Source organism: Streptomyces sp. PTL18 (assembly GCF_059510295.1).
Map to the genome: position 1 here is coordinate 106,520 of NZ_JCAJZO010000010.1, position 108,541 is coordinate 215,060.

A 108,541-nucleotide genomic window follows, 5' to 3' on the forward strand; every position below is an offset into this window, starting at 1 on the left:
ACGTGCTCCTGCGGTCGAACTCCCGACCCCGGCATCTGCCACACCAACTGCGGACCCGGACGACCAGCAGGCGGCCACTGCAGTTGCGTCCACGAGAAGGACGAAGCGACCAGCGCGCCGGACACGATCACCGACCCGGAATGGCTCCGCCAGCAATACGCGGCAGCCCTCTACCAGCACGAATGGCCACACCACGGCCAATGGGAGGACGCGCTCGCCGATGACCGCCACACCTTCCTCAGCCTCGCCGACGCCGTCCTCAAAGTCCGCGACCGGCACCTCGCCCAACTCCGGCAACGCCTCACCCTCACCGACGGCCGCCACCTCGCCATCACCGCATGGAGCAACGCCTACGACCGCGCCAACCAAGCCGAGCAGCACGCCGACCAACTCGCCGCGCTCCTCGCCGTCGTCCTCGGCGAGTTCCGCATTCTCCCCGGCACGCACACCGCCACCGCCCACGTCGAAGCCGAAACCATTCACCAGTGGCGCGCCGTCCTCGACCAGCCCCAGGAGCAGCCAGGTGCTGAGCCGTTCTTCGAGGCCGGCAAGGTCTACGAGCCCAAGGGTGGTCCCCGCTGGGAGATCCGTTTCCAGCGGGAAGGCGTCGCCTACTTCCACCCCGTCCGCGTCGACCGCGACTCGGCAGGTCTCCCACAGTCCTACGGCAAGTTGGCAATGGGCGACGACCATGTATGGACCACGATGGACCGATGCGCGTTCGGCGCATGGAAGCTCGCAGACCGCCCAGCGACCGAAGCGACCGACCACCAGCGTCCGGTTTGACGCCCGTGGCATCCTGAGCGTCCACCAGAGGAGGGGAAACACCGCATGGCTCTGAAGAAGGTCGAGCACACCGCCCCGAAGAAGCAGTTCCTCACCCTCGACGAGCTCGCCGCGTTCGTCCAAGACGCCATGCGGTCCGGAGCCCGCGGGGACGAGATCGTCCAAGCCGCCGTCTCCTTCGGTGGGAAGCTGCAAAAGATCAGCATCGACGTCGAAGTCACGCGGGTGGGTAGGCCGTCCCTCGACAAGGGCCCCGACGTGGCATCCTGAACGCGGCCCGCTCGTCTGCCACTGGGAAACCGTGGCACCCGGGGAGGTCCGGCATAGCCGGGCGGGCCCCTGGCGCGCCTGCATCGTGGCGCCCAGCGGGGATGGCCGTTGAGGCGCGATCACCACCATCCGGGCGCCCGCACACCAGCGGGCGCCCGTTGTCGTACACGCGCGCTACCCTCGAAACCGCTGCCCGCCGCCAATGCTGCTGGACGGCCGGCAGCGGTGCTGCACAGTAAGAAGCCCCCGCCGGGAGTAGCGGCGGGTGCGCTGTCATGTGTGGCTATTCACTGGCGTTCTGCCGCTCTTTGAACGCGGCCTCGCCCTTGATGCGGTACTTGCTCGCCGAGCTCTGCGAGATGCCGAGCGCGTCGGCGAGTTCCTGAGTCGACAGGCCCTGCTCGACAGCCAGATAGACGCGGATCTTGAAGCGGGTATCCGCCTGCTGCGCCGCCTCGTACGACAGCCGTACGTCCTCACGCAGGGCATCGCGCACGTGCGCCGGCCACTCGATCGGCTTCCGCCCCGTCACGGCCGCCCCGCCTCGTCCGGCCCCTCCGGCCTGTCCGTCTTCGGTCGCGCGGTGCCTGATCCCTTGTAGCCGCGGAACACGTCCTGCACCGTGCTGAGCTTGATGCCGAGGCGGTCCGCGATCTGCCGGTACGAGAGCCCGTTCCCGTCGTCCCACAGCTCCCGGATCAGTGCGCTGCGTTCCTGCGACCACACCCGGTTGCGCTGGATCTGCTCGGCCATGATCCGGCTCTGAGCCTTGACCCGCTCCTCCCGATCCGCGATCTGCTCGACCGCATCAAGGGCGTCCGACACGCGGAGCACCTCCTCGTCGCTCATCCCGGCCCTTTCATCCGGTGGGCCGCTTGCCATGGACTGTAGGGGACCCCTACAGTCATGAGCAAGCAGCCCGGTGCTGCCCAACAAGTAAGCCCCCGGCCGGAGTTGCAGCTCCATATGGCCGGGGGCGGACCTACCCAGAAGCGATCGAAAAGGCAGGCCCAACGTGGATCGTATCCACCAGCCCCAACCACAACCCACCCCTGCGCTCGCCGCCTACGCGCAAGCCGCCCAAGACTGCCGCGACATCGCCCAACAGGTCGGCATCCACAACTGCGACGACGACCCGGACTGGAAAGCCGCCGAATGGCGCGCCAACGACCTCTTCGACAAGGCCCGCGACTCCGGACACCCCGTCGACGAGATCCTGAAAGCGGGGCTGAAGAAGTGACCTACCAGCCCCCCACCTGCCAAAGCTGCGGCGGCCGAGGCGGACACCCCGAGACCACCCCGAAACCCGACGGCGGACACGTCACCGTCTTCCGGCCCTGCACCACCTGCGGCGGACGGGGGCGCGCCTGATGGGCTGGCTGTTCAACCGCAGCGCCCCGACCAGCCGCGACTACCCCGCCGCCGGCGTGTCCGTCACCGGCCCGGCCGACCGCTTCCGCCGCGCCAAGACCACCAGCGCACGCCGCGCAGCCCGCGAGGGCCAGGCGTGGGAAGACCGCGACCGGCAGCAGGACCGAAAAGGCCGCTGGTACCGACCCGCCCGCTAACCCACCAGACCCCGGCCCCCGTGAAACCGACATCCCCCACGGCGCGGGGGCCGGCCCCAACCCGCACAGGAGCAACGCCCGTGATCCACACCGCATACGTCATCAGCACCGCCATCGTCGGCGTCGCCGGCATCGGCCTCGCGATCGCCCCCAGCATCACCGCCCGGGCCCGCGCTTGGGCCAACCGGCGCGCCCGCTGACCATCTGCCGGAGGACTCCCGTGAAACCCCGCCGCCGACTACCCGACCCGATCGGCCTGCGCACCCCGCTCGCCAGGTGGGGCTTCACCGTGCTCGCCGCAGCCGCCGTCATGACCGCGCAGCCCGGCCCGTTCCTCGTCACCGCCGCCCTCGCCGCCTACGCCTGGAAGCACCGCCGATGAAGACCCGCACCATCACCAAGTACCGGTGGGTACCCCACACCGTCGACGGAGAGACCGAACTCGTCCGCGAGCCCTACCAGGTCGATGTCCCCGTACCCCCGGCCGACTGGGACCAGCGCGTACGCACAGCCGTGACCGTCACGGCCGTCGTACTCGTCATCGCCTCCGTGGTGTGGTCGACCGCCAGCATCGGGGAACTCCTCGCTCACGTCGTAACGGTCGGAGCCGCCTACTTCGCGGCCATCAGCTTTGACACCCTCTGGCTCCTGTGCACCGCCGGCGAGTGGCTGCTGCGCGTCGAGCCCGACCGCGCGCGGAAAGCCCGCGCTGGCGGCATCCTCGCGCTCGCCGTCGCCATGACCGCGGTCTTCGCGAACGGCTACCTCGCCGGACAGCCCATCATCGGCGCGGTCGGCGCCGCCGTGTCCGCGATCGCCAAAGGCGCCACGGCGCTCGCCATGGCCGTGCACTCCCGCCCGCTCGACGAGCGCACCCGCCAGTGGGTCGCCAAGCGGCGCGCCGCACTCAACGGCCAGCTCGCCCTGATCCCGATCCGCCGGGAACTCCAGCGCGGAATCGGCGTCCTGGAAGCCGAGCGGTCCGCCCTCGGAACGGATCCCGGACCCACGGAGGAACCCGGATCCACGGATCCGGAGACTTCCGGGGCTCCGGAAGAAGCCCCGGAGACTCCGGATCCCAAGGTCAGCGCGATCCGGTCCGGCCGCGTGACCACGCAGGAAGCCGTCCGGAACGCGTGGGACTCCGGAATCCGGGAGCCGGAAGCCGTACTCCGCGTCGTCCGGAAATCCACCGGCCGGGACGTTCCGCAGAGCAGCGTCGACCGGTACCTGCGCGCCCTGCGAGTCGGCGCGTGACCCCCGCGCAGCCGCCGCCCGGCGGCGACGAGCTGCGCGCACGCCACTACCTCCGCCGCCTCGGCGCCCGCCCCCACGGCCACCAGGAGCCCACCGTGCCCATCCCCGAACCCCGCCGCCCCGTCACCCCAACCCGCGTCATCCCGGCCGGCGCCGAACTCCCGGCCCGGCCGCCCGAGCCCGGCGAAGTCCCGCCCTGGCACACGCCACCCCCGCCACCACCCCCGGTTCCGGCGGATCCGGAACCGCGGACCGTGGAAGTCCGCCACGTCCACGAAGTCGTGCTGACCATGGCGGACACCGATCCGGAGCCGGATCCGTCCCGTTGGGAGCGCCTCGGGGCGTGGCTCGGCGTGTACGTCCGCCCCTGGCATGCCGTCTTCGCGCTGCTTCTGTCGGTGCTGCCGATACCGGGCGTCGGCTACTCGGCCGCCACCATCTGGCACTACACCGTCGGCCTGGCCCGCGAGAGTTGGGGGGTTGGCTGGGGCTACCTCATCGGCCTCGGCCCGCTCGCTCTCGCCCTCGCGTGCCTGATCCGAAAGGGCGGCAGCCCGCTACGCCTGTTCGCCGTAGCCGTGACGTTCATCGGCTCCCTCGCCTGCCTGTCTTGGTACGACCCGATCCAGTTCCTCACCGGAGTCCCACGATGAACGTCGGCCTGTCCCTCGGTGGAGTCGCCATCGCCCTGGCGATCCTCTGGCTCAACCTCCGCACGTGGCTGAAAGGCAGCCGGGACCCCAAGGCGCTGCTGCCGTACGCCAGCGGCGGCGGCCTCGGCGCCGCCGCCACGATCTGCGTGGGCGGCGCGCTCGGCTGGGGCGCGGCCGGGATCGCGGGGTTCGCCACCTCGAGCGGCAACACCGGGGTCTCCAGCATCACCGGGGCGTCCGGCGGCGCCAGCATGCCGACCGGCCGCATGGGCGCCCTCACCCCTGAAGGCGCAGTCGTCGTCTGCCTCCTCCTCGTCGGCGTGATCGCCATGTACCGAGCCGCCGGGAAGCAGGACAAGCGGCGCATCGTCGGCGGGTTCATCACCTTCGCGATCCTCGGTTTCCTGCCCGGCGCCGCCTACCTGCTGCACTGGTGGCCCGAATCCCTGAACTGGATAGGGGCCACGGGCCGCAGCGTCCTGACCAGCGGGAGGATCGGGTGAAACACCGCCTCGCCGTGTGGGCCGCACGTACCGCGGCGGCCGAACGGATTGCCCGCGGCTCCGCCCTCGTGTGGCGGCGCCGCGCTGACGCGCTCGCGGACTGGGTGCGCGCCGGCCGCCGCGACGACCTCACCGGATGGCGGGCCGCGCTCGGCCCGGTTGCCCGGCTGCTGCTCCTCGGCGCCCTGGCCTACGTCGTGTGGGCGGTCGTGAGGGCGTTGCCGTGGCTGATGTGGCTCCTCGTCGGCTGGTGGCTGCGCGCCGCCTGGAAGGCTGGCCGCCCGGCCCCTGCGGAACCCGCCGAGGACGACCCCACGCGTGCCGCGCACGCCCAGCAGGTGAAGGTGCTCCGGCAGATGCTCCTCGACCTCATGGGGACCGGCAGCGGCGTGCACCTCCGCACCGTCCTCGCGCACCTCCAGGAGCACGGCCAGTGGGAGGGGAAAAAGGTCACCGATCTGCGCGTGCATCTGGAGCGCCTCGGGGTGCCCCACGACCCCAACGTGAAGGTGGCCGGAGTCCCCACGTGGGGGGTGCGCCGCAGGGATCTGGAAGCCCCTTCCCCAGCCGCCGCCGAGGAAGCGTCTCCCAGCACGTCTACCGCCGCGTGACCTGCACGTCTACCGGCTCATCTACCGTCTTCTCCCTGTCGATCTACCGCCCGTCTACCCCTGAGAGGAGACCCTGATGGCGTACGTGTACGAGTGCCACCAGTGCGAAGCCAGATCCCCGGAACCGCACTCCTGGCGCTCCGACGCGGAAGCCGAACGGGCCTCCCACCGGGATGCTGCGCACGGCGGGTTGGCGCCGGCCGCGGGGGACGGCGTCCGACGCGTGCACGCGGAGGCCCTCGGGGACGGGTGTCTGCCGTCGGGCTCGTTCTGGGCCGTGCTGTTCTTTCTTGCCCTGGTCCTGGCGAACTGCTGGGGCCGTTGACCCGCCATAGAGAGGATGACTGCAGTGAGCTACGAAGAGATGCGCGAAGAGGACGACTTCGGCGACGACTGGGATGAAGGCGAGGAGTGGCAGCCGGGCGAGTGCGATATGTGCTTCGGCGGCGACGAGAACGGCGTCACCGCGACCGGCCCGCTGGGCGACGTCTACTGCGCGTGCGCGATCGGACAGGGCGCGCCCCCGGACGAGTGCCGGTGCGGGCCGGAGGAGGACTGAGCATGGACGACGAGATGCCTTGTGGCGAGTCGGGTTGCTACTGCCGCTGCCAGAGCGGGTGCGGTCACGCGTGTGGCTGCGATTGTCCGCACGACGAGGACTGTGACTGCGAGGACTGCATCCCATACGACTGACCGTCTGCCACACTGCCCCCAGGCCCCGCCGCGCATTCCCCCGTCGCGGCGGGGCCGCCCCATGTCACGGTTCGGGCACACCGTCTTCACGCCGACCCCACGCGCGCGCATGATGCGGCGACAGATCCACGTGCCACTGGGGGGACCATGCGCCGCACCGCTCTTGCCGTACTCGCCGCCGCCACGCTCACGCTGGCCGGCTGCTCCAGCACGAGCAGCGACAAGCCAACGAAGACGCCCAAGCCGGCCGCCAGCTCGAGCGCGCCGGCCACCACTTCGGCCGCGGACCAGGTCGCCGCGTGCACGGACGCGATCGCTGCGGGGAAGGACAAGGGGGACGGGGCGCCGGAGTGCGCGCCGCTGTCGCCGGATGACTATCTGAAGGCGTTGCAGGCGGCGAACCGGCGGGCTCGGGCGTCGTTTGATGCGTGTACGGCGGATCCGTCGTCGTGTTCGGATGATCAGTGACGTGAATGTGGTGCGGCCCCGCTCTGGGAGGGTGGTCCGGGCGGGGCCGTCGTCATGTGGTGGGCCTACCGGCGGCGCAGCCTGATACGGGGACGCCAGACGCGCGTGCCGGGCCCGACTGCGGGTTTTCCGGCGGTCAGATAGGCGATCGCGGCGCCGAGCCCCACGCCAGGGGCGAGGATGGCCAGGCCGTACAGGAAGTTGTGCCACAACTCGCTCATGTGGTGGGTTCCTCGTCCGGGCGCACCGGGCCCGCGCCCGGGTTGAGGAGCCGCTTCCACGCCTCGGCGGTCGACGGCATCTGCATCTTGGCCATGGCCTCCATCTGCTCGCGGCGGGTGACGTACACCGCGTCACGGCCTTCAGGGGTGCCGAACACGATCCGGTTGATCACGCGCTCCCGTACCTGCACCGGGACACGCTCGTCGACCAGCGCACGTTCCGTCGCGTCGACGAACTGCCGCAACCGTTCGACGTCGGCGTGGACCTGCGGGTCGAGGTAGTAGGCGCGCGCCGCCTCGCGGTCCTGCTCCAGATAGCGGGCCACGGTGAGGTCAGCGAACTCGCTCATGCGGTCTTCTCCTCGGTCTGCGGGGCCGTTGCGCCATGGTCCCACCCGAATGCGGCAGTCGGGACACCGAACGCTCCGTCACAACACGGTCACACTGCCTTCACGCTGGGGCCCAGGCGTCCACCATCGCCCCCATGAGACGAACCCTCACCACCACCGCAGCCACCACCGCCCTCCTCGCCGCGCTCGCCGCCTGCGGGCCGTCCAACAAGCCCCAGCCCACGGATGACAAGCCCAGCAGTACCGCAACGACCAAGCCGCTCGCAGCGACACCAAGCGCGTCTCAGGCCACGGACCCGGTCACCTACCTGTACGACGTCGACCACCACCGCCACTCCCGCAGCACGGTCGAAGGCCTGATCAAGCAGCTCAAGTCGCGGTGCACGGACGACCTGCTGGGGCTGGAGTTCACCGCCACGAACACGGCGTTGGACCTGGTCGACGCCGAGCACTCGCAGCAGGACGTGTACCCGGTCCTGTCGCAACTTTCCTCCGGCCTTCCCCAGGGGTCCGGGAAGGTGAAGTGCGCGCCCCGGCTGCCGGACGTGGAGAAGCAGATCAAGGCCCAGCGTGCGGCCAGCGAATCGCCCACCGCGCACCCGGCGACACCCAAGGCAGCCGCGCCCCAGCCCGCGCCCGTCCAGACCACGCACCACACGACCGCCCCGGCCGTGGACGACCACGGTGGCGCGACCGCCCTGTGCAACGACGGCTCGCTGTCGTATTCCGCGCATCACCAGGGGACCTGCTCCCACCACCACGGAGTCGCCGTCTGGTACAAGTGACCCGGTCTGACGAGCGCGCATACTGGGGCGCATGACCCTCGACGAGCTGATCGCCGCGCTGGAGGCGGAAGACCCGGACAAGATGCTTCCGCTCGGCTTCTCGCATCCGCACTCCTGGCGCGGCGACTACATGAAGCTGGCCTTCGAGCCCACCGCGAACGTCACGGTCGGCGCCATGCTTGCCGACGCCCGCTCCGCCCGTGGCGCCACCTACGAGGGCTACAAGGGCGGCCAGTACACGATGCGCGGCTACACCGACTGCCACCTTGCCGAGGAAGGTCGCGCGGGCGACGACGAGCTCGGGCCGATCCTGCTCACGCTGCTCCTCGCGGCAAGGCAGCTAGACCAGGCGACACGCGACAAGCTCGCCGGGTTCGAGTCCGAGTTCACGCGCTGGCGGAAGGAAGACGAGCGGTGACGGACACCGGCCGCATGCAGCCGTTGCCGGCAGACCGGACAGCGATCGAGGGGAAAGTGATCGATGTCCCCTCGGAGGCCAAGGTTGCGGCCAAGGCGCTGCGCACGGCCGCCATGTGGCTGCCGGACGAGTACCGGGACATGCTCCGGGAGGCCGCCGACGGCGCAGAGAGAGACTGGGACGGCGGCTGTTGCCCCGTGTGCCAGGAGACCTGGTGCGACGACGGATGCCCGCTCGAAGACGTGCGAGCCAAGGCGATGAAGGAACAGCGGTGAGCAAACGGGCCGCGTTGGAGGCGGCGTACCTCGCGGCGGTCGAGGCCCACAAGACGCACCCGCCGCGTCTGCGCCGCGACCGGGACGGCATCTACCACTGCGCCGCCTGCAACCCGGGCACCTGGTGGGAGCGGGCGGTAGACGCGGTGCGGGGATGGAGGCGGCGGTGACGGACACGGACCGCATGGTGGTGTGGCTGCGACAGGTCATGGACGCGGCGCAGCTTGACGCAGACGGTGCGGCTTGGTGCGAGGAAGCCGAGACGTGGTCGGTCTTTCACGGCACGAAGCCGTACGAGAGGGCGCTGGTCATTCAGGATGCGCTCGAGGACGGCGTCCTGGTCGTGCAAGCGGAGTCGTCCGCCCCGGAGAGCATCGCCCGGCACGCAGCCCGCCACGACCCGGCCGCCGCGCTGCGCCGGATCACCGCCGACCGGAAGCTGCTGGAGCTTCACCGGCCGAAGTTGGTCGAATCCGTAAACGCGGACGGCGACGAACGGTCCGGCCACCTCTGCACCGAGGCCGACGACCCGTTCCCGTGCGCCACCGTGCGCCTGCTCGCCGAGAGCTGGGGCTGGGCCGAGGAGACAGACAGTGTCTGATCGTCTGCTCGCGCGGCTGGGCTCATGGTGGTGCCTCGGCCCCTGCGCCGTCCTCGCTCTCGCGCCGCTGCTCGTGATCGCCTGGTTCTCGGGACCGCCCTGGTTGGGTGCTCTCGGTCTGCCGTTCGCGGCGACGTTCGGCGTGGGTGGCGCGGCGAGAGATCTCGGGATCGCCATCCCGGCTCACGTCCGTCCCGGCGGCTGCTCTCGCTGACGACGACGGAACTCGCGAGTGATCACCACCTAGGCACACTGGTCTCACCACCCTCAGCACACCCGGGAGGCCAGCCATGCCCGCACCCTGTCCTGGTCCCTGCAACAACGCCTGGCGCAAAGCCGAGACCGCACTCACCGAGACCGGCACCGAACACCACATCACCCCTGCCTGGGGCCAACCCATCCAGTGCGGGGACTGCGTCAAGCACACTCGCGGCAAGCTCGCTGAACTCCCCACGCTGCTCGCCCAGGTACGAGACGAACCCCTCGAAGGCACCGCGACAAACCTGACCGGCACCATCGGCCGCAACGGACTCAACACCGCCTGGCCCGGCCAAGCCGCCCGCCTACTCATCGACCGCATCGTCGGCGAAATGGCCGTCCTCAAAATCGACCTCCTCGTTCTCCAGGGCCTCGTCCCCGACGACGCCGAACCGGGCCCCGGCACCGTCGCAGAGGAGGATCGGTACATCGCCGGCATCGTCAAAGTGCTGGACGGTCACTGGGACTGGGCCATGCAGAAGCACCCAGCCGCAAACGAGCAGTACGACCGGGCCAGCGGCAATCCCGGCAGCCAGGTCACGGGCTGGTGGCGGGCAGCGGCGTACTTCATCAAGGACCACGCTCAGCCTCCCGTCGAACGCCTCGCTCCCTGTCCTCGCTGCCGAGGTCCATGGCTGGTCGAGTCCCGGGACCTTCGCCTGGTGAACGACCGCCCGTACATCGAGTGCCGCGATCCAAACTGTGGTCGGATCATGACGAGCGCGGAGTACGACCAGTACGTGAAGGACCTCAACGCGGCAATCATCGTCACCGCAGCTTGACGGGGCCGGGCATCATGCCTGATGATCTGCGGCGGAGAACTATGCTTTCCGAAGGGGCCCCCTCACCGGGGCCCCTTCTGCATTCCCAGACGTACCGGAGGTGCATCGTGGTCGACTTGTCGGTGGACCTCACCAACACGTACTGGACCGTTGCCGAGGCCGCCGAAGCCGCGCAGGTGAAGCCGAACGTCGTCCGGAACTGGAAGTACCGCGGCGTCCTCGAAGAAGCCCGCCGGGACTACCGCGGTCGACCGCAGTTCCGGGCCCTGGACGTGATCCGGGCAGAGAAGGCCACCCGCGAACGCGCGCGCCGGACGTACGCCGCCACCGCATAGTCGTCCGCCGCCGGCCGCGTTGAGGGTCGCGGCCGGCGGCGGATAGCACAACTCCCGCTGTGTGCCGCCCTCTCGCTCGCGGCTGGCTGGGATGGCCCGCTCCGATGGTGGCGGGCGCTGCTCGCGGGCCCGGACGACTCTGCCGGGCCCGCGAGAACAACCCTCAACCCACGCTTGGAGGAACCCGTGACCAAGGAGCAGCGGCATACCTGCCCGCGCCGCCACGAGAGCGGCATGGCCGACCCGAATTCCCCGTTCGTGGGCAGCGGCACCGGGCTCGACACCTGGACCACCGGGCCCGGACTGATCGGTCAGGAAACCGTGGGCCTGTCCTGCTCCTACTGCGGCAGCCTGCACCCTGACCAGTTCATGGAGCTGGTCCGGGAGGGCTGGGAAGTCGGCCCGACGGATAAGAGCTATAAGGCGTACCTGCGCCAGCCCCTCTCGGCCGAGGAGGAGGCGCAGCAGAAGGCCGACTGGATCCAGCGCGATGCTGTCGCCAAGGCGGTGCGTGAACTCGGGGAGCGCGACGGGAAGACGCCCGAGCAGGTCGCCGCCGACCTCGATGAGCAGTGGGGGAAGTTCCCGCACTGCTCGCGCGGCCCCGAGGCGAAGTTCTACTTCCAGCACCTCAGCGCCGATCAGCGCACCGAGTTCATCGAACTCCACAACGCTCGGACCATGAAGATCGGCTACCCCGGGCACTTCTACCAGCCGCCGTTCTTCGCTGGCCCGGCGACTGCATGACCGCCCGCACCCGCGACGAGTGGCGTGCCGTCGACGCCCCGTTCGCGTTGAACGACTGGGAGCCGATCCCCGGCACGTGCTCCCGCTGCGGCCAACCCGCATGGCTCGGAGAAACCCGCTGGTGGCATGACGGGCCTGCCTGCCCCTCGCGCGGCCGGACCGCCGAATTCCTGCCCGACCCCCGCTGACCCACCCTCACCGAGGAGACCCCGCCATGTCCGCGATCGCCGACCGGTTCCACCAGCTCGTCACCCAGCTCGAGGGCGAGGGCCATCACCTCGCCGACGAAGCGAAGGCCCTGTTCTCCCACTACGAGAAGGAAGCCGCCGCAGTCATCGACGGCGTCCGGCCGGTCCTCGACGACATGCGCGCCGGGATCACCGCCGACGTCAAGGCCGTCCTCGCCGAGGCCAAGACGGAAGGCGCCGACATCGTCGCCCGCGTCGAAGCCGCCGTCGTCAAGGTCGAGGCGCTTGTCAAGCAGCCGCCCGCCGGGAGCTGATGACCGTGCTCGAAGTGTTCTGCTTCACGCTCGGGTTCGTCCTCCTCGCCCTGGCCGCAGTCCTGCCCGCGACGGTCCCGCACCGGGACCGCATGGCCTACGCCGGACTCGCACTCTGGCTGCTCCCCGCCACGGTCCACGCACTCCAGGCCCACTGACCCTCCGGGAGGCGCGAGATGGCCAAACGAGGCCACGACCGTGAACTCCCCGAAGGGTTCGAGCGGTACCTCCCCGACGGGAAGCCCCGCTGCTGGGGGCGGTCGAAGAAGACCGGCAAGCAGTGCGGCCAGGCGTCACGGCCCGGGCAGCACATCTGCCGGTTCCACGGCGGCAACGCCCCGCAAAACCTGGCCAAGGCCCAGGAGCGGATCGTCGAGCAGAAAGCGGCGGAGATCGTGGCAACCTACGGCCGGAAGATCAACACCACCGCCACCGAAGCCCTCCTCGAAGAGGTCCAGTGGACCGCCGGCCACGTCGCCTGGCTCCGCGAACGCGTCCAAGAGATCGAGGCCGGCGAGGCGTCCGGGGCCGACGGCGAGCACCCGCTCGTCTGGGGCAAGACCAAGGAGAAGCAGGGCGGCGAGGACTGGGGGCAGACCTCAGAGGCCGTCCCCAACGTGTGGCTGCGCCTCTACCAGCAGGAGCGCGACCACCTGGTGAAGGTGTGCTCCGCGGCGATCAAGGCGGGTATCGAGGAACGGCGGATCAAGCTTGCCGAATCCCAAGGGGCTCTGCTTGCTGGCGTTATCCGCGGAATTCTCGGAGACCTCAACCTGACGCCTGAACAGCAGGCGTTGGTTTCCGACGTAGTTCCTCGCCATCTTCGTGCAGTAAGCGAGTAGGTCTGGGAGAATGAGCGAAGCCGCACGGTGCTGGAACACCGCACGGCTTCTGACCCATTCACTCGACTCAGGCGAGGAAGGGCTAGTGACGAACACTACCCAAAACTGTGCCGTCCACGGATGCCAGGCGCCACGGCACGCTCGCGGCTGGTGCAGCAAGCACTACCAGCGCTGGAAGAAGACAGGCGATCCCGAGGCGGTCCTGACCGTCGTCAAGCCCGACGCGTGCACCATCGACGGTTGCGAGAGGCCCGTCCACGGGCGAGGGCTCTGCGGCGCTCATTGGAACCGGCAGCACCGCCACGGACACGCACTCGGCGGCGGCCCTGATCGCCAACGAAGCAACGGGCCGTGCTCTGTCGATGGCTGCGAGCGAACGCCTCACGCACTCGGACTCTGTGGCGCACACTACAAAGCGCACCTCCTCGTCGCGAACCCGGAATACCGAAAGCGCAAGAACGCGGCTTGGCTGGAATGGAAGGCGCGCAACGCCGACTACGTCCGCCAGCTACAGAATGCCTACGACAAGGCGAATCCGGAACGTCGCCGCGAAATCATGGCCAGATGGCGGAAGGAACACCCCGCCGCATCCGCCGCGAGCGGGTTCCAACGGCGCAGGCGGGCCGCAGGATTGCCAGATGACGTTGCAGAGATGGTCGACCCTGCAGTCGTCTACGCCCGCGACAAGGGCCTCTGCCACATCTGCGGCGAACACGTGGATCGAAGCATCCCGTGGCCCGAGCCGATGAGCGCAACCATGGACCACATCATCCCGGTGCGCGACCCGGCATCAACCCACAGCTACTACAACATGGCCTTGGCTCACTGGAACTGCAACCAGCGAAAGGGCTACAGGTAGTCGATCAGATGGCGAGGTCGTTGCGGCATGACGATCTCGCCATGGGAAGCTGCGGCCCGGGACTTCGAGAAGCCAGACACGCTCACCCAGCTCGGCTTCGAACCGGTCTGCAAACCGCGCGTCCTCGCCCGCCTGTCCGGCGTCCCCGAGGACGAACTGCCCGCACCGTGCGGCCAGTGCCCCCAGGAACGCTTCCTCAACCTGCCGGACGAAGACCTGGACGTCTTGTACGGCGGCGCCGGCGGCGGCGGTAAGTCGCACTCACTCCTGGCGCTCTGTATCCGCGCCTGCATCCGGTTCCCTGGCATCCAGGTGTTCTGGTTCCGCAAGACGTTCCCGCAGCTGAACCAGTCGGTGCTGCGGAACCTCGCGCGGTATGGCTACGCCAAGGCCGTGGGCGGGGTATGGAACGGCTCGAAGTACGAGCTGCGGTTCCCCAACAGCGGGAACTCGATCTTGACGTTTGCGCACGCCAAGAACATGGAGGAAGCCGCCGCGCTGTCCTCCGCAGAGATCAACCTCCTCGTCATCGACGAACGCACCACCATGCCGCCCGACGTCGTGGACTTCCTGTACACCCGCATCCGGTCAGGCGTGGCAGGCGTGCCATGCCTCGGCGCCCGATCGGCAAGCAACCCCGGGCACGTGGGACATGGCGTCGTCAAGGCCGACTACGTCGACGCCACCGACTACGGGGCAAAGGAGATCGTCGACAAAGCCGGACGCCGCCGGATCTTCATTCCGGCCAAGGCCTCCGACAACCCGTACGTCGGCGACTACGAGAAGACCCTCGAAGGCATCGCCGACCCGGACCTGCGGGCCCGCATCAAGGACGGAGACTGGTCCGCGATGCCCGACGCCGCCTTCCCCGACTGGAAGCGCGACCGCATCATCGTCCCGCCGTTCCAAATCCCCGACACATGGCCGCGCCGCGGCGGCATGGACTACGGCTGGGCCGCCCCCTCCGTCTACCTGGCCGCGGCCAAGGACAACGACGGACGTCTGTGGTTCTACCGCGAACTCACCATGGTGCAGACCCCCGAGCGGGAGCAGGCTCGGAAGATCCTGGACGCGAACGCCGGACACCACGTCCAGGTGATCGCTGCCGACCCGGCGATGTGGGGCAAGACAGGCTCTTCCCTGCCTCCAGCCGACCAGATGGCCACCGAGGGCGTGCACCTGACGCGAGGTGACAACGATCGTCTCGGCGGGAAGGCCCGCTTCCACACCTATCTGTCCGAGGCGCCGGCCTGCGCGCATCACCGGGAACTCGGGTGGGTGACCTGCCCTCTGCTTCACGTGATCGACGGGGCGTGCCCGCAGTTCGCCAAGACGATGGGCGAGCTGCCGCGTGATCCGCGTCGCCCCGAGGACGTCGATACCGACGCCCCGGACCACTGGTACGACGCTGCCCGCTACCTGCTGATGTCGATCGGCGGCGGCCCGGAGATGGTCATCCTCGACGAGGCGCCTCCGGAGCCGATCGCCGAGGTCCTCCAGCCTCTCGGCCCGACGATGGCCGTACGGCCGGCCGCGGCCGCCGCGAACGACGATGCCTGGTGGCCTGAGGGCGACGACGAGACGCCGCGTGCGGGGAGGACGGTGGAATCCCCGTGGGTGTGAGGTCGTGGTTCAAGAGCTGGCGTGCGGAGCCGGGGGTGCTGGAGACCGCGTCGGCCGAGCGGAAGCTCCCCGAGCGCGCGGGCTTCGAATACGGCATCGGTCCGGGCGGGTTGACCGAGACCAACCAGGGCATCGGCACGGCCACGCAGACCGACCGCCGTTCCATGCTCGGCCAGCTCTACGAGGCCTACCTCGCCTGCCCGTGGGCGTGGGCGTCCGTGAACGCGATCGCGAGGACGGTTACGGCCGGCGGCCTGGTCACCGATTGGGACAGCGACGACGGCGAAGGCGACCAGGAGACGCCGGACAAGCCGGCCGAGGTGAAGCTCCTCGAGGGGATGCTGGCGTTCTGCAACCCGCGGGAGAACATTCGGCAGATCCTGCGCGGCGTGATCGTGGACCTGCTGGTCTTCGGTGACGCGTACATCGAGGTCGTGTGGATCGGGCAGCAGCCGGTGGCGCTGTACTCGCTGGACTGTCCGAGCATGCTGCCGATCGCCGACGAACACGGCACGGTGACGTCCTACGTGCAGTTCACCGAGCTGGGGCAGCGCGCCGAGTTCGAGCCGCGCGAGGTCATCCACATCTCCATGGACTCACCCCGCTCCTCGGTGTTCGGTGTGTCGCCGACCCAGGCCGCACTCCTACCGATCACGAGCTGGTTGTTCGCCGCAGCCACTTCGAAGGAGATCTTCCGGAAGGGTGCGCCGCCGCAGATCCACGTCGACCACCCGGCATCCTCCTCTACGGCGGAGATCAACCGGTGGAACGCGATGTACCAGCAGCGGAACATCGGCCCGCGGAACATCGGGAACCCGATCAACACCAAGGGCGGCGCCACCGTCAACGAGCTGGCCCAGTCCCGCACGATGGACTACCTGAAGTACCTGGACCAGAAGCGTGACGAGATCCTCGCCGCGTACGGTGTACCGCCCGCGAAGGCAGGCGTGATCGAGTCCGGGAACCTCGGCGGCGGCACCGGTGAGGCGCAGGACCGCACCTTCATGGTGAACACCTGCCAGCCCATCGCCGAACTGGTCCTCGAAGCGCTCAACTTCGCCTTGGCGAAGAACGGCTTCAATATCGAGGGCTGGAAGCTGAAGTTCCGCGACATCGACATGCGCGACTCCAAAACCGTCGAGGAGATCCGCGACATGCGGCTCCGCAACGGCGCCTGGACCCTCGACCGCTACCGCGCCGACATCGGCGAACCCCCCGTCGACGGCGGCGACCAGCCCGTCCTCGTGGACCGCGAGAACCTCGTACGGTGGGCCGACATGGACGCCGTGTCCAAGGCGACGATCGCGAACAAGCTCCGCGGCACCGCCCTGGAGCCCGCAGCGCCCGAGGACGGCAAGCCGGTCACGGTGGAGAAGCCCGAACCCAAGCCGACGCCGCCGCAACTGCAGGCGTTCGCCGGCGGACAGCCACCGGAGCCGGAGGGCGACGGCACACCGGACGACGCCCTGCCGCAGGAGTCGGCCCGCGCGCTGTACCGGCGCCGTCTACAAGAGGCGCTGGCCGCGTTGCCGGGGGGTGTCGATGAGCGAGCAGCCGCCTGACCCGCCGCCCCAGCCCGTGCAGCCACCGGACCCGCCCGGGCACCCGCTGCGGGCGAAGGACGTGCCCGCGCTCATCGCGAAACGGATCGGCTGACCGGATCGGGGGTGAGCGTGTGGCGTCACCGGACTTCTCCGACGGCTGCATGATCGCCCTCTACCCTCCGGCCGACCTCGCACAGGAGCTCGCGGTCGACGGCGGCCTGCCACCGGATGAACTGCACGTCACGGTCGCCTACCTTGGGGATGCCGCCGACATCGACGCTGCGGTGCTCCGCGAGGTCACCGCGGAGCTCGCCGAGCGGCAGCCCATCACAGGGCAGATCTCCGGGCTCGCCCGGTTCACCGGCGGCGACAAGGACGTCATCGTCGCCCTCGCCGACTCTCCCGACCTGGAAGACCTCCGCCGGGACACCATCGACGCCCTATCCGAACACGGAATCAAGATCCCCCGGGATCACGGCTACACCGCCCACCTCACGATCCAATACCTCGACCCAGACGACCCGGCACCACTCGACCGACTCGACGCCCAGCCGGTCGAGTTCACCGTGCTCGCCGCCGTCCACGGCACCGAGCGCACCGACTTCCCACTGGAGCACCCGATCGCGTCCCCGGCCCGCGAGGCGTTCGCTGCCGGGTGGGCGCTGTCCGGTGGCCCGATGACGGAGCGGGTGAAGGCCGCCAGCCGGGCCGCCGTCCAGATGGCGATCGAGCGCTCCGACGACCCCCAGATCCTGGAGGTCACCATCGACCTCGGGAAGCTCGAAGGCATGTGGGCGCTGCTGTTCGCCCGCCGCGAGCAGAAGCAGGCCGAACACACGCGGCTCGTCGCCGACGCGTGGCGGCCGCTCATCGACCGGACTGCGGTCGCCGACATGGTCGACCGGTTCCGCGGCCGAGCCGGGCTCACCGAAGCCGCCCGTGACTTCTACGACGAAGCGCTCGCCGCCGCCCGGGCCATGCTCCGCGCCCTCGCCGACCTCACCGGCTGGACGAAGCTGCGCACGGCGATCCGCAACGCGATCGCCGCTGGCCGTGCCGAGGGCATGGTCAACGCCGTCGCGATCGCCGCCGAACGGGCCAGTCAAGTGGGCCTCGACTGGAACATCGCTTTCAAGGACGCCTACCGGTCGCTGGGGCACCTCGAGGAGCTGTGGGGTGAGGCGGACGGCTGGCTCGGCCGCATGGTCGACCGGGCGGCCGGAGACCTCGGCCGGGCTCTGGCACAAGGTGCGGAGGACGGCGCGTCGCGGGACGAGATGATCGACGCAGCGATGGATGTCCTGGACTCCGAGGACCCCGAGGCGGTCGCGTTCGTCGTCGACTGGGCCATGACCACCGCAGCCGACGACGGCGCGCTCCGGCTGTACCAGTCCGAAGGCGTCCTGCAGGTCGACATCATCACCGCCGGGGACGGCCGCGTGTGCGAGGCCTGCCTCGACGCCGAAGCCGGAAGCCCCTGGGTACTGGCCGACGCGCCCCGGATGCCGCTGCACCCGGTCTGCCGGTGCGTGTACGCCGCAGCCGTGTCCTTGTCCCACTTCGCCAGCTGGTTCGCGTGACCTGGAGACTCTGATGAGCACCTACCGCCCGGCCCGGGTCCTGTGGAACCTGACCCCGGCCAACGCCCCGCTCACGCTCTCTGGCGCGGGCTCGACCAGCAGCCCGACCATCAACCTGATCGACATCAGCGACGTGTGGCTGGCCGTCACCGTGGTCGGAACACCGACCGGTACCACACCCACGCTGGACGTCGGCCTCGACGTGCAGGACCCGGACGGCAACTGGTACCCCACGGTCGCGAAGATCACCCAGCTCACGACGACTGCCGGGCGGGGCTCCGCGTCCGCGGGCCTGCACATGCCGAACGTCGCCTCGACGAGCGCCGCGCTGGTGCTCCCGCCGTACGGCCGCGTCACGTGGACGCTCGGCGGCACCAACCCCGTCTACCCGCAGACGTCGATCGCGCTGATGGGGAGGTGACCGACGCTAGGCGCCTCGGGCGGCGCGGAGCCTCTCCCGGTAGCGCCGCTCTCGCTCGGCCTGGCATCGACGGCACTGCCTCTGCCCTCGCGGATTGACGTACAGGTTGGCCCCGCTCAGAGGGTGCCCGCGCTTGCAGAGCACTTTCCTGGCGTTGGCCGCTGCCGCGCCTTTGCCGCGCAAGGTGTTCTCCCCGCCTTCAGCGACCACGAGGTGGGCCGGGTTAGCACACCGGCGGTGAGCGCAGGACGGACCGCCCGGGCACTCCCGGTCTTCGTTGTGGCACATGTGGTCGATCGTCATGCCTTCTGGGATCGGACCGACCAGGGCGGTCCACACAGCTCGGTGGACGAGCTCCTGGCCTTCTCCGTTGTGGGTAACGCCGTACCCGTCCTTGTTGAGTCCGTGCGGCCAGTGCCAGCAGTCTGCTCCGCTCTGGCGCTCCAGCCATCGGGCAAGGGTGACCGCGCGCCCTGCGTCGTAGCACGCCCGATTGCAGTGGTCTCGCGTCAGGTTGGGTTTCCTGCCGCCGCCAGCCCGCGGGTCGAACTCTCTGCCGCAGTTGAGGCACGTGCGGAGCGGCACAGGCTTCCGCATCGACTGCCAGTAGCAGGAGCGAGAGCAGTAGACGCCGCCGGTCCCCGTGACTCGGGTGTGGCGAGTGAATCGGACGTCGCACTGGGCGCACGCGAATTGGAAGGGCATGGCGGACTCGCTTTGCGTGTCGACGTAGGTCAGGACAGCAGGAGTTTTTCGATCTCGTCGAGGCTCACGCCGGCTTCGGGGCTGCGCGCGTCACCGGTTGCGGTGTCGGTCAGCCAGTACAAGCCGAAGTCGGTGGCGCGCGGATCGCGCCGCCGTGAGCGGCGCAGAGATAGCCCCTGTCGGCCGGCCATCCGGCGGAGCCGATTCTCACGGACCTTGTCGTCTGTCATGCCGGAAAGCGTACCGGAAGCGATGCTGGAAATGATGCTGGAACCCTGGGGAGGGAGGCGCTGTGGCTAAGTCGATCGCCACCATCGAGGGAACGGCCCTTGTTCCGGGGGTCAGCAGGAACGGCCGCTACTACTCGCCAGAGGCGATCGCCCGGGCCGTGGAGCGCCTGTCCGAACGGATCGCTTCCGGTACGAACCCGGCGGTCATGTTGACCTCGCACGGCGCCGACGATGACTCCAGACGCATCGTCGGCCGGCTGACCTCCGCGTCGCTTGCCGACGACGGCTCAGCCCGGTTTGCCGCAGACCTCGCGGACACCGACGAGGGACGCAAGATCGCCGCGCTTGTCGACACCCGAGACGGCCCCGCTTTCCTCAAGGGCGTATCGATCCGCGGCGCATGGGTCGGCAAGGTTCACCGCGAGGTAGGCCCCGACGGCAAGTCCTACGAGACCGCCCCGGATTTGGAGATCGACGGCCTTGATTTCACCCGGAAGCCGGGAGTTCCAGGCGCCGAGATCGACAGCTTCACTCCCGCGGAGGCCAGCGCCCCGGCGGAGACCGCGCCCGATGGCCGGGTGCTCATCACCGAGTCAGTGCAGGAGGCGCTGGTGACCACCACGACTGAGGCCGACACACCAGCCGTATCGAAGCGCGGCTCCGGCCTGACTGGCGACGGCGGCATCGTCTACGCCGACCCGGGCTACCAGTCCGACAAGAAGCAGCGATACGACATCTCCACCAAGGCCAAGGCCAAGGGCGCCTGGTCCTACGTGAACCAGGCCGACAACGCCCGCGCGTACACGTCCGCACAGCTGAAGCGGGTCAAGCAGCGCATCATCAAGGCGCTGAAGAAGTTCGGCGTCACCGTCGACACGCAGGAAGGCTGGCTGATCGAGCCGGCCGCGCAGGTCACCGAGGCCCTCGCCGAGTGCTGGGGGATGGACTCGGCGGACGCCGGGACCTTGTACGTCTCCCTGACCAACGGGCCCACCACCGTCACAGTGTCGTCGTACAGCCTCGACCCCCACGACCTCGACGCCGTCGGCCGCGCGGCGATGGCTGGCGCCGTGCAGACGCTGGTGAACATCGACCCGGACCTCGACGCGGACGTCGACGTCCCCGGCGAACCCGGCGACAACGCGGAGCCCGCCAGCGCGGCCGGGGCGCCCTGCCCTTGTCGCTGTGGCTGCGCGATCCCCGAGACGCCCGGCGGATGCCCGTGCGAGTGCGAGTCGTGCATGCACTGCAAGGGCGAGACCGACGAGGACGACGCGATGGAGACCGCCCCGTCCAGCCCCGCCACCGAGACTGCGGCCTCCGGAGCACCCGACTCCGAAGCTCTCGCCGCCGGCATCACCCCCGACCCGGCGCCGGAACAGCCGGCCGCCGTCCCCACCGAAGAGAAGGAGGGGCCCGCCATGGCGGAGTCCACCACCCCGGCAGCGGAGACCGCTGCCGTCCCCGCCGCTGGTGGGGTCCACCTGACCGACGAGCAGTTCGCTCAGCTCCTCGCCCGCGTGGCCAGCCCGGCGCCCGCCGCGGCCCCGGCTGCGGAGTCCGCGCCGGCCGAGCCGGTCGCCGAAGCTGCGGCCCCGGCCGCCCAGGTGACCGAGACCGAGGACCAGCGCATCGCGCGCCTGGTCTCCGAGGGCGTCAAGGCGGCGCTGCCGCAGGCCATCCAGGAGCATGTCGCCGCCACGGGCGGCCCGGCCCGCAAGGGGCTCGTGTCCCAGGTGGCCGAGGCCGCGGGCGGGTCCGGGACCGGTTCGGCGGGCCTGCCGGAGGGTTGGCCGCAGAAGCCGCTGCACCAGTACACCGACGAGGAGTGGCGCGCGCACGTCGCCCCGTCGACGGTCGGTGCGATCCTCGGCGCCCGCGGCGCGGTCCCGGCCGAGTAACACCCGCTGCCCGTACGGGCACGTCACGCACTTCCTGACCGCCAGCCCCATGAGCTGGTGCCGCTCGGCAGTGATGGTCACCCCGGCCCCACCCACAGCTCGTGGCGTGGGGCTTTCCCATACCCACCCCTGCCGAAATGAGGCATGTCGCCATGACCACTGGTGACCTTCGTGAGGCGCTGACCGCCGCCGGTGCAGCACCCCTCATCAACAAGATCATCGACCCGATGCTGCTGGAGTACCAGCGGCGCTACTCCCCGCTCGTGCGGTCCATCCAGACCCGCAAGTGGGACTCCACGGTCTACTACTTCAACCAGCGCACCGCCCGCGCCGCAGGTGGCTTCGTGACCGACGGCGGCGCCCGCCCCGTCACCAACAGCACCTACGTGCAGAACCAGTTCACGATCCGCAACATGCAGTCCGTGGGCGCGGTCACCGGCTACTCCCAGGCCGTCACCAAGCAGCTCATCGGAGACCTGCGCCAGCAGGAAATCGAGGGCGGCGTCCAGGGCCTGTACTGGGACATCGAGAACGCCATCCTCTGGGGCAACCAGGGCTCGACCCAGTACGGCGGCTACCCCCAGTTCGACGGCCTCGACAGCCTCGTCTCGACGTTCTCCGGCACCAACCAGAACGCGATCGACGCCGCCGGCGCGAGCTTCTCGCTGGGCTGGCTGGACAAGCTGATCGACATGGTGGAGCAGCAGGCCGCGATGGCCGTGCAGGACGCCTCGTGGCAGTTCGTGATGTCGCCGACCGCCGCGTCGAAGGTGTCGCAGCTCCTCGTGTCGCAGCAGCGGTTCGTCGACAAGGTCGAGATCGCGTCCGGTCTGAACGTCCTGACCTACCGCGACGTGCCGATCATCAAGTCGTCGTTCCTGTCGGCGCGTGCCTTCCAGATGGGAACCGTCACGACGGCGACCTCCACCACTGGTGGTTCCCTGGCGGCGGCCACGTACTACTACCAGGTCGTCCCGGTCATCGCCCGCCAGGGCGAGATCCTCCCGTCCACGGAGGTGTCCCAGGCGACCACCGGCTCCACCAGCACGGTCACCCTGTCCTTCAGCACGCCGACCGGCCTCGACGGCGCGCAGCCGAACCTGTACAAGGTCTACCGCGGCACCGCCACCGGCGCCGAGACGTTTCTCGGCTACGTCGACGCCACCGTCGGTGTCGGCTCCGACGGCGTCACCCCGATCCTCACAACCTCGATCGTGGACGACGGTGTCACCCTGACCCCGAAGAACGGCAGCACGGCCCCCGCCACGGTTCCGGCCGCGTACGTCGGCACCAACTCCTCGATGAAGCCGCAGTCCTCGGGCTCGGAGAACATCTACCTGATCGCCCGCGACCCGAACTTCGTCGTCCGTCCGTACGTTCGCGAGCTGGAGCCGCTCGACGTTTACCCGACCACCGCGTCTCCGGACTCGCTGCCGTTCGCGATCGCGTCGGACACGTGCCTCGCGGTCCGCGCTCCTCGCTATGTGGGCCGGATCAACCGCGTCAGCACGGCCCTGTCGAGCTGACCCACCCTCGTCCGGCGGCGCGCGGCACCGATGGCCCCCCGCGCGCCGCCGGGCACCAGCCCCTACACGGAAGGGAGCGGCGTCATGCCGCGCATCCGCAAGGACCGAGCCGGAAGCGACAGCTTCGGCAACACCTGGCCCAAGGACGGCGCCGTCGTCGACGTCGAGCCGGAGCAGGCAGCCGCGCTGCTTGCCATCCCCGACGGCGGCTTCACCGAGGTCACGCCGGGCTCCGACAAGGACGGCGAGGAGGAACTCTCCGAGGTCGACCCGGACGCGCCCACCGGCGAACCGAACACGAAGGCCCCGGCGAAGAAGACCACCGCTCGGAAGACAGCCGCGAGCAAGGTCGAGGAGTAGTCCATGGCCGCGGACTCCCCGGCACCGCTCGCCACCAGCGCGGACATGCAGAGCGGGCAGTTCGCGGACCTGGTACGCGACTACAGCACGCCCAACCTCGACCAACTGATGATCGAAGCCACCCGGGTGTGCGAAGGTATCGCCGGCCGCCGACTGGCCCCGTTCACCGGCGTACCGGAGACCCACCGGGCCACGGGTATCGACCCGGACGAGTACACCGACTCCACCTCCCTGCCGATGGACATCCTCGGCAGCCTGGGCCGCTCGTACGCGAACGCGCTCGGCGCTGGGGACCAGGTGCGGCACGTGTGGTTGAACGAGTTCGCGCCCCGCTACCCGGAGATGTGGACGTACTCGAACCTCCAGGTGGAGATCCTCCGGTCGTACGGCGGCTCCCAGACCGTGAACACGGCCAGCCTGATCGGGGCCGAGAACGACAGCGGCCACATCTGGTTCACCTTGGGGACCTTCCTGCCGCTCGGCTCGCTGATCCGGACTACCTACGGCGGCGGTTACACCACGGTGCCGGCCGACCTCGCGCGGGCCTGCAAGCTCGAGGCCGCCGTGCTCGTGCTCGGCGAAATCGATCCGGCGGGCACGCAGTTCGGGCACGACCCGGGAGCACTCCACACGCAGGCTGAGAACATCCTCGCGCGCTACCAGCCCACCTGACGGGGAGGTGAGCGGTGAGCACAGCGGACGCGGTGCAGCGTGAGGCGGACTGGCTGAGGGCCTACACCGCGAGCGACGGATTGCCTGCGCTGCTCAAGGCGAGCGGGGGCCCGTTTGATGTGGTCCAGGCGTACGTGCCGCGGACGGGGGCGCAGCGGCAGGCCCGGCTGTACGTGACGCGGTCGGCGTTGCGGGTGGAGCGGTTCGGCTTCAACCGGAAGATCAACCACCACACGTTCATGCTGCGCCTGTACTGGCCGCAGTCCTCCCCGACCGGCCAAGCCGAGTCTGTCCAGGCCGCGTTCGACACGGCCGTCGACGCCGTCCTGCAACGGGTCTCGGGCCTGTTCCAGGACAAGACGCACGGCGCCCGCTTCCTCAGCGTGGCCGAGGACCCGACGCAGATCGACGTCCAGTTCGCAGACCCCGAGGCCACGATCCAGGCCAAGGCCGAGCTCACAGCCACGATCACCTACCAGGCGGACGACCAGGACTACACCTCCTGACCCGCCCTCCCACGCCCTTCGGGGCGCCTTCGTCATGCCCACCTTTCATCGCGGGAGCCCACTGTGCGCCAGCGCAACACCACCGGCCACGCCTGGACGTTCATGGGCGATCCGCCCGTCCGGGTGCTGCCCGGCGACACCCACGACAGCGACGTCCTCCTCGACGGATGGACGCCCGTCGAAGAACCCGAGCCCCAGCACGACGCCGCGGCCGACGAGCCGCCGCACAAGACCAGCAGGAAACGCGCCGCCGCGGACACCGACACGACGAACGGAGGTGAGCCGCGGTGACCCTGCTCTCTCGGCTCGGGTATGTGGGCCTCGCCAAGGAGGCCACCCAGGGCACCTGGGTGACTCCCTCCTACTTCCTGGCCTGCACGAAGCTCGACTTCAGCATTCACTACGAGCAGCTGAAGGACGAGTCGTACCGCAACAACGACTCGAACCTGCAGGGCCTCTACCAGGGCGCCGGGAACTCCGAAGTCGACCTCGAGTTCAACGCGTACCCGGATGCGCTCGGCTACGTCCTGCGGATCATCGGCCCGGACACGGTCACGCCGGGCGTGTCGACGACGCTGTCCTCGTCGACGACCGCCGGGGCCACCTCGATCAGCACGGCCGCGACCATCCCCGTCGGCTCCACCATCATGATCGACACCGGGTCGAAGGTGGAGTACGCCACCACCGGCACCCCCTCCGGCACCGGCCCGTACACGATCCCCATCGCCACCCCGTCCGGCGGCCTGACCTACGCGCACAACTCCGCCGTGGCAGTGGTCTCGCAGACCACCCACACCTTCAAGCAGTCCGCTACCACCGCCAAGCCCACCTACAGCCTGACCCAGTCGAACGTGTACGAGGCGTGGGGCTACACCGGCTGCATGCTCTCCGACGTGTCGCTGAAGGTAGACCCGAAGGGCATCGTGACCTGCGGCGCCAAGTACACCGGCTGGATCCCCAGCGTGCAGGCAGGCCCGTTCACGCCCGCCTTCTCACAGCCTGCGCCGCTGCTCGGCTGGCAGTTCGCCATGACCAACGCAGGCGGTGCCAGCACACGCGGCCTGTCGTACGACCTGTCGCTGAAGCGGCCGATCGAGGCCATCCACGCCTCCAACGGCTCCCAGCAGCCCCGCGAGGTGTTCTCCGGCGTCCTGGACGCGGACATCACCTACAAGGCGATCTACGAGAACGACACCGACTACAACCTGTACCTGCAGGCCCTGCAGAACAACCCAACGTCGATGACTCTCACGCAGCCCGTGGGCGCCGGCGTGGACGCGGCCGGATCGGCCCTGACGATCACGACGACGCAGGGCGGCTGGTCGAAGGGCAAGCCGGAGGTCGGCGGCACCTATGTGACGGCGGACTTCGAGATCAACGGCATCTACAACTCCACCGACTCCGGCTCGGTGCAGGCCGTGCTTCGCAACTTCGTGACATCGGCGTACTGACCTGCACGTTTCCCACAACTCCCCGGTCGTGCACGCGTGTGAGGGCGTCGCTGCGCGGCCGGGGTCTCACGCCCTCAGCGCCCTCACCCAGCAAGGAGAACCGCCCATGTCGGGCTACACCAACCCGTACGTCCTGCTCCAGTTCCCGGACCTCGGCGACGACGTGTCCGTACTCATCCGGAACCCGCAGCTCATGCCGCCCGCCCAGCTCCAGCCGCGTGACGTGCCCCTGGACGAGAACGGGCAGCCCCTCGACCAAGAGGCGGCGCGGCAGGCCAGCTACGAGGTGATGGAACGCCTGATCGTCGCCTGGAAGGTGTACGAAGCGTTCGGCGACGAACTCCAGGTCGCCGAAGACGCGGACCCGGCCGAGTTGTTCGCCCAGCTCGCCGCCGGGGAGCCGAAGCGCCTTGGCGCGATCAACACCGACAACATCGCCCGACTGCCGCTGGCCATCCTCAACCGGATCGGTGAGGAGGTCGGCCGAGTCGCGGACCCTCGCTAGGCCCCGGCTCGCCGTACTTCGAGGACGTTCTGCTGCCCGCCGAGTCCATCATCGAGGGGACCTGGAGCGACAGCGAGCCCGCTCCACTGGAGTGGGTGGACTTCGCTCTGATGCGGCGCATGCACTGGTCGTGGGAGCAGCTGCAGCAGACGCCGGTGTACGTGCGCCGCTACTGCCTGGACTTCCTCGGGATGCTCGCCGAGCACGAGGAACGTAGGACGGAACGCGAGCAGCGCAGGGCCGAGCGGCAGGCGCGGGGGTGAGCGATGCCCGAGTTGCGCCCCGGGATGTTCGCCCGGCTCTTCGCCGAGATCGAACGTGATGGGCAGATGAAGGCCCGCCGGGTCATCACGCAGTTGGCCCTGGCGATCGAGCGGCAGGCGAAGGTCAACGCCTCGACCGGCGCGCACCGGCGGGGCACGCCGACGCCGGCGCGGCCGGGGACCGGCCCGTCGGTCATCTCCGGCACGCTGCGTAGGTCGCTCACGCATAGCCCGGTCGTGTTCACCGGGGGCGGTTGGGAGACGAAGGTCGGCACTGGTGTCGGTTTCACCCCGTCGTACGGGCGGACCCCGGCCAACAAGTACGGCCTGTACCTTGAGACCGGGCTGAGGAACGGCAGCACCTATCCGTTCCTGAAACCGGCGTACGACTTCGGCGTGCGGATCGTCGCCCCTCAGCTTTACCAGGCCGTGTTTCGGCCGGGCTGGCCCCGTATCTGACCTTCTGGCCGCTGGCCGTGTTCACCCCCGATCTTTGAGAGGCGGTGGCACGTGCCGGACGTTGCTGATCTCTTCGTGCGTCTCCGCGCGGAGACGGCCCCGTTCACCCGCAGCATGGGTGAGGCCGCTACCCGGGGCGAGTCCTTCACCCAGCGCATGGGTGGTCTCGGCGGCATGATGACCAAGCTCGGCAAGGCCACCACCGTGGCCGGCCTGGGTATCGCCGCTGTCAGCATCAAGATGGCCGGCGACTTCCAGGCTTCGATGCAGAAGCTGGTCACGACGGCAGGTGAGTCGCAGAGCAACCTGAAGAGAGTCTCGGACGGCGTCAAGGACATCGCCGTGCAGACCGGCACGAGCACCAAAGAGCTGGCCGACGGCATGTACATGGTGGAGTCCGCTGGATTCCACGGCGCGTCGGGCCTCAACGTGCTCAAGGCCGCTGCCCAGGGCGCGCGCGCCGAGCAGGCACCGCTGCCCGAGGTCACGAACGCGGTCACCTCGGCGCTGAAGTCGTACCACCTGCCCGCCTCGGCCGCGGTGCAGATCACCAACCAGATGATCGCGGCGGTCGGCCACGGCAAGATGACCTTCGGCGAGTTCGCAGGCAGCCTCAGCACGGTGCTGCCGATCGCCTCTGCGGCACACCTGTCGTTCGCGCAGGTCGGCGGCGCGATCGCCACGCTCACCAACCACGGCACCAGCGCGCGTGAGGCGACCCAGGAACTCGCGTTCACGATCCGCTCTCTCCAGGCGCCGAACAACGTGGCCGTGCAGGAGATGCAGCGGCTTGGGATCTCCAGCAACGACGTATCCACCAAGCTCGGGCAGCGCGGCCTCACGGGCACCATCGACATGCTGCAGCAGGCCGTCCTGTCCCACATGGGCAAGGCCGGCACCGTGCTGCTGAACGCGTTCAACACGTCGAAGCAGGCGGCCGCCGACGCCCAGACGATGATCAAGGCGATGCCGCCGAGCATCCAGAAGCTCGCCGAGTCCTATTCCAAGGGCGCCATCTCGATGGGCGACTGGCGCAAGACGCTGAAGAGTCTGCCTGCGGACCAGGCGAACCTGCTGGCCCAGTACGCCGGGCTGATCAACAAGTCGCACGGGTTCAACCAGCAGTTGAAGAACGGCGGCCCGGCGTCGGAGACGTACAACGCCGCGATGAAGAAGATCATGGGCGGGGCGACGGGACTCAACGCCGCGCTCATGCTGGGTGGGGAGAACGCCAAGGACTTCACCAAGAACGTCGCCGCGGTCGGCGAAGCCGGCAAGCACGCCGGGAAGGACGTCGAGGGCTGGGCACAGACGCAGAAGACGTTCAACGTGCAGATGTCCCAGCTCAAGCAGCGGGTCGAGGTTGCGGCCATCACCATCGGCACGAGGCTGATTCCGGTCGTCTCCAAGGCGGTCGCGTTCTTTACCCAGCACAAGGCCGCGGCCATGGCGTTGGCCACGGTCATCGGCGTTGTGCTGACCGCCTCTGTGGTCAAGTTCGCGACCAGCGCGGTCACGGGCGCCGTCAAGGGCGTCGCGGACATCGGCAAGGGCGTCGCCGCGGCGGGGAAGGCGGTGAAGGCGTTCGCGACGTCCGAGAAACTCGCCGCGGTCGCCACGAAGGTCTTCGCGGGCGCTCAGGCCGCGCTGGACGCGGTGATGGATGCCAACCCGATCGTGCTGATCGTCCTCGCGGTCATCGCGCTGGTGGCCGCGCTGATCTACGCCTACAACCACTCGGCGCGGTTCCGGGCCATCGTCCAGGCGGCGTTTGCCGGGGTGAAGGCGGCGGCGATGGCGCTGTGGCACGGGATGCAGGCTGCGTGGAACGGCATCGTCGCCGGGGTGACGTGGGTGTGGCAGGGCATCACGGGCATCTGGCGCAAGATCCAGAACGTCACGAGCACGGTGTGGAACGCGATCTCCGGGTTCTTCCGCAAGTGGTGGCCGCTGCTGCTGATGATCTTCCTTCCGTTCGTGGGCCTGATCATCGCGATCTGGAACCACTTCCACAAGCAGATCACGGACGCGGCGAAATCCGTGTGGAACGCGGTGAAGTCGTTCCTCAAGGGCGTGTGGGACGGCATCAAGAGCACCGCTCAAACGGTGTGGAAGCTGGTCTACAAGTACGTCGTCCAGCCCATCGAGGACATCTGGATTTTCATCAAGGCCGTCTGGAACGTGGTCAAGCCGTATCTGGCGTCTGCCTGGCACTGGATCGCCGGCCAGGCCAACACTGCGTGGCAGGCCGTCAAGCGGTACATCATCAACCCAATCACCGAAGCCTGGAACTGGCTCGTCAGCAAGTTCAACCAGATCAAGGACTACATCGGCAACAAGCTCCACGAAGCCGTCAATGTCGTCACCAACATCGCCAGGGGCTTCGTCCACGTCGGTGAAGACATCGTCAACGGCATGATCCAAGGTGTCGAGAACATGGGCGGCGCCCTCTTCGACAGGTTGAAGGGCCTGGCCAACGACGCTCTGAGCGCAGCGAAATCGTTCCTCGGTATCGGGAGCCCTTCCAAGTTGTTCCGCGACGAGGTCGGAAAGTGGATCGTCCACGGCGTCGCCCAAGGCGTCGACGACAACAGCCATGTCGCCGTCCGGTCGGTGCGCGGCATGGCCGCGTCCGTTGCGGGCGTGCCGGTCACTGCACCCGTAGTCGGCGGCGTAGGACGCCTGGCCCTTGCGGCAGGTGGAGGGTATGGCGGCGCGCCGGTCCCCACGGTGATCAACAACATCACGATTCAAGGCAGCGTGCTGACCGAGCGGGATCTACGCGACGTCGTGCAGCGCGAGTTCCTGCGCTTGGGTGCCCGCAGTTCCACGACGTGGCAGCAGTACCGCAGGTGACAGCGCTAAGCCCGCGCCGTCACGGTCCGACTGACAAGCACGCTGCACCACAGGACAACCGAATAGGGCGCCGCCGGGCGCCAGGAGGAGGGCCCGGTGGCGAACCCGAAGCTGGAGACGCTCGTCGACTACTTCGGCGGCTCAGCGATCAACACGGCCGTCTGGAACAACAGCAGTGGCTCCCCGGACGTCACGCTCGACACCGCCCTGACCCGGGTGAAGATCGCCTGCCAGAACTACTACCCGATCTTCAGCGCCCTCGGCCCGTTCGACGCCACGAACAGCAGCATGTTCGCGCGGATCACTCCGGCACCGGTCGGTAACGGCTCCACACAGACGATCATGCGGTTCGCTCTCGACGGCAGCAACCGCGTCACCTTCTACACCGACGGCGGCGGCATCCTTACCGCGCGCGTCTCAAACGCGGGCGTGGACACCACCACCGTCATCGGCCCCTACGACGCCTACCAGCACGCCTGGTGGAGGCTGCGAGTGTCCGGCGGCACCGTCTACTACGAGACCGCCCCGGATGCCTTCACGTGGACGACCCGCGCCTCCCTCATACCCACCTGGTCGATGACCGCCGTGCAGGCCGTGTTCCTGTGCGGCTACTACGACACCGAGTCCGCGGGCATGGCCGCCTACGTCGATCACGTCGGCACCACCAGCTCGGCGCCGGGCCAACCGAACCTGAACTGGCCCGCGATCGAAGCCGCGTGGGCGCCGTACTGGAACTGCAACGGCGGCGACCTGCCCCTGGACCGGTACGTCGAGGTCACCTCCCGCACCCGCGGGCAGACCAGCATCCAGCGCGGCCGGCAGTACGAGCTGGACCAGGTCCGCTCCGGTGAGCTGCGCGCCGAGCTCGTCAACACGGACGGTGCGCTCGACCCGAACAACACGTCGGGCCCTTGGTACGGGCACATCCAGCCGTACCAGCCCTACAGGGTGCGGGCGCAGTGGCCGCCGACCCGGAACTTGTTGGACCAGGTCATGGCCACGGGTGGGGACCTCGGCGGGTACGGCCTGGGCACGATCCCGCAGGGCTCTGCGGGAGCGGACATTTTCAGCGTGACGGACTCGACCGGCGGCTCCTTTGTGTCGTCGACATCGGCGTGGCAGGGCTCGACGGTCATGCAGTTCACCGTGCCGTCCGGGTCTGCGGCCGCCTCCCGCGTCTGCCACACGCCCCGCTGGTCGGTGATCCCCGGCCAGACGTACACGGTGACGCTGCAGGTCCGGGATGTGACCGCGTCCACGAGCCTCAGTGTGCAGGCGTTCCTCGGCTGGTACACCATCGGTTCCGGCGCTCCGACGTCTTTCACCTACGGCACGACCGCAACCCTCACCGGATCGACGACGGCCGGATGGACGACGATCACCGTTACCGGGACTGCCCCGTCCAACGCGGCAGGCCTCGACTGCGGAGTGGCGCTGGCTTCGACCGCGGCCGCGACTGCCTCGTTGCAGGTGGACGGCTGGCAGTTGGAGAAGGGTTCGACGTCGACGACGTGGACGTGCCCGGGCGTCACCTATCCGATGTACGGCGGGTTCGTGGAGCGGTGGCCGCCCCAGTGGGCCATGAACGGGACCTATGGCACAGTCCAGCCGACCGCTGTCGATGCTCTATCCCTGCTGAGCCAGGTGCAACTTGCGGACCCATTGACGGAGGAGATCAACTCCCACAGCCCGCGCTTCCTGTACACGCTGGGTGATCCGCAGGGCGCGGCCACGTTCACGGACTCGACGGGCCAGAACCCGGCCGCGCCGTGGGCAACCAGCAAGTACGGTGCGGGCTCCCTCACCGCCGGCACCCAGATCACGTCGGCGAGCAGCGGCGGCGCCTACACCGGAAGCTCCAACACCGTCGTCACGATCAGCAACGCCAACCCGGGCACCAACCTCATCGGCGCAGCCACGTTCATCTCGTTGAACAGTGCGGGAATCGTGGGTCCTGCGAACCCGTCCGGCTCCTGGTCCCGCATGATCGCCTTCCGATACATAGGCCCGGCCCCGACCTCTTATTCCGTGTTCTGGTCCTCGTTCGACAAGCAACGCTCCGGCGGGTATGTCGGTGGTTCCCAGCTGTACTGGCAGATCGACTCCGGCGGCAAGCTGGGGCTGGCGCTGAGCGGTCCAACGAACAACCTAGCCGTGTTCGTGCCCTCCTCAACCAGCGTGGCCGACTCAAACTGGCATCTCGCCATCGCTTCATACAGCCACGCGAATGCTCAGCTCATCGTCAGCATCGACGGCGCTTCCGCGGTCTGGCCCAGTTTGAGTACAGCGTATGAGCCGACCGGGCTCATCTCGGACAACGTCGGCGCGTGGGTGGACCCGACCGTCGGCAACGGCACCACCTACAACTACAAGGGCGACTTGTCGTTTGTCGCCGAATTCCCCACCGCCCTCTCGACTACCGACATCACCAACCTGTACAACGCGTGGAAGACGTCCTGCGCCAACGAGTCGACGAACACCCGCTACAGCCGCATCCTCGGGTACGCCGGATACACCGGGCTGCGGTACGTCCAGACAGGCCTCACGACGTCCATGGGCCCGGCCTCCTTCAACGGGCAGGACGCCCTGTCGGCGCTGCAGAGCGTCGTGGACACCGAAAACGGGGAGCACTTCGTCGCCCGCGACGGCACCCTGACGTTCCGCAGCCGGTCCGCCCGCTACAACGCGCTCACACCGTCGCTGACTTTCGGGGAGAACACGGCAGCCGGCGAGATCCCCTATGAGGACTGCCAACTGGACTACGACCCCACCCACCTGTCCAACCTGGTCACCATCACCCAAGCGTCCACCAGCCAGACGTTCGTCGCGCAGGACTCCACCTCGCAGACGAACTATTTCCCCAGGTCACTGACCCGCACCGTCAACTCGTCGTCGTCCCTGGAGTGCCAGGACGCCGCAGGATACCTCCTCAGCAGGTACAAGAACGCGCTCACCCGCGTCCAGTCGCTGAAAATCCACCCGAGCGCCAACCCGGCCCTCTGGTCCACCCTGCTCGACCTGGAACTCGGCACCCGCGTCCGCGTCATGCGCCGGCCGCCAAGCCCAGCCCCGGCCATCCAAGTCGACTGCTACGTCGAAGCAATCCAGTGGGATTGGAACAACGCTGGCGAGGCCTTCGTCACGCTCCAGTGCAGCCCGGCGGACCTGACCCCCTACGGGCTGTTCGCCGCTTTCCACTGCACCCTGTCCGGATCCCCGGCGGCGGGCGTCACGACCATCACGATCAACGCGGGAGCCGACAACACCAACCCGGCCGCCGCCCAGATCGGACAGAACCAGCAACTCATTCTCGGCCTCGGCACCGCCAACCAGGAAACCGTCACCGTCCGATCCGTGTCCACCACCACCAGCGGTTGGACGACCGCCACGATCACCCTCACCGCGGCCACCACCAAGAGCCACAGCAACGGCGACACCGTCTGCGAACCTCTCCCCAGCGGCACCACCAGCGCCACCACCTGGGACGCGACCACGAAATTCGACTCCGTGTACTTCGGCTACTAGGAAGGGGGCCGCCATGGCCAACCTAGCCGTTCCGACCCCCGCCAGCGAAGTCGCGGGCAACCTGATCACCGGCGCACTGTGGAACGCCAACGTCTACAACGGGCTCAGGTTCCTGCTGAATCCGCCCACCTTCTGGGGCTACCAGAACTCCACCCAGGCCGCCGCAGCCGGATGGCGGCCCGTCGGCATCGACACCGAAGTCATCGACACCTACGGCGGCCACTCCAACACGACGAACAACTCCCGTTACGTCGCCCAGGTCGCCGGAACCTACCTCGTGTGCGGAGCAGTCGGCCTCAGCTCATCGTCAGGCACCCTCATGGGCGCCTACGTCGGAAAAAACGGCACCGAGGTCCAAGGGTCGCGCTGCCAGATAGCTCCTATGTCCGGTCACAACAACGGCCTCGACTCCGCCTTGGTGGAAGTCCAGATGAACGTCAGCGACTACGTGGAGATCTTCGCGTACTCCGACACCAGCGTCGGCACCGCGAACAATCCCTGGTGCTCCATGATCGTCCACTTCATCCACGCGTAAGGAGACATCGTGCCAGCTTGCACCGCGTGCGGAGCGGACGCCGTCGTCCAATGGCAACGCCGACCCACCGAGGAAGAACTCGCCGCCCTCGTCGCGGCCGAACAGGACCGGCAGGCCACCCTCGACCTGCCAGCCACACAACACCGGCTCCCCGCCGTCGACGACACTGTCATCGCCGTGTTCGCCTGCGCCGCCCACACCATCCACATGGACCTCGCCGCAAGGGTGCACGCCGCCGACTGCGCTGCCCCCCACGAAGACCACCTTCCCGGCTGCGACTGCGAACCCGAACCGCTCCGCGAACCCGACCACACCGGCTTCGAAACAATCACCCTGCCCACCGGCTGGACCATTCCCGCAAGGAGCACTCGTTGAGCGTCAGCAGCAGCCAGACCATCTACCAGTTCCACCTCCAGACCTCCAGCGGATCCGGCGGTGACGAAACCTTCTGGAACGCCTCCGCCCAGAACGGCATGTCCGATGAGTGGGCGAACGCGATCTACCAGGCGCTGAAAGGCGTCACGCCGCCCGCCGGGTGCCAGCTGCAGATCTCCGTGTCCAAGCAGGACGCCACCAGTACCAGCTACACCACGGACACGGCCGCGAATCCGATCACTTTCTCCTGATGGGCGCACGCTCGAGGAGCCACACTCCGCCCTCGTGAAACACGATCCGGTAGCTCGTGCGCGGGTAGTTGCTGGTCATCGCGGACGGCTGTGCCTGCCACTGCCACCAGGCGCCCTTCGCCTGGTCCAGTAGCAGCCACTGCGGCGGCGTCGGGCACTTCAGCCAGCACACGTCGTCACGGGCGCCCAGTGACGCCAGCTGGCCCATCGTCGCCGCGACCGTCTGCCCGGACGGGATCATCCGCTCAGCCCGCCACGCCACCTCGATGTGCCGGGGGGTGCGGTAGGTGCCCGGCTGCCACAGCTGGTTGAGGGGGCTGTGGAATGCCATGGTGGCGGCCACCGCGACCATCAGCGCCGGGCCGTGTTTGCTGAGCCAGGGCGACAGGCCGCGCCGTCCCCATGACGGCCGCGCCCGTAGACGGCGCAGCCCGTCAACAGCGGCCACAAGAAGGATCGGCATGGCGGTCGCGCTGTAATGCCAGTCGGTACCCCAGTAGGCGTGATTCGAAGAAACAAGTCGCAGAGCCACCGCCGGCACCGCGGCAAGCGCGAGCGGGGACCGCAGAGCAAGGCCGGCCGTGGGGAGCAGCAGCAGGACGAGGAGCGGGCCTTTCGTCTCCCAGCCGTCGGCGAGCACGCCCCAGTGGTGCTGCGGGCCGTCTTTCCAGTAGTAGTAGGTGTGGTGCGGGTTCATCGCTGGTATGAGCACGTAGGTGGCGAGCAGCGACCAGGTGATTCCCCACGCGGCGAGCAGGCCGCCTGCAAGCCGCCGCCGGTAGAACACGGCGAGGACCACACCGAGGGCGGCGAGCGTCCAGCCCTGGTCTTCTTTCACCCACACCAGTGGGGCGGCCCACGCTATGGCCGTCCACGGCCGCCCGCGGACCAGCGCGGACAGGGAGCAGGCCAGTAGCGGCACCGCGAGCGTCACCTCGTGGACGTCGACCCACACCAGCTGGACCAGGCCCCACGATAGGCCGTACACCGCGGCGATCAGCCGGGCGTCGGCGAGGCCGAGCAGGTGTCGGGCCGCACGGTAGACGGGCACGATGGACGCGGCGGCCAGCGCCGCTTGGGCGACGAGCAGCGTCACTGGGGATGGAAACAGCCAGAAGCCCGGGGCCAGTAGGGCGACGGCTGGGGAGAAGTGGTCGCCGAGCACGTCCATTCCCTTGATCGGCACCACGGGCGCCTGACCGCGGGCGTAGTGGGCCACAGCCTCCGTGAAAATCCCCAGGTCCCAGGAGGCCGGGTTACCCGTCACATACCGGGACACGGACAGCGTCGTGTACGCGGCGAACACCATGACGATGATCGCCCACAACGCCGGATCCCCCCACCGCATCCGTCGGACTGACGTGACACGGCGGACGGTCGAGGGTCTGTCGGAAACGACGGCCATCGTCACAGGATCACCACCCTGCCGCCACAGAACAACCGCCCTCACGTAACCGATTCGCACCAGCAGCCCTAGGAGGTGCCGTGCGCGCCCGCTGGATTCCGGCCGCTGCCCTCCTGGTGGCCCTCGACCTCTACCTGATCGTCTGGCGATGGAACGACGTCGCCGGCAACGTCGAGGCTCAGTTCATCATCTCGACGCCCCAGTTCATCGGCCTGCACGTGCTGTCCAAGCGGCGCGCCGAACGCCACCAGGCTGAGGTACACGCCCGCCTCGACACCCAAGACGAGACGCTCGCCGCAGCCCACCAGCAGGTCGCCGAGCTCCACCAGCAGCTCACCGACTGACCCACACTCGCCCTCCCCGTGCCGCAGGCCGGGGGCTTCGCCATGCCCAGGAGCACCATGACCAGTCCCGCCCTCAAGTTCGGCCGGCGCGCCCCGAAGAACGCCCCAGCCTTGAAGTTCGCCCGCTTCTTCACCGGGAAGGTCCCGGCTCATCCGGTCGCGGCTGACTACCTGGCGCGTCTCGCTGCCTGGCAGATGCTCGGTAACGACGTGGCCGGGGACTGTGTGGCCGTGACGTGGGCCCACGTCCGGCGCCTCGTCTCCTTCATCGCAGGTGCCGAGCGCTACCCCACGCAGGATGAAGTGTGGGCCGTCTACAAGACGCAGAACCCGGACTTCGACCCCAACGGGTCCGCGGACACCAATGGCCCCGGTTCGGCGGCCGACGGCGGCATGGACATCCAGACGCTGCTGGAGTACCTCCACACGGTTGGCGGCCCGGACGGGAAGAAGGTGCTGGCGTTCGCGAAGGTCGACCCCTCCTCACCGGACGAGGTGAAGGCCGCGATCAGCATCTTCGGGTTCGTGTGGACGGGCATCGTCGTCCAGGACGCCAACATGCAGCAGTTCAACGCCGGGCAGCCGTGGGACTACGTGGCCCGGTCGGCGGACGACGGCGGCCACTCCGTCATCACCGGCGGCTACGGCGCGCCCGGGAAGGGTCCGCTCGGCGGTGACGAGCGGTTCATCACCTGGGCGCAGGAGACGAGCTTCACGGACCGGTACTGGTCGCGGAAGGTCGAGGAGGCCTGGGTCGTCATCTTCGAGGAGCACCTGACGCATCCGGCGTTCCAGGAAGGCGTCGACCTGGCCGCGCTCGCCGCGGACTACACCGCCGTCACCGGCCGCCCGTTCCCCGCAGTCGTCCCGCCCCAGCCTCAGCCGGTGCCTTCCCCTCCTCCGGCGCCCACTCCTGCTGCGGATCCTCGCCTGGTTGAGGCGCTGCCTCTCCTGGTTCGGGGTGTGAATCTGGTGGAGGCGTGGGCCAAGGACAACGGGGTGCAGTGACATGGCGCTCGCACACCTCACCCTGCTGGACCGGCACAAGCGGGGCGGGTTCCCGCCCGGCTACCCGGCCACGGTGCGCACCTTCTACAGCCCCGTGGATGACGTCCACGGCGCGCTCCTCGATCTTGTCCGCTCCGCCACCTCGAGTCTGATCGTCGCCTGCTACGGCTTCGACGATGACGAGCTCGCCGACGTGCTGAAGGAGAAGCTCCTCGACGAGAACGTGGTCGTGCAGCTCACCCTCGACAGCTCGCAGGCGGCCGGCGCGCACGAGCGGGGCATTCTCACCCGCGAGGCCTATCCGGCGTCGTCGATCGCGATCGGGCGCTCGGAATTCGGGGCCATTCAGCATCTCAAGCTGTGCATCGTCGACGGCCTGGACCGGATCGGCGGCAGTACCAACTGGTCCACGTCCGGCGAGTCCAAGCAGGACAACGAACTCACGGTGGTCCGAGACCCGCTCGTCGCCGCCGAGGCCCGCGCCCGGGTCGACGCCGTCCACCAGCACATGCTGCAGGCCGCAGCCAGGAAGAGGAGAGCGGCATGACCGGGATGCGCCTGTACTGGCTGCTGTGGCTCGCCGTGGGCTTCGTCGTCCCGGAGACCTACTGGCTGTTCGTGAACACCAAGAACACCCTGTCGTGGACCGTGTGGACCTGGTTCGGAGTCCGGCCGGGCGTCCCGGTCTGGCAGTGGAGCGTGGCTCACCTACTCCTCGGCGTGGTCCTGGTCTGGCTGGTCGGCCACCTCGCCTTCGGAATCTGGCGCTGAGGAGGCCGACGATGACGCGCTACATGTACGACTCGATCAACCCGAGCGCCATCCCCGCGAGCGCCACGATGGTCGCCGGCTACGCGGATGGCCTGTACGCGAACGTCCCCGCGATGCGGGCGCGGTTCCCGCACGCCACGGTCGTCAGCATCGCCGTCAAATGGACGACTCGCGCCCAGGTCATCGACGTCGAGACCGGCGACGCGACCCCGGCGCAGGCCGTCCAGTGGTGCACGCAGACCATGGCCGACAAGAGCAACCACGAGCTGACCGTCTACTGCAACACGAGCATGTGGCCGCAGGTCCGGAGCGCGTTCCGGGCGGCCGGGGTAACCGAGCCGAACTACTGGGTTGCCCAGTACGACAACAACCCGACCATCCCTGCCGGGGCGGTCGCCAAGCAGTACCAGGGCGACACCAACGGCTACGACCGGTCGGTGGTCGCCGACTACTGGCCCGGCGTCGACACGGCCCCGGCGCCGAAGCCCAGCGGAACGCCGCAGTGGCAGAAGCTCCTCGAGCACGTGATGGCGGTCCCAGAGGGCGTCTACGAGCACTGGGGGCCCGGCGGCTGGGACAACCACACCGTGTGGGGTGTCGAGTACGGCGAGGACGGCGTCCCCTACTGCGTGATCGGCGTCTGGGACCAGTTCCACGAGTGCGGACTCGACAGCGTCGTACCCAAGACCGACAACGTGAACAGCTTCCGCGACTGGGCTCAGCAGAACGGCGAGTGGACGGAGTGGCCGTCGGTCGGGGCGTGGGCCGACTTCGGTGACGGCGCGCACTGCGAGATCGTCATCGGCTTCACGCCGACCGACGTCATCACCAAGGGCTGGAACAGCGTCCAGCAGGGCGCCAAGGACGCCAGCCAAGGGAACGGCGTCTGGGTGCACACCACCCCCCGCAGTGTCCCCACCGGCTACCTGGCGCCCCGCTTCCCCGACTCGATCTGCCCGCCCACGGCGAACCCCCACGACCCGCGCGGCGGCACCGCGCAGCCCTCCTACACACCCCCGGAGCCCGACATGTCTCTCACCGACGCCGACGCCCAGAAGGTCGCGATGGCGGTCCTCACCTACAAGAACAAGGACGCCCTCAAGCAGAACCCGGCTCTCCCCGACGTGTACGGCTACATCGCCGGAACCAACGCGGCCGTCGCCTCACTGACCGCACAGCTCGGCGCCATGTCGGCCGTCATCACCGCCCTGAGCAAGGCAGGCGGACTCACCGCCGAACAGGCCACAGCCGCCGCGGAAGCCGGGGCCAAGGCGGCCCTCGAGGAGCTCGCCGCCGCGATCGGGAAGGCAGGCGCGTGATGAACAAGGCGTACTGGCTGGACCTCGGCGAGCGCGTCGGCGCGACCGCGGGCGAGGCCGCGCTCGGTGTCGCCATCACCGAATTCTCCAGCCTGCCCGTGTGGTGGGCCGCGCTCCTCGTACCGCTGCTGTCCGCGGCGAAGGGCGCCCTCGCCCGCTACGTCGGCGTCCCGGGGTCGGCATCCCTGCTGCGCCGTCAGCCGCCGCTCGCACCGGTACCGGACCCGCCTGGCCCGGGCGTGCACCCGACCGCGTAGTGCACGGCTTACCCGCGATCTGTTCAGCACGACCCGCAAAGGGGTGACGGTGACCGATGACGTCTCGCCAGGCGAGGTCTACAGAAGGCTCGTCGACCACGAGGATCGCACCGATCGCGTACACGCCGCGCTGGACGGACGGATCACCGATCTTGCGAGAGCGATGGTCCCGCTCGACTTGTACAACCGGGGCGAGCGGGACCGTGACCGGGACATGGAAGACCTCGCGAAGCGGGTCGACAAGCTGGAGGAGCGGCCCGGGATGACGTTCGGCCGCTGGCTCGGGATCCTGACGGTGGCCGCGGCTTTCCTCGCGCTCGCCGTGCAGGCGTACGGGACGCTGAAGGGGGCGAAGTGACCGAGGCATCCAAACGGCCGCCGCTGTCGCGTATGCCCGTCATGGCGGGTGTCGTCCTGTGGGTGGTGCTGCTGCTGGCCGCTGCGTTCGTCGCGTTCGCGCTGAATACCGTGGAGCAGTCGAACCGCAGGCTTCAGCAGCAGCAGGAAGCCCAAGCCACGGTGATCTCGAAGCTCGCTTCGGGCTTGGACACCACCCGCAAGCAGCTGCAGCAGCATCATGTGAAGCCGGCAGCGCCTCCAGCACAAAGCATCGTCCGCGGCGTCCAGGGCGTGCCTGGGGTGCCGGGGCCGGCGGGACCGTCCGGAAGTCCGGGCGCCGCGGGTAGTCCCGGCCCGTCTGGGGCTGCTGGCCAGCCGGGCAGGAACGGTTCGCCTGGCGTGGCCGGGTCGCCGGGGCCCGCTGGCCCGTCGGGCGCGCCCGGTAGCCCGGGCCCGGCATCCACCGTCGCCGGACCGCAAGGGCCAGCCGGGCCGCCGGGCAAGGATGGGAAGGACGGCGCCCAGGGCCCGCGCGGCGACACCGGACCTGCCGGTCCGCCGCCGTCCGGCTGGACATGGACCTACCCGCCGGGCCCGGCTGGAGTCACCTACAACTGCACCCCGGACAGCCCCGGCTCAACGCACTACACCTGCACGCCCACCGGTAGCTCGGGGCCGTTGAAGTCCGGCGGCCCTGCGCGGAACGCGATCTCGTTGGGCGGCCTGCTCGCGACGGCCGCGTACCGGCGGCTCGGCGCACGCAGCGCCTGACCGTCTCCCCTTCCGTATCTACGTGCCCACCCGTCTCATCGCCCCTGCCGTACGCCAACCCGTGCGGCAGGGGCGGTTTTTGCGTTGCGTGCGTTGACGGGCGCGCTACAGTTGGCTCGTCCAGGTGCGCAGGCAACGGATCCTTCTTGGGAACTGGGTGTTGCGGGTTCAAGTCCCGCCCGGCCGAGCAGTAGCACGACCGGTAGCTCAATGGGTAGAGCATCAGTCTGTGAGCCGTCGCCGACTCTGATCTCTGGACCACAACTTCAGACTTCTGCACCTCCCGGTGCGCAGCCTCCGGTTACTTCTCCTTGAAACAGAAACCGACCGGTGGCGTCTTGATCTCGGGAGGCACAAGCATCGGGGCGCCCGGTGCGCAGGCGACGGATACTTCTCCTGTCAAGAGAGAGACCCGGGTTCGAATCCCGGCCGGTGCTGCTGACGACCTTCGGGTCTGAGGCCCGGTAGCTCAGCGGCCCAGAGCGCTTCGTCTCCGTCTCCGTCTTGATCTCGGGCGCCCCACTGCTTGCGCTTCCCCTCCACAGTGAGGGGCTTTTTTCCATGGCCAGGTTCAACACCCGCACCGCCCGCCCGACGGCCACGTCCCCGGTCACCACGACCGGCGAGCAGACCCGCACCCACGAGGGCGGCACCGGCTACCTCCGCGGCGCCAAGAGCGAGCTGTTCCTCCTCGCGGTCGCCAACATGGTCGGAACCGACACCTTCTACGAGACCGGCGGCCAGCGCGACGACCGCTACACCGCGCTCGTCCGGCAGCTGGCCGTCGACGACCCGGCGTGGACTGCCGGGCTGCTCGGTTGGCTTCGCGGCCCCGGCAACCTCCGCACCGCGGCGATCGTCGGCGCCGCCGAGTTCGTCCATGCCCGCCTGAAAGCCGACCGGATCGGCGATGGGTTCAACGGCAGCACGCCCTGGAATCGCCGCGTCATCGCCTCCGTCCTCCAGCGCGCGGACGAGCCGGGCGAGTTGCTCGCCTACTGGACGGCCCGCTACGGCCGCCGCATCCCGAAGCCCGTGAAGCGCGGCATCGAGGACGCCGTCGGCGCCCTGTACACGGAGCGCTCCCTACTGAAGTACGACACCGACACCAAGGGCTTCCGCTTCGGTGACGTCATCGAACTCGTCCACCCGGCCCCGTCGGCGCTGTGGCAGGGCGACCTGTTCGAGCACGCCATCGACCGACGGCACAAGCGCGACAAGCCGATCCCGGAGTCGCTGCAGCTACTGCACACGCGCGCCGAGATCGCGAAGTGGGACGTCGAGAAGCGGCGCGCCCTGCTGAAGCGGCCGGACGCCGCGGACTTCCTGAAGCACGCCGGCATGACCTGGGAGGCGCTCGCCGGGTGGCTGCAGGGACCGATGGACGCCGCGGCGTGGGAGGCCATCATCCCGTCGATGGGCTACATGGCCCAGCTGCGGAACCTCAGGAACTTCGACGAGGCCGACGTCTCCGACGAGGTCGCCGCGACCGTCGCGCGGCGCCTGGCCGACCCGGAGCAGGTCGCCAAGTCGCGGCAGCTACCGATGCGGTTCTACTCGGCGTACCGTGCGGCGCCGTCGCTGCGCTGGGGCCACGCGCTGGAGAAGGCGCTCACCGCGTCGCTGGCCAACATCCCGACGCTGCCCGGCCGGACGCTCATCCTGGTCGATACGTCGTCGTCGATGCACGAGTCGTTCTCCAAGGACGGCACCCTGATGCGGTGGGACGCCGCCGCACTGTTCGGCGTTGCGCTGGGGCAGCGCTGCGAGGCCGCGGATGTTGTCTCCTTCTCGTCCGCCCGCTACTACCTGCACGATGCCCCGGGTGCCAAGACGAAGGCGTTCCCGCTGCAGCGTGGCGAGTCGCTGCTGCGTGCGGTGGGCCGGTGGAAGGACGGCGGCTGGTTCTTGGGTGGCGGCACCGACACGGCCGCGGCGCTGCGCGCGGAGTTCCGCAGCCATGACCGGGTCGTCATCGTTACCGACGAGCAGGCCGGTCACGACCAGCACGAGGTGACGCGGTCGGTCCCCGACGCGGTGCCGATGTACACCTGGAACCTGGCCGGGTACCAGGCTGGCCATGCGCCGTCCGGCGGCCGGAACCGGCACACCTTCGGCGGGCTCACCGACCACGCCTTCCGGATGATCCCGCTCCTCGAGCGGGCGCGTGACGCTCGCTGGCCCTGGGAGATGTAGGGCGAAGCGATGCCCCCGCTGCCTTCGGGCAGCGGGGGCTTTTGTGCTGTCTGTGGGCGGCCGCCGAGCGCCCGGTGGGCTCCGCCCGGAGGCGGGTTCCTACTGCGGCGGCCACATTGTCACGGTACGCGGAATGCGGCCGTCCTTCAGCCTCTTGTGCCACACTGGCCGTGCCCGCCGCGCACCCCCGTCGCGGCGGGCATCTGGCATCCTGCGTCGGCGGCGTACAGTAGGAGCCACGGCAGGGCGCGCACGCCGATCCTCCGGGAGAAGGCCCTCGGGGCCCGCGTACAGGGCGACGCGCGACGCCCGAGCCGCAAGGCCAAGGGTCACAGACTCCGCGCAACCCACCCCGCCCCTTGTGGGCGGGGTTTTTTCACGCCGCCTGCGCGCTCCGCTCCGCGCGCACCGCGGCCGCCCACTCCACCACCAGCCGCTCATACACAGCCCGCTCCTCGGCCGTCGACAGGTGCCCACCGGCCCGCTGCCACAGCGCGCGGATCTCCTCGTTCACAACCTCAGCAGACCGCACGGAACCAGGGCACACACGCTCGGGGGACATGATCCAAGCGTACGGGGAACGGGCAGCGCTCACGCCACACGCAGGTGGTGCAACATCAGCAGCGCGGCCACCGCATTCGCCGACCGGACCTCACCACGTGCCACCAGCTCGGGCACCTTCGCCAACGCCACCCACTCCCGGCGCGCCGACTCAAACCCATCCCGAGGCTCACCGATCCGCACGGCCTGATCCGACCAGTACACGCGATGGTGCGACGTCGAAATCCCCGGCATCGGATCCACCGAGAGGAGCAGCCGCATCGGGCCCGGCCGCCACCCGGTCTCCTCCTCGAACTCCCGCGCGGCCGCCACGGCCGGATCCTCACCCTCACCGGTGCCACCCGAGGGCAGCTCCCAGCCCCACGCTCCAGTGATAAACCGGTGCCGCCACAGCAGCAGCACCTCGTTCGCGTCGTTGACGACGGTGGCCACCGCGACCGGGCGGAGCCGGATCACCGTGTGGTCAAGGTGCCGACCGTCGGGCAGCTCAACGTCGGCCATGTTCACAGTCACCCACCGGTTCTCGTACACGGTGCGCTCGGACAGGGACTTCCACACGGACACGGGCACGCCTCTCGTCGGGTACGCCTCCCATCCCAGCACACCGGCTACAGCGGGATCCGCAGGGTGTCATCGATGCGCTGCACGACGTCCCCAGTCGCCCGGCTGTCCAGGCTCGACATGCTCTTGCGGAGCTTCACCAGCCGGTCGCGGAGCCGCTGCGACTCCATGCCCTCCATCGTGTCCAGCACCTCCGTGGCCGTGGCCGCGGCCTGCTCGGCATCACCCGCACGCAACTGGACGTCGGAGAGCGTGGCAAGCCGGTGCACCCGGCCCCGCGCGTGCGTCTGCGTGGCCGCGGCCTCCGCCGCATACTCCGCAGCCGGCCCGGTGTCACCGAGCCGCATGAGAGCGTCAGCAAGGTTCGCCTCGAGCAGGCCGGGCTGCACATACCCGGTCTCGGCAGGCTCCTCATCCCGGCGGATCTGCCCGGCCGCCGTCTCCGCGAGCGTCATCGCACGGTGCGCAGAGTCCTGGTCCCCCATCCGGGAGAACGCCTTGGCCTGCATCGCGTGCAGGTCGCAGGCCAGCGCCGGGGAGAGGGCGTGCCCGGCAGTGCGCACCGCGGACTCGGCGAACGCGACAGCCTGCCGGTACTCCCGCATGTACAGCGACTGGTTGACGAGGAGCGCGATCACGTACCCGCCGAACGCCCGGTCACCGGACGCCTTCGCGAGCCGGAGCGCCTGGTGGAAGTAGCGCTGAGCGAGGCCCTGCGCGTCGGAGTCGTAGGAGCAGATCCCCGCGATCGCGACGAGCCCGCCGACCGCGCGGTGCAACTCCCGGCCGATCGCGTCGGTGTAGGCGCCCCGGAGCAGGGGTGCTGTGTCCGTGGTGAGGAACTGCAGCACCCTGCCGCGGGTCGTGACGCCGCCGGCCTTTCGGTACATCTGCTCGTAGTGGGTGCGGGCGTGCCGCAGCAGTTCGACGTCCGTGACGCCGACGCGGGGCGTTCCCGCGCGGGAGACGTCGACGTCCTCGGGCGGGTTCTCCCACTCCCAGACGGGGCCGACGGCGGGCAGGCCGGTGATGACGGGCGCGCTCTGGAGGTCGGTCCGCTGCTGGAGGTCGCCGCGCCACAGGGCGGTGGACCGCTCGATGAATCCCGCGAGCGGAGTGGACGCGGGTTGGGGGGTGTTGGTGTTGCCCATGCCGATGTCCTCGAGGGTGAGCGTGCGCCCGAGGCGGGCGGAGAGGATCTCGCAGATCAGGTCCGGGGTGATCCCGCGGGGCCGCTGTCCTCTGAGCCAGCGGATCACCGAACTGTGATCGTAGCTCGCCTTCCGTCCGCGGGCGCGGGCAGCGTCATTGACGCGGGCTGCGAGCCCGACCCGGGACATGCCTGCCTCGTCGAGGAGGGCATCGAGGAGAGTATTCGGCTCCATGGCGCTCCGTATCACTCAGTGTGTGGAGCGTAGCCGCAGCGGGTTCACACAGTGTGTGAACCCGGCAATGCCACACGCCCCCGGCACACACTCCCGCCGCGCCCACCAGCAGCGGACCATCACATCCATGGCAGCACCACCGACAACGCCGCCCGGGCAGGCGCCCGACACCGCGCCCGTAGACCTCGCGCCGGTCCGCGAGGTCGTGGACCGCTTGCTCCTCGCGGAAGGCGCCCCGCTCACCGACGAAGAGCTGCCCGCGCTGCTCGAGCAGATGCGCGGCCACATCCAGATGCTGGCGCCAGAAGTCGAGCAGCTCGCCCGCCGGCACCCGAAGGTGGATGTGCCCAGGGCGTGCGCGTTCGCGTGCAGCGGGGAGGCCCGCATGCGGGTACGGCTGGAGCCCGAACCGGCGCCGGGTGGTGACCTCACGCTGGCGCGGAAGCTGGCCCGCTCGGTGAACGCCTTGTGCGACCACTACGAGAACCTGGCCGGACCTGGCGGTGCGGGGTGACGGCCATGGAATCCCCTACCGCCGAGCAGCTGGGGGCCACCGCGCACGACGAGACTCCGCTGCGCGCCGCGTACGTGGGGCTACTGGAGCACTGCGCGGCCTGCCCCACGTGCCTGACCCGGAGCGAGGACGGCACGCCGAGCGAGGCCTGCCCGATAGCGGACGGCCTGTACGACACCTACCGGCAGGCGCGACGTGTGACGCCGCGGCAGGGCAGAACGGAAGGGAAGCGCCGATGATCTGCGCACGCTGCGACGAGCCAATCCGCGACGGCGAGGAGTACGACAAGGTCATCAACGATGGCGCTACGGCCGTCGGGTCGGACACCTTCCTGCACAGGTGGCTGTGCAAGAGGTCACCGCGGCAGACCTACCCCGCACGCCGCTGGTGGGATAACCCGCGCTGGTGAGCGCCGAGAAGCTCCGCTGCCGAACCTACTTGCCTTGGCGGCAGCGGTAGCCCGCGGTGAACAGGGTTTGGACGCATTGCGCGCCGCGGGCAGGGTGGCCGCCCACTGGGTAGATCGGGCGGCCACCCGTCAAGAACCAACTAGCGAAGGGCAACACCATGCACAGCACCGACGACCTCACCTGGGCCACGTCGTCCTACTCCGGCGGCAACGGCGCGTGCGTCGAGGTCGCCAAGACGGCCGGCGGCGCGTTCTTCCGGGACACGAAGGACCGCAGCGTCCCCGCCGCGGTCGCTTCGGGCGCGGCCTGGGGCGCGTTCCTCGGCGCCGTGAAGGCGGGCGCGCTCGGCGCCTGACCCTGCCTGTACGGCCGCTGCTCCCGCCCCTACTCCGATCGGGGCGGGCCGACCCGCCGCCGGATGCTCCCCTGGCGCCGGCGGCCGGTCACCTCACAAGGTCGGCGAGGTCCACCCCGATCGCGTCGGCGATCCGAATCAGCGTGTCCAGCTTGGGCGAGGAGTGCCCCTGCTCGATCCGACTGTAGGTGGCGACGTCAACTCCCGACCGGCTGCACACCTCGAGCTGGGTGAGGTTGTGGTGCTCCCTGACGCGCCGGATCTGGTCGCCCACCTGGCGGCGGCGGGTGAGGACCCGGTCGTCGGGTGGGGTGGGGCGCGGCACCTGTCCACGCTCCCCAGCCCATGATCAAAATGGATTAGGGCCAACCCTAATTCGTGTGATCATGAAGCTCGGGGGGAACTCGAAACAGAGCACCCCCCTCACGTACGGCCCTCCTGCACCAGCCCCCCAGGCGGACAGGGAGGGTCGCGGCGCCCCCGCCCGTGCGGGGGCGCTGTCGTTTGCGGCCTTCTGCACTCACCCCGCATCAGGCGCGGACACCGTCCGCATGGGCGCTTGGCCGTGGCCAAACCGAGCCGCATGCAACGGGCATTGAGCGACACTGAACGACACCGAACGACATCGAACGATGCCTATTTGTCCCGATTCTCGGCGTCTTCGCAGGTCACGATAGGGTGAATAAACGGGTTCGATTCCCGTCCGCCTCCGTCTCCTCCCCGCACTTTGCCAAACCCCCGGCCGGACACGAGCCTCACACGCGCGTGTTCCCTCCTCTTCCATTCCCTTCACGGCGAGCACCGGACAGCGCGAACACAACTGCGCGGCGACCCCGACGCCCCGCCCATGACGCTGTGCGCGGAGGAGGACCGGATCCTGCGGGTCGTCGGAGACAGCCAGGGGCCGTGGGTGACGGGGCCGGCGTCGGAGCTGCTGGGCCGGCTCACCGGGCGAATGGACGGCAGGGCGCCGACCGTCGAACCATCCGGCGCCCGTCCGACACCGCCGCTCTGGCGCAGCCGACCGGACTCCGTGGGTCACCACGGTCGAAGTACGGGTTCGCTTCCTCCCGTCCGCCTCAGCTGCCCGGCGCGGGCCGGCAGCGGCGGTGCTGGTCGTCCACCCGCTCGGTGTGTCCCTGGGCGTCCAGCAGTTCGAGCAGCGGCACGGCGACCCTGCGCGTGGTGTCCAGGGCCTGGCGCGCCTCGCTGAGCGTGAACGGCTGGGGCAGCCGGCGCAGGACGTCGGCGGCCCGGGAGTCCGCTCCCGGAAGCAGCACGACGCCGTCGCCCACCGCCAGCAGCGCACCCGCCGAGACGGCGGCCGCCACCGCCTTGCGGGTGAGCCCGAGTTGCTTCAGCCGGTCGGCCTCCGGCGCGCGGAAAGGCGTCCGCGTCAGCTCACTTCGTACGGCGTCGACGGCGGCCTGCAGGGGCGGCGGCAGTGTCGGCCGGAGGCTGCCGGGGCCGTACAACCGGCCCTGCCGGCGCAGCAGCCGGTCCCGGCCCGGCGTCTCGGCGAGCACGTCCACCAACGTCCGGTCGGGCAGGCCGAGCAGGTGCCGGGCCGCCTCGGTGGGCAGGCCCGGTTCCAGTGGGTGCTCCTCGGCGTACCGCTGCACCTCGGCGGCGAGGCGTTCCCGCAGCGCCCTCCAGTGGGCCTTGTCGACCAGCCATTCACCGGCCACCGGCGCACAGGGCGGCGGCACTCCCATCGCCAGCAGCTCCGAGCGGCGGACGAGCCGCCGTCGCCGCAGTTCCCCGGCGCCGTCCGGGCGGCCGGTCATGGCCGCCAGTTCCGCCGCCCTGGCCCGTCCCGTGCCCCGCCGGGCCAGTCGCGGTGGGCGTACGTCGAGCACGGTCGCCCCGCACGGCGTGCGCTGCCCGCCCGGTTCCCGCAGCACGGCCCGGTCCCCGACACGCAGGGGCAGCGCCCGCTCCAGGGTCAGCCGCGCGGTGTCCTCCCCCAGCGGGCGGACCGTCGCGGGGACGGCGGCCGTGCCGATGTGGAGGGTGACCGTGCGGGGCAGGTCGGCGACCGGTTCACCGGTGACACGCACGTCCACGAGGGCGGTGAGCAGCCAGCGGTCCGGTGTCAGCAGCACCTGGCCCCGTCGCAGGGCACCCTCCACGGAGCCGTGCACGTTGACCGCCACCCGCGCCACGCCGCTGACGGCCGACCGCTCCTCGCGCAGGCACTGCAGTCCGCGCACCTTCAGCAGCGTCGAACCGTCGCCCGTCACCAGCCGGTCACCGACGCGCAGGGTGCCCGCGCCGAGCGTGCCGGTCACCACGGTGCCGTGGCCGCGCACGGTGAAGGCGCGGTCCAGCCACAGTCGCACGTCGGCGTCCGCGGGCGGCACCGGCAACGATCGCGCCAACCGGTCGAGCTGCGCGCGCAGTTCGACCAGTCCGGCACCGGTCACCGCGCTGACCGCCACGGACGGCACCGTGCCGAGCGAGGTGGCGGCCAGGCGTCTGACGGCGTCGGCGCGCACCGGTTCGGGGTCCGCCAGGTCGCTGCGGGTCACCGCCAGGACGGCGTGCCGTACCCCGAGGCCGTCGAGGATCGCCAGGTGCTCCTCGGACTGCGGTTGCCAGCCCTGGTCCGCGGCCACGGCGAACAGCACGGCGGGCACGGGTCCGGCCCCGGCCAGCATGGTGGCGACGAACCTCTCGTGGCCCGGAACGTCCACGAAGGCCAGACGCTCCCCGTCCGCTCCCGGCCGGGTCCACACGAAACCGAGGTCGAGGGTGAGCCCCCTGCGCCGTTCCTCCTCGAGGCGGTCCGGTTCCATCCCGGTCAGCGCCCGCACCAGGGCCGACTTGCCGTGGTCGACGTGCCCGGCGGTGGCCAGCACCCGCATGACGTCTACCTCCCCGCCGCCGACCGTACGGCCTCGGCCAGCCGCTCGTCGTCCTCCGGCGGCACCGCCCGCAGGTCCAGCAGACAGCGCCCCGCCTCCAGGCGCCCGACGACGGGGACGGGACCGGTGCGCAGCGCGGCGGCGTAGGGCTCGGGCAGGGACAGGGCGGCGCTGGGCAGTGTCACCCCGGGCGCGCCGCCGCCTCCCACGGTCGCCGCGCTCTCGACCGCGTGCACATCGATGCCGTCGGCGCTCAGCGCCCCGGTGAGCCGGTCGGCGCGGGCCGTCAGCTGTCCGGGGTCGGCCGCCAGCGCCGCGGCGGTGGGGGTCCGCGGGCCGGTGAGGGTGGCCTCCAGCGCGGCCAGGGTCAGTTTGTCCACGCGCAGGGCGCGGGCCAGGGGGTGCCGGGAGACGGTGCGGACCACCTCCCCGTCGCCGAGGAGCAATCCGCACTGCGGGCCGCCGAGCAGTTTGTCGCCGCTCGCGGTGACCAGTGCGGCACCGGCCCGCAACTGGGTCTCGGCGTCGGGTTCCTCCGGCAGCAGCGGGTGGGGGGCGAGCAACCCGGAGCCGATGTCGGAGACCACCGGGACGCCCAGCGGCGCCAGTTCGCCGACGTCGGCGCCGCGGGTGAACCCGGTGACGCGGAAGTTGGAAGGGTGGACCTTGAGCACGAACCCCGTCCGAGGTCCGATCGCCGCGGCGTAGTCCGCGGCGGTCGTGCGGTTGGTGGTGCCGACCTCGCGGAGCCGGGCCCCGGTGGAGACCAGGAGGTCGGGGAGCCGGAACCCGTCGCCGATCTCCACCATCTCCCCCCGGCTGATGACGATCTCCTTCCCGGCGGCGAGTGCCGTCGCGACCAGGACCAGTGCGGCGGCGCCGTTGTTGACGACGTGCGCCGCGGCGGCGGAGGGCACCCGGTCGCACAGCGCCTTCAGAGCCGTGCGCCCGCGGCGGGCCCGGACCCCGGTGTGCAGGTCCAGTTCGACGTCGGTGGGCCCGGCGGCCTCCAGCACCGCCTGCCGGGCCGCCGCCGACAGCGACGCGCGGCCGAGGTTGGTGTGCAGCAGCACCCCGGTGGCGTTGATCACCGGTCGGAGCCCGCCCGCGGTGCCCGGGAGGAGGGCGAGGGCCGCGTCCCGCACCCGCTCCGGAGGGATACCGCCGTCGCGCGCCTGTTCCTGCGCGCGCCGCACCGCCGTCTTCACCACGCGCGGTCCCAGCCGGCCCACCGCCTCGGCCAGCTGCGGGTCGCTCAGCAGGGTGTCGGTGCGGGGAACGCGCCGTCGTGTGTCGACGGCGCCGCTCTGCCGGGGCGCGTGTCCGTCGCCGGACGCGACCGCCCCGGTCCCGTCGCCGGCCCGCTCCGGTGTGACCCGCTGCTCCATGCGGCCCCTGCCTCTCCGGCCCGTCCTCGAGGAAGCCCCATCGTCTCCCAGTGCCCCCGGCGGCCCGCTCGACACGCCGGGGCGGCGGGGTCCGGGGCCGGTGCGCGGAGTAGCCCCGCATGCGTGCCCCGCGCGCGGGGGTGAGGCTGGTTGCATGGCAGAGCGTCGCGTGATCGTGTACCCGCCCAGTGAGAGCGGCGGCCGGCGCGTGCGCGCGGACGGGGAGATCCTCGGCACCGCCTATTCACTGCACGACTTGACGGTCTTCCTGCAGCACGCCGGGCTGGAGGGTGTGGACGAGGTGGACGTGGCCGAGTCCCCCGTGATCGAGTGGCACGGCGGTGGCCCCGAGGTGTGGGAGCGAGGGCGCTGACGGCTTCGGGTCAGTCGCTCCTGGGAGGCGCACCGGTGCTATGAAGGGAACATGCGGGTACGTATCGGACGAGATCGGACCCGGACGGTGCCTCCGTCCACCGGACGCGCGCGTGAGCGTCGCAGTTCCCTGCTGAACCCGCACAGCGCGGCCGGACAGGTGTTCTTCCTTCAGATCGTGATCGTGGTGCTGCTGGTCCTGGCGGCGGTGGCGACCATGGTGCTCCAGACGGAGCGCGACGCGCTGCAGCAGGGGCGGCGTGTGTCGGTCGCCGCGGCCCAGTCGTTCGCGAACGCCCCCGGTGTGGCCGAGGCGCTGCGCAGCCGGGACCCGACGGCGGTCCTGCAGCCGCGGACCGAAGCCGCGCGCAAACAGGCGGGCGTGGACTTCATCGTCGTCATGAGCACGAAGGGAATCCGTTACACGTACCCCTACCCGAAGGAGATCGGGAAGAAGTTCGTCGGCACCATAGAGCCGGCGCTGCACGGCCGTACCGTCATCGAGCAGGCCGGCGGGCCGCCCCTGCCGTCCGGTCGGGGGACGGACGTGCAGGCGGTGGTCCCGGTGGACGACTCGCACGGCAGGGTCGTCGGCCTGGTCTCGGCCGGGATCACGGTGAAGAACGTGGCGCGCCTGTGGATGCCGCAGCTGCCGATCGTCCTCGGTGCCGGCGTGGCGGGGCTGGCACTGGCCGCGGCCGGGACCACGCTGGCGTCCCGGCGGCTGCTGCGGCAGACGCACGGCCTGGCTCCGGTGGAGCTGGCGGGGCTGTACGAGCACCACGACGCGGTGCTGCACGCGGTGCGGGAAGGCGTGCTGATCACCGACCCCCACGGGCGGCTGCTGCTGGCCAACGACGAGGCGCGGCGGCTGCTGGGCCTGCCGTCCGATGCGCAGGGGCGCCCGGTGCGCGAGCTGGACCTGCCGGAGCCGATCACACGGCTGCTGGTCTCACCGGACGCGGCGACCGACGAGGTGCATCTCGCGGAGGACCGGCTGCTCGCCGTGAACAAGCGGCCCACGTTCCCGCACGGGGGCCCGGGAGGCAGTGTGGTGACGCTGCGGGACACCACGGAGCTGGCGGCGGTCTCGGGGCGGGCCGAGGTGGCACGGGAGCGGCTGAAGCTCCTCTACGAGGCGGGGTTGCGGATCGGGACGACGCTCGATGTGGGGCGTACGGCGCAGGAGCTGGCGGACGTGGCGGTGCCGCAGTTCGCCGACGTCGTCACCGTCGATCTGCTGGATGCCGTGTTGCGCGGCTGGGAGCCGACGGCGGAGGGGTGGCGGCATCTGCGGCGTACGGCGACCAGCGGGGACGGGCAGACGATGCCGGTGTACCGGGTGGGCGAGGTGATCATGTTCTCGCCGGGGACCCCCCAGATGCACGCGCTCCAGGAGGGCCGCGGGATGGTGGAGCCGGACCTGCGGCAGGCCCGCGGCTGGCGGGAGCAGGACCCGGAACGCGCCCGCAAGGCTCTGGAACTCGGGCTGCATTCGCTGGTGACCATACCGCTGCGCGCGCGGAACGTGCCGCTCGGTGTGGCGAACTTCTACCGGACGACGAACTCCCCCGCCTTCGAGCCGGACGACCTGTCCTTCGCGGAGGAACTGGCCGCGCGGGCGGCGGTGGCCATCGACAACGCCCGGCGGTTCACCCGGGAGCACGAGATGGCGGTGACGCTGCAGCGCAGTCTGCTGCCGCGGACACAGCCGGAGCAGGACGCGCTCGAGGTGGCCTGGCGGTATCTGCCGGCGGCGACGGGGGTGGGGGGCGACTGGTTCGACGTCATCCCGCTCCCGGGCGCACGCGTGGCGCTGGCCATGGGCGACGTCGTCGGTCACGGGCTGCACGCGGCGGCCACGATGGGGCGGCTGCGCACCGCGGTGCGCAATTTCTCCACGCTGGACCTCCCCGTGGACGAGGTGCTGGGGAACCTGGACGACCTGGTCGTCCGCATGGACGACGAGGAGGACACCGGCGAGGCCGCCGACGGCCACGAAGGCGAGGGCGTGACGGGAGCGACCTGTCTGTACGCGATCTACGACCCGGTGACGGGCGGGTGCACGGTGGCCCGCGCCGGGCACCCCGAGCCGGTGGTGGTCCGCCCGGACGGAACGGTGACGTGTCCCGGCGTGCCGGCGTCGGCACCGCTCGGCCTGGGCGGCTACCCCTTCGAGACCGCCGAGCTGCGCTTGAGCGAGGGGTCCCAGCTGGTGCTCTACACCGACGGCCTGGTGGAGGAACGCGCCTCCGACATCGACGCCGGTCTCGACCGGCTGCGCCGGGCGCTGGGCGGGGCCGTGGGGCGCACTCCGGAGGAGGCGTGCCGGGTGGTGATCGATGCGGTGGGGCCGGCGGACCGGGCCGACGACATCGCCTTGCTCGTGGCGCGGACGCGACTGTTCCCGCGCTCCTGCGTGGCGGAGTGGAGCGTGCCGCCGGACCCGGCGGTCATGCCGTCGGTCCGGACACAGTGCAGGGAGAAGTTGCGGGAGTGGGGGCTGGAGGAGATCGGGTTCACCACGGAGCTGATCATCAGCGAGCTGGTCACCAACGCGATCCGGCACGGTTCGCCACCGGTGACCGTGCGCCTGCTGTACGGGCGTTGCCTGATCTGCGAGGTGGCGGACGGCAGCAGCACCTCGCCGCGGCTGCGGCGGGCGGCGACCACGGACGAGGGCGGGCGGGGGCTGTTCCTGGTGGCGCAGTTCGCCCAGCGGTGGGGGACGCGCTACACGGCCGAGGGCAAGGTCATCTGGGCGGAACAGACCCTTCACGACGGCGCTTCCGGCGCGACGGACCACACACCGGTCGACGTCCTGCTGGAACAGTTCGGCGACCCCACCCTGTGAGAGCGGTCCGACTGCCCCGACACCCGTGGCCCGGCCGGGGCATCGACACCCCCGGCACGCAGCCCGCCGCGTTCGTCCACGCGCAGGGGGACGAGGTCGTCACCGTCACCGGAGCGCGTCGTGCCGTCCTCGTCCACCGGGACTCCCACCGGCCCGCAGGCCTGCGGCGTCCCACCCGCTCAGTCCACGGCACCCACCCAGTCCACGGTGCCGAGCGGTGACCCGCAACCGCGAGGCCGTCGTCCGGACTCGGTCGCCTCGGGCCGCCCGGGGCGGGCCGGCAGCGGTGCCCCCCGCCGCACTCGCGCGACGGAGGGCGCCCGGAACTCCCGCATCACGCCAGCCGCCCGTCCAGCGTCGTACGCCACGCCGGCGACCGATCCGGTGCGGCGGTGGGCGCGGGCGGCCGGGAGCGGCGGCCGCCCCGGCCGAAGAAGTCGGCGAGCGGCAGGATCGCGGCGCCCACGGTGACGGCGTCGGGACCCAGTTTTCCGAGTTCGATGCCGACGCGTTCACCGGGGTGGCGCAGTGCGTAGGACCGCGCGTGGGCGCGCACCGGGTCGAGGAAGCGCTCGCCGAGGCGGAGGCCCGCCCAGCCGCCGATGAGGATGCGCTCGGGCTGGAAGAGGTTGATCAGGTCGGACAGGCCCGCGCCCAGGTACTCCGCCGTCTCGGCGAGGACGGCCGTGGCCACCGGGTCCGGCTCACCGCCGCCCACCGGGTACGCCGCCGCCAGCATCGCGGTCAGCGCGGTCTCCTCGTCGGCCCCCCGCGGCGGTCGTCCTCCCGCCTCCTGCCAGCGCTCCAGGAGCGCCTCCGCCCCCGCGTACGCCTCCAGGCAGCCCAGGGCCCCGCAGCGGCACCGCCGGCCCCGCACCCGCACGGTGAGGTGCCCCCACTCCACGGCCCGGCCGCGTTCGACCTCGTCGGTGACGACGCAGGCGCCGACGCCCGAGCCGAGAAGCACGACCGCCGCGTTGCGCGCGCCGCGCCCGGCGCCGAACCACATCTCGGCCTGGCCCAGAGTCCTGGCTCCGTTGTCGATGAAATAGGGCACGTCCTCGGGGAGCAGGCCGGAGGCGCGCAGCATCCGCTCCAGCGGGACGGCGTCCCAGCCGATGGTCTGGCCGTGCACCACCGCGCCCTCGTCGGAGCGTTCGACGATGCCGGGCACGCCGATGCCGACGCCGAGGAGCCCGTCCGGGGTGACCCCGGCGGCGTCCATGACCTCGGCCAGGCCGTCGCGGATGTGACCGGCGATCAGCTCGTCGTCGCAGGGGCCCCCGCGTCCGGCGCCTCGGACCGCCAACGGCCGGTCGGCACGGGCGAGTTCCACCAGGGAGAGGTCGAACAGCTCGACGCGGACCCGGGTCTCGCCGACGTCGACGCCGATCATGTGGCCGGCGCCCGGCGCGACGCGCAGCAGGATGCGGGGGCGGCCTCCGTCGGACCCGACGCTGCCGGCCTCCTCCAGGAGTCCGTCGGCGAGCAGTTCGGCGACCACGTTGCTGACGGAACCCGAGCTCAGACCGGTCGCCGGGCCGAGGGAGTTGCGGCTCGTCGGCCCGTCGAAGAACAACCGCCGCAACACCGCGGCGCGGTTCTCCCGTCGCAGGTCACGAACCGTCCGACCGTTGCGCGTCGCCACGTGCCCCCCTCGTTCTGCGTCCCTGCCCGCAAGATACCTCCGCGGTCGGTTCGTCCGCCCCGACGGCGTGGCGGACGACCCCGGGCGCCAGGACCACCCGGTGAGCCGCCTCGCCACCTGCGCGTGGGCCTCCCTCAGGGCGCGCCGCCGGCGGGCTGCTCCGCCTGCTCGCTGCCGGACAGCTTCGGGTGGGCGTACGGCTACGACAAGCGCTTCGGCCCGGTCCACGTCGACCACCGCACCCAGGTCCGCACCGTCGACGGCAGCGGTCACCGGTACGCGGAGATCGTGCGGGCGCATCGGGACCGGGGCCGCAGGGCCACCGTGGTGGTGACGCGCACCAGGCACGGTCTGCGGGGCGTCGAGCCGAACCCGAACCGCACGGCGGGTTCCACCGGTGCGAGGGAGCCGAGATCCTCGTCCTCGTAAACGGCCCGGGCCTCGACGACAGGGCGCAGGTCCTGCGCCCCGTACCACTCGTACCGCCCGGCGCCCGCGCTGCCGTGGGTCCGCGCCCCGAGCAGCGCCCCGGCGGCCGGGGCCGTCAGTACGGCCCAGGCCGGACGGGCGGCGAGCGGACCGGGCACGGTTCTGAGCAGCAGGCCCAGGGGCCCTCTCCGGCCGGTGACGAAACGCAGGCTGAGCGGTGCGGCCGCGACCGTCCACCGCCCGCGGCCGGCCTCCACCGCGACCGGTACGACCCGCACCTCGTCGAAGACGTAGGTGCCGGCGACGAAGCGGGCCGTCTGCGCGGACGGGGCCAGAAGGACACGGTGTCCGCCCTTCCGCTCGAGCATCACATCGCTGAACGGACCGAACGGCGAGCGGACCCAGTGCCCCAGCACCACCCGCGTACCCGACGACGTGCCGATCCCCGCGATCCACCCTTCGAACCGCACCCGTACGCGCCCCTCGCGTCCCCGGCCGACGTGGGGCGCAGTCCTGCCGGGCACCCGTCACCGTTCCTCACCGCGGTGATCGTGCAGGCGGCCGCACCGCCACCAGGCGGCCGGCCGCCCTGCCCGCACCGACGCGTCCGGCAGGCAGGTGGGGCGGATCCGGCCCCGTGGCACGCAGACCGGGTCGAGGGCCGGCAGCGTCACCGCCGTGCCCTCGCCCGTACGGCGTGCCTGGGCCATGCCGCGCGTTCCGGTGCGAAGGCACGCCCGGCCGTCGGCGGCGAGGAGGCCGCCCGTCGTCCGTTGCAGCCAGTGCTCGGTCTCGGGCCCGAAGACCCGTTCGAAGCCGCGCGGGTGCATCAGGGGCCGGCCACCGCCGCCGGGATCGAACAAGCGCCGGCCGCGGGCCACGCGCAGCGGATTCATCGGGACTCCTCCCGTTCGGCGCCCCCATCGCAGTACCCGGGCACCACCTGGCAAAACGCGGCTGACGGCTGACCGGTACCCGCATCGGGACCCGTGAGTCCCGCCGGGGCGCCGCGCCGATTTGCCTTCGAGTGAACTCCAGCCGTCACACTGATCCCGGCAATCCGACTGTGGAAGCGAAGGGCGGCAGCACATGGGGACGACGAGCCCGGCAGGGCACCCTCTGCCCTACGACACCTACCGGCAGGCGATCGAGCGGGAGACGGTCCGCTTCGCCGAGGTGGTGAGGGGCGCGGACCCCGGGACCGCCGTGCCCTCCTGCCCCGACTGGACGCTGGCCGACCTCACCCGGCATGTCGGGTCCCTGCAACGCTGGTTCTGCGCACTTTTGACCCGGCTGGTGCAGGAGCCTCCGCGCAGCCGTGACGTGGAGCTCGGACTCCCGGAACACGCGGAGGACTATGCCGACTGGGTGGCGGCGGGCGTGCCCGCGGTGGCCGAGGTACTGCGGGCCACGGATCCCGAGGCGGGGATGTGGGCCTGGGGCGAGGACCAGCATGCGCGGTTCTGGGCCCGCCGGATGCTGTGCGAGACGCTGGTGCACCGGGTGGACGCGGAGCGCGCCGTCGGTCTCGAGCCGGCGATCGACCCGGTACTGGCGGGGGACTGTGTGGACGAGTTCCTCGTCAACCTGCCCCACGCGGGTCTCTTCGCGCCGGCGGTGACCAAGCTGCACGGTGACGGCGAGGTCATCGCCTTCGGGTGCGCGGACCTGGCCGGGGGAAGGGGCGAGGAGTGGCGGGTGCGGCTGGATCCCGGCGGTTTCCGACTGCTGCCCCGGACGGCGGCCGAGTCCGCGCCGGCCGGAGCGGGGGCGGCGGTGCGGGGGCAGGCGGCGGACCTCCTGCTGCTGCTCTACGGGCGGCGGTCGTACCAGGAGGCCGCCTTCGACGTCTCGGGAGAGGCCGCGGTACTCGACCGCTGGTTCGCCCACACCGCCTTCTGAGACCCGCCGCCGGGGCTCAACCGGGCTTCAGTACGACGGCCTGGCCGCCCGCGGGGGCCATCGACACGCTCAGTGCGGTCGCCGCGGTGACACTTCGCGTGCTGACGACGACCGGGGTCCGGTACGGTTCGGCGCCCGGTGTTCCGTCGGCGTAGACGGTCGCGGTGCAGGTGCCGGTGCCCAGGAAGGACAGGGGGATCGACAGGGTCCGGGCGCTCTCGTTCGTCATGGCCCCCAGGTACCAGATGCCGCCACTGCGGCGGGCGACGGCGACGTACTCGCCGATCGAGCCGGCCAGGGCCCTGCTCTCGTCCCAGGTGGTGGGGATGGAGTCGAACCAGGGCAGGCCCGGCCAGTCGGCGGGGTTCGCGTACTTCGACGGCTTGTCGTACCAGTACAGCCACGCCAGAGGCTGGTAGTACACCGCGGCCATCGCCATCTGGTGGGCGTCGGTGGTCTGGTCGCGGGACTGGCCGTAGCAGACGGTGTAGTCCATCGGACCGCCGATGTTGCGGGCGAAGGGGAGGGTGACGTTGTGCGTGGCGGTCGGGAAGTGTTCGTTGCCCCGCACGCCCTCCAGAGTGATCCAGTTCGGGTAGGTCCGCTCGTAGCCGAACGGCCGTACGTCGTCGTGCATGTTGATCAGGAGCTGGTGCCGGGCCGCCGTTCGGGCCCAGGTGGTGATCTGGTTCGTCATCGTCTGGGTGCCGTCGTTGATGAAGCCCAGCTTGATGCCCGCGACGCCCCAGCCGCGGTAGAGGGCGAACAGGGAGTCCGCGTCGCTCAGGGCGATGCGGTTGACGTAGAGGATGACGCCGATGCCCTTGCCGGCCGCGTAGGAGATGACCGTCGGCATGTCGATCGCGGTTATCGGCCGCGTCGCGTCGGTCGTGGTGCTCTCCGGCCCGTACCAACCGGCGTCGTACTCGATGTACCGCAGACCGCGGGCTGCGGCGAAGTCGACGCCCGCCAGTCCGTCGGCGGTGGTCAGGTTGCACCGGAAGGCCTTGCCGGGCTTGATCCATGAGGTGTCGGCCAGTGCGTTCCGCGGGGCCAGGTTGAGCACCAGTTCGGCGTTGTCGACCAGTTCGGCGTGGGTGGAGCCGGTCACCACCGCGCGCCACGGCGTGACGAACGGTGTGGTGACGGTGGAGGTCGTCTGCACGGCGCCGGAGCCGCGCGCGGTGTGCCGCATCAGGTACGCGGCGAGGGTGCCGGGCTCACCCGGCACCGAACCGAGCATCAGCCGCGGGTAGTCGGCCCTGGCCGACTCGCACACGCAGGCGATGAGGCCGTCGTCGGCGTAGTCGGCGGTCAGGGGCAGGTCGGTCAGCGGTCCGGTGTCCGTCGAGGAGGTCCCGGTGGACGGGATGGCGTCCGGGGCGACCGGGTTGTAGGGGTCCTCGTCCCGTGCGCTGTAAACGAGCGTGCCGTCCGGGAAGACGAACGTGGTGAGTTCGCCGGCAACGGTGGCGGTGCCCGGGTCGAGCAGGACGTAGCGGAAGGCGACACCCGACGCGTAGGCGCGGATCTGGACGCCGAAGTCGATGCCGGTGCCGGTGTCCCGAAGGCCCCACCGCATCTCCTGATAGGCGTCGCGGATCGTCGCGTTGCGCCCGTACACGGGGTTCCAGGTGGTGTCGACGTGCCAGTGCTGGTAGTTCGTCACCACGGTGCCGCGGGTACCGAGCGTGGTCCCGTCACCGAGCCGGAGGCCCAGGGCCGAGGCCTCGACCACCGTCCTGCCCCGTCGTGCGGCCGCCCACCGCAGCGCCCCGTCGACCACGGACATGGTGATGGTGCTGTCGCCCTTCGCCGCGGTGACCGAGGCGTCCGCGGCGTCGGCCGTGCGCGCCGTACCGACGCCGAGCGCGGCGGCCGTGGCAGTGACGGCGGCGCCCTTCAGCACCCCGCGGCGGGAGGGTTCCTGACGTCCGGCAACGTTCACGGGGAGCTCCTCGTCACACAGGAAACGAACCATCGAACAGAGTCGATCAGCAAGCAACATATTCCGACGGTGGCAAGGTTTCTAACGCCTGACCCAGCGATGGGTCAACCCTTCGCACGCGGAGGCGTTTTGGCCGAAATCTCGGACAGTCGGACGCATTTGCCTCTCCCGAGCCTCATCGACTCCCCACCTCTTCGGTCAAGGATCAACAAAATCAAACGCGCCTGTTGACGCCGCCTGACGCACCCGACTCTCATGGGCCCCGCCCGGCACCTGAAGAGAGGCACCAAGCATGTCCAAGGGAGCACCCCGTCGGCCCGCCGACCGGTGGCGGCGCAGAGCCGCCGCCTTTCTGACACTTCTCGGGGCCGTGGCGGCACTGCTGCTTCCGGCGGCCGAGGCGCACGCGGCCACCGTGTCGTTCACCACCGGTGCCGCACGCACCGACCAGAACGGGAAGGCGCTTCAGCTGCACGGCCTCGGCGTCATCAAGGTGGGAAGCACCTGGTACGGCTTCGGGGAGGACAAGACCGGCGAGACCTCGTCGGACACGTCGTTCCAGGACATCCCGTGCTACACCTCGACCGACCTCGGGACCTGGACCTACCAGGGTGTCGCGCTCGCCAGGCAGAGCAGCGGCGACCTGGGGCCGGGCCGCATCGTGGAGCGCCCCAAGGTCATCCACAACGCTTCGACGAACACGTACGTGATGTACATGCACATCGACAGCAAGGACTACTCCGAGGCCAAGGTCGGCGTGGCGACCAGCAGCACGCCGTGCGGCCCCTACACCTACCGGGGAAGCTTCCGGCCGCTGGGCAACCTCAGCCGTGACCTCGGCCTGTTCCAGGACAGCGACGGCACCGCCTATCTGCTCAGCGAGGACCGCAACAACGGCCTGCGCATCGACAGGCTGTCGGCCGACTACCTCTCCGTGGACAGCGCGGTGGCGGTGCTGGGCGGCAGCGGCGGCAACAGCGTCGAGGCACCCGCCATGGTCAAGGTCGACGGCGTCTACTACATGTTCGGTTCCCACCTGACCGGGTGGAGCCTGAACGACAACGTCTACGCCACCGCCACGTCGCCGGGCGGCCCCTGGTCGGCGTTCCGCGACTTCGCCGCTCCCGGCACCCACACCTACGGCAGCCAGACGGCGAACGTCATCACCGTCCAGGGCACCTCCGGGACGACGTACATCTACGCCGGCGACCGCTGGAACACCTCCGACCTCGGTTCGTCGAAATTGATCTGGCTGCCGCTGACCATCCGCGGTACGACGGTGAACCTCGGCCAGTACCCCACCTGGTCCCTCGACAGCGCGGCGGGCACCTGGGCGCCCGGCAGCGGGATTCCCTCCGGCGGGGTCCACACCCTGTCGAACGGCGACAGTTCCCTGCTGATGGACGTCACCGGCGGCTCAACGGCCGGCGGCACCAAGATCATCCAATGGCCGTCCAACGGGGGCGCCAACCAGCAGTGGACCCTCACGCGGGTGGCGGACAACGTCTACACCCTGAGGAGCGTGAAGAGCGGCCTGTGCCTGGACGTGCCGAACCGGTCGACCGCCACCGGAGTCCAGTTGCAGCAGTGGACGTGCAACGGCGGGACCAACCAGGAGTGGTTCCTCGACCTGGTCGGCAGCTACAGCGGCAACACCTACGTGCTCACCGGCGTGGGCAGCGACCTGAGCATCGGCGTGGCGGGTGCCTCGACCACCCAGGGAGCGGCAGCCGAACAGGAGACAGGCACCGGCACGACGAGCCAGCAGTGGAGTCTCTCCTGAGCGGCTGCGTCCCGTCGCGCTCACCCGACGCGTCGCTCGCGCCGGCACGGCCTTGCGCAAGACACCGCACGGGTCTCCCTACTCCCCCCGCAGTACGCGTATCGCCACCCGTGGGGGGATGATCCCGGTCATGCGGGACGCGATCCTGTCACACAGGACGCAGGTGTGGGCGTGTCGAACGTCCACACCTGCGCGGCAGCGACCGCCGTCGTGCATTCCCGCCGGGCCGAACAGGAGACTGACGTGCGCACCGACCCCCAGGCCGAGCCGCTCGACCCCGCGCCGCCGCAGTCCGAAGGCGCGGGCGACGGCGGGCCGCCCCGGCGCCGCCGGCGGCTGGGGCGGTGGTTCCGGCGCCTGGCGCTGACCTGCGCCCTCCTGCTGGTTGTCCTGACATCGGCCTCATTCGTCTACAACGCCGTCACCGCACGACGTGCGGTGCCTCCCAAAGGGCTCCGATACGTCCAGGCGGCCGACGTCCGGACCCGCTACCGGACCTGGGGCAGCACAGGCTCGCCGGTCGTCCTCGTCCACGGCGCCTTCGAGCAGGTGGACACCTGGTCACGGCTCGCTCCGCTGCTCGCCCGCCATCACCGCGTGTACGCCCTGGACCTGACGGGAGACGGCTACAGCGAACGCCGCGGCCCCTACACCGTCGACCACTTCGCCCGGCAACTCCTGGGCTTCCTCGACGCCGTGCACCTCTCCGGAGCGGGCACGCGCCCCCTGCTGGTGGGGCACTCCAGCGGAGCCGCGGTGGTCGCCCGGGCGGCCCTGCGCGCCCCGGGACGGATCGGGGCGGTGATGCTGCTCGACGGGGACGCCCTGGACACCGGCGCAGGCCCCCCGCCGGCTTTGAAGTACCTGCTGTTCGACCCCTATCGCACCAGCCTGCTGCGGCTCGGACTGAGCACCGACGGGCTGGTCCGCGCTGTCTACGACGCCCAGTGCGGGCCTGCCTGCCCCCGCCTGGACGCCGCGGGACTGGACCAGTGGCGCCGCCCGCTCCGGGTGCCGGGTGCCGAGGAGGCTCTGTGGAGCATGCTGGGCGAAGGCGTGCCCGGCCTGCCCGCCGACCAGGCCGCCCGGCTCGCCGCCGTCCCGCTCCCCAAGTCCGTCGTGTTCGGCGCGCAGGACGACGTGTTCGGTCCCGGGACGCCGCAGCAGACGGCCCGACGCGTCGGCGCACCCCCGCCCACGCTCATCCCGGGAGCCCGGCACCTCACAATGATCTCCAGCCCTCACCAGGTCGCGGCAGCCGTGGAAGCGCTCGCCGCCCGCTCCGCGTAGCCGGGCGAGCGGCAGTCGCCGATGCCTTCGCCCGAGGGGGCACGGGCAGGAAACAGAAGCCATAGCTAATCTGTACATGGCTATAGTAGCCATGTACAGTATGCCCATGAGTACGACATCCGAGGGCGCGACGCCCGGTTTCCTCGTGTGGCGGCTGTCGACGAAGTGGCGCGTGGCCGTCGACCGCGCGGTCGCCCCGCTCGGCCTGACCCACGCCCAGTACTCGCTGGTGGCCACGCTGTCCGGCATGCACCGCACCGGCCGGCGCCCCAGCCAGCGGCAGCTCGCGGACCACACCGGACTCGAGGCGCTCTACGTCTCGAAACTCGCTCGCACCCTGGAGGCGGCCGGCCTCGTGGACCGGACCCGCGATCCGGCGGACCCGCGGGCCGTGCAACTCTCGCTCACCCCTCGGGGGCAGGAGGTGGCACGGCAGGCGATCCAGGTGGTCCAGCGGCTCCACGAACAGTTCCTCCAGCCGCTCGGCGGACCCGGCAGCGCCCGCACCAAGGACTTCACGGGCGAGTTGCGGAGCCTGCTCGACGCACCGCTCGACCCGTCCGGCGCCACGAACCCCGACAAGGAGCAGTCATGACCGAGCCCACCCCGCTCGTCAACGGCCGTCTGGTAGGCCTCACCCACTACGCGAGCCGCGCCCTGCTGGAGCGCGCGCTCGCCCGCACCGGCACCGGCTTCACCCAGTCGGCCGCGCTGCGGACACTCGCGGACAACGGCGGGGAGGCCGAGCGGAGCTCGCTCGCCGCCCTGGTGGCCGACGCACTCAAGGTCACCGATGAGCGGACCGTCCTCACGGCCGTCGACGGGCTCGTCGCCGAGGGGCTTCTCCAGGTGTCCACGGAGGGCCGGGTCTCGTTCACGGACCGCGGCCGGGAACGGTTCGACGACATCCAGGCCGCCGGCCGGCAGATCGCCTCCCGGCTCTACGCGGACATCCCGCGGGAGGACCTGGAGGCGGCCGGACGTGTCCTGGCGCTGGTGCTGGAGCGCGCGACGGCCGAGCTCACGGCCGTGTAGACACGCCCCCCGAAGGTCGTGGAATTCTCAACCGACCGCGCCGGTTGTGCGGTCCGTGAGGAGGTCCTCAGTGAAGACCACGTACTACGACCACGGGACGTCCGCAGAGCGCTGGGAGCGGGCGCGGATGTTCTTCGACGCCAAGGACTACTACGCCGCCGCACAGGTCCTGGAGGGGCTGGTCGCCGAGGTGCCGGAGCAGACCGGGCCCCGGCTGCTGCTGGCGCGCGCCTACTACCACTCGGCCCAACTGCGCCGCGCCGAGGCCGAGTTGCGCGACCTGGTGGAGCGTGACCCGGTGGAGCACTATGCCCGGCTGCTGCTCGGGCGCACCCTCCAGCGGCAGGGGCGCGGCGACGAGGCCGAACCGCATCTGCGGCTGGCGTCGGCGCTCGCGGGCGACTTCGCGGACCTCTGATCCGTGAAGAGTTCGGACGTGTCGCTCCGACGTCCGCGGCCGCGTACCGGATCACGCCGGCCGACCGCCGTACGTGCGCCTGCCGCGCCGAGCACACGGTGTGCGTCGCACGGGGCGCCGGCGGGAGCGTGGCATGCTGGCGCGATGGCATCTCCACGTGATCTCAGGCCTCCCGCCGAGCAGGTCGAGGAACTGCTCGCCGCCGGCGGCCCGTTGCCGATCGTCGCCGCCGGGCATCCGGTGCTGCGCCGTGGCGCCGAGCCGTTCGAGGGGCAGTTGGAGCCCGCGCTGCTGGCACGCTTCATCGAGGCCCTGCGCGTGACGATGCACGCGGCGCCGGGGGTGGGTCTCGCCGCGCCGCAGGTCGGGGTGCCGTTGCGGATCGCGGTCATCGAGGACCCGGCGCCGGTGCCGGAGGAGGTCCGGGTGGCGCGCGGGCGGGTGCCGCAGCCGTTCCGGGTGCTGGTCAACCCCTCCTGCGAAGCGATCGGCACCGACCGTGCCGCGTTCTTCGAGGGCTGTCTGAGCGTGCCCGGCTGGCAGGCCGTGGTGGCCCGGCACGCCCGGGTGCGGCTGCGGGCGCTGGACGAGCGCGGGGCCGCCGTGGACGAGGAGTTCACGGGCTGGCCGGCGCGCATCGTCCAGCACGAGACGGACCACCTCGACGGCACGCTCTACCTGGACCGGGCCGAGCCGCGCTCACTGTCGTCGAACGAGGCGGTGGCGGCCCGGTGGGCCCAGCCGACGCCTCATCGGGCAGCGCGCGAACTGGGATTCACGCTGCCCGACTGAGGCGCGGGGTGTCAGCCCCGGTACGCTTCCAGCAGCCGCAGCCACACCTCGCTGATCGTCGGGAACGACGGCACCGCGTGCCACAGACGGTCGACGGGGACCTCGCCGGCGACGGCGACGCTCGCGGAGTGGATCAGTTCGCCGACGCCGGGGCCGACGAACGTGACGCCCAGCAGGGTCTCGCTGTCCAGGTCGACGACCATGCGGGCACGGCCCCGGTAGCCGTCGGCGAACAGGTTGGCACCCGCCACCGAGGAGAACTCGACGTCCACGGCGCGCACCCGGCGGCCCGCCTGTTCCGCCTCGGCCAGCGACAGGCCCACGGCGGCCGCCTCCGGGTCGGTGAAGACCACCTGCGGGACCGCCCGGTGGTCGGCGGTCGCGGAATGGGCACCCCAGGGGTCGGTCTCCAGCAGCGGGACGCCCGCCGCGCGGGCCGCGATCGCCGCGCCCGCGATACGGGCCTGGTACTTGCCCTGGTGGGTGAGGAGGGCGCGGTGGTTGACGTCGCCGACCGCGTAGAGCCACTCGCTGCCCGCCACCCGCAGGGTGTCGTCCACGGGCAGCCAGGATCCCGGCTCCAGGCCGACCGTGTCGAGGCCGATGTCGCCGGTGCGCGGGGTCCGGCCGGTGGCGAAGAGGATCTCGTCGGCCTCGAGGCGGTCACCGGCGTCCGTGACGACCACGACGGTGTCGCCCTCGCGCCGCACCGACTCCACCGAGGTGCCGGTGCGCACGTCCGCCCCCGCCTCCGTGAGCGCCTCGACGACCAGTTCCCCGGCGAACGGCTCCATGCGCGGCAGCAGGCCCTTGCCGCGGACCAGGACGGTGACCCGGGAGCCGAGAGCCTGCCATGCGGTGGCCATCTCGGCGGCCACCACACCGCCGCCCACGACGATCAGCCGGCCGGGGACGGACTTGGCACTGGTCGCCTCACGGCTGGTCCACGCGTCCACCTCGGCGATGCCGGGCAGGTCGGGCAGCTGGGCGTCGCTGCCGGTGCACACGGCCACCGCGTGCCGGGCGGTCAGCACGTGCCGCGCACCGTCCGGGCCGGTCACCGTGACCCTGCGCGGCCCGTCCAGCCGGCCATGGCCCCGGTAGAGGTCGGCTCCGATGCCGTCCAACCAGGAGACCTGCCCTTCGTCCTGCCAGTCCCCGACCTCGTGGTTCCGGTGGGCGAGGACCGCGGAGGCGTCGAGGGGCCCCTGCGCGAGCTCGGCGACGCCGGGGACGCGGCGGGCGTCGGCCCGGGCGATGACCGGGCGCAGCAGCGCCTTGCTGGGGACGCACGCCCAGTAGGAGCATTCGCCGCCGACCAGTTCGCTCTCCACGACCGCGGTGGACAGGCCGGCCGCACGGGTGCGGTCGGCGACGTTCTCCCCCACGGGCCCGGCTCCGAGCACCACGACGTCGTACGCGATGGATTCCGTTTCCGTCATGGGGCCAGTCTGGTGGGTGGTGTGCCCGGTGGCCACACGGGTAGGGCGCGGAATACGTGACCAGGTGTGACCGTTGACGACAGCGGCTCGGCCCCGACATCAGGAAGAGGGATAGGCCATGAGCAACACGGTGGAGCTCACCAAGGAGAACTTCGACCGGACGGTCCAGGACAACGACTTCGTCCTGATCGACTTCTGGGCGTCCTGGTGCGGGCCGTGCCGTCAGTTCGCGCCGGTGTACGAGAAGGCCGCCGAGGACAACCCCGACCTGGTGTTCGGCAAGGTGGACACCGAGGCGCAGCCCGAGTTGGCGGCGGCGTTCGGCATCCAGTCGATTCCGACGCTGATGATCGTCCGGGACCGGGTCGCCGTGTTCGCGCAGCCGGGCGCTCTGCCGCAGGCCGCTCTGGACGACGTGATCGGCCAGGCCCGCAGTCTGGACATGGACGAGGTCCGCAAGGCGGTGGCCGAGCAGCAGGCCAAGGCCGAGCAGAACGGCGAGTAGCGGCTGCCGGCCGGACGGTCAGAAGGGGTGCGCCGCCACGTCCCCGCGGACCGTGGTCCAGCGCAGGTGGGTGAAGGCGTCCAGATTGGCCTCGCCGCCGAAGCGGGCGCCGGTCCCGGAGGCGGCGAGGCCCCCGAAGGGCGCGACGGGCTCGTCGCCCACGGTCTGGTCGTTGATGTGGGCGATGCCCGTCGGGATCCGCTCGGCCAGGTCGAGGCCGCGCGCCACGTCCCGTGTGACGATGCCCAGGGAGAGGCCGTACGGCCCCGCGGAGGCGAGGGCGGCGGCCTCTTCGGCTGTGGTGAAGGGGCGTACGGGCGCGACCGGCCCGAAGACCTCCTCCGTGTACGCCGGTGTGGTGTCGTCGGCTCCGGCCAGCACCGTCGGCCGGTAGAACAGGCCGCGGTGCGTGCCGCCCGCCACGAGCTTGGCGCCGCGGGCGTTGCTCGCCACCACCAGGCCGTGGATCCGGGCCAGTTGACTCGCGTCGATGACGGGGCCGAGGTGCACCTCCTCGCGGTACGGGTCGCCGACGGTGAGCGTGTCGGCCTTGGCGGCGAGCCGTTCGACGTACTCCTCGTACAGGGACGCGTGGACGAGGTGACGGCCCGTCGTCATGCAGATCTGCCCCTGGTGGAAGAAGGATCCGAAGGCCGCGGTGGAGACGACGGCGTCGAGGTCGGCGTCCTCCAGGACGATCAGCGCGGAGTTCCCGCCGAGCTCCAGATGGACCCGTTTCAGATGGCGCCCGCCGGCCTCGGCGATCGCCCGGCCGGCGGCCGTCGACCCGGTGAAGGAGAGCACCGGGACGTGCGGCTCGGCGACCAGTTCCTGGCCCACGTCGGGCCCGCCGGGCAGGACGCGCAGCAGGCCCTCGGGCAGTCCGGCCTCGGCGAACACGGCCGCCACGGCGAGGCCACCGGACACGGCGGTGCGCGGGTCGGGTTTGAGCACGACGGCGTTGCCCAGCGCCAGGGCGGGCGCGACGGAGCGGACGGCGAGGACGAGCGGGGCGTTGAACGGGGCGATCACGCCCACCACACCGACGGGGACGCGGCGCGTGTACGACAGCCGGGGTGCCTCCGACGGCAGGACCTGCCCTGTCGGGTGGGACGCCAGGGCCGCCGCCTCGTAGCACTCCTGCGCGGCGACGTGCAGCTCGACGCAGGCCTTGTCCGGTACGGAGCCCGACTCGCGGACGAGCCAGTCGCGCAGCTCGGCGGTGTGCGTGGCGAGCAGGTCGCCGGCCCTGCGGAGCACGGCGGCGCGCATGCTGTAGGGGGTCCTCGCCCACCCGCCCCGGGCGGTGACGGCGGCCCGGACGAAGGTCTCGACGTCCTGTTCGGAGGCGAGCGTGAGACTGCCGAGCGACTCGCCCGTGGCGGGCTCGGTGACGGTGTACTCCGCGCCCGTCAGCGGGCCGGGCTGCCAGGTCTCCGGGTCGAGCAGCATGGGGCTCTCCGATCCGGCACCGGGCGGGGCACAGGGTGCGCGCCGGTTCCCGTCCCGTGTGCTCAGCTCGACTCGCGGTGCACGATCCGCGCCCCGAACACCTCGTGCACCTCCGGCACACCTCCAGGATCGCGCACCGCACGGTCGACCAGCTCGGCGAGGTGGCGTCCGGACGGCAGTTCGATGTGGACGGTGCTCAGCCGCGGGCGCAGCAGCCGGCCGAGCACCAGGTCGTCGGCGCCGACCACGGCCGTCTCCCGAGGGATGTCCACGCCCTCGTCCTGCAGGGCGCGCATCAGGAGCATCGCGTACTCGTCGTTGTACGCGAAGACGGCGTCCAGGCCCAGGGAGCGCCAGCGGGCGGCCAGCCGGTCGGCGGACTCCTCCTCGTAGGCGAGCGGCAGCTCGGTGACGGTCGCGTCGGTGCCCTTCAGGGCGCGCCGCACGCCCTCGAGCCTGGCTCTGGAGAAGAACTCCAGACCGGGCTCCTCGGGCATCACCACCCCCAGGCGGCGGCGGCCTCGGGCCAGCAGATGGGCCCCGGCGCCGTGCCCGGCCCCGTGGTGGTCCAGGAGCAGCGCGTGCGCGCCCTCGACGCGGTCGGGGCCGAGGGTGACGACGGCGCGGACCCCGGAGCGCTTGAGGACCTGCACGCCCTCGGGGCCGAGGCCGCCGCCGGGCACGATGACCGCGACCGGTCGCAGTTCCGCCCAGGCGCGGGCCGCCTCGTCGCGGTCGAGGCCGACGCCGCCGTACTGCACGACGGTGTAGTCGAGCCGGCTGAGCGCCCCCTGCAGTTCGCTCAGGAACCGGTTGTAGAGCGGGCCCGCCGGCACGTTCGGGGAGGGCACGAGCACCATGCGGCTGTGTCCGGCGCGCAGGGAGCGGGCGGCGGCGTGCGGGACGTACCCCAGCTCCTTGGCGGCCTCGTGGACGCGGCGGCGGGTGGGTTCGCTGATGCGTACGGCGCTGGTGTTGTTGAGGACGTAGGAGACCGTCGCGCGCGAGACACCGGCCAGGCGTGCCACATCGGCACTCGTCGGCACGGCGGGGGGTGCGGGCGACGAAGGGATGGGCTGTTTCGGTGTCTGCACCATGACGTACCGCATCTTCGCAGAACGCTCACAGCGACTGTCCCCGGGGTGCGTTCGCGGCCGCAACAACCGTGCCGATGGGGGAAGTTGCGACTTCCGTGGCGCAGGGCGCCCGCGCAGAGGCCGCGGTACACCCCCGCGCTGGACGCGCCGGGCGACGCGGGCGTCCGCGGAACGTACCCTGTGGCCATGGACGATGCGCCGATGGTCGGCTTGATGGGACGTGTCACCGGTACCGTCGGGCCCGGACTGGTCGGCGAGGTGATGGTCCGGGTGCGCGGCGGGGCCGAGCACTTCCTCGCGTATCCCGCGGACGGGACGGGCCGGATCGAGCGGGGGGCGGTGGTGATGGTGGTGGAGTACCTGCCGCCGCGTACCGTCCACGTCGAGGCCCTGTACGACAGTTGAGCCCGTCCCGCCGCAGGTGAGAGGCGCACGCGTCAAGATTGCAACAAGGTTGCCTCGGTGTCTTCACCCCGGGCCCGCCAAGGCGCAGACTCCCTTCGTTCGGTGCCGACCCGGCACCAGGCAAAGGGGGCGTATGCCGATGGCCATCGGCGTCGTCGCGGGGGCTGCCGTCCTCGCGCTGCTTGTCATCGTTGGGATCTTCAAGCTCATGTGGCGTGTCGCGGAGCCCAACGAAGCACTCATCATCTCCGGTTCGAAGCATCGGACCGAGGGTCTCGAGGAAGGAATGGGCTTCCGCATCGTCACGGGGCGCGGCACGCTGGTGCTGCCGGGTGTGCAGGCGGTGCGCAAGCTGTCGCTCGACCTCAACGAGACCGAACTGCACGTCGACTGCGTGACCCACCAGGGCATCCCGCTGAAGGTGCGGGGCGTGGTCATCTTCAAGGTGGGCGACGACTTCGTGTCGATCGCCAACGCCGCCCGCCGCTTCCTTGACCAGCAGAAGCTGATGGCGGAGCGGGTGCACAACGTGTTCGCCGGTCACCTCCGGTCCATCGTGGGCGGTTTGACGGTCGAGGACATGATCCGCGACCGGGAGAAGCTGACCGGGCAGACCCGGGCCGCCTGCGGTACGGAGATGGAGAAGCTGGGTCTGATCGTGGACTCGCTGCAGATCCACGAGATCGAGGACCCCACCGGGTACATCAAGAACCTGGCCGCCCCGCACGCGGCGGCGGTGCAGCGGGACGCGCGCATCGCGCAGGCGGAGTCGAACCGTCTCGCCACCGAGGCGGAGCAGCAGTCGTTCGCACGGATGGCGGAGGCGACCCGGGACAGCGAGATCCTGCAGGCCGGTTACCAGGCCGAGCGGGACAAGGCGGCCGCGAAGGCGCGGCAGGCCGGTCCGCTCGCCGATGCCGCGGCCCGCCAGGAGGTCGTGGTGCAGGAGACCCGGGTCGCGGAGCTGGAGGCGCACCGGCGCGAGCAGCAGCTACAGGCCGATGTCCGCAAGCCGGCGGACGCGAAGGCGTACGAGAAGCGGACGCTGGCCGAGGCCGAGCGTGACGCGCGGATCTCGGCGGCGCAGGCCAAGGCGAAGGAGACCGAGTTGGCGGCGACGGCCGAGGCGACGCGGGTCAAGACGGCCGCGGCGGCGGAGGCCGAGGCGACCAAGACGCGCGGCGCGGCGGCGGCCGAGGCGACCCGCGCCACCGGTGAGGCCGAGGCGGCCGCCGCTCAGGCGAAGGGCCTGGCGGAGGCGGAGGCGACGCGTGCGCTCGGTCTCGCGGAGGCGGAGGCCATCAAGGCGCGCGCCGCGGCCCTCGCGGAGAACCAGGAGGCCGTGGTCGCGCAGCAACTCGCCGAGAAGTGGCCGGAGATCGTGCAGGCGGGCGCGTCCGCGTTCGGCAACGTCGACAACATGGTGCTGCTCAACGGGGCGGACGGCGTGGCCGACACGTTCGCCAAGGCCCTGACGATGGGCGGCGCCGGCCTGGGCCTCGCCCGCCAGGTGCTGTCCTCGATGAACCAGAACGCGACGCCGGCGGCACAAGCGGCCGGTCTCAACGGGTTCGTGCCGCCGCGGCCGGAGAAGGTGGCGGTGGAGGAGGACGAGGGGTGAGACCCACCTCGGTGAATTCGCGGGGACGTTGAGGCCTCAGCGCCTCAGCGCCTCAGCGTTGAGGCTTCGGGCGTACGGGAGTCGGACTCCCGCACGCCCGGAGCGCGTTGTGCGGCGCGATGGCCGGCGGGCGTCAGCGTGCGGTGAGCGGGGCCGCCGGTCGTTGCTCCTGACCGGCGCGCCGGGCGGAGACCGGCGCGTGGGTCGCGGTACCGGCCCGCCGCCGCGCGGGGCCGGCTCCGGACCGGGTCCGGTGAAGGTGCGCGCCGCCGCGCCGAGCGTGACGGTGCCGCGGAGGGCACCGCGAGCCGCAGTGGGAGTCGCGCCATGGAATACCTGCACCCGAACGACCCGGCGGTGAGCACCGGTTGAGGCCGTCGACGGCGGCCTTGCCCGAGCCACTGGACGCCCGAGGTCCGGTTCTCGGGTCAGTTCCCCCGCCAGATGTTGTCGAAGGCGGCCTTCTCGATGGCTCGTCGTTGCCGTACGGCCGTCAGTTCCGTCACCGCGTCGTCGACGGCGGCGAGCACCGTCGTCACCGCCTCGTCGGTCTCGTCCGGCAGCTCTCCGGCCGGCGTCTCGCGGATCCCGACGGCCGTGGCGAGTGCGGCGAGCACGGGCTCGTCCTCGGCCCAGCGGTCCGCCGCCCGCTGCCGGGCGGCGGAGTCGGCCAGCACCGCCTCGCCGGTCCAGGAGGGCAGCAGCCGGCGGTGCTGCCGCTCGAGCAGCCCCTCGTCCTCGAAGGCGGCCAGATACGCCGAGGACAGACCACGGCCCCGGCGCCACAGCCAGTCCTCGACCGCTTCGTAGGGCGTCTGCCGGACGAGTGACGCCGCGGCCTCCCGTACCAGGCGGTCGTCGGTCGCCGGCGGGTCGCCCGGTACGACGAGGTCTCCGTCCAGCGTGAGGGCCCGGGCCTCCCGGAGGTCGAGCAACTCGGCGCCCGCGAGGGCGAGGGAGAGGTCACCCGGTTCGGCGGAACGGCCGGGTGCCGCGTCCAGGGCGACGATCAGCAGGTCCCGTGCAGTGGTCATGTGCGGCTCCCCGTCCAAGGCTTCGGTCAAGACTTCGGTCAAGGCTTCGTGGCGATACGTCGATGAGCGGCCGTCCCGACAGCCCGACAGTAGCGCGGCTGCGTCAACCACGGTCCGTCATAGCCGGGAGGACGTCCGCCGACGCGGGCCGGCCCTCCGGTACGCGGTCCCTGACGACCGCCGTGTGGTGCGGCCGCCGGTCCCGGCAGTCACACACCGCAGGACGGCGTCGCGGAACGGGGCCGCCGTGTCCGGCGGACGGATGGTCATGCTCCCGGTAGGGCCCTCATCCACGAGGCGGCCTCGGACGCCTTCGCGGACGCCGTCCCGGTCTTGCTGCCGTGAGCCGTCCAGCCGCCGCTGTCTTCCGGGCACCCGGGCCTGCCCCTCTCGGGGGAGTGAGCGCTTGCACGGGTCGCCGCGGGCGCCGGCGGGGGTGCCGAGGCCGTCGCCCCCTCGGCCAGGGCATCGGGCGACCGCCCGTAGCGAGGCGGTCGCGCCCTCACGGCGGACCCGCCCTCGCCGCGGGCGTCCTGCGCCCCGGCTCCTCGGCACGAGGAGGTCGGCGGCGATCCGGCCGAGCCGTTCCGGCCGGCGGGGGATCCGGCGTGTCGAGCTGTCGGCCGACGGCCGTCACCACCCCCGGTCGATGCTCGGGCCGCCGTCCGGCCGGGCCGGGGCGACCGGCCGTCGGGGGCGCGGCAGCGGTACCTCCTCCAGGACCAGCCGGCTCACCCGTCCCGGACGGTCCTGTGCGAGCAGATGGGCCACGACCCCGGCCAGCCGGTGCCCGATGAGCTCCACCACGCCGAGGCCCAGCGCGTCCGGGACGCGGAGCACATCGGCTCGCATCGGCTCGCATCGGCTCGAGCGAGTACTCACCCGGCCAGACGCTTCGGCCGTGGCCGCGCAGACCGAGGGCGTACCCACGCCGGCTGCGGGTGAAGTGCGGCGCCACGGAGTCCCAGGTGGAGGCGTCCTCGCCCAGCGCGTGCAGCAGGACGAGCGGCGGGGCACGGGGCGGGCCCGGGATCCGGCAGGCCGGCCGGACACCTCCGGCACCGACCCAGTGGTTGGTCAACCACGCCTGAGGGCACGCGGCACATCACCCCGCGGATGCACCCCTGGGCAGCGGGTCGGATCCTGGTGGGAGGGTGCCGACACGCGAAGGAGGCGTCATGTCGGTGATGGACAAGCTGAGGCAGATGCTCAAGGGTCACGGCGAACGCGTCGGCGAGGGCCACGACAAGGCGGGACAGCCCGCCGGCGAGCAGACCCGGGGCACGCAGCCCGGTCAGGTCGACAAGGGCCCGGACGCACTCAGGGAACAGATGCGGTCCCGGCCGGAGCAGGACAACCCGCCGCATCCGTAGCGGTACGGCGACTGACGCGGTGTCACCGGCCGACCCGCTCGGCGCGCGTCCGACGTGACGCTCTACCGTGACCCACGTGACTGCCTTTACCGAAGAAGACGTCCCCGGCCGCTACGGCCCCTCCGCCACCAAGGAGGCCGACCCCCGCGGGGTGGGCCGGGTGCGGACCGAGTACTCCCCCGCGCACGACGGTGACCCGGACCCGGGCGAGATCGTGTGGACGTGGGTGCCGTTCGAGGAGAACGACGGGCGCGGAAAGGACCGCCCGGTGCTCGTGGTCGCCCGTGAGGCGGCCGGCACGCTGCTGGCCGTGCAGTTGTCCAGCAAGCGGCACGACGGCGACCGGGAGTGGGTGCCGATCGGCAGCGGGCCCTGGGACCGCTCGGGACGCGAGTCGTGGGTGGACGTGGACCGTGTCCTTCGGGTGCACGAGGCCGGCATGCGGCGCGAGGCGTGTGCGCTGGACCGGATGAGGTTCAACCTCGTGGTGCACCGGCTGCGGGAACGCTACGGCTGGAACTGAGCCCCGGGGTCACGCGGCGCCCACCGGTGCGGCAAAGGCACGTTCGAACGCAGCGCGTGTTCTCGCCCCCGGTTCAGGACGGCCACCGGGTCACCCGATCGGCCGACGACGCACCGGGCCGCTTCCGCGCAGTGGGCTCCCGCCGCGATCTCCTCCGCCTGCCGCGGGATCCCGCACAGGCGCGCGCTCACGGCGCCACCCCCGTGGGCGCCGTGAGCGCGCCGCGCGCACGCTCCCCGGGCGTGGCGCCGATCTCCCCCGTCGTGCTCATGAACGCATGGTGAGCGATGCTGGTCTCACGCCGCAACAGAGTTTCGCGGCCGCGGAAACAACGTTTCACGACGCGCACGACAAGAGACAAGCAGTCCGGAAAGCCCCGCTGTGCACCCTTGTGCGAATCCACCGGAGCGTCTTGGGTGGGACGAGCGATGCCGGTCCGGCCTCCTGGGTCTGGATCGGCGACATGGTGGAACCTCAGGAGGATCCCGACATGTCCGATTCGGTGAGTGACTGTGCGGAGCACCGCTCCGCCGTCACCGAAGCCGACGTGGAGGCACTGGTCCGCGGTATCTGCTTCAAGACCGGACCGCCCCGCTCGCTCGGTGTCGAAGTGGAATGGCTCGTCCATGAGCCGCGCACGCCGTGGCTCCCCGTACCGCCTGAACGTCTCGACGCGGTCTATGCCGCACTGCGGACCCTGCCCCTGCGTTCGGCTCTCACGGTCGAACCGGGCGGCCAGCTGGAGCTCAGCTCCGCTCCGGCCGCCTCCCTGATGGAGTGCGTCGGGTCCGTCTCCGCCGACCTCGACGCGGTGAGGGCCGTGCTGGGCGAGGCCGGCCTCGCCCTGAGCGGCCACGGGCACGACCCGTGGCGCCCGCCCCGCCGCTACCTCCGCGAGCCGCGCTACGACGCCATGGAGCGCTGCCTGGACCGTGCGGGGCCCGAGGGACGGTCCATGATGTGCTCCTCCGCCTCGGTGCAGGTGTGTCTGGACGCCGGCCACGAGGAGCCCGGCCCCCTGGGGCTGGGACGGCGGTGGTGGCTGGCGCACCAGCTGGGCGCGGTCCTGGTCGCCGCGTTCGCGCACTCCCCGCTGGCCGGGGGCCGGCCCACGGGCTGGCGCTCGACGCGGCAGTCCCTGTGGACGGCCATGGACCCGGGCCGCTCCGGCGCGCCCCCGCTCCACCAGGACCCGCGCATCGCCTGGACCCGGCACGTGCTGGACGCGCCGGTGATGTGCGTCCGCGACGGCGGCGGTCCCTGGCGGGTGCCGCGGGGCCTGAGTTTCCGGGCCTGGACCCGGTCCGCCGATCCGCCTGACCGGGGTGACCTCGACTACCACCTCACGACCCTGTTCCCCCCGGTCAGACCCCGCGGCCACCTGGAGCTGCGCATGATCGACGCGCAGCCGGGTGACGACGGCTGGATCGTGCCGCTCGCCGTGACGGCCGCGCTCTTCGACGACCCGGAAGCCGCAGAGACCGCGTACCGGGCGGTCAAACCCCTGGCCGAGCGGGCAGGCCCGCTGCCGCCGCCGTGCAATCCGCTGTGGATCGCCGCGGCCCGTGACGGTCTGGCCGACCCCGACCTGCACGAGGCCGCCGTCGCCTGCTTCGCGGCCGCCGCCGGGGCGCTGCCGAGGCTCGGTGCCACCGCCGACGTGCTGGGTGCCGTCGCCGAGTTCACCGACCGGTACGTGGCCCGGGGCCGCTGCCCCGCCGACGACCTGCTGCTCCGCTTCCACGGGAAGGACACCCCCGCCGGCGGGGACGACACCCGGTTCCACGGGAAGGACATCCGCACATGACCGACGAACGGTCCCCGATCGACCCCGAGATACTCCGGGAGCGCGCGCTGGGCGCCCTCACCACGGCCCGCGACCGCACCGCGCTCCTGACCACCTGCGTCGACGAACCCGAGTTGACGGCCCAGCACTCCCCGCTGATGTCCCCGCTGGTGTGGGACCTCGCGCACATCGGCAACCAGGAGGAGCTCTGGTTGCTGCGCGCGGTCGCCGGCCGGGAGGCGATGCGGCCCGAGATCGACGGGCTGTACGACGCCTTCGAGCACCCGCGCGCCGAGCGGCCCTCGCTGCCGCTGCTCCCGCCCGAGGAGGCCCGCCGCTACGCCGCCGAGGTGCGCGGGCGGGCCCTGGACGTGCTGGAGCGCACGCCGCTGACGGGCCGGCGCCTGACCGAGGCGGGATTCGCCTTCGGCATGATCGCCCAGCACGAGCAGCAGCACGACGAGACCATGCTGATCACGCATCAGCTCCGCAAGGGCCCGCAGGCGCTCACCGCCCCCGATCCGGAGCCGGTGGCGCCGTACGACGGCCCGGCCGAGGTCTTCGTGCCCGGCGGCCCGTTCATCATGGGCACATCGACCGAGCCGTGGGCGCTGGACAACGAACGGCCCGCGCACCAGCGCCAGGTGCCGCCGTTCTACATCGACGCCGTCCCGGTGACGAACAGCGCCTACACGGCCTTCATCGAGGACGGCGGCTACGGCGACGAGCGCTGGTGGACGCCTGAGGGCTGGGCCCATATCCGCACGCACGGCATCGAGGCCCCGCTGTTCTGGCGCCGCGAGGGCGGCCAGTGGCTGCGGCGGCGCTTCGGCGTCACCGAGGTCGTACCGCCCGACGAGCCGGTGCTGCACGTGTGCTGGTACGAGGCGGACGCGTACGCGCGCTGGGTGGGGCGCCGGCTGCCCACCGAGACCGAGTGGGAGAAGGCGGCCCGTCACGACCCGGCCACGGGCCGCTCCCGGCGCTACCCGTGGGGCGACGCCGACCCGGCACCCGAGCACGCCAACCTCGGGCAGCGGCACCTGCGTCCGGCACCGGTCGGCAGCCATCCGGCGGGCGTCTCCCCGCTCGGCGTGCGGCAGTTGATCGGCGACGTGTGGGAGTGGACGTCGAGCGACTTCCTGCCGTACCCGGGGTTCACCGCGTTCCCGTACAAGGAGTACTCGGAGGTGTTCTTCGGTCCGGAGTACAAGGTGCTGCGCGGTGGTTCGTTCGCCGTGGACCCGGTGGCCTGCCGGGGCACGTTCCGCAACTGGGACTATCCGATCCGGCGGCAGATCTTCTCGGGTTTCCGCACCGCCAGGGACGTCTGATGTGCCGTCACCTCGCCTACCTGGGCCCCGAGGAGCCGCTCGGCCGGCTCCTGAAGGAGCCGTCGCACAGCCTGTACCGGCAGTCGTGGGAGCCGCGACGGCAGCGGTACGGCACGGTCAACGCCGACGGTTTCGGCGTCGGCTGGTACGCCGAGGGCGATCCGGTGCCCGCACGGTACCGGCGGATGGAGCCCATCTGGAGCGACCCGTCCTTCGCCGATCTGGCACGGGTCGTGCGCTCCGGTGCGCTGCTGGCGGCGGTACGGGACGCGACCGAGGGGTGTGCCGCCGGAGAGGCTTCGGCGGCACCGTTCGCGGCGGGCCGGTGGCTGTTCAGCCACAACGGGGCGGTGCCCGGATGGCCCCGCTCCGTCGCCGACCTGGCCCGGTCCCTGCCGCCGACCGAACTGCTGTCGCTGGAGGCCCGCACCGACTCGGCCCTCGTCTGGGCGCTCGTGCTGAACCGGCTGCGCACCGGCGACGACGGCGGGCAGGCCTTGGCCGACACCGTGCTGGAGGTCGCCGCGGCGGCCCCCGACTCCCGGCTCAACCTGCTGCTCACCAACGGCTCGACGATCGCGGCGACCGCATGGGGCGACACCCTGTGGTACCTCGCCGAGCCGGGCGGCAGCCGCATCGTCGTGGCCTCCGAGCCCTACGACGACGACCCGCGCTGGCGGGAGGTGCCCGACCGCACGCTGCTCACGGCCGACACCGCCGACATCCTGCTGACACCGCTGAAGGACCCGCGCGACGACATGGCGTCCTCCCCCGCTCTCGGCTCCGCTCGAGTGGGGGCACCCCCATCATCCGAGGAGCCCCGCACGTGAGCCCGTTCCATCTGACCCGCACCCTTCCCGAGGACGCCACGGACGCCGCGCTGCGCACGGACGTCCTGACCGGCCTCACCCGCACCCCCAAGACCCTGCCCCCCAAGTGGTTCTACGACGCCCATGGCAGCGATCTGTTCGAAAAGATCACCGAGTTGCCGGAGTACTACCCGACACGCGCCGAACGGGAGGTCCTCATCGCCCGCTCCGGGGAGATCGCGGCGGCGGCCGGCGCGCGCACACTGGTGGAACTGGGCTCCGGCTCGTCCGAGAAGACACGGCACCTGCTGGACGCGATGAGCGGGCTGCGCGCCTACGTCCCCGTCGACGTCAGCGCGAGCGCACTCACCCGGGCGGGGCAGGCCCTGGTCGCCGAGCGGCCCGGTCTCGACGTCCACGCGCTGATCGCCGACTTCACCGCCGGCCTGACGCTGCCGGACACCCCCGGGCCTCGCCTCGTCGCGTTCCTCGGCGGCACGATCGGCAACCTGCTGCCCGCCGAGCGGGCGGCGTTCCTCACGGGCGTCAGGGCACTGATGGCGCCCGGGGACGCGCTGCTGCTCGGGACGGACCTGGTGAAGGAGCCCTCGGTGCTGGTGGCGGCGTACGACGACGCGGCCGGGGTGACGGCCGCGTTCAACAAGAACGTGCTGACCGTCGTCAACCGGGAGCTGGGCGCGGACTTCGACCCGGACGCCTTCGACCATGTGGCGCTGTGGGACGCGGAGAACGAGTGGATCGAGATGAGGCTGCGGGCGCGCACCCCGCAGACCGTGAAGGTCCCCGCGCTGGACCTGGCGGTCGACTTCGCCGAGGGCGAGGAGCTGCGTACGGAGGTGTCGGCGAAGTTCCGCGAGAGCGGGGTACGCCGTGAGTTGGCGAGCGCCGGACTGGACCTGACGCACTGGTGGACGGACCGGGAGGGGAGGTTCGCGCTGTCGCTGAGCGCGGTGCGCCCGGCCGGCTGAGCCGGCGCGTCCGACACACCGCAAAGACCCGCGAAGGAGAGGAGCATCCGCATGACCGACCACGTCTACCGGGTCACCGAGATCGTCGGCAGCTCGCCCGAGGGCATCGACCAGGCCGTCCGCAACGGGATCGAACGCGCCTCGCAGACGCTGCGCCACCTGGACTGGTTCGAGGTCACGCAGGTCAGGGGACGGATCGAGAACGGGCGGATCGAGCACTACCAGGTCGGCCTGAAGGTGGGCTTCCGGCTCGAGGACGGCGAGTAGCGGAGCACGGGATCCGAGGACCCCGTGCGGGGCGGGCCCGTCAGGTCCGCCCTTCCCGTTCCTGAGCGTCCTTCAGGGCGTCGGACGGCGACGCCCAGCGGGCGCGGACGACGGTGAAGCCCGCTCGTTCGACGTCCTGGCAGACCAGTTCGTCGTCGTCGACGACAACACGGACCTGTCGGCCGCGGGCCAGTTCGCGCAGCAGCTCCAGCTTGGTGACGCGGGCGGGCCTGCGGTCGCCGTTCGACCGCATGTACAGGCGTCCCTCGGGCAGCCCGTGTGCGGCGAGCCAGTCGAGGGTGTCCCGGCGGCAGCGCGCGGGCCGCCCGGTCAGGTAGACGAGTTCGCACTCCTCGGCGTTCCTCAGCGCGAGCGCGATCCCCTCGGCCAGCGGCGGATCCTGCGGCGCGGCCGCGAAGAAGGCGTCCCAGTTCCGCGGTCTCGTCCGGAGGAAGCGCTGCCGGTGCGCGGTGTCGGCGAGGGTGTTGTCCAGGTCGAAGACGGCGAGGGGCCTGCTGTCGTGGGTCACGGCCCCACTCCAGGCGGGGTTGCCCCGGGTCGGCCCCGCGGTGGTGCGGGGGCCGGCGGCCACACGCCGGGGGCGAGGACGCCCTCGACGTAGGCGCGCGCGACCAGGGCCGCCTTGCCGGTCACACCCCAGCGGCGGGAGAGCTGCTTGAAGTGGTAGTTGACGCCGTCCACGGTCAGTCCCACGGCGGAGGCGATCCGGCCGGTCGTGGAACCGGCAGCCGCCAGCGCGAGGATACGGGTCTCGATCCGGTCCGCCTGGACCGGCGGGCCGCCGGGGTCCTCCGCGGGGGCGGGGTCGTCGTCGCGGGTGCGGAGCATCAGCAGCAGGTCCGGGGCTTCGGTGGACACCTCGCCGACCAGGTCGACGGTCATCTCGCCGCGGCGCTCCACGCCGGCCGTGGTGGTCCAGCCGACCGCGACGGTGTAACGGGACCTGCGGTGCAGTCGGAGGGCCTCGGTGACCGCGCGCAGCTCGTCCCTGGTCTCCGGGTGGAACAGGTCGAGGACGCTGCGCCCGCGCAGGGGACCGGCGAGTGTGCCCCACTCCCCCGCCATGGCCGCGTTGACCCGCAGGATCGTGCCGTCGGTCGTGCAGTACGCGGTGGGCAGGGGCAGCCGGTCGAACAGGCCCAGCGCGCGGTTGCGCCAGAAGACCGCCGCGCGGCTGTCCGGCGCCGGGGATCTGGTGGGCGGCAGGGGTATCCGCTGCGGGCGGAAATCCATGCCCCTCCTCCTTCCGTCGGCAACGCGGGCGTTCACTCCCCAGTGAAGGGCCAGCGGACGCACCGGTGCCACTCGTCACGCGGAAGAGTGAGAACATCCGCCGGCCCAGGCAACCGCCCCACCACGGATCTTCGTCTTCCCGGGCGTGCACGACTCACCGACTTCAGCACTCCGTCACGCCAGATTCTCGTACAGCAGTGGTATATGACCCAACCATGACCAAACTTCACGTTGCGGACCGTTCAGAGGTACCGCAGGGTCAGAGGGTGAGCGCACTCTCGCCCGCCCCCGTCTCCACGCGCGCCGGGGGCGGTGCCCGTCGCTTCCACCTTCCTTTCGACAACAGACTTCTGCCCGGCGCCGCGTCCGCCCTCGCGCTGTTCGCCGCGATCCGCATGGCCGGTGTCGTCGCGATCGCCGTGGCGAACCACCTCGCCGGTCACCGGATGCTGAAGGGGCTGGCCCACTCCTGGGACTCCGCCTGGTACCTGCACATCGCACAGCACGGCTACGGCACCTACGTCCACATCCTCCACAACGGTGCCGTCCAGCGGGACTGGGCCTTCTTCCCGCTGTACCCGGGGCTCATCCGCGCCGTGTACACCGTCCTGCCCATCACTCCGGGCGCCGCCGCCCTGCTGGTCGCCTGGAGCGCCGCGGGAGTGGCCGCGTACGGCATCTACGCGATCGGCCACCGCCTGTACGGACGGGCGGTCGCCACCGTCCTCGTCGGGGTGTGGGCCTCGATGCCGCACTCCGTCGTCCTCGACATCGCCTACACCGAGTCCCTGCTGACCGCGCTCGCCGCGTGGGCGCTGTACGCGATGCTGACGGGCCGCTGGCTGTGGGCCGGGGCGCTGGCCGCCCTGGCGGGCCTGTCCCGGCCCACCGGGTTCGCCGTGGCCGCCGCGGTCCTCGCCATCGCCCTGTACGAGATCGTCGGGCGGCGCGGCCGCGTCCCGCTCCGGCTGTGGTTGGGCGCCGCGATCGCGCCCCTCGGCTGGGTGGGTTTCGTGCTGTGGGTGGGCGCCCATATGGGTGATCTGCTCGGCGGCTACTTCACCGTGCAGCGTGCCTGGGACTCCCGCTTCGACTTCGGTGCGGGCTCGCTGCACTTCCTCAAGGGACTGCTGGAGCACGGCGGGCGGGTCGTCTACCCGCTGGCGCTGGTGATCGTCGCGGCGGCCATCCTGCTGTTCTGCCTGCTGTGCGTCGACCGGGTGCCGCCGGCACTGATCGTCTACGCCGGGATACTGCTGCTGATCACGGTCGGCGGCTCGGGTCCGTACGCGTCGAAGCCACGTTTCCTGCTGCCCGCGTTCCCGCTGCTGATCCCGCTCGCCCGGGGGCTCGTACGGACCTGGCGGGTGCGCCCGAAGCAGGCCTGCCTGCTGGGCATCGCGCTCACCCTGATGTCGGTGGCCTATGGGACGTACCTGATGACGGCCAGCCGCACGCCGCTGTGAGACAGAGCGGTCAGGGCTTGACGGCGACCGCGCCCCACTGCGGGACGGTGACCGGGGAGTCGCAGTCCGAGCCGGGCCGCCGGCGGGCGCACGAGACGAGGCCGGGGGCGAGGATGTCCAAGCCGTCGAAGAACGAGGTGACTTGGGCGCGGGTACGGGCCGTTATGGGCGGTGTCGCGTTCTCGTTCCAGAACCGCATCGCCTCGACGTTGCCCTGCCCGCCGAGGTCGGTGTCGGTGGTGGGGTGGGTCAGGACGAGCCAACTGCCGGACGGCACCGCGGACATGAGGGTGCGCACGATGTCCCGTGCCCGGTCGGTGTCGAGGACGAAGTTGAGGACGCCGAGCATCATGACGGCGACGGGGCGGGTGAGGTCGAGGGTGGCCGCGGCGCGGCGGACGACGGAGTCCGGGTCGCGCACGTCGGCGTCGACGTAGTCGGTGGCTCCCTCGGGGGTGCTGGCCAGCAGTGCGCGGGCGTGGACCAGCACGACGGGATCGTTGTCGACGTACACGATCCGGGACTCGGGCGCGATGCGCTGGGCGATCTCGTGGGTGTTGTCCAGCGTCGGCAGTCCGGTTCCGATGTCCAGGAACTGCCGCGCCCCGCGCTCCTCGGCCAGGAACCGGACCGCCCGCCGCAGGAAGGCACGGTCCGCGCGGGCCACGTCGCGGATCACGGGGAACATCGACGCGACCTGGTCGCCGACCTTCCGGTCGATCTCGTAGTTGTCGCGGCCGCCGATCCAGTGGTTCCACACCCGCGCGTTGTGGGCCACCCGTGCGTCCACCCGCGCCGGCCCGCCCGACTGGCTCCGGTGCTCGCTCACGTCCGTCTCCCCTCGGCTTGGGCGACGGCCCGCCGCCGGCGGCCATTGTGCCGTCGCCGCGGTGCCTCGAGGGAGGTTTCGCCCCTGTCTGGCCCGGGCCAGGACGGGTACCCGCAGGGTGTCACGACTCTTTGGGAGATGACTCGGATGCGCTTCCTCGGACTGCTCCTCCTCGCGGCGACCGCCGCTTTCACCGGGCTCGTGATCGCCGACAATCTGGGCGGCGGCCCGCACTACACCGTGTCGATGCTCGGCCAGAACATCGCCACCATGAACGCCCTCGCCATCTTCTGCGCCGGTCTCGCCCTGGCGCTGATCTTCGCGCTGGGCCTGGCCACCGCGGCGAGTGCGGCCACGCACCGGCCCCGGGGCCCGCGCCGGGCCCGCCGGACCACCGTGGCCGACGATCTGCCGGGACCCGACACCCGGGCCTGACCAGGGGCCGGCCTCAGCGATCGGGCCGGGCGGTGCTGATCTCCGCCGGAGCCGAACGCGGGTCCTCGGCCGCGGCGAGGTCGCCCAGGCTGACGATGCCGACCGGGCAGCCGCCCTTCTCGACGACGGGGAGCCTGCGCACGGCGTGGCGGCGCATCAGGGCGACCGCGTGGCCGGTGGTGTCGTCGGGCGCGACCGTCACGACGGGGGGACGGCTGCACACCGAGCCCGCGGTCGTGGTCTCGGGGTCGCCGTTCTCGGCGATCATGCGGACCACGATGTCTCGGTCCGTGAGCACGCCGAACAGATCGCTGTCGTACGTCACCAGCACGTCGCCCACGTTCTCGTCGCGCATGAGGCGGGCCGCCCGCGCCACGGAGGTCATCGGCTCGACGGCGACCGTGCCACGGGACATCACGTCACGTACCTGCCTGGTCATGGGAACCCTCCTGGTTCGTCGTGTCGGGGTACGGCTCCCGGCCGGCCTCCCCGGGCTCGGACCCGGCGTGCCAGCCGCTCCAGCGGTGGACGGTGACCAGGACCACCGGTCCGTCCGGCGGGCCGTCCCCGTACTGGGGGTACTTCCGCGCCAGCAGGGCGACGGCGGCCTCGTACTCGCCGCGGTCGTCCGCGGGCGTGTCCGGCGGCACGACCCGGGCGCCTCCGTCGGCCCGTACCCACCACAGCCGCTCCCAGTCCTCGTCGTACGCGTCCACCAGCAGGCAGACGGCCGGCTGGACGGCGATGTTGTGCAGCCGCTTCAGCCGCGAGGAGCTCTTCGGCTTGCGGTCCACGGCCATGACGATCCCGCCGTCGTCGCGCACGGCGAACACCACCGGTACGAGGTGGGGGCGCCCCTCGGGGTCCACCGTCGCCAGCCGCGCCACCCTGGCGTCGGTGAACCGCCGCCGTGCCTGCTCCGCCTCGATCCGCGGCACTCCCGCTCCTCCTCAGGGTCGTGTGACACCGCCGCGGTACGGCTTCGGCACGTCGGCGGGTCACTCCTTCCGGCGCTGGCGGGTACCCGGCGTCCGGCGCTCTCACACGGTCGGCCCTCGGATGCCGCCGTGCGGGAGGCCGGGGACACTGGAGGCGCGGCCCGCACCCCGGCCTGCCGACCGACCAGGCAAGGAGGCCGTCGTGGAATTCGACGTGATCGTGGAGATCCCGCAGGGATCGCGCAACAAGTACGAGATGGACCACGCACAGCACCGCATCCGTCTGGACCGGATGCTGTTCACCTCCACCCAGTACCCGGCCGACTACGGCTACATCGACGACACCCTCGGACGGGACGGCGACCCGCTCGACGCGCTCGTCCTCGTCGGCGAACCCACGTTCCCCGGCTGCACGATCGAGTGCCGCGCCGTCGGCATGTTCGTCATGAAGGACGAGAAGGGCCCCGACGACAAGATCCTTTGCGTCCCGGCGCACGACCCGCGCTACGCGGGCGTCCAGGACATCGGCGATGTTCCCTCCTTCGACCGGCTGGAGATCACCCACTTCTTCGAGGTGTACAAGGATCTGGAGCCCGGCAAGTCGGTGGAGGGCTCCCACTGGGAGGGGCGGGAGGAGGCGTACGCGGAGATCGAGGCCTCCCGGCGCCGCGCCTCGGAGGGCTGACCCGGCCGGACGGGCTCAGCGCCGGGCTCCCCCGCGGCCGGGCCGGGTGACGGCGAGCAGGATCAGGGCGAGGGCCTGGACCACGCCGACGACCGTGATCAGGGCCGGGATCGAGGTGCCGTAGAGGGCTCCGGTGAGCGTGCCGCCCACCAGGCTCGCCGCGCCGACCACACCGGCGAAGATCCCGTACGCGGTCGCCCTGCGCCCGGAGGGCACCAGGTCGGCGACCGTGGCCCGCAGCGTGGATTCCTGCACGCCCATGGCGGCACCCCACACCAGCGACCCGGCCACGGCGACCGTCACCGTGTGGGCGAAGCCGAGCACCGGGACGGCCGCCGACAGCAGCGGCAGCACCACGAGCACGCGGGGCCCGTACCGGTCGTAGGCCCACCCCGTCGCCAGCGCGGCGACCGCGTCCACGGTCATGGCGGCCGCGTACAGCAGCGGCACCCACGCCGGGTGGGCCAGGTGCCGTTCGACGAGGTGGTAGGAGAGCAGGCCGAAGGTGGTGAAGCCGGCGGTGGTGGCCGCGGTGAACGCCGCGTAGGTCCAGAACGCGGTGGGCAGACGGGCGCCGCCCAGGGGCGCGGGTGTGGCCGAGGGCGGGACGACCTCGCGCTCGTACGCCTCCGGGTCGGGCACGCGGGCCCGCAGCCATACCAGCAGGCCCAGAACGGCCGCGCCGGGCAGGGCGAGCACGCCCAGCGCCGGTCCGTAGTGGCCGCCGGTGAGCGCGAGGACCCCGGCGACGGTCAGCGGCCCGACGAGGGCTCCGACCTGGTCCATCGCCTCGTGGACGGCGAATCCGCGGCCGCGTCCCGTGACCGCCGTGGCGTGCGACAGCAGGGTGTCCTTCGCCGGGGACCGCACCGCTTTGCCGACCCGCTCGGCGATCACCAGCACGCAGGCCGCCCAGAGCGTCCCGACCACGCCGAGCAGGGGCACGGAGAGGACCGTGAGCGCGTACCCGGCGACCGCGAGTCCCCAGAACCGGCGTGTGCGGTCGGCGAGCGGTCCGGAGACGAGCCGCAGGCCCAGCGCCGCAGCCTCCCCGGCGCCGGTGACCACGCCGACGACGACGGAGGAGGCGCCGAGCGACGCCAGCAGCGGACCGGTGACCGAGCGGGCGCCCTCGTACACGAAGTCCGCGAGCAGGCTGACCGTGCCGAACCACACCACGAACCGCCACGGCCCCATCCGCGCCGGCGCCGGCGTCCGCTGGACCGATGTCGTACCCACAGCGCCTCCCCTGACCCGGACACCGCCCGGCCGGCGCGGTGTCCGTGACGAGCATCTCGACTGCATTATCGACGACACGCGTGTCGTCGACGACGGGCGTCAGCGGTCGAACCCGGTCGGGTCGAGGTCCCGGGGCAGCAGCATGACGCGGTGGAGGTTGCAGGCGGCGGGCGTGCGCGGCGCCGGTGGACGAGAGGCCTGGTGGGCGTCCAGCGCCAGGCTCACCAGGCTCAGCAGCAGGTCGACGTCGGTGTCGCAGTCCAGCCGGACGGTCACCCAGCGCGAGCCGGGCAGGATGCGGACCGCGGTCGACTCCTCGAGGTCGCCGGAGAAACGGCGGATGGCACCCATGGTCAGATGCAGGTCCGCCTCGCGGTCGCTGTGGAAGTGGACGATCTCGCTGTGCGGGGTACTGAGCGCCCGCCCCGTGCCGCAACTGGCCGGCCCCACCGTGAGGTCGGGCCAGACGTCGAGGCGCTCCAGGGCGCGCTGGGCCAGAGTCATGTGCCCATCGTCGTCTCCTCACTCCGGCGCCACCAGAGGTTGAGGGTTCTGTAACCGGGCCGTGAGGTCGAGGCTGCGGAAAGCGGCTCCGTGCGGGTGCGGAACGCGTCACAGAAGTCCGATTGGCCGTCAGCGGCGCGGCACGGCCTCACCGCCAAGCAGGACTTCGCCTTCGGGGAGGTGACCGTCGGCGGCCCCTCGGAGTTCGAGGCGGGCTGATCGCGCGCGGGGAGGTGCCGCACGCCGGCGCGGTTCGCGGGGCCGGGGGCGGCGTAGGCCGCCGCGCGCCGCTCAGTGGTCACAGGCCCAGGTCGCTCAGCCCCGGGTGGTCATCGGGTCGGCGCCCGGACGGCCAGTGGAACAGGCGCTCCGACTCACGGATGGGAAGGTCGTTGATGGACGCGTGACGCCGGCGCATCAGCCCGTTGTCGTCGAACTCCCAGTTCTCGTTGCCGTACGAGCGGAACCAGGTGCCCGAGTCGTCGTGGCACTCGTACGCGAACCGCACCGCGATCCGGTTGCCGTCGACGGCCCACAGCTCCTTGATGAGCCGGTAGTCCAGCTCACGGCGCCACTTGCGGGTGAGGAAGGCGACGATCTCGGCGCGGCCGGTGACGAACTCCGCTCGGTTGCGCCAGCGGGAGTCCACCGTGTAGGCGAGGGCGACCCTCTCCGGGTCGCGGGTGTTCCAGGCGTCTTCTGCGAGCCGCACCTTTTCCGTGGCGGTGTCGTGGGTGAACGGCGGGAAGGGTGGGCGGGGTGGGTGCGTCATGGCGCCTCCGCGAAGCCGGGAACGGTTGCTCTCCACTGGGGTGACCACGGTAGGAGGCCGCTGGTTCTCCGCGGCCGCGGCGCTCCGGACGGACCCGGGGCGGCCCGCCCTCCTCGGTCACACCAGCGGGATGGTCACCTCGTCCTCGACGGGCGGGTCGACTTCCTCGCGCCGGTTGCCGGTCGCCGCGAAGCAGCGCAGCCGGACCGCCTCCGGGGTGACGTCCAGGCGCAGGAAGCTCTTGAAGAAGGGCGGGCTGTAGGTGGCCGAGCCCGGTGAGAAGAGCCGGGTGTAGATCTTCCGCACAGGCAGCCGGAACCGTGCGGTCCGGTCGGGTCGGCCGCCGGCACCCAGCAGCGACGCGACGAGGCGGGTACGCGGGGTGACCCGGGCCGGGGTGCCCTGGGGGCGGGTAGGGGGAATGCCCAGGCGCTCGGCGATGACGGCGGTCGCCTCGGCCTCGGTGAGGGTGAAGAAGCGGCGCAGCCGCAGCCGGCGCCCGTAGAGCCTGCTGTAGAAGGCGAGGGAGTCGCCGCGCAGCGGGTAGCAGCGGAAGTCCTTCTCGGTGACGTTCGCGACGGACACGCGCGGGATGGTGTGGGTGGCGTGCATGAAGGCACCGCCGCCGCCGGAGACCACGTACTGGATGGTGCGGCCGTCCACGTCCACCGGGTAGCGCTGGTAGTTGTGGATGTCTCCGCCGATCGCCGCGACGTAGTGGTGGTCCGGGTCGCGGACGATGTCGTCGACCGTGCCGCCGCCGTCGACGGGGCAGGGGTGGTGCTCGCCGTCGACGTACAGCGGCGAGCCCGTGATGAGGATCTTCGGGCGGGGGCCCCTGGAGACGTCCCGGAGCCAGCGGCCCTGTTCGGCGTCGATGGTGCCGAGCAGACCGGTGTCGATGCCGACGATGCGGACGGGGCCGGCGTCGATCGCCCAGTACGGGCCGGGCTGGAGGGCCCGCTGGGCCGGTGCGGACCGCAACGCGCGTGCCTCGGCGAGGCGTTGCTCGTCCGGTGTGCTCGGGCGGTGCCACAGCAGGGAGCGCAGCCGGGCGCCGAGGGGCGGTCGGGGGGCCGGGTCCGGGGCGAGGGACGGGGCGTCGCAGAAGACGCTCATGAACCCGTGCAGGTCCTCGTACCAGTCGTGGTTGCCGGGTATGGCGTACATGGGCGCCGGGTAGTCCTGGTACGGGCGGAAGAACTTGGTCCCGTAGTCGGCGGCCGCCCCGACCGGATAGATCACATCGCTGGCTATGACCGCGAAACTCGTGCCCTGACCGGTCTTCAGCAAGCCCGGCACCACGGCGTACTGGGGATCGTCCCCCTCGCCGGTGTCCCCGAGGACCATGAAGGAGAAGCGTTCGGGGTCCTGGCGGCGGATCACCTTGTCCGTGGGCGCGCCCGCCGCCTCGCACTGCTCGACCCACCGGCTCCGGGTGCGGCCGGTGGGGTCGCCGAACCAGGAGGCCAGCACGCCGTTGCGCGCCGCCCAGAGGGTTTTCGGATTCAGCCAGGAGAGCTTCTCCACCTGACCGGGCATCAACTGCCGGTAACGGCCGGGTTCCGCGGCGCCCCAGCCGGCGCCCTCGGCGGTATCGCGTGAGGATTCGGACACCCGTGCACCGTAGCAATGATCGACGCTGCACCGGAGAGCGAGGGTGGTCACCGGCGCACGTGCCGGCCCGGGTGTGCGCGCGTCGGGAGACCGACGGCCCGCTGCGCGGCCAGGGTGAGCGCGCGGCGGTCCGGCGCACTGCCCGGCGCCAGCACCGGCATGACCCGGACCTCGGCGACGAGCCCGCGTGCCGTGAGGACCCGCCACACGGAGGTCAGCAGCGAGTCGCTGCCCACGAACGCGGGGGCGGTACTGGCCGGGCCCCGGTCGTGCCGGTAGCGGAGACGGACCGGCTGGACGGGGGCGCCGGCGTCCAGTGCCGCCTGGAAGACGGCCCGCCGGAAGTGGCCCTGCGCCCGTCCGCACCAGGTGCTGCCCTCGGGGAAGACCACGACCGCCGAACCGGCGCGCAGGCGGTCCGCGATGCGGGCGACCGTGTCGGGCAGCGCCTTCAGCCGGGCGCGGTCGATGAAGAGGGCCCCACTCAGCGCGGTCAGCGCACCGGCCACCGGCCACTGCCGGATGTCGGACTTGGCGAGCATCCGGCCGGGCCGGACCGCGGCGAGCAGCGGGATGTCCAGCCAGGAGATGTGGTTGGCGACCATGAGCAGGCCCCCGTGCGGCGGGGCGGCCCCGGTGATCCGCACCCGGATGCCCGTGGCACGTACGACCGTGCGACACCAGGCCCTGACGGCCCGCTCGCGCGACGTGACGGGGAGCCCGCGCGCGACGGGGAGGAGCGCGAACCCGGCGCCCATCAGCGTCAGGACCGTCGCGAACCGGAGCACGGCGAGCGGCACGGCGGCCATCGACCCCGCGGTCTCGATGCAGGCGTGCGGCGAGCACGGGGCGCTGGGCTGCCAGGGGCTCGCCGGGGCGGCGGCCGGGTGGGGAGCGGCGGCGCGCCGCGGCGCGGCCACGGCGGCCGGAGCCGGGAGCGCGGCCGTGCTCGCGCCCGGGCTCGCGGGCATCGGGGTGCCGCGGCGCGGTCGCAGCGCCGCCAGGCCGGTCCTGGACACGGTCCGGTAGGCGGTCATCAGGCCGGGACGAGCGAGAGGAAGTGCCGCAGATAGCGCGCGTTGATCCGGCGCATCGACAGCAGCACGTACAGGTCGGCGACGCCGAAGTCGGGGTCGTGGGCCGGCTCTCCGCAGACCCAGGCGCCCAGACGGAGGTAACCGCGCAGCAGCGGGGGCAGCTCGGTGCGCCCGTCCGGGGCCGGTGTCCGGGGGCGCCAGGGCAGCAGCGGCCGGACCCGGTACTCCTCCGGCGCCAGGGACGTGGCCCGTACCCGCTCCCAGGTGGCCGCGGCGAGGGCGCCGCCGTCGGAGAGCGGCAGGGAGCAGCAGCCGGCCAGCCACTCGTGGCCGCTGTCCACCATGTAGCGGGCTATGCCGGCCCAGATCAGTCCGATGACCGTGCCGTCGCGGTGGTCGGGGTGGACGCACGAGCGGCCCACTTCGACGAGCCCGGAGCGGATCGCCGCGAGCGGGCCGAGGTCGAACTCGCCCTCCGAGTACAGCCGCCCGGCGATCGCGGCCCGCTCGGGCGGCAGCAGCCGGTAGGTGCCCACGACCTGGCCGGTCACCGTGTCCGTCACCAGCAGGTGGTCGCAGTACGCGTCGAAGGGGTCGATGTCCAGGCCGGGCTGCGGGGTGGGCAGAAGGGCGCCCATCTCTCCGGCGAAGACGTCGTGGCGCAGCCGCTGCGCGGCCCGGACGTCGGCCTCGTCACGCGCGAGGCCGACGGTGTAGCGGGTGGGCGACAGCGGCGGCGGGGGGCTGGCTAGGGTGGAAACGCCGGTCATGGCTCTCTCCTGGTCGCGGGCCGGGTTCGGCGGGTACGAGCGGGCCGGTCCCGTACGTCCGGCCGGAACAGTTCTTCCGATGCCGGTTGACCTGCGCGTGACCCAGGAAGGGAGAGCGGGTGTGAGCTTGTTGAATGCCAGGGGTGCCGGGACGGTGCCTGGCGGGACCGGGTCTTGAGCACCGCGCCCGGCCCCGCCCGTCCGCACCCTGCCGGCGAACGTCTTCTCCAGGGGCGGCTCTACCGCTTGGCCACCTTGCGGGTCGCCCGCAGCCACTCCCTGTTCATGTGCGTGATGGACGTCAGGGGGATGCCCTTGGGGCAGGCGGTGGCGCACTCTCCGGTGAGGGTGCAGCCGCCGAAGCCCTCCTGGTCCATCTGCCCCACCATGTCGAGGACGCGGGTCTCGCGCTCGGGCGCACCCTGCGGCAGGACGTTGAGGTGGTTGACCTTGGCCGACGTGAACAGCATCGCCGCGCCGTTGGGGCAGGCGGCCACGCACGCGCCGCAGCCGATGCACTCGGCGTGCTCGAAGGCGTAGTCGGCGTCCGGCTTCGGCACGGGCGTGGCGTGGGCCTCGGGGGCCGAGCCGGTCGGGGCGGTGATGTAGCCGCCGGCCTGGATGATCCGGTCGAAGGCCGAGCGGTCCACGACCAGGTCCTTGACCACCGGGAAGGCGGCGGCCCGCCAGGGTTCGATGTCGATGGTGTCGCCGTCCTTGAAGGACCGCATGTGCAGCTGGCAGGTGGTGGTGCGCTCGGGGCCGTGCGCGTCACCGTTGATCACCAGGCTGCACGCGCCGCAGATGCCCTCGCGGCAGTCGTGGTCGAAGGCGACGGGGTCCTCGCCGGAGAGGATGAGCTGTTCGTTGAGGACGTCGAGCATCTCCAGGAAGGACATGTCGGGCGTGATGCCGTCCACCTCGTAGGTGGACATGGCACCGTCGGCGTCGGCGTTCTTCTGCCGCCAGACGCGCAGGGTGAGCTTCATGCGTAGCTCCGCTGGGTGGGGTGGACGTACTCGAAGACCAGGTCTTCCTTGTGGAGGGTCGGGGCCTCGCCCGTACCCGTGAACTCCCAGGCGGCCGCGTAGGAGAAGGCGTCGTCCTTGCGGGCGGCCTCGCCGTCGGGGGTCTGGGACTCCTCGCGGAAGTGGCCTCCGCAGGACTCGGTACGGTGCAGCGCGTCGAGGCACATCAGCTCGGCGAGCTCCAGGTAGTCGACGATCCGGTTGGCCTTCTCCAGCGACTGGTTGAGCTCCTCGCCGGTGCCGGGGACCTTGATCCGGCGCCAGAACTCCTCGCGGATCTGCGGGATCCGCTCCAGGGCCTTGCGCAGTCCGGAGTCGCTGCGGGCCATGCCGCAGAACTCCCACATCAGTTCGCCCAGTTCGCGGTGGAAGGAGTCCGGGGTGCGGTCGCCGTCGACGGAGAGGAGCAGGTTCAGCCGGTGCTCGGTCTCGGTCAGCACCTCCTGCACGGCCGGGTGCTCGACGGTGACGGCGTCCTCATCGGACCGGTGCGGGTTGCGGGCCAGGTAGTCGTTGATGGTGGCCGGGAGGACGAAGTAGCCGTCGGCCAGGCCCTGCATCAGCGCGGAGGCGCCGAGGCGGTTGGCGCCGTGGTCGGAGAAGTTGGCCTCGCCGATCGCGAACAGACCGGGCACGGTCGTCTGCAGGTCGTAGTCGACCCACAGGCCGCCCATCGTGTAGTGCACGGCGGGGTAGATCCGCATCGGCACCTCGTACGGGTTCTCCGCGGTGATCCGCTCGTACATCTCGAAGAGGTTGCCGTACTTCTCCTCGACCTTGTTGCGGCCCATCCGCTGGATGGCGTCCGCGAAGTCGAGGTAGACGCCCTGGCCCCCGGGGCCCACTCCGCGGCCCTCGTCGCAGACGTTCTTCGCGGCGCGGGAGGCGATGTCGCGGGGTACGAGGTTCCCGAACGAGGGGTAGATGCGCTCCAGGTAGTAGTCCCGCTCGTCCTCGGGGATCTCGTTCGGCGGGCGGTTGTCCCCCTTGGCCTTCGGCACCCAGATCCGGCCGTCGTTGCGCAGCGACTCGCTCATCAGGGTCAGTTTGGACTGGTGGTCGCCGGTGCGCGGGATGCAGGTCGGGTGGATCTGCGTGAAGCACGGGTTGGCGAAGTAGGCGCCGCGCCGGTGCGCCCGCCAGACGGCGGTCGCGTTGGAGTTCATGGCGTTCGTCGACAGGTAGAAGACGTTGCCGTAACCGCCGGAGGCCAGGACCACCGCGTCCGCGAAGTAGGTGTCGATCCTGCCGGTGATCAGGTCACGGGCGACGATGCCGCGGGCCCGGCCGTCGATGACGATGAGGTCGAGCATCTCGGTGCGCGGATGCATCTCCACGTTGCCGGCGGCGATCTGCCGGGACAGCGCCTGGTAGGCGCCGAGGAGGAGCTGCTGGCCCGTCTGACCGCGGGCGTAGAAGGTGCGGGAGACCTGGACGCCGCCGAAGGAGCGGGTGTCGAGCAGGCCGCCGTACTCGCGGGCGAACGGGACGCCCTGCGCCACGCACTGGTCGATGATCTCGACGGAGATCTGGGCGAGGCGGTGCACGTTGGACTCTCGGGCGCGGAAGTCGCCGCCCTTGACGGTGTCGTAGAAGAGCCGGTGGACGGAGTCGCCGTCGTTGCGGTAGTTCTTCGCCGCGTTGATGCCTCCTTGCGCGGCGATGGAGTGGGCACGGCGCGGGGAGTCCTGGTAGCAGAACTGGACCACGTGGTAGCCCTGTTCGGCGAGGGTGGCGCCCGCGGAGCCGCCGGCGAGACCGGTGCCCACGACGATGACCGTGTGCTTGCGGCGGTTGGCCGGGTTGACCAGCTTGGCCTCGAAGCGGCGCTTGTCCCAGCGCTCCTGGATGGGGCCGGAGGCGGCCTTGGTGTCGGCGACCGGGTCGCCGGTCGTGTAGTTCGCGTAGTCGGTCATCTCAGCTCACCACTCCGGTCATGACGCCCACGGGTACGGCGATGAATCCGGCCGTGAGCAGCAGCGCGAGGACGTTGGCGACGGTCTTCAGGGCGCGGTCGCGGGTGCGGCCGCCGACGCCGAGGGTCTGGGCCGCGCTCCAGAAGCCGTGCCGGATGTGCAGGCCGAGCGCCAGCATCGCGACGATGTAGACGACGTTGCTGTACCAGTGGGAGAAGTCGTCGACGACGTTCTGGTACGGGTGCCCGGGCCGGAAGCTGCCCGGATGCACGGTCCCGGTGGTCAGGTCCAGGATGTGCCAGACGATGAACAGGCCGAGGATGATCCCGCCCCAGCGCATGGTGCGGGTGGCGTAGCTCGCCCCCGGCCTGGCGTGCACGTACTTGCTGGGCCGGGCCTTGATGTCGCGGCGGCTGAGCTGGTAGGCGGAGACGGCGTGGGCGACGACGGCCACGATCAGGACGATGCGGATGAGCCAGAGCGTCCACTCGTAGTGCATGAACGGCTCGCCGATGGTGCGCAGCCAGTGGGCGTAGTGGTCGAACTCGCCCGCCCCGAAGTAGATCTTCAGGTTTCCGATCATGTGGGCGACCAGGTACAGCAGCATGACCAGGCCGCTGACCGCCATCACGGTCTTCTTGCCGACGGTGGAGTCCCACACGGTGCGTGCCATGGACGGCCGTCGGTCCGTCCGCGTTGCCAGTGCCATGGCACAGCACGCTAGGGCCGAAGGTCCTCATCGGTCCAAGACATGGTCCGGCTTGTTTCGATAGCCAGGGCCTATGATGGACGGGTGCAGTTCCAGCAGCTCCAGTACTTCGTGGCGGTCGCCGAGACCCGGCACTTCACCCGGGCCGCGGAGCTGGTCCATGTCGCCCAGCCCTCGCTCTCGCAGCAGATCAGGGCTCTGGAGCGGGAGCTGGGAGCGGATCTGTTCCTGCGGGCCCGCGGCAACATCACGCTCACCGACGCCGGTGAGGCACTGCTGCCGCTGGCCCGCAGGATCCTGGCCGACGCGGACACGGCCCGGCACGAGGTGCACGAGCTGGCGCAACTGCGCAGCGGCCGGATCCGCCTGGGCGCCACCCCGAGCCTGTGCACCGGTCTGCTGCCGGATGTGCTGCGTGCCTTCCACGACCGCTACCCCGGCATCCGGCTGCTGATCGAGGAGGGCGGCTCGCACGACCTCGTGCGGGAGCTGGCGCGCGGCGCCCTCGATCTCGCGCTGGTCGTGCTCCCGCTGCCCACCCCCTCCCCCGCCCTGACCACGGTGGAGCTGCTGCGCGAGGACCTGGTGGTGGTGTCCTCGCCGGACGCGCCGCGGCCCGGCGGCGGGCGGCGCACGGTTCGGGTCGCGGATCTGGAGGGCGAGCGCCTGGTGATGTTCCGGCACGGCTACGACCTGCGTGAACTGACCGTGGCGGCGTGCCGCGCCGAGGGCTTCGAGCCGGACTTCGCGGTGGAGGGCGGCGAGATGGACGCGGTGCTGGGGTTCGTGCGGGCGGGCCTGGGCGTCGCCGTGGTCCCGCGGATGGTCGCGACCCGTTCCGGGCACGGGCTGCGGGTGACGCCGCTGGCCCGGCCGGGGCTGTACCGGACGATCGCCCTGGCCCACCGCAGCGATGTGGCTCCCCCGCGGGCCGCGAGGGAGCTGCAGCGCATGCTGCTGGAGCGGTGAGGCGGGACCGGCTCAGACCGGCACGGCCGGCCTGAGCACCTCCTCGCACCACTGGCGGAAGGAGGCGGGTGCGGTATCAGGGGTGCTCGGCTCGGCGGCGCCGTGGAAGCGCCACCCGCGGTCCTGGCCATCGCCTGGCCGCAGCGGTCCCGTTCGACGGCCACCGCGGCGCTGATCCGGACCGCCGCCTCCGTGACCGAGGCCGTACGGGCACGCGCCGGGGGCCCACAGGCCGTACGACCGTGACGGCTCAGCCGGTCGCGTCGACCAGGGCCAGTTCGTGCAACCGCTCCGGTGGGCCGGGGCGGGCGTAGTACCAGCCCTGGGCGGTGTCGCAGCCCATCATCCGCAGCTGTTCGGCCTGGGCGCCCGTCTCCACGCCCTCCACCGTGACCGCGAGGTCGAGGCTGTGGGCCAGCGAGACGATCCCCTCGACGATCTTCAGGTCGACCGGGTCCGCCGGGTACTGCTGCATGCTCTGGGTGAAGGAACGGTCCAGCTTGAGGACCCGCACCGGCAGCCGGCGCAGGTTGGCGAGGTTCGAGTAGCCGGTGCCGAAGTCGTCGAGGGCGATGTCCACCCCCATCTCGGCCAGCCGGCGCAGCGGCTTGAGCAGGTCGTCGTCCGCACCGATGAGCGCCGACTCGGTGACCTCCAGGCAGAGCGCGTCCGGCTCGAGGCCCGACCGTTCCAGGATCTCGACGGTGTCGGAGACCAGCCCCGGATGGGTGAGCTGACAGGGCGAGAGGTTGACGTTGATGCGCAGCGGGCCGGGCCGGTCCTGCCTCTCCTGCCAGGCGCGGGCCTGCCGTACCGCCTCCTGGAGCACCCAGCGGCCCAGCGGCACGATCAGCCCCGTCCGCTCGGCGAGCGGGATGAAACGGTCGGGGCCCAGCACGCCGTGCTGCGGGTGCAGCCAGCGCACCAGCGCCTCGGCGCCGTGCACCCTGCCGTCGCCGAGGTGCACCAGCGGCTGGTACTCGATGAAGAACTCGCCCCGGTTGAGGGCCGTGGGCAGCGCCGTGGTCAGCCCGTGCCGGGTGATGGCCCGGGCGTCGGCCTCGGGGTCGGCGAGCTCGCAGCGGTTGCCGCCCGCCGACTTCGCCCGGTACATGGTGATGTCCGCGCTGCGCAGCACCTCCGCCGGGCCGCGCTCCCCGACCGGACCCTCGACGATGCCGATGCTGCCGCGCACCGTCAGCTCCCGCCCGTCGATGCTGATCGGGGTGACCAGCGCGTTCATGATGCGCCCGGCGAGTTCGTCGACCCCGCGCTCGGTGTCGGGCCCGGTGGTCAGCGCCACGAACTCGTCGCCGCCCAGACGCGCGACCATCTCGCCGGGGCCGGTCGCGCAGGTCTGCAGCCGGTCGGCGACCTCGACGAGCAGCCGGTCCCCGGCCGCGTGCCCGAGGCTGTCGTTGATGGTCTTGAAGCCGTCCAGGTCGAGGTAGCACAGGCCGAACCGCCGGCCCTCCCCCGCCGACAGGGTCTTCTCCAGGCGTTCGAAGAACAGGGTGCGGTTGGGCAGGCCGGTGAGCGCGTCGTGCGTGGCCTCGTACCGCAGCCGGAGGTTCAGCAGCCGCCGTTCGGTGGTGTCCTCCATGAGGGCGAGCTGGTACTGCGGGTTGCCGTCGGCGTCGCGCAGCAGGGACACCGTGAGATTGGTCCACAGGACCGTTCCGTCAGGCCGGCAGAAGGCCTTCTCCACGTGGTAGTGGTCCCGCTCGCCGCGCACCAGCTCGTCGTACAGGCGCCACACCTGCGGCGCGTCGTCGGGGTGCGTCCACTCCGCGACGTTGCGGCCGCGCACCAGTTGTTCCGAGCCGCCGAACATGCGCAGCAGGGCACCGTTCACCTGGAGCACGTTGCCGCCGAGGTCGGCGATGCCGATGCCGATGGCGGCGCCTTCGAAGACCGCTCGGAAACGGGCCTCGGTGGCGTGGAGCGCCTCGGCCACCTCCCCTTGAGCCGTGAGGGCGGCCTGCGCGATGGCCTCCTGTTCGGCCAGTGTGCGCTCCTTGAGCGCGGTCGCGAACCCGGCGGCCATCGCGTGCTGCAGCCGCGAGCAGCGGGTGCGCTGGGCCTCCTGCGTCCCGGCGGAGGCGTCCGGGTCGCCGCAGTAGAGCACGAGATAGGCGTCGACGCAGTCCAGGGTGCGGCTGAGGGCCTCCGGGTCGGTGCAGTGCGCGTCGATGAGCGCCGCGCCGATCTCCTTGGCCGCGGCCGCGTCGAACGCCCTGGCCCGCAGCGCCTGGCTCAACTGCCGGGCCAGCGGCAGCACTCGCTCCTCGAACTCCGGCCGGGTCAGCGACGTGGACGTCACCGGATAGACAGCCCGGCTCCAGATCGTCGCGAACCTGCGCAGTCTGTCCTCGGGTCCGTCCGGACCCGCTGGTCCGCCCGATGCCGCCCTCACGCCGAGCGCCCCACGCCGGCGAACCCCGCGAACGCGTAGGGGTCCTCGTCCTCGGGTGCCGTGTCGGGCCGCCACTTCGGCATCGGCACCAGCCCGGGTTCCACCATGTCGTACCCCTCGAAGAACCGCGCGATCTCGTCACGCGAGCGCATGATCAGCGGATTGCGGATGTTGCTGTACACGTCGACCGCGCCGTCGGCCCGCTCCTTCGGCAGCGGGATCCCCTCGTACGAGGCGTGCGTGAGAACGAGCAGGCTGCCCGGCGGGAGCGCGTCGCGCAGCTCGGTCACCGCACCGTACGGGTCGTCCGTGTCCTCCACGAAGTGCAGTATGGCAACGAGAAGGAGCGCGACTGGCCGATTCCGGTCGATCAGTCGCCCCACCTGAGGGCTCGCCAGGATCTCGTGGGGCTTGCGGAGGTCCGCCGCGACGACGTCCGCATGGTCGTTGCCGGCGAGGACGGCCCGGCTGTGCGCGACCGCCACGGGGTCGTGGTCGACGTACACCACGTGCGCGTCCGGATGCGCCTGCTGCGCCACCTCGTGGACGTTTCCGAAGGTCGGGATGCCGGAGCCGATGTCGAGGAACTGGGTGATGCCCTCCTCGACGGCGAAGCGCACGGCGCGGCGCATGAACGCCCGGTTCGCCTGCATGATCTTGGGAAGCCCCGGCATGTACTCCATGGCCCTGCGCGCCGCTTCGCGGTCGACCTCGAAGTTGTGGGAGCCGCCCAGGTAGAAGTCGTACATACGGGCGACACTCGGCACGGAGATGTCGATGCTCCGAGGGGCCCAGGCGGGGCGCTCCATGCAGCTCTCCAAGGCGTTGACGACGGTATAGGCGATCCGGTGTTCGAGCTGAGGCTACTGATCGTCCGCCAAGGGAGCGAGCAAAAACGGAAATTGACCGTCCGTTCCCGGTCACGACGTGGGGTTTCCGTGGAGTGTCCGGGACGTTTGCCGCCGCGCGCACCGAAGGGTCCACCCCCTCCGTGCGGTGCGGAAGGGGCGGACCCGGTCGTGCGCGCCTGTGTTCCGTTCGTCCGGCTGGTGTGTCCACTCCCTTCCGCGTTCCGTCGCTGACTGGGTGAGGCGGTCGACCAACCCCGGGCAGGTGTGATCGCTACTTCGGCGCGCCGACCGGCTTTCCGTCGGGCGAGACGGCGTACCAGGTGCCGCCCACGCCCTGACCGTTGGTGTCGCCGGGGGCCTTGTCACCGGAGAAGGTGTAGATGGGCCAGCAGTTGACGGTCATCTGCTTGGCGCCGTCGGGGCGGGTGAAGCCCATGAGGCCCTTCTTGTGGACGCCCTTGGTGTCGTTCGGCGGGACCGGGGCGACGACAGGCCACTTCTCCAGGCAGGCGCCGGTGCAGTTCGAGACCGGCTCGGGCCAGGCCTTGTCCTTCAGGAAGCGGTAGACCGTCATGCCGTTCTTGTCGACGATGATCGGGCCGAGCTTCGGATCGTTGCGGACCGACAGACCGGGCAGGGAGGAGGCGGCGCCGGCCTTCCTGCCGGTGGGCGCGGTCGCGAACCAGGTGCCCTTGGCGCCTTCACCGTTGACGTCACCGGCCTTGGTGTCCTTGACGTAGCGGTACATCGGCCAGCCGGCGATGGTGAGCTGCTTGGTGCCGTCGGAGCGGGTGACCTCGCCCAGCAGGGACTTGTCGATTCCGGAGGCGGCGGTGGCCCCTTCGGCGGGGACCGGCGGCCACGCCTTCGCGCAGTCGCCGTCACAGGAGGACTTCGGCGGCTCGGCCGTGTCCTGGTCGAAGCGGTAGAGGGTGAAGCCGGCACCGTCGGTGACGATCTTGCCGAGCTTCGCGTTGTCGACGACGGCAAGCTGACCTGCGGCCTGCCCGCCCGCGGAGGCCGAGGCGCTCGGCGCGGCGGTGGAGTCGGCGCCGTAGCCGTTCCCGGGGAGGGAGGGACTGGAACCCAGGCCGCCCGGGAGGGCGGTGGCCCCCACGTTCTGGCTGCCCGCCGACTGGGTGCCGCTCTGCGAACCGCACGCCGTCGTGAGCGCCAGCACGGCGGCAGCGGTCGCCACGAGGGAGGCGCTCCGCCAGGTTGTCTTCATTCTCAACTCCCGCTGTCAGCTTCGGTGTTGCAGCGTCGTCTGTGCGCCGCTGTGTGGCCATGGGTACGGGCGGGAGTGCCCGGTGTGTTCAATCGGACCCGGAATTTCTTTCCGGAACCCCTGACGTCTTTCCGGCCACCGCGCCCGGCGGGCCCCTCACTCCTCGTACGGACGTACCCGACTCGGGGTAGAGCGGACGACGTTGCTGAAACGTGACGAAGACGGATCTCCCTCCTTCGAGGCAATTCGCGGGGGCCCGGGCGTGCGGGGGCGCGACGAAGCCGATGATCTCGGTCGTGCAACGACCCGAACGGCCCCGAACGGCCTTTGTCAGCCGGGGGTTGGCCCTGGTGACGCTGGTGTGGTTCCTCGTGGGCGCTCCCGCCGGGGCGGCGTCGGCCGACGCCTGCGCGTACGCCTCGACCGGCCCGGGCGGTACGGAGGCGGTGGCGGTCGCGGGCGGTCACCTCACTCCGCCGTGTTCCTCGCCGAGTCCGAGCCCCACGCCGTCGCCCAGCCCCACACCGACCCCGACCCCGACTCCGACGCCGCCGCCCGAACCTCCGCCGCCCCCGCGGCCGCACCCCACGCCGAAGCCCGTGCCGCCACCTCCGCCGCCGCGTGCCCTGCCGCCGGCCCCCCGGCCGGTCCCGAGGCCCGCCCCGGTCCCCGTCCGTCGCCACTCCCCCGCGCCGCCCCCGGCCCCACCGCCCACGCCGAGCCCGCATCCCGCACCCACTCCCGTGCGCTTTCCGGCGTACCACCCCGTGACCCACCCGCGGCCGCCCCACGACGGGCCGTCGCCGCTCGTGTTCACCCTGCTCATCGCCGCGCCCGCGGTGTTCGCCGTCGCCGCGCTGCGTCCCCGCTGATCTCTGGAGGCACCTGTTGTCGGAATGGCTTGTTCTCACCCTCGCGATGGCGGCCGCGTGCGTCGTCGTGGTCGTGGTGACCCTCGTCCGGACGCGTAGGGCCGCCCCCGACGAGGACCCGTCCGAAACCCCGGACGTGATCGAGTACATGACGATGTGGATCGGTGTGGTCTACGCCATCGTGCTGGGCCTGGCCATCGCCGGGGTGTGGGAGGCCCGCAATGCCGCCCAGGACCACGTGCAGGCCGAGGCGCAGGCGCTGCACGAGATCTCGCAGCGGGTCCGCGTCTATCCGGCCGATGTCCGCGACCGCGTACGCGCCGACGTCAACGCGTATGTCGGCCACGTCGTCACCACCGAGTGGAAGGCCATGGCCGATCACGGCGAGGTGACCGCGCGCGGCCAGGAGCTGTTCCAGCGGATCCGTCAGGACGTCACCGACTACCACCCGAAGACGGACTACGAGGCGCAGGCCTACCAGCCGCTCGTGGACCAGGTGACAGCGGCCGACGCGGCACGCAACGCGCGCGCCGGCGCCACCGGCTCGACCATGCCGCCGGTGGTGTGGTTCGGGCTGATCGCGGGAGCGGTGGTCACCATCGGGATGGTGTTCGCGCTGCAGATCCGGCGGACGGCACGTGAACTCCTCCTGGCGGGGCTCTTCTCAGCGCTGATCGCCTTCCTGCTCTTCCTGATCTGGGACTTCGACGCGCCCTACAGCCGGGGCATCTCGGCCTCCTCGGAGCCTTTCCTGGCACTGTTCCCTCAGTTGCACGGCTGACGGGGCCCGGGAACCCCGAAGGGGGGCGGGAACCCCGAAGGGGGAGGCCGGCGCTGTCCGCGCCCGCCTCCCCCTTCACCGCCCCCCTTCGCCACCCCTCTTCACCGCCCCGCCTCCCCTGTGCGGCGCACGCGCGTACCCCGTTCGCTCTGCTGCGATCGCGTCCAGCCGCCCCCTTTCTTAGCGTTTCAGGCAACGAGGTGCATTTGTGACGCAGGCGGAACAGGTCCGCAGCACGGCTCCTCGGGGACCTGGAGGCTCACCATGCGCGCGACTCGCGTCGCTTCGGCCGTGATGCTGGGCGTCAGCGCCCTCGGGCTCACGGCGTGTACGACGGCCGCCGCCCGTGGCGGGGACGGTGCCGACCACTCGGGCTTCTCCTACAACCTGGAGCCGGACGCGGTCGCCCCCGGCGGGCGGATCAACCTGCCGGTACGGGGCTGCAACAGCGATGCCAAGGTCTTCTCGGGCGCCTTCGACGACGACGTCGCCATTCCCCGGGGCCGGAACTCGGCCACGGTCACGGTCGGCCGGCACGCCCTGCCGGGCACCACGTTCGACGTGATGTTCCAGTGCGGCCACCAGTCCGGCCACCGGCAGCTCGTCATGACCGCCCGGGACGACCGCGACGAGGACTCACGGGGCGAGGACTCGCGCGGCGAGGACTCGCGCCGTGGGAGCGGGCGTGGTGATGCGGAGCGGCCACGGCACGGCGTGCACGCCGGCGAGGGCGGCAGCATCGGCGGCTTCGACCTGACGAAGACCGCTCTCGGTGCGGCGCTCGTCCTGGGATCGGTCGGCACGGCCTGGCACCTCACCCGCCGCCGTGCCCGCCGCAGCACCTCCTGACCGTCACAGCGTGAACGGCGCGGCGAGACGGCGGCGCCGGGAGGGGATGGCGAATGTCTGCCTCCGGACCGGCCGAAGGATCGGAGCACCAGCGCAAGCGCGCCCCGTGGGGCGTGATCGCGTTGGTGCTGCTGACGGGGCTCGCCCTGGTGCGGAACGGTTCGGGCGAGTCCCGGGTGGGCCCGCCCCAGCCCGCCACGGCGGCGGCCCCCGACTCCCGCTCGGGCTCCGCATCCGTCTCCGGCCTCTCCAACGCGCCCGATCCGCTGCCGTACTCCGCCGCGGAGCGCGTCCGCATCCCGGCGCTCCAGATCGACGCCCCGGTCATACCGGTGGGCCTGGACAGCTCCGGCTGGGTGGGCGCGCCGCCGCCCGACGATCCGAACCTGGCGGGCTGGTTCACCGGCGCCGTCTCGCCCGGCGAGAAGGGCACGGCCGTGATCGTGGGCCATGTCGACAACCATGAGGGGCCGGCCGTCTTCTACGGGCTCGGCGCGCTCTGGAAGGGCAGTCACGTAGAGGTCCGGCGCCAGGACGGCAGGACCGCCGTCTTCGAGGTCTACGGCAACGAGGTCTTCGACAAGGCCCACTTCCCCGGCGACCGCGTCTACGGCAACAAGGGTGCCCCCGAACTGCGGGTGATCACCTGCGGGGGAGAGTTCGTCGACGGGAACTACGCGGGGAACGTGGTGGTGTTCGCCCGGTTGGTCGCGGTGCGCTGAGCGGGGCCCGGGGCACGGCCCGGCAGCGTGCTCAGGCGTTCGGCCCGGTCCCCGGCCGCAATGATCCGGACCTGCGAATTCCGATAGCCTCGCCCGTGTGACGGAACAGCACTCGCACCAGTTCGAGCGGGGCACCGACGGGCCCAGGGTGATCGTCGTCGGCGTGGACGGCTCCGACTCCTCGCTGCGGGCCGCGGCCTACGCCGGCGGTCTGGCCCGGCGGCAGCACGCGCTGCTCGCGGTCGTGTACGTGCAGCCGGTGATGGCGGCCGGGGCGGCCCTCGGGGTTCCGGTCGCCGAGACGACCGACCGGATCGCGGAAGACCTGGTCGCCCAGATCCGCGAGGCGGCCGAGCGGGTGAAAGGCATATTCGAGGTGCGCTGGGAGTTCCACACCATCCGCGGCGACCCCTACAACGGCCTGGTGAAGGCTGCCGACGAGCTGAAGGCGGACGCCGTCGTGGTGGGTGCTTCCGAGCAGGCCGGTCACCGCATCATCGGCTCGGTGGCGATCCGTCTGGTGAAGGCGGGCCGCTGGCCGGTGACGGTCGTACCGTGAGAACGCAGCCGTCTTCGCACCTCGAAGCGCTGCGCGCGCCCGGTTTCGACTCCGTGCGCCCCCGGCTGCTCACCGTCGCCGGCGGCTCGCCATCGACGCCGGGCGGGCGCGTCCGGCGCGTCCCGCCGAGGTCGGGGACACCGTCCCGGAGCACGCCCGGTGATCGCCGACCACGCCGAACGGGCCGCCGCGACGCTCGACGTCCGGCGGGCTGTGAAGACACTCACTCCCGAGCACAGGGAAGTCCTGGTGCAGATGTACTTCCGCGGGACGCGCGTGGCGGAGGCCGCCCGAACGCCGGGGACTCCGCCCGGTACGGTGAAGTCCCGTGCGTACTACGCACTGCGCGCCCTGCACCGAGTCCTTCCGGGATACGCCGACCTGCGGTGAAACCGACCGCAGTGTCAAGCCTTCGTAAAGCGCCTTGCTGCGGACCATGGTTGAGCAATGGGCTTGCCTCATCCGTGGTGCGGACTGGGGCCCGAGTCTCGGGCGACGCGCACGCACCGGAGGAAGGCAGGAAGGGATGCTGCACAGAGGCCACGAGAGCACGGACGGCACCGACGGCGGTGAACTGACCGTCCCCATGGCTTGGCTGTACGCCGAGTACATCGCGGACGAACTGCTGCGGACCGGCGACCTGATGCCGCCGACGTCCTTCGAGTTCCGCGCCGGGCGCGACGCCCTGGCGCTGACGATCTTCCTGTCCGACACCGGTGGCGAACTCTCCCGCATCCGGGTCGTCTCGCAGCTGGATACCTGGCTTTCGCTGACGGCGTACGACCAGCCGTGGCAGGACTGGGTGTGCGAGCGGATGGCGGAGCTGTCCGCGGAAGCGGCCCGGTCCGGCGGCCCGGCTCCGGACCTGGAGCTGGCCAGGGCGGCCTGGCGCTGGCTGGAGGAGACCGAGCTGCTCGCCCCGGACCTGGACGCGGTACCCGGCGGCGGACCGGTCACCGGCGAGGACGACGGTCCCAAGGTGTGGACGCCGGCCTGGCAGCTGGGGCTCCCGCTCGGGCATCTCGCCATCCACCTCTTCTGAAAAAGTCTCCCCTGACGACCAATCCGCCGGCCCGGCGGCTCCGAATGTCCTTCTCGGCCGCGATTCGGTAACGGCCTTGAGTGATTCGGCCGCCTGGTCCGTACCGGTGGGCAACAGCAGCACCACCCACACCCCCGCCCACCGGCCTGAGGATTTGGTATGAGGTCCCTGGAACGCCATCGCGACGTCGGCGCCTACGCGCTGGGCGTGCTGGACGAGGCGGAAGCCTTCCGCTTCGAGGACCACCTCATGGAGTGCCCGTCGTGCGCGGCGCACGTGACGGAGTTCCGCCCGGCCGCTCGCCAGTTGATGCTCTACCGGAGGGCGACCCCGCGGTCCGTGCACCCCCTCGCCACGCCCGGGCCCCGGCTGCTGGAGCGGCTGCTCGACGAGGTGGCGACCAAGCACCGCAGCGGGCGCAGGCGATGGCTGTACGCGGTCGCCGCGGCCGTGGTGTTCGCGGTCGGAGGGCCGACGATGGCGGTCGTCTCCGGGCACGGCTCGACGTCCTCCGCCGTGACCGCCATGACCGCCACCGACCCCGACACGGGCGTGTGGGCGCGAATCACCGCGCACGACCGCGTCTGGGGCAGCGAGGTGGATATGACGGTCAAGGACCGGTCGGGGCCGCATCCCTGCCGGCTCATCGCGGTCGGCAAGGACGGTTCGGAGCAGACGGTGGCGAGCTGGATGGATCCCGCGGAGGACGGTGAGCCGACCACCCTCCAGGGGGGCACCGGGATGCGGTCGGACGAGATCGACCACTTCGACGTGCGCACCAAGGACGGACAGCACCTGGTCACGCTGAAGGCCCGCTGACCGGACCCGGCTGCCCCCGCTACTTGAGCAGCCGGGACAGTCTGCGGTCCGCCAGCGGCTTGCCGCCCGTCTGGCAGGTCGGGCAGTACTGCAGCGAGGAGTCGCTGAAGGACACCTCGCGGACGGTGTCGCCGCAGACCGGGCAGGGCTCCCCGGTGCGGCCGTGGACCCGAAGGCCCCTCTTCTTCTCCGCCTTCAGCCGTTCGGCGGCCACGCCGCGCGCACGCTCGACCGCCTCGGTGAGCGTCGTGCGCAGTGCGTCGTACAGGCGGTGGACGTCCTGCGGGGACAGCGACGACGCCGGCTTGAACGGGGACATCCGGGCGGCGTGCAGGATCTCGTCGCTGTAGGCGTTGCCGATGCCCGCGATCAGGCTCTGGTCGCGCAGGGCGCCCTTGATCTGCCGCCGCTCGCCCGCGAGGAGCCCGGTGAGGCGCTGCTCGTCGAAGCCGGCGGCCAGCGGGTCGGGACCGAGACGGGCGATGCCCGGGACCTGGAGCGGATCGCGGACGACGTACACCGCGAGCCGCTTCTGGGTGCCCGCCTCCGTCAGGTCGAAGCCCTCCCCCGTCTCCAGCGCGACCCGCAGCGCGAGCGGGCCCCTGCCGGGGCGGGGCACCCCGTCGGGCAGGCGGTCCTTCCACTGGAGCCAGCCCGCGCGGGCCAGGTGGGTCACGAAGTGCAGTCCGCCGGCGTCCAGGTCCAGGAACTTGCCGTACCGGGCGACGGCCGTGACCTCGCGGTCCTCGAGGGCGGTGACCGGGGGGTCGTACGTCTTCAGGACGCTGATCGCGACGGGCAGTACCCGGACCACCTCGCGGCCGACGAGACGGTCCGCGAGGAAGTCCTTGAGCGCTTCGACCTCGGGGAGTTCGGGCATGAGTCCAGCGTGCCACCGGCGACCGGTGCCGCCACCGGTCGCGTCCGTCAGCCGCGTTCCTGGACCAGGAACTCGCCCCAGACGACCTTGCCGCCACCGCGGGCCTCCACGCCCCACACGTCGGCGAGCCGGTCGACGAGCAGCAGGCCCCGGCCGGAGACCCCCGACTCGCCCGCGTCGCGGCGGCGGGGCAGGGCGCTGGAGGCGTCCTCGACCTCGACGCGGAAGCGGCGGGCGTGGCCGGTGAGGACCCGCAGGGTGACGACGGCGGGACCTTCGGTGTGCACGAGGACGTTGGTGATCAGCTCGTCGGCGACCAGTTCGATCTCGTCGGAGCGCTCGCCGGCGCCCCACGCGCGGACCGCGGCGCGGATCATGTGCCGGGCGGCGGTGAGGGCTTCCGGGTCGCCGGGCGCGACGTGCTGCCTCAGGCGGCCGCCGGAGCGCCGGGTGAGCCCCCGGCGCTGCAGAAGCAGCAGGGCCACGTCGTCGTCGCCGCCCCGCTCCTCGGCCACGTCGATGAGCCGGTCGGCGAGGTCGCGCACATCGCCCGGGCCGGTGCAGACCAGCTCCTGAAGGGTGTGCACGCCCTCGTCGAGGTCGGCGCCCGGCTCTTCGATCAGGCCGTCGGTGCACAGCACGAGGGTCTGGCCGGGGTCCAGCTCCACCGTGGTGACCGGGTACTCCAGACGGTCGAACTCGGCGGACAGGCCGAGCGGCAGA

The 108,541-nt window shown here is 71.3% G+C and carries 129 protein-coding genes, 1 tRNA gene and 2 pseudogenes (2 of these 132 cut by a window edge); 91 read left to right on the plus strand and 41 right to left on the minus strand.

From position 1 onward, the window contains the following. Together AC5WS8_RS20675 and AC5WS8_RS20680 are read left to right on the plus strand one after the other, a co-directional pair. A protein-coding gene (locus tag AC5WS8_RS20675) for a hypothetical protein (protein WP_496104912.1) crosses the window boundary here: on the plus strand, positions 1-786 show its 3' portion. Its footprint begins 165 nt before the window's first position; 786 of the gene's 951 nt are visible here — the last part of the coding sequence; its start codon lies beyond the left edge, outside the window; it ends in the stop codon at positions 784-786. A gap of 45 nt (positions 787-831) precedes the next feature. Further along, positions 832-1,056 (plus strand): hypothetical protein, encoded by a 225-nt coding sequence (locus tag AC5WS8_RS20680; RefSeq protein WP_496104913.1) that lies wholly within the window; start codon positions 832-834, stop codon positions 1,054-1,056. Positions 1,057-1,339: 283 nt separating this feature from the next. On the opposite strand, the gene AC5WS8_RS20685 is transcribed toward AC5WS8_RS20680, so the two are convergent. Both AC5WS8_RS20685 and AC5WS8_RS20690 read right to left on the minus strand, forming a co-directional pair. Continuing rightward, entirely contained in the window at positions 1,340-1,588 is a 249-nt protein-coding gene (locus tag AC5WS8_RS20685) for a hypothetical protein (RefSeq protein WP_496104914.1), read from the minus strand. Continuing rightward, the gene (locus tag AC5WS8_RS20690; RefSeq protein ID WP_496104915.1) at positions 1,585-1,905 is read right to left on the minus strand and encodes a helix-turn-helix domain-containing protein; all 321 of its coding nucleotides are present in this window, start codon (positions 1,903-1,905) and stop codon (positions 1,585-1,587) included. Before AC5WS8_RS20690 ends, AC5WS8_RS20685 begins: the two co-directional genes overlap by 4 nt. A gap of 166 nt (positions 1,906-2,071) precedes the next feature. Between AC5WS8_RS20690 and AC5WS8_RS20695 the strand changes: the two genes are divergently transcribed. The 10 genes from AC5WS8_RS20695 (at position 2,072) to AC5WS8_RS20740 (ending at position 6,809) form a co-directional block, all read left to right on the plus strand. After that, the gene (locus AC5WS8_RS20695) at positions 2,072-2,296 is read left to right on the plus strand and encodes a hypothetical protein (RefSeq protein WP_496104916.1); all 225 of its coding nucleotides are present in this window, start codon (positions 2,072-2,074) and stop codon (positions 2,294-2,296) included. Positions 2,297-2,426: 130 nt separating this feature from the next. Then, positions 2,427-2,624: a hypothetical protein gene (locus tag AC5WS8_RS20700; RefSeq protein ID WP_496104917.1), complete on the plus strand. Its 198-nt coding sequence runs from the start codon at positions 2,427-2,429 to the stop codon at positions 2,622-2,624. A 220-nt stretch (positions 2,625-2,844) separates the two neighbouring features. Next, positions 2,845-3,006, plus strand: a complete 162-nt coding sequence (locus tag AC5WS8_RS20705) for a hypothetical protein (RefSeq protein WP_496104918.1) — start codon at positions 2,845-2,847, stop codon at positions 3,004-3,006. Then, positions 3,003-3,881: a protein transporter Sec31 gene (locus AC5WS8_RS20710; RefSeq protein ID WP_496104919.1), complete on the plus strand. Its 879-nt coding sequence runs from the start codon at positions 3,003-3,005 to the stop codon at positions 3,879-3,881. Before AC5WS8_RS20705 ends, AC5WS8_RS20710 begins: the two co-directional genes overlap by 4 nt. Continuing rightward, complete coding sequence (locus AC5WS8_RS20715; protein ID WP_496104920.1) at positions 3,878-4,534, plus strand: hypothetical protein; 657 nt, start codon at positions 3,878-3,880, stop codon at positions 4,532-4,534. The genes AC5WS8_RS20710 and AC5WS8_RS20715 overlap by 4 nt, the downstream gene beginning before the upstream one ends. Next, positions 4,531-5,037 carry a hypothetical protein gene (locus AC5WS8_RS20720; protein WP_496104921.1) on the plus strand — a complete coding sequence of 169 codons (507 nt, stop codon included), beginning with the start codon at positions 4,531-4,533 and terminating at the stop codon, positions 5,035-5,037. Before AC5WS8_RS20715 ends, AC5WS8_RS20720 begins: the two co-directional genes overlap by 4 nt. Next, positions 5,034-5,648 carry a hypothetical protein gene (locus AC5WS8_RS20725; protein ID WP_496104922.1) on the plus strand — a complete coding sequence of 205 codons (615 nt, stop codon included), beginning with the start codon at positions 5,034-5,036 and terminating at the stop codon, positions 5,646-5,648. Before AC5WS8_RS20720 ends, AC5WS8_RS20725 begins: the two co-directional genes overlap by 4 nt. Positions 5,649-5,724: 76 nt before the next feature. Then, positions 5,725-5,973, plus strand: coding sequence for a hypothetical protein (locus AC5WS8_RS20730; protein WP_496104923.1), 249 nt, complete (start codon positions 5,725-5,727; stop codon positions 5,971-5,973). Between the two features lie 24 nt (positions 5,974-5,997). Continuing rightward, positions 5,998-6,207, plus strand: coding sequence for a hypothetical protein (locus tag AC5WS8_RS20735; RefSeq protein ID WP_496104924.1), 210 nt, complete (start codon positions 5,998-6,000; stop codon positions 6,205-6,207). 281 nt (positions 6,208-6,488) lie between these two features. After that, a complete protein-coding gene (locus AC5WS8_RS20740; RefSeq protein ID WP_496104925.1) occupies positions 6,489-6,809 on the plus strand; it encodes a hypothetical protein in 321 nt (106 codons plus the stop codon). A gap of 65 nt (positions 6,810-6,874) precedes the next feature. Here the strand turns inward: AC5WS8_RS20740 and AC5WS8_RS20745 are convergent, their stop codons facing one another. Both AC5WS8_RS20745 and AC5WS8_RS20750 read right to left on the minus strand, forming a co-directional pair. Continuing rightward, positions 6,875-7,030: a hypothetical protein gene (locus AC5WS8_RS20745; protein ID WP_496104926.1), complete on the minus strand. Its 156-nt coding sequence runs from the start codon at positions 7,028-7,030 to the stop codon at positions 6,875-6,877. Beyond that, positions 7,027-7,380, minus strand: a complete 354-nt coding sequence (locus tag AC5WS8_RS20750; RefSeq protein WP_496104927.1) for a hypothetical protein — start codon at positions 7,378-7,380, stop codon at positions 7,027-7,029. The genes AC5WS8_RS20745 and AC5WS8_RS20750 overlap by 4 nt, the downstream gene beginning before the upstream one ends. A 134-nt stretch (positions 7,381-7,514) precedes the next feature. Between AC5WS8_RS20750 and AC5WS8_RS20755 the strand changes: the two genes are divergently transcribed. The 17 genes from AC5WS8_RS20755 to AC5WS8_RS20835 all read left to right on the plus strand — a co-directional run bounded on the left by AC5WS8_RS20755 (position 7,515) and on the right by AC5WS8_RS20835 (position 18,952). Next, positions 7,515-8,165: a DUF3761 domain-containing protein gene (locus AC5WS8_RS20755; RefSeq protein ID WP_496104928.1), complete on the plus strand. Its 651-nt coding sequence runs from the start codon at positions 7,515-7,517 to the stop codon at positions 8,163-8,165. A 31-nt stretch (positions 8,166-8,196) separates the two neighbouring features. Next, positions 8,197-8,583, plus strand: a complete 387-nt coding sequence (locus AC5WS8_RS20760) for a hypothetical protein (protein WP_496104929.1) — start codon at positions 8,197-8,199, stop codon at positions 8,581-8,583. After that, on the plus strand, positions 8,580-8,858 hold the full coding sequence (locus AC5WS8_RS20765; protein WP_496104930.1) for a hypothetical protein: 279 nt from the start codon (positions 8,580-8,582) through the stop codon (positions 8,856-8,858). The genes AC5WS8_RS20760 and AC5WS8_RS20765 overlap by 4 nt, the downstream gene beginning before the upstream one ends. After that, a complete protein-coding gene (locus AC5WS8_RS20770; protein ID WP_496104931.1) occupies positions 8,855-9,028 on the plus strand; it encodes a hypothetical protein in 174 nt (57 codons plus the stop codon). The genes AC5WS8_RS20765 and AC5WS8_RS20770 overlap by 4 nt, the downstream gene beginning before the upstream one ends. Further along, positions 9,025-9,459, plus strand: a complete 435-nt coding sequence (locus AC5WS8_RS20775; protein ID WP_496104932.1) for a DUF6221 family protein — start codon at positions 9,025-9,027, stop codon at positions 9,457-9,459. The genes AC5WS8_RS20770 and AC5WS8_RS20775 overlap by 4 nt, the downstream gene beginning before the upstream one ends. Continuing rightward, a complete protein-coding gene (locus tag AC5WS8_RS20780) occupies positions 9,452-9,673 on the plus strand; it encodes a hypothetical protein (protein ID WP_496104933.1) in 222 nt (73 codons plus the stop codon). Before AC5WS8_RS20775 ends, AC5WS8_RS20780 begins: the two co-directional genes overlap by 8 nt. A 76-nt stretch (positions 9,674-9,749) precedes the next feature. Continuing rightward, on the plus strand, positions 9,750-10,499 hold the full coding sequence (locus AC5WS8_RS20785; RefSeq protein ID WP_496104934.1) for a hypothetical protein: 750 nt from the start codon (positions 9,750-9,752) through the stop codon (positions 10,497-10,499). Between the two features lie 107 nt (positions 10,500-10,606). Then, positions 10,607-10,834 carry a hypothetical protein gene (locus AC5WS8_RS20790; protein WP_496104935.1) on the plus strand — a complete coding sequence of 76 codons (228 nt, stop codon included), beginning with the start codon at positions 10,607-10,609 and terminating at the stop codon, positions 10,832-10,834. Between the two features lie 186 nt (positions 10,835-11,020). After that, positions 11,021-11,581, plus strand: a complete 561-nt coding sequence (locus tag AC5WS8_RS20795; protein WP_496104936.1) for a hypothetical protein — start codon at positions 11,021-11,023, stop codon at positions 11,579-11,581. A gap of 214 nt (positions 11,582-11,795) precedes the next feature. Next, on the plus strand, positions 11,796-12,083 hold the full coding sequence (locus AC5WS8_RS20800; RefSeq protein WP_496104937.1) for a hypothetical protein: 288 nt from the start codon (positions 11,796-11,798) through the stop codon (positions 12,081-12,083). Then, positions 12,083-12,241, plus strand: a complete 159-nt coding sequence (locus tag AC5WS8_RS20805; RefSeq protein WP_496104938.1) for a hypothetical protein — start codon at positions 12,083-12,085, stop codon at positions 12,239-12,241. Before AC5WS8_RS20800 ends, AC5WS8_RS20805 begins: the two co-directional genes overlap by 1 nt. A gap of 18 nt (positions 12,242-12,259) precedes the next feature. Then, positions 12,260-12,925 (plus strand): hypothetical protein, encoded by a 666-nt coding sequence (locus AC5WS8_RS20810; protein ID WP_496104939.1) that lies wholly within the window; start codon positions 12,260-12,262, stop codon positions 12,923-12,925. Positions 12,926-13,010: 85 nt separating this feature from the next. Then, positions 13,011-13,784 carry an HNH endonuclease gene (locus AC5WS8_RS20815; RefSeq protein WP_496104940.1) on the plus strand — a complete coding sequence of 258 codons (774 nt, stop codon included), beginning with the start codon at positions 13,011-13,013 and terminating at the stop codon, positions 13,782-13,784. 27 nt (positions 13,785-13,811) lie between these two features. Further along, positions 13,812-15,407: a hypothetical protein gene (locus tag AC5WS8_RS20820; protein ID WP_496104941.1), complete on the plus strand. Its 1,596-nt coding sequence runs from the start codon at positions 13,812-13,814 to the stop codon at positions 15,405-15,407. After that, the gene (locus AC5WS8_RS20825; protein WP_496104942.1) at positions 15,398-16,969 is read left to right on the plus strand and encodes a phage portal protein; all 1,572 of its coding nucleotides are present in this window, start codon (positions 15,398-15,400) and stop codon (positions 16,967-16,969) included. The genes AC5WS8_RS20820 and AC5WS8_RS20825 overlap by 10 nt, the downstream gene beginning before the upstream one ends. A gap of 113 nt (positions 16,970-17,082) precedes the next feature. Continuing rightward, positions 17,083-18,531, plus strand: a complete 1,449-nt coding sequence (locus AC5WS8_RS20830) for a 2'-5' RNA ligase family protein (RefSeq protein WP_496104943.1) — start codon at positions 17,083-17,085, stop codon at positions 18,529-18,531. Positions 18,532-18,544: 13 nt separating this feature from the next. Then, entirely contained in the window at positions 18,545-18,952 is a 408-nt protein-coding gene (locus tag AC5WS8_RS20835) for a hypothetical protein (protein ID WP_496104944.1), read from the plus strand. Between the two features lie 6 nt (positions 18,953-18,958). Here AC5WS8_RS20835 and AC5WS8_RS20840 read toward each other — a convergent pair whose 3' ends face one another. Together AC5WS8_RS20840 and AC5WS8_RS20845 are read right to left on the minus strand one after the other, a co-directional pair. Further along, a complete protein-coding gene (locus AC5WS8_RS20840) occupies positions 18,959-19,657 on the minus strand; it encodes an HNH endonuclease signature motif containing protein (RefSeq protein ID WP_496104945.1) in 699 nt (232 codons plus the stop codon). Positions 19,658-19,686: 29 nt separating this feature from the next. Beyond that, positions 19,687-19,887 carry a hypothetical protein gene (locus tag AC5WS8_RS20845; RefSeq protein ID WP_496104946.1) on the minus strand — a complete coding sequence of 67 codons (201 nt, stop codon included), beginning with the start codon at positions 19,885-19,887 and terminating at the stop codon, positions 19,687-19,689. A gap of 62 nt (positions 19,888-19,949) precedes the next feature. On the opposite strand from AC5WS8_RS20845, the gene AC5WS8_RS20850 reads away from it, so the two are divergent. The 15 genes from AC5WS8_RS20850 to AC5WS8_RS20920 all read left to right on the plus strand — a co-directional run bounded on the left by AC5WS8_RS20850 (position 19,950) and on the right by AC5WS8_RS20920 (position 35,072). Next, positions 19,950-21,788 (plus strand): DUF6582 domain-containing protein, encoded by a 1,839-nt coding sequence (locus tag AC5WS8_RS20850; RefSeq protein ID WP_496104947.1) that lies wholly within the window; start codon positions 19,950-19,952, stop codon positions 21,786-21,788. 152 nt (positions 21,789-21,940) lie between these two features. Continuing rightward, a complete protein-coding gene (locus tag AC5WS8_RS20855) occupies positions 21,941-23,314 on the plus strand; it encodes an SU10 major capsid protein (protein ID WP_496104948.1) in 1,374 nt (457 codons plus the stop codon). Between the two features lie 84 nt (positions 23,315-23,398). Beyond that, positions 23,399-23,674 carry a hypothetical protein gene (locus AC5WS8_RS20860; RefSeq protein ID WP_496104949.1) on the plus strand — a complete coding sequence of 92 codons (276 nt, stop codon included), beginning with the start codon at positions 23,399-23,401 and terminating at the stop codon, positions 23,672-23,674. A 3-nt stretch (positions 23,675-23,677) separates the two neighbouring features. Beyond that, entirely contained in the window at positions 23,678-24,346 is a 669-nt protein-coding gene (locus tag AC5WS8_RS20865; protein WP_496104950.1) for a hypothetical protein, read from the plus strand. 14 nt (positions 24,347-24,360) lie between these two features. Further along, positions 24,361-24,852, plus strand: a complete 492-nt coding sequence (locus tag AC5WS8_RS20870) for a hypothetical protein (RefSeq protein ID WP_496104951.1) — start codon at positions 24,361-24,363, stop codon at positions 24,850-24,852. A 63-nt stretch (positions 24,853-24,915) separates the two neighbouring features. After that, positions 24,916-25,143: a hypothetical protein gene (locus AC5WS8_RS20875; RefSeq protein ID WP_496104952.1), complete on the plus strand. Its 228-nt coding sequence runs from the start codon at positions 24,916-24,918 to the stop codon at positions 25,141-25,143. Beyond that, positions 25,140-26,303, plus strand: a complete 1,164-nt coding sequence (locus AC5WS8_RS20880; protein WP_496104953.1) for a phage tail tube protein — start codon at positions 25,140-25,142, stop codon at positions 26,301-26,303. The genes AC5WS8_RS20875 and AC5WS8_RS20880 overlap by 4 nt, the downstream gene beginning before the upstream one ends. 106 nt (positions 26,304-26,409) lie before the next feature. Next, on the plus strand, positions 26,410-26,808 hold the full coding sequence (locus AC5WS8_RS20885; RefSeq protein ID WP_496104954.1) for a hypothetical protein: 399 nt from the start codon (positions 26,410-26,412) through the stop codon (positions 26,806-26,808). A gap of 95 nt (positions 26,809-26,903) precedes the next feature. After that, positions 26,904-27,071 (plus strand): hypothetical protein, encoded by a 168-nt coding sequence (locus tag AC5WS8_RS20890; RefSeq protein ID WP_496104955.1) that lies wholly within the window; start codon positions 26,904-26,906, stop codon positions 27,069-27,071. Between the two features lie 24 nt (positions 27,072-27,095). Further along, on the plus strand, positions 27,096-27,530 hold the full coding sequence (locus AC5WS8_RS20895) for a hypothetical protein (RefSeq protein ID WP_496104956.1): 435 nt from the start codon (positions 27,096-27,098) through the stop codon (positions 27,528-27,530). Between the two features lie 114 nt (positions 27,531-27,644). Beyond that, positions 27,645-30,386: a phage tail tape measure protein gene (locus AC5WS8_RS20900; RefSeq protein WP_496104957.1), complete on the plus strand. Its 2,742-nt coding sequence runs from the start codon at positions 27,645-27,647 to the stop codon at positions 30,384-30,386. A 96-nt stretch (positions 30,387-30,482) separates the two neighbouring features. Further along, positions 30,483-33,911, plus strand: coding sequence for a hypothetical protein (locus tag AC5WS8_RS20905; RefSeq protein ID WP_496104958.1), 3,429 nt, complete (start codon positions 30,483-30,485; stop codon positions 33,909-33,911). Positions 33,912-33,924: 13 nt separating this feature from the next. Continuing rightward, positions 33,925-34,446 (plus strand): hypothetical protein, encoded by a 522-nt coding sequence (locus tag AC5WS8_RS20910; protein WP_496104959.1) that lies wholly within the window; start codon positions 33,925-33,927, stop codon positions 34,444-34,446. Positions 34,447-34,455: 9 nt separating this feature from the next. After that, positions 34,456-34,821: a hypothetical protein gene (locus AC5WS8_RS20915; RefSeq protein ID WP_496104960.1), complete on the plus strand. Its 366-nt coding sequence runs from the start codon at positions 34,456-34,458 to the stop codon at positions 34,819-34,821. Beyond that, a complete protein-coding gene (locus AC5WS8_RS20920) occupies positions 34,818-35,072 on the plus strand; it encodes a hypothetical protein (RefSeq protein ID WP_496104961.1) in 255 nt (84 codons plus the stop codon). The genes AC5WS8_RS20915 and AC5WS8_RS20920 overlap by 4 nt, the downstream gene beginning before the upstream one ends. Here AC5WS8_RS20920 and AC5WS8_RS20925 read toward each other — a convergent pair. Further along, positions 35,059-36,420, minus strand: a complete 1,362-nt coding sequence (locus AC5WS8_RS20925) for a DUF2079 domain-containing protein (protein ID WP_496104962.1) — start codon at positions 36,418-36,420, stop codon at positions 35,059-35,061. The genes AC5WS8_RS20920 and AC5WS8_RS20925 overlap by 14 nt on opposite strands. A 137-nt stretch (positions 36,421-36,557) precedes the next feature. Here AC5WS8_RS20925 and AC5WS8_RS20930 point away from each other — a divergent pair, with 137 nt between their 5' ends. The 10 genes from AC5WS8_RS20930 (at position 36,558) to AC5WS8_RS20975 (ending at position 43,482) form a co-directional block, all read left to right on the plus strand. Continuing rightward, positions 36,558-36,821 (plus strand): hypothetical protein, encoded by a 264-nt coding sequence (locus AC5WS8_RS20930; protein ID WP_496104963.1) that lies wholly within the window; start codon positions 36,558-36,560, stop codon positions 36,819-36,821. 57 nt (positions 36,822-36,878) lie between these two features. After that, the gene (locus tag AC5WS8_RS20935) at positions 36,879-37,829 is read left to right on the plus strand and encodes a hypothetical protein (RefSeq protein WP_496104964.1); all 951 of its coding nucleotides are present in this window, start codon (positions 36,879-36,881) and stop codon (positions 37,827-37,829) included. Between the two features lies 1 nt (position 37,830). Beyond that, a complete protein-coding gene (locus AC5WS8_RS20940) occupies positions 37,831-38,376 on the plus strand; it encodes a phospholipase D-like domain-containing protein (RefSeq protein WP_496104965.1) in 546 nt (181 codons plus the stop codon). After that, positions 38,373-38,600 carry a hypothetical protein gene (locus AC5WS8_RS20945; RefSeq protein WP_496104966.1) on the plus strand — a complete coding sequence of 76 codons (228 nt, stop codon included), beginning with the start codon at positions 38,373-38,375 and terminating at the stop codon, positions 38,598-38,600. The genes AC5WS8_RS20940 and AC5WS8_RS20945 overlap by 4 nt, the downstream gene beginning before the upstream one ends. A gap of 11 nt (positions 38,601-38,611) precedes the next feature. Further along, on the plus strand, positions 38,612-39,919 hold the full coding sequence (locus AC5WS8_RS20950) for a hypothetical protein (RefSeq protein ID WP_496104967.1): 1,308 nt from the start codon (positions 38,612-38,614) through the stop codon (positions 39,917-39,919). Then, on the plus strand, positions 39,919-40,176 hold the full coding sequence (locus tag AC5WS8_RS20955; protein WP_496104968.1) for a hypothetical protein: 258 nt from the start codon (positions 39,919-39,921) through the stop codon (positions 40,174-40,176). Before AC5WS8_RS20950 ends, AC5WS8_RS20955 begins: the two co-directional genes overlap by 1 nt. Positions 40,177-40,225: 49 nt before the next feature. Beyond that, positions 40,226-40,534, plus strand: a complete 309-nt coding sequence (locus AC5WS8_RS20960) for a hypothetical protein (RefSeq protein ID WP_496104969.1) — start codon at positions 40,226-40,228, stop codon at positions 40,532-40,534. After that, positions 40,531-41,286, plus strand: a complete 756-nt coding sequence (locus AC5WS8_RS20965; RefSeq protein ID WP_496104970.1) for a hypothetical protein — start codon at positions 40,531-40,533, stop codon at positions 41,284-41,286. The genes AC5WS8_RS20960 and AC5WS8_RS20965 overlap by 4 nt, the downstream gene beginning before the upstream one ends. Before the next feature lie 357 nt (positions 41,287-41,643). After that, positions 41,644-41,723 (plus strand) — tRNA-Asp (locus AC5WS8_RS20970). Between the two features lie 124 nt (positions 41,724-41,847). Next, positions 41,848-43,482: a vWA domain-containing protein gene (locus AC5WS8_RS20975; protein WP_496104971.1), complete on the plus strand. Its 1,635-nt coding sequence runs from the start codon at positions 41,848-41,850 to the stop codon at positions 43,480-43,482. A 376-nt stretch (positions 43,483-43,858) separates the two neighbouring features. Here AC5WS8_RS20975 and AC5WS8_RS20980 read toward each other — a convergent pair whose 3' ends face one another. Genes AC5WS8_RS20980 through AC5WS8_RS20990 form a run of 3 tightly spaced genes read right to left on the minus strand, consistent with a single transcriptional unit; the run spans position 43,859 to position 45,989 of the window. Continuing rightward, positions 43,859-44,044, minus strand: a complete 186-nt coding sequence (locus tag AC5WS8_RS20980) for a hypothetical protein (RefSeq protein WP_496104972.1) — start codon at positions 44,042-44,044, stop codon at positions 43,859-43,861. Between the two features lie 29 nt (positions 44,045-44,073). Beyond that, entirely contained in the window at positions 44,074-44,607 is a 534-nt protein-coding gene (locus tag AC5WS8_RS20985) for an NUDIX hydrolase (protein ID WP_496104973.1), read from the minus strand. Positions 44,608-44,651: 44 nt separating this feature from the next. Further along, complete coding sequence (locus AC5WS8_RS20990) at positions 44,652-45,989, minus strand: NsdA family TPR-like regulatory protein (RefSeq protein WP_496104974.1); 1,338 nt, start codon at positions 45,987-45,989, stop codon at positions 44,652-44,654. 127 nt (positions 45,990-46,116) lie between these two features. On the opposite strand from AC5WS8_RS20990, the gene AC5WS8_RS20995 reads away from it, so the two are divergent. The 4 genes from AC5WS8_RS20995 to AC5WS8_RS21010 all read left to right on the plus strand — a co-directional run bounded on the left by AC5WS8_RS20995 (position 46,117) and on the right by AC5WS8_RS21010 (position 47,268). After that, the gene (locus AC5WS8_RS20995; RefSeq protein WP_496104975.1) at positions 46,117-46,503 is read left to right on the plus strand and encodes a DUF6415 family natural product biosynthesis protein; all 387 of its coding nucleotides are present in this window, start codon (positions 46,117-46,119) and stop codon (positions 46,501-46,503) included. A gap of 5 nt (positions 46,504-46,508) precedes the next feature. Then, positions 46,509-46,742: a hypothetical protein gene (locus AC5WS8_RS21000; protein ID WP_496104976.1), complete on the plus strand. Its 234-nt coding sequence runs from the start codon at positions 46,509-46,511 to the stop codon at positions 46,740-46,742. Next, positions 46,739-46,912, plus strand: a complete 174-nt coding sequence (locus tag AC5WS8_RS21005) for a hypothetical protein (protein ID WP_496104977.1) — start codon at positions 46,739-46,741, stop codon at positions 46,910-46,912. Before AC5WS8_RS21000 ends, AC5WS8_RS21005 begins: the two co-directional genes overlap by 4 nt. Positions 46,913-47,070: 158 nt before the next feature. Beyond that, the gene (locus AC5WS8_RS21010; protein ID WP_496104978.1) at positions 47,071-47,268 is read left to right on the plus strand and encodes a DUF397 domain-containing protein; all 198 of its coding nucleotides are present in this window, start codon (positions 47,071-47,073) and stop codon (positions 47,266-47,268) included. Between the two features lie 88 nt (positions 47,269-47,356). Here AC5WS8_RS21010 and AC5WS8_RS21015 read toward each other — a convergent pair whose 3' ends face one another. From AC5WS8_RS21015 to selA, 3 genes are all read right to left on the minus strand, one after another. After that, positions 47,357-47,593 carry a helix-turn-helix domain-containing protein gene (locus AC5WS8_RS21015; RefSeq protein WP_496104979.1) on the minus strand — a complete coding sequence of 79 codons (237 nt, stop codon included), beginning with the start codon at positions 47,591-47,593 and terminating at the stop codon, positions 47,357-47,359. Positions 47,594-48,347: 754 nt separating this feature from the next. After that, the gene (gene selB / locus AC5WS8_RS21020; protein WP_496104980.1) at positions 48,348-50,135 is read right to left on the minus strand and encodes a selenocysteine-specific translation elongation factor; all 1,788 of its coding nucleotides are present in this window, start codon (positions 50,133-50,135) and stop codon (positions 48,348-48,350) included. 5 nt (positions 50,136-50,140) lie between these two features. After that, positions 50,141-51,523: an L-seryl-tRNA(Sec) selenium transferase gene (gene selA, locus AC5WS8_RS21025; protein ID WP_496104981.1), complete on the minus strand. Its 1,383-nt coding sequence runs from the start codon at positions 51,521-51,523 to the stop codon at positions 50,141-50,143. 154 nt (positions 51,524-51,677) lie between these two features. Here selA and AC5WS8_RS21030 point away from each other — a divergent pair, with 154 nt between their 5' ends. Further along, a complete protein-coding gene (locus AC5WS8_RS21030; protein ID WP_496104982.1) occupies positions 51,678-51,896 on the plus strand; it encodes a hypothetical protein in 219 nt (72 codons plus the stop codon). A 51-nt stretch (positions 51,897-51,947) separates the two neighbouring features. Next, complete coding sequence (locus tag AC5WS8_RS21035; RefSeq protein ID WP_496104983.1) at positions 51,948-54,749, plus strand: SpoIIE family protein phosphatase; 2,802 nt, start codon at positions 51,948-51,950, stop codon at positions 54,747-54,749. 334 nt (positions 54,750-55,083) lie between these two features. Here AC5WS8_RS21035 and AC5WS8_RS21040 read toward each other — a convergent pair whose 3' ends face one another. Next, positions 55,084-56,397 (minus strand): ROK family protein, encoded by a 1,314-nt coding sequence (locus AC5WS8_RS21040; protein WP_496104984.1) that lies wholly within the window; start codon positions 56,395-56,397, stop codon positions 55,084-55,086. A 52-nt stretch (positions 56,398-56,449) separates the two neighbouring features. Here AC5WS8_RS21040 and AC5WS8_RS21045 point away from each other — a divergent pair. Further along, positions 56,450-56,718: pseudogene (locus AC5WS8_RS21045) on the plus strand (family 1 glycosylhydrolase); the annotation flags it as partial. Here the strand turns inward: AC5WS8_RS21045 and AC5WS8_RS21050 are convergent. Together AC5WS8_RS21050 and AC5WS8_RS21055 are read right to left on the minus strand one after the other, a co-directional pair. Further along, positions 56,667-57,350, minus strand: a complete 684-nt coding sequence (locus AC5WS8_RS21050) for a hypothetical protein (RefSeq protein WP_496104985.1) — start codon at positions 57,348-57,350, stop codon at positions 56,667-56,669. The pseudogene AC5WS8_RS21045 and the gene AC5WS8_RS21050 overlap by 52 nt on opposite strands. 3 nt (positions 57,351-57,353) lie before the next feature. Next, positions 57,354-57,722 carry a hypothetical protein gene (locus AC5WS8_RS21055; RefSeq protein ID WP_496104986.1) on the minus strand — a complete coding sequence of 123 codons (369 nt, stop codon included), beginning with the start codon at positions 57,720-57,722 and terminating at the stop codon, positions 57,354-57,356. A 193-nt stretch (positions 57,723-57,915) separates the two neighbouring features. On the opposite strand from AC5WS8_RS21055, the gene AC5WS8_RS21060 reads away from it, so the two are divergent. Then, a complete protein-coding gene (locus AC5WS8_RS21060) occupies positions 57,916-58,728 on the plus strand; it encodes a maleylpyruvate isomerase family mycothiol-dependent enzyme (protein WP_496104987.1) in 813 nt (270 codons plus the stop codon). 16 nt (positions 58,729-58,744) lie between these two features. Here AC5WS8_RS21060 and AC5WS8_RS21065 read toward each other — a convergent pair whose 3' ends face one another. Continuing rightward, the gene (locus AC5WS8_RS21065; protein ID WP_496104988.1) at positions 58,745-60,676 is read right to left on the minus strand and encodes a glycoside hydrolase family 97 protein; all 1,932 of its coding nucleotides are present in this window, start codon (positions 60,674-60,676) and stop codon (positions 58,745-58,747) included. 292 nt (positions 60,677-60,968) lie between these two features. Between AC5WS8_RS21065 and AC5WS8_RS21070 the strand changes: the two genes are divergently transcribed. The 6 genes from AC5WS8_RS21070 to AC5WS8_RS21095 all read left to right on the plus strand — a co-directional run bounded on the left by AC5WS8_RS21070 (position 60,969) and on the right by AC5WS8_RS21095 (position 65,994). Beyond that, on the plus strand, positions 60,969-62,459 hold the full coding sequence (locus tag AC5WS8_RS21070) for an RICIN domain-containing protein (protein WP_496104989.1): 1,491 nt from the start codon (positions 60,969-60,971) through the stop codon (positions 62,457-62,459). Positions 62,460-62,702: 243 nt separating this feature from the next. After that, complete coding sequence (locus AC5WS8_RS21075; protein WP_496104990.1) at positions 62,703-63,749, plus strand: alpha/beta fold hydrolase; 1,047 nt, start codon at positions 62,703-62,705, stop codon at positions 63,747-63,749. Between the two features lie 106 nt (positions 63,750-63,855). Further along, entirely contained in the window at positions 63,856-64,344 is a 489-nt protein-coding gene (locus AC5WS8_RS21080; RefSeq protein WP_496104991.1) for a MarR family winged helix-turn-helix transcriptional regulator, read from the plus strand. Then, positions 64,341-64,784 (plus strand): winged helix DNA-binding protein, encoded by a 444-nt coding sequence (locus AC5WS8_RS21085; RefSeq protein WP_496104992.1) that lies wholly within the window; start codon positions 64,341-64,343, stop codon positions 64,782-64,784. Before AC5WS8_RS21080 ends, AC5WS8_RS21085 begins: the two co-directional genes overlap by 4 nt. A gap of 70 nt (positions 64,785-64,854) precedes the next feature. Continuing rightward, positions 64,855-65,202 carry a tetratricopeptide repeat protein gene (locus AC5WS8_RS21090; protein WP_496104993.1) on the plus strand — a complete coding sequence of 116 codons (348 nt, stop codon included), beginning with the start codon at positions 64,855-64,857 and terminating at the stop codon, positions 65,200-65,202. 144 nt (positions 65,203-65,346) lie between these two features. Next, on the plus strand, positions 65,347-65,994 hold the full coding sequence (locus tag AC5WS8_RS21095) for a peptide deformylase (protein WP_496104994.1): 648 nt from the start codon (positions 65,347-65,349) through the stop codon (positions 65,992-65,994). Positions 65,995-66,005: 11 nt separating this feature from the next. On the opposite strand, the gene AC5WS8_RS21100 is transcribed toward AC5WS8_RS21095, so the two are convergent. Continuing rightward, positions 66,006-67,436 (minus strand): dihydrolipoyl dehydrogenase family protein, encoded by a 1,431-nt coding sequence (locus AC5WS8_RS21100; RefSeq protein WP_496104995.1) that lies wholly within the window; start codon positions 67,434-67,436, stop codon positions 66,006-66,008. A 118-nt stretch (positions 67,437-67,554) separates the two neighbouring features. Here AC5WS8_RS21100 and trxA point away from each other — a divergent pair, with 118 nt between their 5' ends. Then, positions 67,555-67,941 (plus strand): thioredoxin, encoded by a 387-nt coding sequence (gene trxA / locus AC5WS8_RS21105; RefSeq protein WP_496104996.1) that lies wholly within the window; start codon positions 67,555-67,557, stop codon positions 67,939-67,941. An 18-nt stretch (positions 67,942-67,959) separates the two neighbouring features. On the opposite strand, the gene AC5WS8_RS21110 is transcribed toward trxA, so the two are convergent. Both AC5WS8_RS21110 and AC5WS8_RS21115 read right to left on the minus strand, forming a co-directional pair. Continuing rightward, positions 67,960-69,393: an aldehyde dehydrogenase family protein gene (locus AC5WS8_RS21110; RefSeq protein ID WP_496104997.1), complete on the minus strand. Its 1,434-nt coding sequence runs from the start codon at positions 69,391-69,393 to the stop codon at positions 67,960-67,962. Between the two features lie 62 nt (positions 69,394-69,455). After that, complete coding sequence (locus tag AC5WS8_RS21115) at positions 69,456-70,490, minus strand: LacI family DNA-binding transcriptional regulator (protein WP_496104998.1); 1,035 nt, start codon at positions 70,488-70,490, stop codon at positions 69,456-69,458. A gap of 186 nt (positions 70,491-70,676) precedes the next feature. Between AC5WS8_RS21115 and AC5WS8_RS21120 the strand changes: the two genes are divergently transcribed. Together AC5WS8_RS21120 and AC5WS8_RS21125 are read left to right on the plus strand one after the other, a co-directional pair. Continuing rightward, positions 70,677-70,895: an NfeD C-terminal domain-containing protein gene (locus tag AC5WS8_RS21120; protein WP_496104999.1), complete on the plus strand. Its 219-nt coding sequence runs from the start codon at positions 70,677-70,679 to the stop codon at positions 70,893-70,895. Positions 70,896-71,028: 133 nt separating this feature from the next. Continuing rightward, complete coding sequence (locus tag AC5WS8_RS21125) at positions 71,029-72,516, plus strand: flotillin family protein (RefSeq protein ID WP_496105000.1); 1,488 nt, start codon at positions 71,029-71,031, stop codon at positions 72,514-72,516. Between the two features lie 428 nt (positions 72,517-72,944). Here the strand turns inward: AC5WS8_RS21125 and AC5WS8_RS21130 are convergent, their stop codons facing one another. Then, positions 72,945-73,550 carry a GOLPH3/VPS74 family protein gene (locus AC5WS8_RS21130; protein WP_496105001.1) on the minus strand — a complete coding sequence of 202 codons (606 nt, stop codon included), beginning with the start codon at positions 73,548-73,550 and terminating at the stop codon, positions 72,945-72,947. Between the two features lie 633 nt (positions 73,551-74,183). Beyond that, entirely contained in the window at positions 74,184-74,402 is a 219-nt protein-coding gene (locus AC5WS8_RS21135; RefSeq protein WP_496105002.1) for a hypothetical protein, read from the minus strand. A 326-nt stretch (positions 74,403-74,728) separates the two neighbouring features. Here AC5WS8_RS21135 and AC5WS8_RS21140 point away from each other — a divergent pair, with 326 nt between their 5' ends. From AC5WS8_RS21140 to AC5WS8_RS21170, 7 genes are all read left to right on the plus strand, one after another. Next, positions 74,729-74,923, plus strand: coding sequence for an antitoxin (locus AC5WS8_RS21140; protein ID WP_496105003.1), 195 nt, complete (start codon positions 74,729-74,731; stop codon positions 74,921-74,923). Positions 74,924-74,999: 76 nt separating this feature from the next. Then, on the plus strand, positions 75,000-75,446 hold the full coding sequence (locus AC5WS8_RS21145) for a type II toxin-antitoxin system PemK/MazF family toxin (RefSeq protein ID WP_496105004.1): 447 nt from the start codon (positions 75,000-75,002) through the stop codon (positions 75,444-75,446). A gap of 490 nt (positions 75,447-75,936) precedes the next feature. After that, positions 75,937-77,253, plus strand: coding sequence for an ergothioneine biosynthesis glutamate--cysteine ligase EgtA (gene egtA / locus AC5WS8_RS21150; RefSeq protein WP_496105005.1), 1,317 nt, complete (start codon positions 75,937-75,939; stop codon positions 77,251-77,253). Further along, entirely contained in the window at positions 77,250-78,566 is a 1,317-nt protein-coding gene (gene egtB / locus AC5WS8_RS21155) for an ergothioneine biosynthesis protein EgtB (RefSeq protein ID WP_496105006.1), read from the plus strand. Before egtA ends, egtB begins: the two co-directional genes overlap by 4 nt. Continuing rightward, on the plus strand, positions 78,566-79,396 hold the full coding sequence (gene egtC / locus AC5WS8_RS21160; RefSeq protein ID WP_496105007.1) for an ergothioneine biosynthesis protein EgtC: 831 nt from the start codon (positions 78,566-78,568) through the stop codon (positions 79,394-79,396). The genes egtB and egtC overlap by 1 nt, the downstream gene beginning before the upstream one ends. Beyond that, positions 79,393-80,364 (plus strand): L-histidine N(alpha)-methyltransferase, encoded by a 972-nt coding sequence (gene egtD / locus AC5WS8_RS21165; protein WP_496105008.1) that lies wholly within the window; start codon positions 79,393-79,395, stop codon positions 80,362-80,364. Before egtC ends, egtD begins: the two co-directional genes overlap by 4 nt. Positions 80,365-80,415: 51 nt before the next feature. After that, entirely contained in the window at positions 80,416-80,631 is a 216-nt protein-coding gene (locus tag AC5WS8_RS21170) for a dodecin (RefSeq protein ID WP_496105009.1), read from the plus strand. 40 nt (positions 80,632-80,671) lie between these two features. Here the strand turns inward: AC5WS8_RS21170 and AC5WS8_RS21175 are convergent, their stop codons facing one another. Both AC5WS8_RS21175 and AC5WS8_RS21180 read right to left on the minus strand, forming a co-directional pair. Continuing rightward, the gene (locus AC5WS8_RS21175; protein WP_496105010.1) at positions 80,672-81,160 is read right to left on the minus strand and encodes a phosphatase domain-containing protein; all 489 of its coding nucleotides are present in this window, start codon (positions 81,158-81,160) and stop codon (positions 80,672-80,674) included. Then, complete coding sequence (locus AC5WS8_RS21180; RefSeq protein ID WP_496105011.1) at positions 81,157-81,885, minus strand: helix-turn-helix transcriptional regulator; 729 nt, start codon at positions 81,883-81,885, stop codon at positions 81,157-81,159. Before AC5WS8_RS21180 ends, AC5WS8_RS21175 begins: the two co-directional genes overlap by 4 nt. Before the next feature lie 266 nt (positions 81,886-82,151). On the opposite strand from AC5WS8_RS21180, the gene AC5WS8_RS21185 reads away from it, so the two are divergent. Then, positions 82,152-83,351: a putative hexosyltransferase gene (locus AC5WS8_RS21185; RefSeq protein ID WP_496105012.1), complete on the plus strand. Its 1,200-nt coding sequence runs from the start codon at positions 82,152-82,154 to the stop codon at positions 83,349-83,351. Between the two features lie 10 nt (positions 83,352-83,361). Here the strand turns inward: AC5WS8_RS21185 and AC5WS8_RS21190 are convergent, their stop codons facing one another. Further along, a complete protein-coding gene (locus tag AC5WS8_RS21190; RefSeq protein WP_496105013.1) occupies positions 83,362-84,180 on the minus strand; it encodes an SAM-dependent methyltransferase in 819 nt (272 codons plus the stop codon). 138 nt (positions 84,181-84,318) lie between these two features. Between AC5WS8_RS21190 and AC5WS8_RS21195 the strand changes: the two genes are divergently transcribed. Continuing rightward, positions 84,319-84,615, plus strand: coding sequence for a hypothetical protein (locus tag AC5WS8_RS21195; RefSeq protein ID WP_496105014.1), 297 nt, complete (start codon positions 84,319-84,321; stop codon positions 84,613-84,615). 13 nt (positions 84,616-84,628) lie between these two features. Here AC5WS8_RS21195 and AC5WS8_RS21200 read toward each other — a convergent pair whose 3' ends face one another. Continuing rightward, positions 84,629-85,054, minus strand: a complete 426-nt coding sequence (locus AC5WS8_RS21200; RefSeq protein WP_496105015.1) for a CBS domain-containing protein — start codon at positions 85,052-85,054, stop codon at positions 84,629-84,631. Next, positions 85,035-85,553 carry a TIGR03668 family PPOX class F420-dependent oxidoreductase gene (locus AC5WS8_RS21205; RefSeq protein WP_496105016.1) on the minus strand — a complete coding sequence of 173 codons (519 nt, stop codon included), beginning with the start codon at positions 85,551-85,553 and terminating at the stop codon, positions 85,035-85,037. Before AC5WS8_RS21205 ends, AC5WS8_RS21200 begins: the two co-directional genes overlap by 20 nt. Before the next feature lie 202 nt (positions 85,554-85,755). On the opposite strand from AC5WS8_RS21205, the gene AC5WS8_RS21210 reads away from it, so the two are divergent. Next, positions 85,756-86,238 (plus strand): inorganic diphosphatase, encoded by a 483-nt coding sequence (locus tag AC5WS8_RS21210; RefSeq protein WP_496105017.1) that lies wholly within the window; start codon positions 85,756-85,758, stop codon positions 86,236-86,238. A 15-nt stretch (positions 86,239-86,253) separates the two neighbouring features. On the opposite strand, the gene AC5WS8_RS21215 is transcribed toward AC5WS8_RS21210, so the two are convergent. Both AC5WS8_RS21215 and AC5WS8_RS21220 read right to left on the minus strand, forming a co-directional pair. Further along, entirely contained in the window at positions 86,254-87,477 is a 1,224-nt protein-coding gene (locus AC5WS8_RS21215; protein WP_496105018.1) for an MFS transporter, read from the minus strand. 99 nt (positions 87,478-87,576) lie between these two features. Then, positions 87,577-87,981, minus strand: coding sequence for a luciferase domain-containing protein (locus AC5WS8_RS21220; RefSeq protein WP_496105019.1), 405 nt, complete (start codon positions 87,979-87,981; stop codon positions 87,577-87,579). A 90-nt stretch (positions 87,982-88,071) separates the two neighbouring features. On the opposite strand from AC5WS8_RS21220, the gene AC5WS8_RS21225 reads away from it, so the two are divergent. Then, positions 88,072-88,200 (plus strand): hypothetical protein, encoded by a 129-nt coding sequence (locus AC5WS8_RS21225; RefSeq protein ID WP_496105020.1) that lies wholly within the window; start codon positions 88,072-88,074, stop codon positions 88,198-88,200. A gap of 79 nt (positions 88,201-88,279) precedes the next feature. Here AC5WS8_RS21225 and AC5WS8_RS21230 read toward each other — a convergent pair whose 3' ends face one another. The 7 genes from AC5WS8_RS21230 to AC5WS8_RS21260 all read right to left on the minus strand — a co-directional run bounded on the left by AC5WS8_RS21230 (position 88,280) and on the right by AC5WS8_RS21260 (position 95,794). After that, entirely contained in the window at positions 88,280-88,753 is a 474-nt protein-coding gene (locus AC5WS8_RS21230) for a nuclear transport factor 2 family protein (protein WP_496105021.1), read from the minus strand. Positions 88,754-88,870: 117 nt separating this feature from the next. Then, complete coding sequence (locus AC5WS8_RS21235) at positions 88,871-90,370, minus strand: metallophosphoesterase family protein (RefSeq protein ID WP_496105022.1); 1,500 nt, start codon at positions 90,368-90,370, stop codon at positions 88,871-88,873. Between the two features lie 47 nt (positions 90,371-90,417). Continuing rightward, on the minus strand, positions 90,418-91,407 hold the full coding sequence (locus tag AC5WS8_RS21240) for a lysophospholipid acyltransferase family protein (protein ID WP_496105023.1): 990 nt from the start codon (positions 91,405-91,407) through the stop codon (positions 90,418-90,420). Next, the gene (locus AC5WS8_RS21245; protein WP_496105024.1) at positions 91,407-92,177 is read right to left on the minus strand and encodes a GNAT family N-acetyltransferase; all 771 of its coding nucleotides are present in this window, start codon (positions 92,175-92,177) and stop codon (positions 91,407-91,409) included. The genes AC5WS8_RS21240 and AC5WS8_RS21245 overlap by 1 nt, the downstream gene beginning before the upstream one ends. Before the next feature lie 239 nt (positions 92,178-92,416). Then, positions 92,417-93,166, minus strand: a complete 750-nt coding sequence (locus tag AC5WS8_RS21250) for a succinate dehydrogenase/fumarate reductase iron-sulfur subunit (protein ID WP_496105025.1) — start codon at positions 93,164-93,166, stop codon at positions 92,417-92,419. Next, on the minus strand, positions 93,163-95,121 hold the full coding sequence (locus AC5WS8_RS21255; protein WP_496105026.1) for a fumarate reductase/succinate dehydrogenase flavoprotein subunit: 1,959 nt from the start codon (positions 95,119-95,121) through the stop codon (positions 93,163-93,165). Before AC5WS8_RS21255 ends, AC5WS8_RS21250 begins: the two co-directional genes overlap by 4 nt. A 1-nt stretch (position 95,122) precedes the next feature. Further along, a complete protein-coding gene (locus AC5WS8_RS21260) occupies positions 95,123-95,794 on the minus strand; it encodes a succinate dehydrogenase (RefSeq protein WP_496105074.1) in 672 nt (223 codons plus the stop codon). A gap of 120 nt (positions 95,795-95,914) precedes the next feature. Here AC5WS8_RS21260 and AC5WS8_RS21265 point away from each other — a divergent pair, with 120 nt between their 5' ends. Beyond that, positions 95,915-96,799: a LysR family transcriptional regulator gene (locus tag AC5WS8_RS21265; protein WP_496105027.1), complete on the plus strand. Its 885-nt coding sequence runs from the start codon at positions 95,915-95,917 to the stop codon at positions 96,797-96,799. A 102-nt stretch (positions 96,800-96,901) separates the two neighbouring features. Beyond that, entirely contained in the window at positions 96,902-97,045 is a 144-nt protein-coding gene (locus AC5WS8_RS21270; protein ID WP_496105028.1) for a hypothetical protein, read from the plus strand. A 4-nt stretch (positions 97,046-97,049) separates the two neighbouring features. Here AC5WS8_RS21270 and AC5WS8_RS21275 read toward each other — a convergent pair whose 3' ends face one another. From AC5WS8_RS21275 to AC5WS8_RS21285, 3 genes are all read right to left on the minus strand, one after another. Further along, positions 97,050-99,215, minus strand: a complete 2,166-nt coding sequence (locus tag AC5WS8_RS21275) for a putative bifunctional diguanylate cyclase/phosphodiesterase (protein WP_496105029.1) — start codon at positions 99,213-99,215, stop codon at positions 97,050-97,052. Continuing rightward, positions 99,212-100,024, minus strand: a complete 813-nt coding sequence (locus AC5WS8_RS21280) for an SAM-dependent methyltransferase (protein WP_496105030.1) — start codon at positions 100,022-100,024, stop codon at positions 99,212-99,214. Before AC5WS8_RS21280 ends, AC5WS8_RS21275 begins: the two co-directional genes overlap by 4 nt. Positions 100,025-100,337: 313 nt before the next feature. After that, positions 100,338-101,294, minus strand: coding sequence for an SCO0930 family lipoprotein (locus tag AC5WS8_RS21285; RefSeq protein WP_496105031.1), 957 nt, complete (start codon positions 101,292-101,294; stop codon positions 100,338-100,340). An 888-nt stretch (positions 101,295-102,182) separates the two neighbouring features. On the opposite strand from AC5WS8_RS21285, the gene AC5WS8_RS21290 reads away from it, so the two are divergent. The 7 genes and pseudogenes from AC5WS8_RS21290 to AC5WS8_RS21320 all read left to right on the plus strand — a co-directional run bounded on the left by AC5WS8_RS21290 (position 102,183) and on the right by AC5WS8_RS21320 (position 106,938). Then, the gene (locus AC5WS8_RS21290; RefSeq protein ID WP_496105032.1) at positions 102,183-102,947 is read left to right on the plus strand and encodes a bestrophin-like domain; all 765 of its coding nucleotides are present in this window, start codon (positions 102,183-102,185) and stop codon (positions 102,945-102,947) included. A gap of 264 nt (positions 102,948-103,211) precedes the next feature. Continuing rightward, positions 103,212-103,796 (plus strand): hypothetical protein, encoded by a 585-nt coding sequence (locus tag AC5WS8_RS21295; protein WP_496105033.1) that lies wholly within the window; start codon positions 103,212-103,214, stop codon positions 103,794-103,796. Between the two features lie 53 nt (positions 103,797-103,849). Then, positions 103,850-104,518, plus strand: a complete 669-nt coding sequence (locus tag AC5WS8_RS21300) for a class F sortase (protein WP_496105034.1) — start codon at positions 103,850-103,852, stop codon at positions 104,516-104,518. Between the two features lie 97 nt (positions 104,519-104,615). Beyond that, positions 104,616-105,077, plus strand: a complete 462-nt coding sequence (locus AC5WS8_RS21305; protein ID WP_496105035.1) for a universal stress protein — start codon at positions 104,616-104,618, stop codon at positions 105,075-105,077. Positions 105,078-105,094: 17 nt separating this feature from the next. After that, positions 105,095-105,467: pseudogene (locus AC5WS8_RS21310) on the plus strand (sigma factor-like helix-turn-helix DNA-binding protein); the annotation flags it as partial. A 136-nt stretch (positions 105,468-105,603) separates the two neighbouring features. Further along, on the plus strand, positions 105,604-106,119 hold the full coding sequence (locus tag AC5WS8_RS21315) for a hypothetical protein (RefSeq protein WP_496105036.1): 516 nt from the start codon (positions 105,604-105,606) through the stop codon (positions 106,117-106,119). A gap of 159 nt (positions 106,120-106,278) precedes the next feature. Continuing rightward, complete coding sequence (locus tag AC5WS8_RS21320; RefSeq protein ID WP_496105037.1) at positions 106,279-106,938, plus strand: zf-HC2 domain-containing protein; 660 nt, start codon at positions 106,279-106,281, stop codon at positions 106,936-106,938. Positions 106,939-106,957: 19 nt separating this feature from the next. On the opposite strand, the gene AC5WS8_RS21325 is transcribed toward AC5WS8_RS21320, so the two are convergent. Both AC5WS8_RS21325 and AC5WS8_RS21330 read right to left on the minus strand, forming a co-directional pair. Further along, positions 106,958-107,818: an Fpg/Nei family DNA glycosylase gene (locus AC5WS8_RS21325; protein ID WP_496105038.1), complete on the minus strand. Its 861-nt coding sequence runs from the start codon at positions 107,816-107,818 to the stop codon at positions 106,958-106,960. Between the two features lie 47 nt (positions 107,819-107,865). After that, positions 107,866-108,541 carry the 3' portion of a SpoIIE family protein phosphatase gene (locus AC5WS8_RS21330; RefSeq protein WP_496105039.1) on the minus strand. It continues 1,397 nt past the right edge of the window, so 676 of the gene's 2,073 nt are visible here — the last part of the coding sequence; its start codon lies beyond the right edge, outside the window — the gene reads right to left on this strand; its stop codon occupies positions 107,866-107,868.

Coding starts and splice junctions, on each gene's coding strand:
- AC5WS8_RS20680 (WP_496104913.1), top strand. CDS start 832: ATGGCTCTGAAGAAGGTCGAGCACACCGCCCCGAAGAAGCAGTTCCTC.
- AC5WS8_RS20690 (WP_496104915.1), bottom strand. CDS start 1,905: ATGAGCGACGAGGAGGTGCTCCGCGTGTCGGACGCCCTTGATGCGGTC.
- AC5WS8_RS20700 (WP_496104917.1), top strand. CDS start 2,427: ATGGGCTGGCTGTTCAACCGCAGCGCCCCGACCAGCCGCGACTACCCC.
- AC5WS8_RS20710 (WP_496104919.1), top strand. CDS start 3,003: ATGAAGACCCGCACCATCACCAAGTACCGGTGGGTACCCCACACCGTC.
- AC5WS8_RS20720 (WP_496104921.1), top strand. CDS start 4,531: ATGAACGTCGGCCTGTCCCTCGGTGGAGTCGCCATCGCCCTGGCGATC.
- AC5WS8_RS20730 (WP_496104923.1), top strand. CDS start 5,725: ATGGCGTACGTGTACGAGTGCCACCAGTGCGAAGCCAGATCCCCGGAA.
- AC5WS8_RS20740 (WP_496104925.1), top strand. CDS start 6,489: ATGCGCCGCACCGCTCTTGCCGTACTCGCCGCCGCCACGCTCACGCTG.
- AC5WS8_RS20745 (WP_496104926.1), bottom strand. CDS start 7,030: ATGAGCGAGTTGTGGCACAACTTCCTGTACGGCCTGGCCATCCTCGCC.
- AC5WS8_RS20750 (WP_496104927.1), bottom strand. CDS start 7,380: ATGAGCGAGTTCGCTGACCTCACCGTGGCCCGCTATCTGGAGCAGGAC.
- AC5WS8_RS20755 (WP_496104928.1), top strand. CDS start 7,515: ATGAGACGAACCCTCACCACCACCGCAGCCACCACCGCCCTCCTCGCC.
- AC5WS8_RS20760 (WP_496104929.1), top strand. CDS start 8,197: ATGACCCTCGACGAGCTGATCGCCGCGCTGGAGGCGGAAGACCCGGAC.
- AC5WS8_RS20785 (WP_496104934.1), top strand. CDS start 9,750: ATGCCCGCACCCTGTCCTGGTCCCTGCAACAACGCCTGGCGCAAAGCC.
- AC5WS8_RS20800 (WP_496104937.1), top strand. CDS start 11,796: ATGTCCGCGATCGCCGACCGGTTCCACCAGCTCGTCACCCAGCTCGAG.
- AC5WS8_RS20805 (WP_496104938.1), top strand. CDS start 12,083: ATGACCGTGCTCGAAGTGTTCTGCTTCACGCTCGGGTTCGTCCTCCTC.
- AC5WS8_RS20810 (WP_496104939.1), top strand. CDS start 12,260: ATGGCCAAACGAGGCCACGACCGTGAACTCCCCGAAGGGTTCGAGCGG.
- AC5WS8_RS20820 (WP_496104941.1), top strand. CDS start 13,812: ATGACGATCTCGCCATGGGAAGCTGCGGCCCGGGACTTCGAGAAGCCA.
- AC5WS8_RS20835 (WP_496104944.1), top strand. CDS start 18,545: ATGAGCACCTACCGCCCGGCCCGGGTCCTGTGGAACCTGACCCCGGCC.
- AC5WS8_RS20840 (WP_496104945.1), bottom strand. CDS start 19,657: ATGCCCTTCCAATTCGCGTGCGCCCAGTGCGACGTCCGATTCACTCGC.
- AC5WS8_RS20845 (WP_496104946.1), bottom strand. CDS start 19,887: ATGACAGACGACAAGGTCCGTGAGAATCGGCTCCGCCGGATGGCCGGC.
- AC5WS8_RS20855 (WP_496104948.1), top strand. CDS start 21,941: ATGACCACTGGTGACCTTCGTGAGGCGCTGACCGCCGCCGGTGCAGCA.
- AC5WS8_RS20860 (WP_496104949.1), top strand. CDS start 23,399: ATGCCGCGCATCCGCAAGGACCGAGCCGGAAGCGACAGCTTCGGCAAC.
- AC5WS8_RS20865 (WP_496104950.1), top strand. CDS start 23,678: ATGGCCGCGGACTCCCCGGCACCGCTCGCCACCAGCGCGGACATGCAG.
- AC5WS8_RS20885 (WP_496104954.1), top strand. CDS start 26,410: ATGTCGGGCTACACCAACCCGTACGTCCTGCTCCAGTTCCCGGACCTC.
- AC5WS8_RS20895 (WP_496104956.1), top strand. CDS start 27,096: ATGTTCGCCCGGCTCTTCGCCGAGATCGAACGTGATGGGCAGATGAAG.
- AC5WS8_RS20900 (WP_496104957.1), top strand. CDS start 27,645: ATGGGTGAGGCCGCTACCCGGGGCGAGTCCTTCACCCAGCGCATGGGT.
- AC5WS8_RS20910 (WP_496104959.1), top strand. CDS start 33,925: ATGGCCAACCTAGCCGTTCCGACCCCCGCCAGCGAAGTCGCGGGCAAC.
- AC5WS8_RS20925 (WP_496104962.1), bottom strand. CDS start 36,420: ATGCGGTGGGGGGATCCGGCGTTGTGGGCGATCATCGTCATGGTGTTC.
- AC5WS8_RS20935 (WP_496104964.1), top strand. CDS start 36,879: ATGACCAGTCCCGCCCTCAAGTTCGGCCGGCGCGCCCCGAAGAACGCC.
- AC5WS8_RS20940 (WP_496104965.1), top strand. CDS start 37,831: ATGGCGCTCGCACACCTCACCCTGCTGGACCGGCACAAGCGGGGCGGG.
- AC5WS8_RS20945 (WP_496104966.1), top strand. CDS start 38,373: ATGACCGGGATGCGCCTGTACTGGCTGCTGTGGCTCGCCGTGGGCTTC.
- AC5WS8_RS20950 (WP_496104967.1), top strand. CDS start 38,612: ATGACGCGCTACATGTACGACTCGATCAACCCGAGCGCCATCCCCGCG.
- AC5WS8_RS20955 (WP_496104968.1), top strand. CDS start 39,919: ATGAACAAGGCGTACTGGCTGGACCTCGGCGAGCGCGTCGGCGCGACC.
- AC5WS8_RS20975 (WP_496104971.1), top strand. CDS start 41,848: ATGGCCAGGTTCAACACCCGCACCGCCCGCCCGACGGCCACGTCCCCG.
- AC5WS8_RS20980 (WP_496104972.1), bottom strand. CDS start 44,044: ATGTCCCCCGAGCGTGTGTGCCCTGGTTCCGTGCGGTCTGCTGAGGTT.
- AC5WS8_RS20990 (WP_496104974.1), bottom strand. CDS start 45,989: ATGGAGCCGAATACTCTCCTCGATGCCCTCCTCGACGAGGCAGGCATG.
- AC5WS8_RS20995 (WP_496104975.1), top strand. CDS start 46,117: ATGGCAGCACCACCGACAACGCCGCCCGGGCAGGCGCCCGACACCGCG.
- AC5WS8_RS21000 (WP_496104976.1), top strand. CDS start 46,509: ATGGAATCCCCTACCGCCGAGCAGCTGGGGGCCACCGCGCACGACGAG.
- AC5WS8_RS21005 (WP_496104977.1), top strand. CDS start 46,739: ATGATCTGCGCACGCTGCGACGAGCCAATCCGCGACGGCGAGGAGTAC.
- AC5WS8_RS21010 (WP_496104978.1), top strand. CDS start 47,071: ATGCACAGCACCGACGACCTCACCTGGGCCACGTCGTCCTACTCCGGC.
- selB (WP_496104980.1), bottom strand. CDS start 50,135: ATGCGGGTGCTGGCCACCGCCGGGCACGTCGACCACGGCAAGTCGGCC.
- selA (WP_496104981.1), bottom strand. CDS start 51,523: ATGGAGCAGCGGGTCACACCGGAGCGGGCCGGCGACGGGACCGGGGCG.
- AC5WS8_RS21030 (WP_496104982.1), top strand. CDS start 51,678: ATGGCAGAGCGTCGCGTGATCGTGTACCCGCCCAGTGAGAGCGGCGGC.
- AC5WS8_RS21035 (WP_496104983.1), top strand. CDS start 51,948: ATGCGGGTACGTATCGGACGAGATCGGACCCGGACGGTGCCTCCGTCC.
- AC5WS8_RS21055 (WP_496104986.1), bottom strand. CDS start 57,722: ATGAATCCGCTGCGCGTGGCCCGCGGCCGGCGCTTGTTCGATCCCGGC.
- AC5WS8_RS21060 (WP_496104987.1), top strand. CDS start 57,916: ATGGGGACGACGAGCCCGGCAGGGCACCCTCTGCCCTACGACACCTAC.
- AC5WS8_RS21070 (WP_496104989.1), top strand. CDS start 60,969: ATGTCCAAGGGAGCACCCCGTCGGCCCGCCGACCGGTGGCGGCGCAGA.
- AC5WS8_RS21080 (WP_496104991.1), top strand. CDS start 63,856: ATGAGTACGACATCCGAGGGCGCGACGCCCGGTTTCCTCGTGTGGCGG.
- AC5WS8_RS21085 (WP_496104992.1), top strand. CDS start 64,341: ATGACCGAGCCCACCCCGCTCGTCAACGGCCGTCTGGTAGGCCTCACC.
- AC5WS8_RS21095 (WP_496104994.1), top strand. CDS start 65,347: ATGGCATCTCCACGTGATCTCAGGCCTCCCGCCGAGCAGGTCGAGGAA.
- AC5WS8_RS21100 (WP_496104995.1), bottom strand. CDS start 67,436: ATGACGGAAACGGAATCCATCGCGTACGACGTCGTGGTGCTCGGAGCC.
- trxA (WP_496104996.1), top strand. CDS start 67,555: ATGAGCAACACGGTGGAGCTCACCAAGGAGAACTTCGACCGGACGGTC.
- AC5WS8_RS21110 (WP_496104997.1), bottom strand. CDS start 69,393: ATGCTGCTCGACCCGGAGACCTGGCAGCCCGGCCCGCTGACGGGCGCG.
- AC5WS8_RS21115 (WP_496104998.1), bottom strand. CDS start 70,490: ATGGTGCAGACACCGAAACAGCCCATCCCTTCGTCGCCCGCACCCCCC.
- AC5WS8_RS21120 (WP_496104999.1), top strand. CDS start 70,677: ATGGACGATGCGCCGATGGTCGGCTTGATGGGACGTGTCACCGGTACC.
- AC5WS8_RS21125 (WP_496105000.1), top strand. CDS start 71,029: ATGCCGATGGCCATCGGCGTCGTCGCGGGGGCTGCCGTCCTCGCGCTG.
- AC5WS8_RS21130 (WP_496105001.1), bottom strand. CDS start 73,550: ATGACCACTGCACGGGACCTGCTGATCGTCGCCCTGGACGCGGCACCC.
- AC5WS8_RS21135 (WP_496105002.1), bottom strand. CDS start 74,402: ATGCGAGCCGATGTGCTCCGCGTCCCGGACGCGCTGGGCCTCGGCGTG.
- AC5WS8_RS21140 (WP_496105003.1), top strand. CDS start 74,729: ATGTCGGTGATGGACAAGCTGAGGCAGATGCTCAAGGGTCACGGCGAA.
- egtA (WP_496105005.1), top strand. CDS start 75,937: ATGTCCGATTCGGTGAGTGACTGTGCGGAGCACCGCTCCGCCGTCACC.
- egtB (WP_496105006.1), top strand. CDS start 77,250: ATGACCGACGAACGGTCCCCGATCGACCCCGAGATACTCCGGGAGCGC.
- egtC (WP_496105007.1), top strand. CDS start 78,566: ATGTGCCGTCACCTCGCCTACCTGGGCCCCGAGGAGCCGCTCGGCCGG.
- AC5WS8_RS21170 (WP_496105009.1), top strand. CDS start 80,416: ATGACCGACCACGTCTACCGGGTCACCGAGATCGTCGGCAGCTCGCCC.
- AC5WS8_RS21180 (WP_496105011.1), bottom strand. CDS start 81,885: ATGGATTTCCGCCCGCAGCGGATACCCCTGCCGCCCACCAGATCCCCG.
- AC5WS8_RS21195 (WP_496105014.1), top strand. CDS start 84,319: ATGACTCGGATGCGCTTCCTCGGACTGCTCCTCCTCGCGGCGACCGCC.
- AC5WS8_RS21200 (WP_496105015.1), bottom strand. CDS start 85,054: ATGACCAGGCAGGTACGTGACGTGATGTCCCGTGGCACGGTCGCCGTC.
- AC5WS8_RS21220 (WP_496105019.1), bottom strand. CDS start 87,981: ATGACTCTGGCCCAGCGCGCCCTGGAGCGCCTCGACGTCTGGCCCGAC.
- AC5WS8_RS21230 (WP_496105021.1), bottom strand. CDS start 88,753: ATGACGCACCCACCCCGCCCACCCTTCCCGCCGTTCACCCACGACACC.
- AC5WS8_RS21240 (WP_496105023.1), bottom strand. CDS start 91,407: ATGACCGCCTACCGGACCGTGTCCAGGACCGGCCTGGCGGCGCTGCGA.
- AC5WS8_RS21245 (WP_496105024.1), bottom strand. CDS start 92,177: ATGACCGGCGTTTCCACCCTAGCCAGCCCCCCGCCGCCGCTGTCGCCC.
- AC5WS8_RS21250 (WP_496105025.1), bottom strand. CDS start 93,166: ATGAAGCTCACCCTGCGCGTCTGGCGGCAGAAGAACGCCGACGCCGAC.
- AC5WS8_RS21255 (WP_496105026.1), bottom strand. CDS start 95,121: ATGACCGACTACGCGAACTACACGACCGGCGACCCGGTCGCCGACACC.
- AC5WS8_RS21260 (WP_496105074.1), bottom strand. CDS start 95,794: ATGGCACGCACCGTGTGGGACTCCACCGTCGGCAAGAAGACCGTGATG.
- AC5WS8_RS21280 (WP_496105030.1), bottom strand. CDS start 100,024: ATGGAGCGCCCCGCCTGGGCCCCTCGGAGCATCGACATCTCCGTGCCG.
- AC5WS8_RS21285 (WP_496105031.1), bottom strand. CDS start 101,294: ATGAAGACAACCTGGCGGAGCGCCTCCCTCGTGGCGACCGCTGCCGCC.
- AC5WS8_RS21295 (WP_496105033.1), top strand. CDS start 103,212: ATGCGCGCGACTCGCGTCGCTTCGGCCGTGATGCTGGGCGTCAGCGCC.
- AC5WS8_RS21300 (WP_496105034.1), top strand. CDS start 103,850: ATGTCTGCCTCCGGACCGGCCGAAGGATCGGAGCACCAGCGCAAGCGC.
- AC5WS8_RS21315 (WP_496105036.1), top strand. CDS start 105,604: ATGCTGCACAGAGGCCACGAGAGCACGGACGGCACCGACGGCGGTGAA.
- AC5WS8_RS21320 (WP_496105037.1), top strand. CDS start 106,279: ATGAGGTCCCTGGAACGCCATCGCGACGTCGGCGCCTACGCGCTGGGC.
- AC5WS8_RS21325 (WP_496105038.1), bottom strand. CDS start 107,818: ATGCCCGAACTCCCCGAGGTCGAAGCGCTCAAGGACTTCCTCGCGGAC.